This window comes from Streptomyces sp. CHD11 (genome assembly GCF_018638295.1).
Taxonomy (GTDB): Bacteria; Actinomycetota; Actinomycetes; order Streptomycetales; family Streptomycetaceae; genus Streptomyces.
Genome location: NZ_JABTTS010000004.1, coordinates 1 through 114,518 on the forward strand (window position 1 = coordinate 1; position 114,518 = coordinate 114,518).

97 protein-coding genes, 3 tRNA genes, 3 pseudogenes and 1 riboswitch (1 of these 104 running past the window's edge) are annotated in these 114,518 nt (G+C 72.0%); of the genes and pseudogenes, 53 read left to right on the forward strand and 50 right to left on the reverse strand.

Going from position 1 to position 114,518, the window contains the following annotated elements:
• The 5 genes from HTV45_RS05585 to HTV45_RS05605 form a co-directional block, all read left to right on the forward strand.
• On the forward strand, positions 1–205 hold a 205-nt coding region (locus tag HTV45_RS05585), incomplete at its 5' end, for a flavodoxin-dependent (E)-4-hydroxy-3-methylbut-2-enyl-diphosphate synthase (protein ID WP_215204490.1).
• Between the two features lie 31 nt (positions 206–236).
• Positions 237–2,177 carry a 1-deoxy-D-xylulose-5-phosphate synthase gene (gene dxs / locus HTV45_RS05590; protein WP_215204491.1) on the forward strand — a complete coding sequence of 647 codons (1,941 nt, stop codon included), beginning with the start codon at positions 237–239 and terminating at the stop codon, positions 2,175–2,177.
• Positions 2,174–3,589 carry an aspartate aminotransferase family protein gene (locus tag HTV45_RS05595; RefSeq protein ID WP_215204492.1) on the forward strand — a complete coding sequence of 472 codons (1,416 nt, stop codon included), beginning with the start codon at positions 2,174–2,176 and terminating at the stop codon, positions 3,587–3,589. Before dxs ends, HTV45_RS05595 begins: the two co-directional genes overlap by 4 nt.
• A 68-nt stretch (positions 3,590–3,657) precedes the next feature.
• Positions 3,658–4,281 (forward strand): helix-turn-helix domain-containing protein, encoded by a 624-nt coding sequence (locus HTV45_RS05600; protein ID WP_215204493.1) that lies wholly within the window; start codon positions 3,658–3,660, stop codon positions 4,279–4,281.
• Positions 4,278–4,406 carry a DUF6126 family protein gene (locus tag HTV45_RS05605; protein ID WP_215204494.1) on the forward strand — a complete coding sequence of 43 codons (129 nt, stop codon included), beginning with the start codon at positions 4,278–4,280 and terminating at the stop codon, positions 4,404–4,406. The genes HTV45_RS05600 and HTV45_RS05605 overlap by 4 nt, the downstream gene beginning before the upstream one ends.
• 36 nt (positions 4,407–4,442) lie before the next feature.
• On the opposite strand, the gene HTV45_RS05610 is transcribed toward HTV45_RS05605, so the two are convergent.
• A complete protein-coding gene (locus HTV45_RS05610; RefSeq protein ID WP_215204495.1) occupies positions 4,443–5,240 on the reverse strand; it encodes a tyrosine-protein phosphatase in 798 nt (265 codons plus the stop codon).
• 342 nt (positions 5,241–5,582) lie between these two features.
• Here HTV45_RS05610 and HTV45_RS34025 point away from each other — a divergent pair.
• From HTV45_RS34025 to HTV45_RS05630, 5 genes and pseudogenes are all read left to right on the forward strand, one after another.
• Positions 5,583–5,846: pseudogene (locus tag HTV45_RS34025) on the forward strand (hypothetical protein); the annotation flags it as partial.
• A gap of 221 nt (positions 5,847–6,067) precedes the next feature.
• A riboswitch (cyclic di-AMP (ydaO/yuaA leader) is annotated at positions 6,068–6,267 on the forward strand.
• Between the two features lie 4 nt (positions 6,268–6,271).
• Positions 6,272–7,216 (forward strand): LysM peptidoglycan-binding domain-containing M23 family metallopeptidase, encoded by a 945-nt coding sequence (locus tag HTV45_RS05615; RefSeq protein WP_215204496.1) that lies wholly within the window; start codon positions 6,272–6,274, stop codon positions 7,214–7,216.
• A gap of 203 nt (positions 7,217–7,419) precedes the next feature.
• Positions 7,420–8,205 (forward strand): SGNH/GDSL hydrolase family protein, encoded by a 786-nt coding sequence (locus tag HTV45_RS05620; RefSeq protein ID WP_215204657.1) that lies wholly within the window; start codon positions 7,420–7,422, stop codon positions 8,203–8,205.
• Between the two features lie 19 nt (positions 8,206–8,224).
• Positions 8,225–8,755: a GNAT family N-acetyltransferase gene (locus HTV45_RS05625; protein ID WP_215204658.1), complete on the forward strand. Its 531-nt coding sequence runs from the start codon at positions 8,225–8,227 to the stop codon at positions 8,753–8,755.
• Positions 8,756–8,788: 33 nt separating this feature from the next.
• Complete coding sequence (locus tag HTV45_RS05630) at positions 8,789–9,982, forward strand: MBL fold metallo-hydrolase (RefSeq protein ID WP_308309177.1); 1,194 nt, start codon at positions 8,789–8,791, stop codon at positions 9,980–9,982.
• Positions 9,983–10,099: 117 nt separating this feature from the next.
• Here HTV45_RS05630 and HTV45_RS34030 read toward each other — a convergent pair whose 3' ends face one another.
• Entirely contained in the window at positions 10,100–10,315 is a 216-nt protein-coding gene (locus HTV45_RS34030) for a hypothetical protein (protein WP_251691395.1), read from the reverse strand.
• A 91-nt stretch (positions 10,316–10,406) separates the two neighbouring features.
• On the opposite strand from HTV45_RS34030, the gene HTV45_RS05640 reads away from it, so the two are divergent.
• Positions 10,407–10,643, forward strand: a complete 237-nt coding sequence (locus HTV45_RS05640; RefSeq protein ID WP_215204681.1) for a hypothetical protein — start codon at positions 10,407–10,409, stop codon at positions 10,641–10,643.
• Between the two features lie 60 nt (positions 10,644–10,703).
• On the opposite strand, the gene HTV45_RS05645 is transcribed toward HTV45_RS05640, so the two are convergent.
• From HTV45_RS05645 to HTV45_RS34975, 7 genes are all read right to left on the reverse strand, one after another.
• Positions 10,704–11,495, reverse strand: coding sequence for a hypothetical protein (locus HTV45_RS05645; protein ID WP_215204497.1), 792 nt, complete (start codon positions 11,493–11,495; stop codon positions 10,704–10,706).
• A 49-nt stretch (positions 11,496–11,544) separates the two neighbouring features.
• Positions 11,545–12,423 carry a TauD/TfdA family dioxygenase gene (locus HTV45_RS05650; protein ID WP_215204498.1) on the reverse strand — a complete coding sequence of 293 codons (879 nt, stop codon included), beginning with the start codon at positions 12,421–12,423 and terminating at the stop codon, positions 11,545–11,547.
• Between the two features lie 60 nt (positions 12,424–12,483).
• Positions 12,484–13,179: a hypothetical protein gene (locus HTV45_RS05655; protein WP_215204499.1), complete on the reverse strand. Its 696-nt coding sequence runs from the start codon at positions 13,177–13,179 to the stop codon at positions 12,484–12,486.
• Positions 13,124–14,305, reverse strand: a complete 1,182-nt coding sequence (locus HTV45_RS05660) for a GSCFA domain-containing protein (RefSeq protein WP_251691397.1) — start codon at positions 14,303–14,305, stop codon at positions 13,124–13,126. The genes HTV45_RS05655 and HTV45_RS05660 overlap by 56 nt, the downstream gene beginning before the upstream one ends.
• Before the next feature lie 14 nt (positions 14,306–14,319).
• The gene (locus HTV45_RS05665; protein ID WP_215204500.1) at positions 14,320–23,841 is read right to left on the reverse strand and encodes a non-ribosomal peptide synthetase; all 9,522 of its coding nucleotides are present in this window, start codon (positions 23,839–23,841) and stop codon (positions 14,320–14,322) included.
• A complete protein-coding gene (locus HTV45_RS05670) occupies positions 23,838–27,884 on the reverse strand; it encodes an amino acid adenylation domain-containing protein (RefSeq protein WP_308309178.1) in 4,047 nt (1,348 codons plus the stop codon). The genes HTV45_RS05665 and HTV45_RS05670 overlap by 4 nt, the downstream gene beginning before the upstream one ends.
• Before the next feature lie 386 nt (positions 27,885–28,270).
• The gene (locus HTV45_RS34975; RefSeq protein ID WP_308309226.1) at positions 28,271–28,807 is read right to left on the reverse strand and encodes a winged helix-turn-helix transcriptional regulator; all 537 of its coding nucleotides are present in this window, start codon (positions 28,805–28,807) and stop codon (positions 28,271–28,273) included.
• Between HTV45_RS34975 and HTV45_RS34040 the strand changes: the two genes are divergently transcribed.
• Positions 28,750–28,989 (forward strand): DoxX family protein, encoded by a 240-nt coding sequence (locus HTV45_RS34040; RefSeq protein ID WP_308309179.1) that lies wholly within the window; start codon positions 28,750–28,752, stop codon positions 28,987–28,989. The two genes, HTV45_RS34975 and HTV45_RS34040, sit on opposite strands and share 58 nt — an antisense overlap.
• 53 nt (positions 28,990–29,042) lie before the next feature.
• Here the strand turns inward: HTV45_RS34040 and HTV45_RS34045 are convergent.
• From HTV45_RS34045 to HTV45_RS05695, 4 genes and pseudogenes are all read right to left on the reverse strand, one after another.
• Positions 29,043–29,450 (reverse strand): annotated as a pseudogene (locus HTV45_RS34045) (hypothetical protein); the annotation flags it as partial.
• Positions 29,336–29,776: a DUF2267 domain-containing protein gene (locus tag HTV45_RS05685; RefSeq protein ID WP_215204503.1), complete on the reverse strand. Its 441-nt coding sequence runs from the start codon at positions 29,774–29,776 to the stop codon at positions 29,336–29,338. The pseudogene HTV45_RS34045 and the gene HTV45_RS05685, both read right to left, overlap by 115 nt.
• A 70-nt stretch (positions 29,777–29,846) precedes the next feature.
• Positions 29,847–30,269 carry a DUF2267 domain-containing protein gene (locus HTV45_RS05690; protein ID WP_215204504.1) on the reverse strand — a complete coding sequence of 141 codons (423 nt, stop codon included), beginning with the start codon at positions 30,267–30,269 and terminating at the stop codon, positions 29,847–29,849.
• Positions 30,270–30,363: 94 nt separating this feature from the next.
• On the reverse strand, positions 30,364–30,801 hold the full coding sequence (locus HTV45_RS05695) for an Hsp20/alpha crystallin family protein (protein ID WP_215204505.1): 438 nt from the start codon (positions 30,799–30,801) through the stop codon (positions 30,364–30,366).
• A 128-nt stretch (positions 30,802–30,929) separates the two neighbouring features.
• Between HTV45_RS05695 and HTV45_RS05700 the strand changes: the two genes are divergently transcribed.
• Positions 30,930–31,595, forward strand: coding sequence for a type III effector protein (locus tag HTV45_RS05700; RefSeq protein WP_215204506.1), 666 nt, complete (start codon positions 30,930–30,932; stop codon positions 31,593–31,595).
• Between the two features lie 338 nt (positions 31,596–31,933).
• Positions 31,934–33,754 (forward strand): hypothetical protein, encoded by a 1,821-nt coding sequence (locus tag HTV45_RS05705; RefSeq protein ID WP_251691399.1) that lies wholly within the window; start codon positions 31,934–31,936, stop codon positions 33,752–33,754.
• 56 nt (positions 33,755–33,810) lie between these two features.
• On the opposite strand, the gene HTV45_RS05710 is transcribed toward HTV45_RS05705, so the two are convergent.
• From HTV45_RS05710 to HTV45_RS05735, 6 genes are all read right to left on the reverse strand, one after another.
• Positions 33,811–35,121, reverse strand: a complete 1,311-nt coding sequence (locus HTV45_RS05710; protein ID WP_215204507.1) for an alpha-glucosidase/alpha-galactosidase — start codon at positions 35,119–35,121, stop codon at positions 33,811–33,813.
• On the reverse strand, positions 35,118–36,080 hold the full coding sequence (locus HTV45_RS05715) for a carbohydrate kinase family protein (protein ID WP_215204508.1): 963 nt from the start codon (positions 36,078–36,080) through the stop codon (positions 35,118–35,120). The genes HTV45_RS05710 and HTV45_RS05715 overlap by 4 nt, the downstream gene beginning before the upstream one ends.
• Before the next feature lie 70 nt (positions 36,081–36,150).
• Complete coding sequence (locus HTV45_RS05720) at positions 36,151–37,068, reverse strand: carbohydrate ABC transporter permease (protein WP_215204509.1); 918 nt, start codon at positions 37,066–37,068, stop codon at positions 36,151–36,153.
• On the reverse strand, positions 37,065–38,015 hold the full coding sequence (locus tag HTV45_RS05725; protein ID WP_215204510.1) for a carbohydrate ABC transporter permease: 951 nt from the start codon (positions 38,013–38,015) through the stop codon (positions 37,065–37,067). Before HTV45_RS05725 ends, HTV45_RS05720 begins: the two co-directional genes overlap by 4 nt.
• An 8-nt stretch (positions 38,016–38,023) precedes the next feature.
• The gene (locus tag HTV45_RS05730) at positions 38,024–39,343 is read right to left on the reverse strand and encodes an ABC transporter substrate-binding protein (RefSeq protein WP_215204511.1); all 1,320 of its coding nucleotides are present in this window, start codon (positions 39,341–39,343) and stop codon (positions 38,024–38,026) included.
• Between the two features lie 191 nt (positions 39,344–39,534).
• Entirely contained in the window at positions 39,535–40,401 is an 867-nt protein-coding gene (locus tag HTV45_RS05735) for an endo alpha-1,4 polygalactosaminidase (protein ID WP_215204512.1), read from the reverse strand.
• Positions 40,402–40,726: 325 nt separating this feature from the next.
• Here HTV45_RS05735 and HTV45_RS34050 point away from each other — a divergent pair, with 325 nt between their 5' ends.
• The 12 genes from HTV45_RS34050 to HTV45_RS05795 all read left to right on the forward strand — a co-directional run bounded on the left by HTV45_RS34050 (position 40,727) and on the right by HTV45_RS05795 (position 51,555).
• The gene (locus tag HTV45_RS34050; protein WP_308309181.1) at positions 40,727–41,584 is read left to right on the forward strand and encodes a DeoR/GlpR family DNA-binding transcription regulator; all 858 of its coding nucleotides are present in this window, start codon (positions 40,727–40,729) and stop codon (positions 41,582–41,584) included.
• 870 nt (positions 41,585–42,454) lie between these two features.
• Positions 42,455–44,161 carry an ATP-binding protein gene (locus HTV45_RS05745; RefSeq protein WP_308309182.1) on the forward strand — a complete coding sequence of 569 codons (1,707 nt, stop codon included), beginning with the start codon at positions 42,455–42,457 and terminating at the stop codon, positions 44,159–44,161.
• A 74-nt stretch (positions 44,162–44,235) separates the two neighbouring features.
• Positions 44,236–44,670 carry a roadblock/LC7 domain-containing protein gene (locus HTV45_RS05750; RefSeq protein ID WP_149552085.1) on the forward strand — a complete coding sequence of 145 codons (435 nt, stop codon included), beginning with the start codon at positions 44,236–44,238 and terminating at the stop codon, positions 44,668–44,670.
• 2 nt (positions 44,671–44,672) lie between these two features.
• Complete coding sequence (locus tag HTV45_RS05755; protein ID WP_215204662.1) at positions 44,673–45,044, forward strand: DUF742 domain-containing protein; 372 nt, start codon at positions 44,673–44,675, stop codon at positions 45,042–45,044.
• Positions 45,022–45,651, forward strand: coding sequence for an ATP/GTP-binding protein (locus HTV45_RS05760; protein ID WP_215204514.1), 630 nt, complete (start codon positions 45,022–45,024; stop codon positions 45,649–45,651). Before HTV45_RS05755 ends, HTV45_RS05760 begins: the two co-directional genes overlap by 23 nt.
• 57 nt (positions 45,652–45,708) lie before the next feature.
• Entirely contained in the window at positions 45,709–46,284 is a 576-nt protein-coding gene (locus HTV45_RS05765) for a GAF domain-containing protein (RefSeq protein ID WP_215204515.1), read from the forward strand.
• A gap of 510 nt (positions 46,285–46,794) precedes the next feature.
• The gene (gene tdh, locus HTV45_RS05770) at positions 46,795–47,823 is read left to right on the forward strand and encodes an L-threonine 3-dehydrogenase (RefSeq protein ID WP_215204516.1); all 1,029 of its coding nucleotides are present in this window, start codon (positions 46,795–46,797) and stop codon (positions 47,821–47,823) included.
• A gap of 30 nt (positions 47,824–47,853) precedes the next feature.
• Positions 47,854–49,053: a glycine C-acetyltransferase gene (locus HTV45_RS05775; protein WP_215204517.1), complete on the forward strand. Its 1,200-nt coding sequence runs from the start codon at positions 47,854–47,856 to the stop codon at positions 49,051–49,053.
• Positions 49,054–49,089: 36 nt separating this feature from the next.
• Positions 49,090–49,995 (forward strand): LysR family transcriptional regulator, encoded by a 906-nt coding sequence (locus HTV45_RS05780; RefSeq protein WP_215204518.1) that lies wholly within the window; start codon positions 49,090–49,092, stop codon positions 49,993–49,995.
• A gap of 46 nt (positions 49,996–50,041) precedes the next feature.
• On the forward strand, positions 50,042–50,626 hold the full coding sequence (locus HTV45_RS05785) for an XRE family transcriptional regulator (protein WP_308309185.1): 585 nt from the start codon (positions 50,042–50,044) through the stop codon (positions 50,624–50,626).
• Positions 50,623–51,168 (forward strand): GNAT family N-acetyltransferase, encoded by a 546-nt coding sequence (locus HTV45_RS05790; protein WP_215204519.1) that lies wholly within the window; start codon positions 50,623–50,625, stop codon positions 51,166–51,168. Before HTV45_RS05785 ends, HTV45_RS05790 begins: the two co-directional genes overlap by 4 nt.
• Positions 51,169–51,198: 30 nt before the next feature.
• Positions 51,199–51,555 (forward strand): MmcQ/YjbR family DNA-binding protein, encoded by a 357-nt coding sequence (locus HTV45_RS05795; protein ID WP_215204520.1) that lies wholly within the window; start codon positions 51,199–51,201, stop codon positions 51,553–51,555.
• Positions 51,556–51,661: 106 nt separating this feature from the next.
• On the opposite strand, the gene HTV45_RS05800 is transcribed toward HTV45_RS05795, so the two are convergent.
• Both HTV45_RS05800 and HTV45_RS05805 read right to left on the reverse strand, forming a co-directional pair.
• Positions 51,662–52,585, reverse strand: coding sequence for a transketolase family protein (locus HTV45_RS05800; RefSeq protein WP_215204521.1), 924 nt, complete (start codon positions 52,583–52,585; stop codon positions 51,662–51,664).
• 64 nt (positions 52,586–52,649) lie between these two features.
• The gene (locus HTV45_RS05805; protein ID WP_215204522.1) at positions 52,650–53,357 is read right to left on the reverse strand and encodes a transketolase; all 708 of its coding nucleotides are present in this window, start codon (positions 53,355–53,357) and stop codon (positions 52,650–52,652) included.
• Between the two features lie 135 nt (positions 53,358–53,492).
• Between HTV45_RS05805 and HTV45_RS05810 the strand changes: the two genes are divergently transcribed.
• The 5 genes from HTV45_RS05810 to HTV45_RS05830 all read left to right on the forward strand — a co-directional run bounded on the left by HTV45_RS05810 (position 53,493) and on the right by HTV45_RS05830 (position 58,086).
• Positions 53,493–53,566 (forward strand) — tRNA-Pro (locus tag HTV45_RS05810).
• Positions 53,567–53,854: 288 nt separating this feature from the next.
• Entirely contained in the window at positions 53,855–55,135 is a 1,281-nt protein-coding gene (locus tag HTV45_RS05815; RefSeq protein ID WP_215204523.1) for an ABC transporter substrate-binding protein, read from the forward strand.
• 5 nt (positions 55,136–55,140) lie between these two features.
• The gene (locus HTV45_RS05820; protein ID WP_215204664.1) at positions 55,141–56,049 is read left to right on the forward strand and encodes a carbohydrate ABC transporter permease; all 909 of its coding nucleotides are present in this window, start codon (positions 55,141–55,143) and stop codon (positions 56,047–56,049) included.
• Positions 56,049–56,882: a carbohydrate ABC transporter permease gene (locus HTV45_RS05825; protein WP_215204524.1), complete on the forward strand. Its 834-nt coding sequence runs from the start codon at positions 56,049–56,051 to the stop codon at positions 56,880–56,882. Before HTV45_RS05820 ends, HTV45_RS05825 begins: the two co-directional genes overlap by 1 nt.
• A gap of 25 nt (positions 56,883–56,907) precedes the next feature.
• Positions 56,908–58,086: an ABC transporter ATP-binding protein gene (locus HTV45_RS05830; protein WP_215204525.1), complete on the forward strand. Its 1,179-nt coding sequence runs from the start codon at positions 56,908–56,910 to the stop codon at positions 58,084–58,086.
• Between the two features lie 9 nt (positions 58,087–58,095).
• Here the strand turns inward: HTV45_RS05830 and HTV45_RS05835 are convergent, their stop codons facing one another.
• From HTV45_RS05835 to HTV45_RS05855, 5 genes are all read right to left on the reverse strand, one after another.
• Entirely contained in the window at positions 58,096–58,623 is a 528-nt protein-coding gene (locus HTV45_RS05835) for an NUDIX hydrolase family protein (RefSeq protein WP_215204665.1), read from the reverse strand.
• Between the two features lie 31 nt (positions 58,624–58,654).
• Positions 58,655–59,467, reverse strand: coding sequence for an SAM-dependent methyltransferase (locus tag HTV45_RS05840; protein ID WP_215204526.1), 813 nt, complete (start codon positions 59,465–59,467; stop codon positions 58,655–58,657).
• A 111-nt stretch (positions 59,468–59,578) separates the two neighbouring features.
• Entirely contained in the window at positions 59,579–60,238 is a 660-nt protein-coding gene (locus HTV45_RS05845) for an endonuclease (RefSeq protein WP_215204527.1), read from the reverse strand.
• A gap of 8 nt (positions 60,239–60,246) precedes the next feature.
• Positions 60,247–60,579, reverse strand: a complete 333-nt coding sequence (locus HTV45_RS05850) for a DUF3140 domain-containing protein (RefSeq protein ID WP_215204528.1) — start codon at positions 60,577–60,579, stop codon at positions 60,247–60,249.
• 46 nt (positions 60,580–60,625) lie between these two features.
• Positions 60,626–61,108 carry a Dps family protein gene (locus HTV45_RS05855; protein WP_215204529.1) on the reverse strand — a complete coding sequence of 161 codons (483 nt, stop codon included), beginning with the start codon at positions 61,106–61,108 and terminating at the stop codon, positions 60,626–60,628.
• Between the two features lie 307 nt (positions 61,109–61,415).
• On the opposite strand from HTV45_RS05855, the gene HTV45_RS05860 reads away from it, so the two are divergent.
• On the forward strand, positions 61,416–62,603 hold the full coding sequence (locus tag HTV45_RS05860) for a thiolase family protein (RefSeq protein ID WP_215204530.1): 1,188 nt from the start codon (positions 61,416–61,418) through the stop codon (positions 62,601–62,603).
• Between the two features lie 76 nt (positions 62,604–62,679).
• Positions 62,680–63,453: a sulfite exporter TauE/SafE family protein gene (locus tag HTV45_RS05865; protein ID WP_215204531.1), complete on the forward strand. Its 774-nt coding sequence runs from the start codon at positions 62,680–62,682 to the stop codon at positions 63,451–63,453.
• On the opposite strand, the gene HTV45_RS05870 is transcribed toward HTV45_RS05865, so the two are convergent.
• Positions 63,439–64,890 carry a diacylglycerol kinase family protein gene (locus HTV45_RS05870; RefSeq protein WP_215204532.1) on the reverse strand — a complete coding sequence of 484 codons (1,452 nt, stop codon included), beginning with the start codon at positions 64,888–64,890 and terminating at the stop codon, positions 63,439–63,441. The two genes, HTV45_RS05865 and HTV45_RS05870, sit on opposite strands and share 15 nt — an antisense overlap.
• A 119-nt stretch (positions 64,891–65,009) precedes the next feature.
• Between HTV45_RS05870 and HTV45_RS05875 the strand changes: the two genes are divergently transcribed.
• A complete protein-coding gene (locus tag HTV45_RS05875) occupies positions 65,010–65,759 on the forward strand; it encodes a cobalt-precorrin-6A reductase (RefSeq protein WP_215204533.1) in 750 nt (249 codons plus the stop codon).
• 164 nt (positions 65,760–65,923) lie between these two features.
• On the opposite strand, the gene cobF is transcribed toward HTV45_RS05875, so the two are convergent.
• On the reverse strand, positions 65,924–66,697 hold the full coding sequence (gene cobF / locus HTV45_RS05880; RefSeq protein ID WP_215204534.1) for a precorrin-6A synthase (deacetylating): 774 nt from the start codon (positions 66,695–66,697) through the stop codon (positions 65,924–65,926).
• Between the two features lie 58 nt (positions 66,698–66,755).
• Complete coding sequence (locus HTV45_RS05885) at positions 66,756–67,280, reverse strand: DUF309 domain-containing protein (protein WP_215204535.1); 525 nt, start codon at positions 67,278–67,280, stop codon at positions 66,756–66,758.
• Between the two features lie 99 nt (positions 67,281–67,379).
• Between HTV45_RS05885 and HTV45_RS05890 the strand changes: the two genes are divergently transcribed.
• Positions 67,380–67,453, forward strand: a tRNA-Pro gene (locus HTV45_RS05890).
• A 670-nt stretch (positions 67,454–68,123) separates the two neighbouring features.
• Here HTV45_RS05890 and HTV45_RS05895 read toward each other — a convergent pair.
• The 4 genes and pseudogenes from HTV45_RS05895 to HTV45_RS34055 all read right to left on the reverse strand — a co-directional run.
• Positions 68,124–70,763, reverse strand: a complete 2,640-nt coding sequence (locus tag HTV45_RS05895; RefSeq protein ID WP_215204536.1) for an AAA family ATPase — start codon at positions 70,761–70,763, stop codon at positions 68,124–68,126.
• 822 nt (positions 70,764–71,585) lie between these two features.
• Positions 71,586–72,563: a sugar-binding transcriptional regulator gene (locus HTV45_RS05900; RefSeq protein ID WP_215204537.1), complete on the reverse strand. Its 978-nt coding sequence runs from the start codon at positions 72,561–72,563 to the stop codon at positions 71,586–71,588.
• A gap of 267 nt (positions 72,564–72,830) precedes the next feature.
• Positions 72,831–73,691, reverse strand: a complete 861-nt coding sequence (locus HTV45_RS05905; RefSeq protein ID WP_308309229.1) for a TRIC cation channel family protein — start codon at positions 73,689–73,691, stop codon at positions 72,831–72,833.
• 501 nt (positions 73,692–74,192) lie between these two features.
• Positions 74,193–74,765 (reverse strand): annotated as a pseudogene (locus tag HTV45_RS34055) (AAA family ATPase); the annotation flags it as partial.
• Positions 74,766–75,108: 343 nt separating this feature from the next.
• Between HTV45_RS34055 and HTV45_RS05915 the strand changes: the two are divergent.
• On the forward strand, positions 75,109–75,990 hold the full coding sequence (locus HTV45_RS05915; protein WP_251691403.1) for a PhzF family phenazine biosynthesis protein: 882 nt from the start codon (positions 75,109–75,111) through the stop codon (positions 75,988–75,990).
• A 269-nt stretch (positions 75,991–76,259) separates the two neighbouring features.
• Here HTV45_RS05915 and HTV45_RS05920 read toward each other — a convergent pair whose 3' ends face one another.
• Positions 76,260–76,682, reverse strand: a complete 423-nt coding sequence (locus HTV45_RS05920; RefSeq protein ID WP_215204541.1) for a hypothetical protein — start codon at positions 76,680–76,682, stop codon at positions 76,260–76,262.
• A 623-nt stretch (positions 76,683–77,305) separates the two neighbouring features.
• Here HTV45_RS05920 and HTV45_RS05925 point away from each other — a divergent pair.
• A complete protein-coding gene (locus HTV45_RS05925) occupies positions 77,306–78,532 on the forward strand; it encodes an acyl-CoA dehydrogenase family protein (protein WP_215204542.1) in 1,227 nt (408 codons plus the stop codon).
• 385 nt (positions 78,533–78,917) lie between these two features.
• Positions 78,918–79,286, forward strand: coding sequence for a peptidase inhibitor family I36 protein (locus HTV45_RS05930; protein ID WP_215204543.1), 369 nt, complete (start codon positions 78,918–78,920; stop codon positions 79,284–79,286).
• A 244-nt stretch (positions 79,287–79,530) separates the two neighbouring features.
• On the opposite strand, the gene HTV45_RS05935 is transcribed toward HTV45_RS05930, so the two are convergent.
• A complete protein-coding gene (locus tag HTV45_RS05935) occupies positions 79,531–80,004 on the reverse strand; it encodes a sigma-70 family RNA polymerase sigma factor (RefSeq protein ID WP_215204544.1) in 474 nt (157 codons plus the stop codon).
• A gap of 994 nt (positions 80,005–80,998) precedes the next feature.
• On the opposite strand from HTV45_RS05935, the gene HTV45_RS05940 reads away from it, so the two are divergent.
• Positions 80,999–81,673 (forward strand): NUDIX domain-containing protein, encoded by a 675-nt coding sequence (locus HTV45_RS05940; RefSeq protein WP_215204545.1) that lies wholly within the window; start codon positions 80,999–81,001, stop codon positions 81,671–81,673.
• Here the strand turns inward: HTV45_RS05940 and HTV45_RS05945 are convergent.
• Entirely contained in the window at positions 81,660–82,604 is a 945-nt protein-coding gene (locus HTV45_RS05945; protein WP_308309191.1) for an endonuclease/exonuclease/phosphatase family protein, read from the reverse strand. The two genes, HTV45_RS05940 and HTV45_RS05945, sit on opposite strands and share 14 nt — an antisense overlap.
• Positions 82,605–82,813: 209 nt before the next feature.
• On the opposite strand from HTV45_RS05945, the gene HTV45_RS05950 reads away from it, so the two are divergent.
• Entirely contained in the window at positions 82,814–83,794 is a 981-nt protein-coding gene (locus HTV45_RS05950) for an aldo/keto reductase (RefSeq protein WP_215204546.1), read from the forward strand.
• 15 nt (positions 83,795–83,809) lie between these two features.
• Here HTV45_RS05950 and HTV45_RS05955 read toward each other — a convergent pair whose 3' ends face one another.
• From HTV45_RS05955 to iolC, 5 genes are read right to left on the reverse strand one after another with little or no spacing between them, the layout of a single operon-like run.
• Entirely contained in the window at positions 83,810–84,595 is a 786-nt protein-coding gene (locus HTV45_RS05955; protein WP_215204547.1) for a GntR family transcriptional regulator, read from the reverse strand.
• A 43-nt stretch (positions 84,596–84,638) separates the two neighbouring features.
• Positions 84,639–86,510: a 3D-(3,5/4)-trihydroxycyclohexane-1,2-dione acylhydrolase (decyclizing) gene (gene iolD, locus HTV45_RS05960; RefSeq protein WP_215204548.1), complete on the reverse strand. Its 1,872-nt coding sequence runs from the start codon at positions 86,508–86,510 to the stop codon at positions 84,639–84,641.
• Entirely contained in the window at positions 86,507–87,400 is an 894-nt protein-coding gene (iolB, locus tag HTV45_RS05965) for a 5-deoxy-glucuronate isomerase (protein WP_215204549.1), read from the reverse strand. The genes iolD and iolB overlap by 4 nt, the downstream gene beginning before the upstream one ends.
• Before the next feature lie 29 nt (positions 87,401–87,429).
• Complete coding sequence (locus HTV45_RS05970) at positions 87,430–88,305, reverse strand: deoxyribose-phosphate aldolase (RefSeq protein WP_215204550.1); 876 nt, start codon at positions 88,303–88,305, stop codon at positions 87,430–87,432.
• A gap of 13 nt (positions 88,306–88,318) precedes the next feature.
• Positions 88,319–89,311 carry a 5-dehydro-2-deoxygluconokinase gene (iolC, locus tag HTV45_RS05975; RefSeq protein ID WP_215204551.1) on the reverse strand — a complete coding sequence of 331 codons (993 nt, stop codon included), beginning with the start codon at positions 89,309–89,311 and terminating at the stop codon, positions 88,319–88,321.
• 316 nt (positions 89,312–89,627) lie between these two features.
• Here iolC and HTV45_RS05980 point away from each other — a divergent pair, with 316 nt between their 5' ends.
• The 5 genes from HTV45_RS05980 to HTV45_RS06000 are packed head-to-tail and all read left to right on the forward strand — an operon-like array spanning position 89,628 to position 94,587.
• Positions 89,628–90,647, forward strand: a complete 1,020-nt coding sequence (locus tag HTV45_RS05980) for a sugar ABC transporter substrate-binding protein (RefSeq protein ID WP_215204552.1) — start codon at positions 89,628–89,630, stop codon at positions 90,645–90,647.
• On the forward strand, positions 90,647–91,723 hold the full coding sequence (locus tag HTV45_RS05985; RefSeq protein WP_215204553.1) for an ABC transporter permease: 1,077 nt from the start codon (positions 90,647–90,649) through the stop codon (positions 91,721–91,723). The genes HTV45_RS05980 and HTV45_RS05985 overlap by 1 nt, the downstream gene beginning before the upstream one ends.
• A gap of 5 nt (positions 91,724–91,728) precedes the next feature.
• Positions 91,729–92,637: an ATP-binding cassette domain-containing protein gene (locus HTV45_RS05990; protein ID WP_215204554.1), complete on the forward strand. Its 909-nt coding sequence runs from the start codon at positions 91,729–91,731 to the stop codon at positions 92,635–92,637.
• A 1-nt stretch (position 92,638) separates the two neighbouring features.
• Positions 92,639–93,541: a sugar phosphate isomerase/epimerase gene (locus HTV45_RS05995; RefSeq protein WP_215204555.1), complete on the forward strand. Its 903-nt coding sequence runs from the start codon at positions 92,639–92,641 to the stop codon at positions 93,539–93,541.
• Positions 93,542–93,567: 26 nt separating this feature from the next.
• Positions 93,568–94,587: a Gfo/Idh/MocA family protein gene (locus tag HTV45_RS06000; RefSeq protein ID WP_215204556.1), complete on the forward strand. Its 1,020-nt coding sequence runs from the start codon at positions 93,568–93,570 to the stop codon at positions 94,585–94,587.
• Between the two features lie 50 nt (positions 94,588–94,637).
• Here HTV45_RS06000 and HTV45_RS06005 read toward each other — a convergent pair whose 3' ends face one another.
• The 4 genes from HTV45_RS06005 to HTV45_RS06020 all read right to left on the reverse strand — a co-directional run bounded on the left by HTV45_RS06005 (position 94,638) and on the right by HTV45_RS06020 (position 98,695).
• On the reverse strand, positions 94,638–95,657 hold the full coding sequence (locus tag HTV45_RS06005) for a Gfo/Idh/MocA family protein (protein WP_215204557.1): 1,020 nt from the start codon (positions 95,655–95,657) through the stop codon (positions 94,638–94,640).
• Positions 95,654–96,658, reverse strand: a complete 1,005-nt coding sequence (locus HTV45_RS06010) for a Gfo/Idh/MocA family oxidoreductase (protein ID WP_215204558.1) — start codon at positions 96,656–96,658, stop codon at positions 95,654–95,656. Before HTV45_RS06010 ends, HTV45_RS06005 begins: the two co-directional genes overlap by 4 nt.
• Positions 96,659–96,722: 64 nt before the next feature.
• The gene (locus tag HTV45_RS06015; RefSeq protein ID WP_215204559.1) at positions 96,723–97,499 is read right to left on the reverse strand and encodes an SDR family oxidoreductase; all 777 of its coding nucleotides are present in this window, start codon (positions 97,497–97,499) and stop codon (positions 96,723–96,725) included.
• A 20-nt stretch (positions 97,500–97,519) separates the two neighbouring features.
• Complete coding sequence (locus HTV45_RS06020; protein ID WP_215204560.1) at positions 97,520–98,695, reverse strand: phytanoyl-CoA dioxygenase family protein; 1,176 nt, start codon at positions 98,693–98,695, stop codon at positions 97,520–97,522.
• A 120-nt stretch (positions 98,696–98,815) separates the two neighbouring features.
• Here HTV45_RS06020 and HTV45_RS06025 point away from each other — a divergent pair, with 120 nt between their 5' ends.
• Positions 98,816–99,850 (forward strand): LacI family DNA-binding transcriptional regulator, encoded by a 1,035-nt coding sequence (locus tag HTV45_RS06025; protein WP_215204561.1) that lies wholly within the window; start codon positions 98,816–98,818, stop codon positions 99,848–99,850.
• A gap of 54 nt (positions 99,851–99,904) precedes the next feature.
• On the forward strand, positions 99,905–100,510 hold the full coding sequence (locus tag HTV45_RS06030; protein WP_215204562.1) for a TMEM175 family protein: 606 nt from the start codon (positions 99,905–99,907) through the stop codon (positions 100,508–100,510).
• A 187-nt stretch (positions 100,511–100,697) separates the two neighbouring features.
• Here the strand turns inward: HTV45_RS06030 and HTV45_RS06035 are convergent, their stop codons facing one another.
• Positions 100,698–101,867 carry a Gfo/Idh/MocA family protein gene (locus HTV45_RS06035; protein WP_215204563.1) on the reverse strand — a complete coding sequence of 390 codons (1,170 nt, stop codon included), beginning with the start codon at positions 101,865–101,867 and terminating at the stop codon, positions 100,698–100,700.
• Positions 101,868–102,126: 259 nt separating this feature from the next.
• On the opposite strand from HTV45_RS06035, the gene HTV45_RS06040 reads away from it, so the two are divergent.
• A tRNA-Pro gene (locus HTV45_RS06040) sits at positions 102,127–102,200 on the forward strand.
• A gap of 160 nt (positions 102,201–102,360) precedes the next feature.
• Here HTV45_RS06040 and HTV45_RS06045 read toward each other — a convergent pair.
• On the reverse strand, positions 102,361–103,446 hold the full coding sequence (locus HTV45_RS06045) for a hypothetical protein (RefSeq protein ID WP_215204564.1): 1,086 nt from the start codon (positions 103,444–103,446) through the stop codon (positions 102,361–102,363).
• 293 nt (positions 103,447–103,739) lie between these two features.
• Between HTV45_RS06045 and HTV45_RS06050 the strand changes: the two genes are divergently transcribed.
• Positions 103,740–105,371: a LuxR family transcriptional regulator gene (locus HTV45_RS06050; protein WP_251691461.1), complete on the forward strand. Its 1,632-nt coding sequence runs from the start codon at positions 103,740–103,742 to the stop codon at positions 105,369–105,371.
• 193 nt (positions 105,372–105,564) lie between these two features.
• On the opposite strand, the gene HTV45_RS06055 is transcribed toward HTV45_RS06050, so the two are convergent.
• Positions 105,565–108,132: a CHAT domain-containing protein gene (locus HTV45_RS06055; RefSeq protein WP_215204667.1), complete on the reverse strand. Its 2,568-nt coding sequence runs from the start codon at positions 108,130–108,132 to the stop codon at positions 105,565–105,567.
• A gap of 166 nt (positions 108,133–108,298) precedes the next feature.
• Here HTV45_RS06055 and HTV45_RS06060 point away from each other — a divergent pair, with 166 nt between their 5' ends.
• The 3 genes from HTV45_RS06060 to HTV45_RS06070 are packed head-to-tail and all read left to right on the forward strand — an operon-like array spanning position 108,299 to position 110,864.
• Positions 108,299–109,729 (forward strand): S8/S53 family peptidase, encoded by a 1,431-nt coding sequence (locus tag HTV45_RS06060; protein ID WP_215204566.1) that lies wholly within the window; start codon positions 108,299–108,301, stop codon positions 109,727–109,729.
• A 59-nt stretch (positions 109,730–109,788) separates the two neighbouring features.
• Positions 109,789–110,364 (forward strand): RNA polymerase sigma factor, encoded by a 576-nt coding sequence (locus HTV45_RS06065; RefSeq protein ID WP_215204567.1) that lies wholly within the window; start codon positions 109,789–109,791, stop codon positions 110,362–110,364.
• Between the two features lie 14 nt (positions 110,365–110,378).
• The gene (locus HTV45_RS06070) at positions 110,379–110,864 is read left to right on the forward strand and encodes a hypothetical protein (RefSeq protein WP_215204668.1); all 486 of its coding nucleotides are present in this window, start codon (positions 110,379–110,381) and stop codon (positions 110,862–110,864) included.
• A 373-nt stretch (positions 110,865–111,237) separates the two neighbouring features.
• Here HTV45_RS06070 and HTV45_RS06075 read toward each other — a convergent pair whose 3' ends face one another.
• Positions 111,238–112,035: an N-formylglutamate amidohydrolase gene (locus tag HTV45_RS06075; RefSeq protein WP_215204568.1), complete on the reverse strand. Its 798-nt coding sequence runs from the start codon at positions 112,033–112,035 to the stop codon at positions 111,238–111,240.
• An 87-nt stretch (positions 112,036–112,122) separates the two neighbouring features.
• Between HTV45_RS06075 and HTV45_RS06080 the strand changes: the two genes are divergently transcribed.
• Positions 112,123–112,464 (forward strand): DUF5713 family protein, encoded by a 342-nt coding sequence (locus HTV45_RS06080; RefSeq protein WP_215204669.1) that lies wholly within the window; start codon positions 112,123–112,125, stop codon positions 112,462–112,464.
• A gap of 79 nt (positions 112,465–112,543) precedes the next feature.
• Here the strand turns inward: HTV45_RS06080 and HTV45_RS06085 are convergent, their stop codons facing one another.
• Positions 112,544–114,518, reverse strand: partial view of an NADP-dependent isocitrate dehydrogenase gene (locus tag HTV45_RS06085; RefSeq protein ID WP_215204569.1) — the 3' portion only. Its footprint extends 245 nt past the window's final position; 1,975 of the gene's 2,220 nt are visible here — the last part of the coding sequence; its start codon lies beyond the right edge, outside the window; the stop codon is at positions 112,544–112,546.

Below are 114,518 nucleotides of genomic sequence, written 5' to 3' on the forward strand. Positions count from 1 at the left end.
CAACGGGCCGGGTGAGGCGCGTGAGGCGGATCTCGGTGTCGCTTCCGGCAACGGCAAGGGGCAGATCTTCGTGAAGGGCGAGGTCATCAAGACGGTGCCCGAGTCGAAGATCGTGGAGACGCTGATCGAGGAGGCGATGAAGATCGCCGAGCAGATGGAGAAGGACGGCATCGCGTCGGGGGAGCCGGCCGTCACCGTGAGCTGAACAGCACGGAATCTTCGAAGGGGGCCCGAGCGTGACGATTCTGGAGAGCATCCGGCAACCACGCGACCTGAAGGCGCTGTCCGAGGCGCAACTCGGCGAACTGTCCCACGAGATCCGGGAGTTCCTGGTGCACGCGGTGGCCAGGACCGGCGGCCATCTCGGACCCAACCTCGGGGTGGTGGAACTCACCGTGGCCCTGCACCGGGTCTTCGAGTCGCCCGTCGACCGCATCCTGTGGGACACCGGCCACCAGAGCTACGTCCACAAACTCCTGACCGGCCGCCAGGACTTCTCCAAGCTGCGCGGCAAGGGCGGCCTGTCCGGCTACCCCTCGCGGGAGGAGTCCGAGCACGACGTCATCGAGAACAGTCACGCCTCCACGGCCCTCGGCTGGGCCGACGGGCTGGCCAAGGCCCGCCAGGTGCGGGGGGAGCAGGGCCATGTCGTCGCGGTGATCGGCGACGGCGCCCTCACCGGGGGCATGGCCTGGGAGGCGCTCAACAACATCGCCGCGGCCAAGCACCGGCCGCTGATCGTCGTCGTCAACGACAACGAACGCTCCTACGCCCCCACCATCGGCGGCCTCGCCGGCCATCTCGCCACCCTGCGCACCACCGACGGCTACGAACGCGTGCTGGACTGGGGAAAGGAGGTACTCCAGCGCACCCCCGTGGTGGGCCGCGCCGTCTACGAGGCGCTGCACGGAGCGAAGAAGGGCTTCAAGGACGCCTTCGCCCCGCAGGGCCTCTTCGAGGACCTCGGCCTGAAGTACGTCGGCCCGGTCGACGGCCATGACATCAGGGCCGTCGAGTCCGCACTGCGCCGCGCCAAACGGTTCCACGGACCGGTCCTGGTCCACTGCATCACCGAGAAGGGCCGCGGCTACGAACCCGCTCTCGCCCACGAGGAGGACCGCTTCCACACCGTGGGCGTGATGGACCCGCTCACCTGCGCGCCCCTCGCCCCCTCCGGCGGGCCGTCCTGGACCTCCGTGTTCGGGGAGGAGATCGTCCGGATCGGTGAGGAACGCGAGGACGTCGTGGCGATCACCGCCGCCATGCTGCGTCCGGTGGGCCTCGGCGCCTTCGCCGAGCGGTTCCCGGACCGGGTCTGGGACGTCGGCATCGCCGAACAGCACGCGGCCGTCTCCGCGGCGGGCCTGGCGACCGGCGGCCTGCACCCGGTCGTCGCCGTCTACGCCACCTTCCTCAACCGTGCCTTCGACCAGCTGCTGATGGACGTGGCGCTGCACCGCTGCGGGGTGACCTTCGTCCTGGACCGGGCCGGTGTCACCGGCGTCGACGGGCCCTCGCACAACGGCATGTGGGACCTGTCCGTCCTCCAGGCCGTCCCCGGTCTGCGGATCGCCGCACCCCGCGACGCCGGCCAGCTCCGCGCCCAGCTGCGCGAGGCGGTCGCCGTCGACGACGCGCCCACGCTGCTGCGGTTCCCCAAGGAGTCGGCCGGCCCGGCGATCCCGGCGCTGGGCCGGGTCGGCGGCATGGACGTACTGCACCGGTCGGACAGCCCCGAGGTGCTGCTGGTGGCCGTCGGCGTGATGGCACCGGTCTGCCTCCAGGCCGCCGGACTGCTCGAAGCGCGGGGCGTCGGGTGCACCGTGGTCGACCCCCGCTGGGTCAAGCCGGTCGACCCGGCCCTTCCCGAACTGGCCGGCGGACACCGCATGGTGGCTGTAGTGGAGGACAACATCCGCGCGGCCGGGGTGGGTTCGGCGGTGGCGCTGGCACTGGGCGACGCCGACGTCGACGTGCCCGTACGGCGGTTCGGCATTCCGGAGCAGTTCCTCGCGCACGCCAAACGCGCCGAGGTGCTCGCCGACATCGGCCTCACGCCCGTCGAGATCGCGGGACGGATCAGTGCGAGCCTCGCCGTCGGCGACGTGCTCACGACACAGTCACAGGACCCACAGGACCCACAGGACCCACAGGACCCACAGGAGCAACAGGCATGACCACCGCGGAGTCCGCCTCGGACACGTCGCACACGGGGGAGTTCGACCTCGGGGCACTGCTGGCCGAGCGCGGGGGCGAGCGCTACGAGCTGCACACCCGGTACCTCAACCACCAGCTCCCGCGCATGCTGCGCACCATCGGCTTCGACAGGGTCTACGAACGCGCCGAGGGTGCCCATTTCTGGGACGCCGACGGCAACGACCACCTGGACATGCTCGCCGGATTCGGGGTGATGGGGCTCGGCCGCCACCACCCCGTGGTCCGCAAGGCGCTGCACGACGTCCTGGACGCCTCGCTCGCCGACCTCACCCGCTTCGACTGCCCGCCACTGCCCGGCCTGCTGGCCGAGAAGCTGCTCGCGCACAGCCCCCACCTGGACCGGGTGTTCTTCGGCAACAGCGGCACCGAGGCGGTCGAAGCCGCCCTCAAGTTCGCCCGCTGCGTGACCGGCAGACCACGCGTCCTGTATTGCGAGCACGCCTTCCACGGCCTGACCACCGGTTCCCTGTCGGTCAACGGCGAGTCCGGCTTCCGGGAGGGCTTCGCCCCGCTGCTGCCGGACACAGCCCTACCGCTGGGGGACCTCGATGCCCTGGAACGGGAACTGCGCGGGGGTGACGTGGCCGCGCTGATCGTGGAGCCGGTCCAGGGCAAGGGCGTCCGCGAGGCGCCGCCCGGCTATCTGCGCGCCGCACAGGAACTGCTGCACCGGCACAAGGCCCTGCTGATCGCCGACGAGGTGCAGACCGGACTGGGCAGAACCGGCGACTTCTACGCCTACCAGCACGAGCCGGGGGTCGAGCCGGACCTGGTCTGCGTGGCCAAGGCGCTCTCCGGCGGGTACGTGCCGGTGGGCGCCACCCTCGGCAAGGACTGGATCTTCAGGAAGGTCTACTCGTCGATGGACCGGGTGCTGGTCCACTCGGCCAGCTTCGGGGCCAACGCCCAGGCCATGGCCGCGGGACTGGCGGTGCTGTCGGTCATGGAGAACGAGCAGATCGTGGCCCATGTCCGGAGCACCGGTGAACTGCTGCGCAGCCGGCTGGCCGCGTTGACCGACCGGTACGAACTGCTCGCCGACGTCCGCGGCCGGGGCCTGATGATCGGCATCGAGTTCGGCCGCCCCCGGTCGCTGAAGCTGCGCTCGCGCTGGGCCATGCTCCAGGCCGCCCGCAAGGGACTGTTCGCGCAGATGGTGGTCGTCCCGCTGCTGCAGAGGCACCGGATCCTCACCCAAGTCTCCGGAGACCACATGGAGGTGATCAAACTGATCCCGCCGCTGATCATCGACGAAGGGGACGTGGACCGGTTCGTGAACGCCTTCACCGCCGTGATGGACGACGCGCACGACGGCGGACTGATCTGGGACTTCGGCAGAACACTGGTGAAGCAGGCGGTCGCGAACCGCTGACCACCAGGAGACTGTGCCTCACAGGCAAGAAAATTGCCTCTGGGGCGAATCTCCGGCTCAATGAAGGCATGAGCCCCTCCGAGTCCGCGCCGCCGTCCGAGCCGGCCGACGCGCTCCCCGCGGTCGCCCCACAGCTGCGCTCCCTGCGCCGACGGGCCTCCCTGACCCTGGAGGCCGCCGCCCGCGACGCGGGTCTGTCACCGGCCCATCTCTCCCGGCTGGAGACCGGGCAGCGTCAGCCCTCACTGCCGACGCTGCTCTCCCTCGCCCGCGTCTACGGTACGACCGTCTCCGAGCTGCTCGGCGAGGCCCCCACCGGGCGGGACGCCGTGGTGCGCGCCGCCGACACGGAGTCCACGGCGGCGGGCGGATGGACCTACTGGCCGGCCGGCGCGCCGGGACGCGGTATGCAGGCCCTGCGGGTCCGTGTGCCGCACGGGTCCCAGGGGGACGTCGTGCGCGTCCACCCCGGCGAGGAATGGCTGTACATCCTCAGAGGGCGGCTGCGGCTGCGCCTCGGGGACACCGTGCACCGGCTCGCCCCGGGCGACAGCGCGCACTTCGACTCACTGACTCCGCACCGTCTCGCCGCCGAGGACCCCGACGGGGTCGAGCTGCTGTTCGTCCATACACTGCTGCAGAGTCCCACGGCCACGCTGTGCCTGGGCCCGATCCAGGGAGGCACGACATGACCGGCAGGGACATGGAGGAGAAGCTGCCCCGCGCCATGTGGGTGCGGCTGTTCATCTACGTGGTGGTGGGGCACGTCCTCGCGGCCTTCATCTACTTCCTGTTCGAGGTGGCCCCCAAGAAGTAGGGGTCCGGCGAGGACGGACACCGGACCCCTCCGGCCTCAGTCGAGCATGCGCTCGCGCAGCCGCTCCCGGGCCCCCGGGGTGAGGCCGAGACCCTGCTCCAGATACGGGTCCACGCCGCCCCACGTCTCCTCGATGGTCTCGAAAGCGGCTGCCAGATACTCCGTCCGCGCGTCGAACAGGGGGTCGAGCAGCTCCATGACCTCGGGGGAGTAGGCCGAGGCGGAGCTGCCGCTGCGGTGCACCTTGTAGCGGCGGTGCTTGGCGCTGGACTTCAGGTAGTCGTCGACGATCGCGTCCCGTTCGACGCCCAGGGCGAGCAGGGTCACCGCCACCGACAGTCCCGCACGGTCCTTGCCCGCCGCGCAGTGCATCAGCGCGGGGACGCTGTCCTCGACGAGCGAGTGCACCACCCGGGTGTGCTCCGCGGTGCGCTCCTTGATGATCATGCGGTAGGAGCTGATCATCCGGTCCGCGCCCTTGCCGTCCGCGAGGATCGAGCGCAGCTGGTCCAGGTCGCCGTCGCGGACCATCTTCCAGAACTCGGCGCCGTCGGCCGGGTCACTGAGCGGCAGGTTCACATTGCGCACGCCCGGCAGCTCGATGTCCGCCCCCTCCAGCTTCTGGTCGGCCGCGTTACGGAAGTCGAAGACCGTGTGCAGCCCGAGGGAGGACAGGAAGACGGCGTCCTGCGCGGTCGCGTGGGCGAGGTGACCGCTGCGGAACAGCACCCCGTGCCGCACCCGCCGTCCGTCCACGGTCGGCAGTCCGCCCACGTCGCGGAAGTTGCGCACTCCGGTCAGCTCGGGTTCGGTCGACGGGATCTGCTGCGTCACGGAAGAACTCCTCCCACTCGGCGCCGCCGCCGCGGCTCGCCGACGGGCACCACTCGACGATACGACATGCCTGCCTGGGGCAATGAGTTGTCCACAGGCATTGTCCGGCCCGCCCCGTGCACCTGACGGTGCTGGTGTCCGGTCGCGTCTGTCCGGGGCCACCGGGGCTCGGTGACGCAAGCCTCCGAGGGCGGTCGTACACGGCTTCTGCCGGGGCCGGCCGCCGGTCACGCACCGCGTGCCGAGGCCAGACCGGACACCAGTACCTGCCCCGGGCCGCCCTCGGAACCGACGCGACCGAGGAGCGCGGCGAGGTCCGCGGCTGTGCCCTCCGGAGGGCACACCGTCGTCCTCGCCTGCCTCCAGGCGCAGTACGTCGGGGAACCCGTTCCGGCCCTCCGGCTGAGCGGTCCCGACCCGACGCCCATGCGCGAATGCCGCGAAACGGGCGAAACGTGCCGAGGGGTCGCGCTCTTGCGTCACAAATCGAGCACCGGTCCGCGAGGGAGGTCCGGATGTCGCGGCGCTCCGGGCGCGGCGCCTGTGATCGACCTGAATGGAGCGATCTGCCCGATTAGGGAGTTTCGCTCCAACATGCGCCGATAGGGCAGGGGATGAGGAGGGGTGCGTGAGCATCGTCATATCAGTGACGATGTGTTGTCGCCATGCTCACGTAATTTAACGGTGCGGCAAGGGAATTCGGGGGGAGCCGTCGTCACCGTCCACGCTCGGTGACGTCAATTCCCCTTGTGGATCACGGAAGAACCACGTTCGCGGGGAACCTCCGCTTGTCCCGTCGCGTCCGGGTCGCTTACGTTCCCAACCGATCCGGACGGACGCCTAATCCTGCCGCCGTCCGGAGCCCGCACACATACCCACCCGTGTACGGCAGGAGCGGGGGACCCACAGGTACGACTGCCTGTTCCGGTCTCCGGAACGGCTCAGGGGTTAAGTCGCGCGAAATCGCGGCCGGGCATCTCCAGCCCGAACCCGACAGCTCACCTCGTAGGCGCCGGAGACAGGAATGCGTCATGCCCGCGAAGGGTAAGCACCGCCGTACCAAGGCTCAGCGTTTCACCCGTTCCATCGCCGTCGCCGGAACCGGCGGCGCCGCACTCGCCCTGCCGCTTCTCGGTGCCACCGGCGCGAACGCCGCCACGCCGCAGACGGCTCCCGAGAAGTCCGTCCAGTCGCTCTCCGTGGCCGGCCACCAGGCCACGGCCGACAAGGGCGGCGAGGCCCGCACCTACACCGTGAAGGCCGGCGACTACCTCGCGAAGATCGCCGAGGCGGAGCAGGTCGACGGTGGCTGGAAGCAGCTCTACGCGGACAACCGCGAGGCCGTCGGCGACGACCCGGCCCTGATCCACCCCGGTCTGAAGCTCTCCGTCGACGGCAAGGCCGCCCCGGCCGCGCCGAAGAAGCCCGCCGCGCCCGCGACGCCGAAGCCCGCGACGCCCAAGCCCGCCGCGCCGAAGGCCGAGAAGCCCGCCGAGAAGCCGGCGCAGCAGTCGTCCGAGCAGTCCGCCCCGGCGGCCTCCACCCGGACGACGGCGAACCAGTCCGCGTCCGGCTTCAGCTCCCCGGTGCCCGGCGGCGGTGTCGGCACCGCCTACAAGGTGGCCGGCAGCATGTGGTCCAGTGGCTACCACACCGGTGTCGACTTCAGCGTCCCGACCGGCACCCCCCTGAAGGCCGTCGGCTCCGGCACGGTCGTCTCCGCGGGCTGGGCCGGCGCGTACGGCAACCAGGTCGTCATCCAGCTCGCCGACGGTCACTACGCCCAGTACGCCCACCTGTCCTCGCTGTCCGTCTCGGCCGGCCAGAGCGTGACCGGCGGCCAGCAGGTCGGCCTCTCCGGCTCGACCGGCAACTCGACCGGACCGCACCTGCACTTCGAGATCCGCACCAGCCCGAACTACGGCTCGGACGTGGACCCGGTTTCCTACCTCCGCTCGAAGGGCGTCTCCCTCTGACATCCGCGGAACCTTCCTGACACGCACACCGAAGGCCGGACCCCGATCCCCGGGTTCGGCCTTCGGTGTATTCCGAAACAGCGAACCTTTTGACAGTGGTTTATCTCACCGGGCGTCAACCCTTTCCTACGGTCGCGTAGGTCACATCGAAAGGTGAATCATGGCCTGCTGTGGCAGACGATTCGAAGAGTGACAGCAGAAAAGTGATCGGGTCGTACGTGGCGGTGGGGGACAGCTTCACCGAGGGCGTCGGCGACCCCGGCCCCGAGGGTGCGTTCGTCGGCTGGGCCGACCGGCTCGCCGTGCTTCTCGCCGACCGACGGCCCGAAGGCGATTTCGAGTACTCCAACCTCGCCGTGCGCGGAAAGCTGTTGGACCAGATCATGGCGGACCAGCTCCCCAGGGCGGTGGAACTCGCCCCCGATCTGGTCTCGTTCTGCGCGGGCGGAAATGACATCCTCCGTCCGGGCAGCGACCCGGACGAAGTGGCGGCGCGTTTCGAGCGGGCGATCGCCGCGCTCGCGGCCGTGTCCGGCACCGTGCTGGTGACGACCGGGTTCGACACCCGCGGCGTGCCCCTCCTCAGGCATCTGCGTGGCAAGATCGCCACCTACAACGGGCATGTGCGGGCCGTCGCCGACCGCTACGGCTGCCCGGTGCTCGACCTGTGGTCCCTCCGGAGCGTCCAGGACCGCAGGGCCTGGGACACCGACCGGCTGCACCTGTCGCCCGAGGGGCACACACGGGTGGCGCTCCGCGCCGGACTGGCCCTCGGCCTGGAGGTCCCCGCCGACCCGGAGCAGCCCTGGCCGCCCCTGCCGCCCCGCGGCGCCCTCGAGGTCCGCCGGGACGACGTGCAGTGGGCCCGTGAGTACCTGGTGCCGTGGATCGGCCGCCGGCTGCGCGGCGAGTCCTCCGGCGACCACGTGATCGCGAAGGGCACGCTGTCGCCGGACGACATCAAGGTACGGATCGCCTCCGTGGCGTGAGGTTCCGCGCGGTAGCGTGGTGATCACGGGGGAGTGGAACCTGAGGCCGGCGGCGCGTACGGACGCCGAGGCGGTGGCCGAGCTGCGCGCGGTGGTGCTGCGCCCGGATCCGGAACGGCTCGGGCGGTACGACGCCCGCCGGGTACGGCAGCGGCTGCGTGACGGTTTCGACCCCGGCCACACCTGGGTGATCGAGGTGGCGGGCGCCTTCGCCGGCTGCGTGGCCCTGCGCCCCGCCGGGGACTGCCACTGGCTGGAGCGCTTCTACCTCGCCCCGGACCATCAGGGCGGCGGCATCGGTTCCGGCGTGCTGGGCGCACTCCTGGAGCGGTGCGACCGCGACGGCGGCGTCGTGCGGCTGAACGTGCTGCGCGGCAGCCCGGTCCGGCGGCTGTACGAACGGCACGGATTCACCGTGGAGACCCGGAGTCCGGTGGACGTGTTCGTGGTGCGCCCGCCGTCTCCCGCTTCCCTGCCGTCCCCCGGTCACCGGCAAGTCTCCGGGTTCCCGGCCGTAACCGCCGCCGCGGTGGGAGACCGGCGCACATAATGGAATGTCTGGACGATTCCATATGGAGGTACCGTGGCCGGTCCCGCTTTCCGGAGCCCTGCGCTCCGCGCCCTGCGTCCCGAGGCGTTCGGCGCGGACCCGAGCGGTGAGCGCATGGCCCGTATCCGCAGATCCCCGCACTTCGCGGACGGCGTCTTCCAGAACCCGGGCGGCACCGCCCGCACCCGCCCCTCGGGCTCGGCCCGGGCCCTGGCGAAGGCCTACTTCGACAAGGAAGGCCGGACCCGCCGCGCTCCGAAGGGCGACATCCCGGTGCACCCCACCACCCTCGCCGACCTCTCCGGCCCTCCCGCCACGGGCCTGCGCCTGACCTGGATGGGCCACTCCGGCGTCCTCGCGGAGATCGACGGGCACCGGATCCTCTTCGATCCCGTCTGGGGCGAGCGCTGCTCGCCCTTCCCCTTCGCCGGACCCAAGAGGCTGCACCCGGCGCCGCTTCCGCTGGCGGCGCTCGGCCCGGTCGACGCCGTCGTCATCTCCCACGACCACTACGACCACCTGGACCTGCCCACCATCAAGGAACTGGCCGGCACGGACACCCTCTTCGCCGTGCCCCTCGGGGTGGGGGCGCACCTGGAGCACTGGGGCGTGTCCGCGGACCGGCTGCGCGAGCTGGACTGGCACGAGACGGCGAAGGTGGGCGGCCTCACCCTCACCGCCACGCCGGCCCGGCACTTCTGCGGCCGCGGACTGCGCAACACCCAGCACACCCTCTGGGCCTCGTGGGTGGTGGCCGGTGAGGAACACCGCGTCTACCACAGTGGTGACACCGGCTACTTCGACGGCTTCCAGGACATCGGCGCCGCCCACGGCCCGTTCGACGCGACGATGATCCAGGTCGGCGCGTACTCGGACTTCTGGCCGGACATCCACATGACGCCCGAGGAAGGGGTGCGGGCGCATCTCGATCTCCAGGGCGGCGCGGCGGCCGGTGTGCTGCTGCCGATCCACTGGGGCACGTTCAACCTGGCGCCGCACGCGTGGGCGGAGCCGGGGGAGTGGATGAAGGACGCGGCCGAGGAGACCGTCCAGGCGGTGGCGTTCCCGCGGCCGGGTGAGCCGTTCGAGCCGGCGGGGAGGCTGCCGGTGGAGGCGTGGTGGCGGGCGGTCTCCGGTCCGATCGCGCGCCCGTGGCGGCGGCCGCGGAGTGGTGAGGCCGTGGCTGACACGAGCAGGGGTGATCTCGATCTCGCCGGTGAGCGGTGACGTCGGTCGGGGACGAGCTGGGGGAGATGGTCCGGATGCTGGAGCGTCTTCCGGCTGGTGAGCTGGATCGTCTACTGCTGGTGACTGGCCGCGGTCAGGTCGGTGAGCTACGAGGGATCACCGGTGCGCAGCGCGTGCCGGAGCGCCGGGCCCTGGAGCACCCGGGAGTCCAGGCCGCCGCTCCACCACCCCGGCCCCGCCGACGACGAGGCGGCGCACCCGCCGGTCACGGACCGCGGTGAGCAGGGCGACGACCGTCCTCATCGAGTAGCCGACCAGGCCGACCTCTTCCTCGCCGAGGTGATCGAGCACGGCCGACAGGTCCCGCGACATCCTGGCCTCACCATAGGCGGCCGGGTCGTGGGGCTTGACCGACGCGCCGTGCCCGCGGGCGCCGATCGCCGTGAGGGGCTCGCTCTCATTGGTGCTGACCCCTCTGACGTCGCGCAGGGTCGAGGTCACCGCCGCCGCGGCCATCCCGGTGGCCGTCGACGGCGAGGCCCTGAAGCTGCCCACACCCGTAGTCCGCACCGTCCGGCCGCGTGCCCTGTGCGTCCTGGCGCCCCGGGACGGGCAGGGCGCCGCGCCGCCGGAACCGCCGCTGGACCGGCGGCGGATCGTGACCCTCGTCCTCGGCCGTTCCGGACGCGTCGAAGGCTGACCGAGGTTGCCTGCGGCCGACCCGCCCGCCGATGGCTCCAGGGCCCCAGCGACCGCGCGATCACCGGCTCCGGAGCGGTCGCGCCCCGATCAATGCAGTGAGGAACCCCTTGGACAGACGCGCGGCCGGATTCCCGGCGGCCGGTGCGTCCGGCCCGGCCTGTTCGCAGGCACGGACCACCGCTCGTACGTGGGAACCGGGAAAGGTGTCCGCGTAGGCCCCGCGGTCGTCGGCGGCGTAGGCGAGCGCCAGCGCGTCGCTCAGGGCCAGCGCGTGTGCCTCGGCGAAGGCGCGCGCGTTGGCGGTGCAGCTCAGCTCGGCGTACTCGTGACCGTAGGCGTCGGCCTCGGCCGGGGACCGGCCCTGGGACAGCGCGTAGCCGCGGGCCCCCGCGTGGGCCTCGGCATAGGCGGTCGTCCGGTCGTACGCGGCGGCGTGGAGGTGGAGCAGGACCGGATACAGCGCGGTCCGCCAGGCGTCCGGTGCGGCCGGACGCTCCGCGGTCGCCCCGGTGTGCAGACGGGCGAGTGGGGAGAACGGCACCGCCTCCGCGCCGGGCACCGTCTCGGCGACGAGGGGCAGGACCGTGTGGCGGTGCCAGACGTGGACCACCGACAGGCCGGAGCCCACCGACGGATCGGTGACCGCGTCCTCCCCGTACCGCTCCTGGAGAAGCGCGTACAGACGAAGGGCCCAGCCGTCGCGGACGTCGGCCGGCAACTCGTCGTGGAGGGCGGTCGCAACAGGCCACAGTTCCACGGGAGATGCCGGGCCGGACACGGACCTGGCCTCGGCGTCCGGTGACCTCAGCGCGGCCAGGAACCCCGCCGCCCCGTCGGTCGTGGAAGTCATGCGGTACCGCCCTTCTGTCCCCGGGGATCGATGATGCGCGCGGAATGGATCAGCGGTGCAGGGGCGTGCCCTCGACGGCGATCCGGCGGCCGAGCCGCGTGAGGGGGAAGTAGTCCCACACGGCGTGGTGCTGCACGCTGCGGTTGTCCCAGACCACCAGAGTGCGCGGCTGCCACCGCACGCGGCACTGCAGCAGCGGGGTGCGGGCCACGTGCGCGTACAGCATGCCCAGCAGGGTGTCGCTCTCGGCGCGGGAGAGCTGGGTGATGTGCGAGGTGTAGGGGGCGTTCACGAAGAGCAGCTCACGGTCGGTCTCCGGGTGCCGGACGACGACGGGGTGCTCGGTGCGCGGCACGTCGTACTCGGCCGGAGGGGTCTGCCCGGCGCCGGTCCACGGCAGGGCGCCGTCGTGCAGGGCGGTCAGTCCGCCGAGGAACTCCTTCATCGCGGGGGAGAGCAGCTCGTAGGCGAGGTGCATGTTGGCGAACAGGGTGTCGCCGCCGCTGCCCCCCTCGGGAATGGTCGTGAGGTACAGCAAGGACCCGAGGGAGGGTACCGGGTCCGCCGTACCGTCGGAATGCCAGCCGTTGCCGGCCACGGCCCGGGAGTTCTTGTCCGCGCTGATCTCCAGGACGTACGGGTCGGAACCCTCCACGGGGAGGGCGACCGGGTGCAGTTCACCGAAGACGCCCGCGAACCGCTTGTGCTGCTCGGGGGTGAGGTCCTGGTCACGGAAGACCAGGACGTGGTGGGACTGGAAGGCGTGCTTGACCTCCTTTTCCTGCTGGGGCGTCAACTCCTGCGACAGGTCGAGGCCCGAGACCTCCGCTCCCAGCAGCGGGGTGAGAGGGCTGACCGAGAGGGTCTCGTACGGCTCGACGGGCCGGGTGGTCAGGCGTTCGACGGCCTGAAGGGCGTACTGCTCCATGGGGACCTCCGGGTTGGGACGGGGTGGGGGAGAGGACTGGAACGGATGAGGGCGGGCGGATCACAGTCCCCGGTCGAGGAGTTCGGCGACCACGAGGCGGCCGAAGGCGAGGTTGCCGTGGATCGTGTCGTTCGGCAGGCAGAAGGCGGGGCGTTGCTCTCCTGAGCGATCGGTCACCCGGGCGCGCAGGTCGACGATCTCGACGCCGCGCGCGGCGACCTCGTCGCGGATGACGTCCTGCGCGGCGTGGAACACCCGTGCGTCCGACATGTCGGGGACGCGCTGCGGCGGCATGACCGCCACCACCCGCAGACCGAGCGCGGCCGTGTGGTCGTAGAAGGCGAGCGCGCCGCGGATCACGGCCTGCACCAGGGCCGAGAAGTACGCGCTGCGCAGGAAGGACTCCGGGAAGTCGCCGCGGCGGTCGCGGTGGACGTCCCAGTTCTGCCGGACGGCCACCGTGTGGGCGCTCAACCCGAAGGTGCACACCAGCGGCACCGGCAGCCCGGCGAGCCCCCCGGCGTCCAGGGCGTCGAGGAACTCCCGGTAGAGCCGCTGCCCTTCAGACGCGCGGAAGCGGATTTCGGTGCCGTCGGTGTCGAAGAAGGGGCCCAGGAATTCCCGGCCCGAACCGACCGGCCCGCCCGCGAAGGGCAGTCCGGCGGCCCGCGCGGCCTGACCGATGCAGGCCGCGTGGGAGTCACCGAGCAGGAGGAACCGGGCGGGGGCCGTAGTAGTCGAGCAGGGCGTCGTCACAGGAGCGGTCCTCTCCGCCGGCGGTGGGCGGCGGCTGCGGGGGAGTGTGCGGTGTGCGGGCCGGTTCGCCCCGCAGGGCCCGGAAGAAGTGCCCCATCACGAAGGCCACGCCCTCGGGACGGACGGTGCGCAGGTTGGCCTCGAAGAAGCCCCGCCGGCCCCCGGAAGCCGGCACACCCGAGGTACCCGAGGCACCCGAGGCACCCGAGGCACCCGAGGCACCCGACGGGTCCCGGTCACCCGAAGGGGCCGGGAGAACCGGGAACCCCGGCAGTCCCGTGACGATCTCGTACGACGGGAAGTAGTCGACGCGGTCGTCCTCGTCCGCGAGCTGCCCGGCCGCCGCCCGCAGCACCGACTTCGAGAAGGTGGTCGCGACCAAGGCGTGCCGTCCGGTGGCGGTGGCCGTCAGCGGCACAGGAGAGACCGTGAGGACCGTCCGCAGACCGGGGTTGACGCCCCGGGCCATGGCCAGTGCCTCCGTGAGGTCCTCGTGCACCTGCGAGACCGTGTGGTTGCGCAGGACGTACCGGCCGGCGTCGAAGGAACCGCGGACGGTCCCGGGGCACATCGGCAGCACGGTGTCCCGCTCCGTGTCGTGCCACGCCTCGGTCAGGCCGAGGGTGAAGACGAAGACCTCCGCCTCGGCCAGCGCGGTGCGCAGCGCGGCGAGGGTGACCTCGCGGGAGCGCAGCAGCTCACCGGGCGAGGCGAACCCCTCCGGCTCCACCGTGGGCCGGTACGGGTCGTAGAAGCGCCCGTCCTCCTCCCAGACCTCCCCTGGGGGTATGCGGAAGCCCAGTGCCCAGGCGATCCACTGGCGCAGCGCGGCGGCGGTGTAGATGTTCCCCGTGCGGAAGGAGAACCGGCGGTAGCCGCGGGCCGACCGCTGCTCGGCGGTCAGTCCCGGGGGCGGCGGCTCCGCGTCGTACCAGTGCATGCCCTCCTCCAGCAGGGCGCTTCCGATGTGGGCGGCGAAGCAGGACCCTGCGGTGATGACGGGCGCGTCCTGCCCGATGGGCCACTTCGGCGTCCACAGGTCAGCGATGTCCAGCGGGTCCCGTTCGGCGACCGCGCCGCGCCAGAAGGAGCGCTCCGGCAGGCTCGTATAAGGGTGTGGTGCCATGGGGGAGTGCCTCCTCAGGGCTGCCGGGTGGAGGGGCGCGGGCCGGCGGCGAGTATGGCGGCGACGTCGCGCGCGTGCGGCGCGGCAACGAGGCCGTAGTGGTCGGCGTCGACCCGGCGCACCCGCGAGGCCCGGGGCAGGTGCGCGTCCCAGGCGCCCGGCGGTGTCGGCCGCGGAGCGAGCACGGGGGTGTCCACCGGGCGTTCGGCGAGCCACACCGTGGTGGGTGTCGTGGTGACCTGCGGCAGCCGGTGCTCGGCCATGGCGGCCAGGTTCGCCCGGCAGCAGCGGGCGAGGCGCTCGGCGTACGCGCGGCCCGGATCGGTCAGGCCGTCGGCGCGGCTGCCGCCCAGCTCACGGACGAAGACCTCGTCCACCTGCGCCTTGTCGTACGCGGCGAACTCCGTTCCGGAGCCGGGCGGCGGAGGGTCGAGAAGATACAGGCCCGCCGCGGGCCGTCCGTCCCGTTCGGCGAGGGCTGCCATCGACAGGGCGGTCCACGCCCCGAACGACCAGCCCGCCAGCCGCAGCCGGGGACCCGCGTCGGGGAAGGCGGCCCGCACGGCCCGCAGATAGTCGGCGGCGCGGTCGGCGATCGACCGGGCGGGCAGCCGCGGGTCGCGCAGCGCCGGGTCGGGGATCAGGCAGACCGTCAGTTCGGCGGGCAGGGCCGAGACCAGCGGCCGGTACGCCTGGATGTCGCCGCCGACCGGATGGACCAGGCACAGGACGTCTTCGCCGGTGCCGCGCTGCCAGACCTCGACCTCCGCCTCGGCGCCCGGCTGGGCGGGCTGACGGGCGCCGCCGCCCAGCTTCCCCAGGATTTCCGTGAGGGTCACGTGGTGGCCGAGGTCGGCGAGGTCGATGTCGGTGCCGTGACGGCGTTTCACCTCCTCCAGCAGTTCCAGGAGGGTCAGCGAGTCGGCCCCCAGGTCGTACAGGGGGGCGTCGGGGTCGACGGTGTCGACGCCGAGCAGTTCGCACAGAACCTCGGTGAGGCCGGCCGCCGGTTCGCCCGACAGGGCTCCCCCGGCCGCGGCCTCCCTCGCGTCTGCCCCCGACCGGGCCCGGTGGGCGGCGGGCCTCGCCTCGTAGAAGAACCGGGCCTGCGGCAGAGGTGTCGTGCTGACCATCAGGTGCGGCAGTCGCAGGCTCAGGGCGTGCGCGAAGACCATCGCGCCGTCCTCGGGGGTGAGCGCGACCTTCAGGTGCTCCTGGTGGCGGGTGTCGCCGGCCGGCGCCTGCCGCGCCATGCCGACCTCGTCCCAGATGTCCCAGCCGATGCTCAACCGGACGGTCGCCCCGCCGCCCGCCGGTGGCGCGTGGTGGGCGAAGGCGTCCAGGCAGGCGTTGGCCGCCGCGTAGTCGAACTGGCCGACCCCGCCGTGGTGGGCCGCCATCGACGAGCAGTAGGCCACGTACGCCGGGGTGTGGCGGACCGCGAGCCGTTCGACGAGCAGGGCGCCGCGCAGCTTGGCCGCGGTGGCGCGGCGGGCCGTGGCGGCCACTCGCCCGGCGAGGAGCCCGCCCGCGGCCGTGCCTGCCGCGTGCACGACACCGGCGAGGCCGTCCAGGTGCGGGGCGAGCCGGTCGGCGATCGCGTCCAGGTCCTCCGTGGCGAGGTCGGCGCCGACCAGGGTCACACGGTCCCCGTACGGCCGTAACCCCGCCGGCACCTCGGTGCCGCGGGCGACCAGGACCACGCGGTTGGCGGAGTCCGCCAGCAGACGGGCGGCCAGCGTGACACCGATTCCGCCGGTCCCGCCGAGGATCAGATGCGTACCCGGCTCCGCCACCCGGTCGGCGGTGGACGGGAATGCGGGCGCGGGGACCGGCTGGACCGGGCGATGCCACCAGTAGCCGTCGCGCAGGGCGACCACGCGCGGGGCCAGCGTGTCGTCACGCAGCAGGTCCGGCAGGTACGGTGCCCAGTCCGCCGGGTCGGGGCCGGGCAGGTCGATCCAGCGGGGGACCACCCCCAGTTCCTGGCGGGGTGTCTCGATGCCCGCCGCGAGGAGGCCGGCCAGAGGTGTGGCGACGGCGCCGGTGACGGGCTGTGCCCGGTGCGACAGCAGCCACACGCGGGGCCTCGAGGCGTCCGGCAGGCCGGCGAGTGCCTTGCCCAGTGCGGCCACCGCGTCGAGGCAGACCCGCTGGGCGTCCTCCAGCGCGTGCTCGTCGACCCGGCCGTCCAGGGCCAGGGGCAGCGCGTGCAGCCAGTCGATGCCGTCGGCTCCGCCCTCCGTCCGGGCAGCACCGTCGCCGACGAGGGTGAGCAGGGCCACGAGCTGGGCCGCGTCGCCGGGGGCGACCTCGTAACGGTCGTCGGCGAGTCGGCGGAGAGCCGTCGCGGGGCGCACCCGCACCACCCGGGCGTAGTGGTCTTCGAGGAACCGCCAGGTGTCCGCACCGATATCGCCGCCGGTGCCACCGCCCATGTCCGCGGTGATGACGAGGGCGGTACGCGGTGCGGTACGGGACTCCGCGGGACCGTCCGTCGGCGTCCCCGGGACGTTCACGGCGCCGGGAGCCGCGCCGATGGCCGTGCCCGGTCCCGAGGGAACACCGGTACGGGCCCGGCGCAGCCGGGTCCACTGCGGCTGGTGCAGCCACTGATCGGAGGGCAGCCGTCGAGACGGCGGGTCGGCGCCCTCCGGGACCGGCGGGGGCGCGGCCCGGCCGGGGACGCGCGGGAAGTCGTACTCGGACAGGTCGAGAGCGGGCGGCGGAAAGTCCCAGGGAGCGCAGGCCGGTCCCTCGGGCCAGGCGACGGTGCGACCGGCCGTCCACGCCTCCGCGAGCTGACGCGGGTCGCCGCTCCGCACCGGCACCTCCTCCCGGGCGGCCTGGACGGCGACCGGCGCGGGCGCGCGCAGCCAGGCCGAGGCCGACGCGGCGTCCGGGCACGCCGCCGCCGCCCGCTGACCCAGCGCGGGGCGCCCGGCCTGAAGGTGCCGCAACACCTGGGGGTAGGTGGCGGGGTGCGCGTCCAGGTAGTCGGCGATGCGACGGCCGTCGGCACGCAGGGCGGCCTCGCTGCTCGCGGAGAGCACCACGCACGGCACAGCGGCGGGCGCCGTGGCGGGCGTGGCAGCGGGTGCGGCGGTGCCGGCTGCCGGTCCGGCCGGCCGGTCGGCGGGGTGTTCCAGGAGCAGGTGGGCGTTGGTCCCGCCAATTCCGAAACTGCTGACGGCGGCCACCCGGGGCACGTCCCGGGGCCAGGGCTCGGCCGTCACCGGTACCCGGAACGGCCCCGCGTCGATCTCCGGGTTGAGGCGGTCGAAGTCCGCAGTGGGCGGGACCACCCCGTGGTGGACGGCAAGCACGGCACGGACCATGCCGACGACGCCCGCGGCGGCACCCAGGTGCCCGATCTGGCTCTTGACGGAGGACAGCGCCACGCCCGCGTCGTCCGCCAGACAGTACGCGTCGCGCAGCGCGGCGGCCTCCACCGGGTCGCCCAGGGCGGTGCCGGTGCCGTGCGCCTCCACATAGGCGAGGTCGGTTCCCGTACGGCCGCTGCGGCGCAGGGCGGCACGGATCGCGGCCCGCTGGCCGGAGCGGGCGGGCGCGCTGTAACTGAGCTTGTCCGATCCGTCGTTGTTGATGCCGGAACCCGTGACGACCGCGTACACCGTGTCGCCGTCGCGGCGGGCGGCGGCGAGGGGTTTCAGGACGACCACACCGGTGCCGCTGGCCCCCACGGTGCCCGCGGCGTCCGCGCTGAACGGCCGGCAGTGCCCGTCGGGGGAGAAGATGTGCTGCGGCCGGTAGGTGTAGCCGCCGGTCAGTTCGGTGTCGACGAGGACACCGCCGACGAGCATGACCTCGGCGTCGCCCTGGCGCAGCAGCCCTGCCGCGAGGTGTACGCCGACGAGTGAACTCGAGCACGCCGACTGCACGGTGAGGGCGGGGCCGGTCAGCCCCAGGTGGTAGGCCGCCTTGGTGGCGAGGAAATCCTTCTCGTGGTGCAGGGCCAGCCGGAAGGCGTCGGGCAGCGCGTCCGGATCGCCCTCGCGCAGCATGCGCTGGAAGTAGGTGTTCTCCCCGCACGCGGCGATCAGCCCCACCCCCCGGCCGGCCGGGTCGCCGATCCCGGCGTGGGCGAGCGCCTCGACGCAGCTCATCAGCAGGTGGCGCTGTTGCGGGTCCATGAGCCGGGCCTCGCCCGGACTGAGGGTGAAGCGACCCGCGTCGAAGGCGAGGAGCCCCGCCATCTGGCTGCGGGCACCGACGCGTCCGTCCGCCGCGGGGAAGTGCTCGATGCCACGGCGGCCGGAGGTCACCAGGTCCCAGAAGGCGGCCAGGTCGGGCGCGCCCGGCAGCCGCACGGCCATGCCGATGACGGCAATGGGTTCGTCGGCGGCCTCCGGGGCCGGTCGCACCACGCCGGCGTCCCGGCCGGGTCGGATCGCCCCGCTGTCCCGGTCCCGCGCGGCCACGCCCCTCACCCGGCCCGGAAGGGCACCGCCCGCCTTTCCGTCCGGTCGTACCGCCACGTGAGCCGTCGCGTGCTCCCCTCCGCGCCGCCCCTCCAGGAAACCGGCGAGAGCGCGGAGCGTGACGTGTTCGAAGAGGTCCGGTACGGAGAAGGAGAGCCCGTCCTCGCCCGCGCAGGCGAGCTGGAACCGCATGAGGTCCAGGCTGGTGGCACCGGCGTCGAAGTACCGCTGCCGCACGCCGACCGGTGTGCCGGTGACGTCCTCGAACAGGGCCGTCAGACGCTCCTCCAGCGGTGACAGGTCGGCGGCGGCCGGTTCTTCCTGGCGCAGATCGTGACCGGGGGCGGTGAGCGTCGCGCGCCGGTCCAGCTTGCCGCTCGGGGTGCGCGGCAGCGTGGTCACGCGACGGAAGCGGGCGACGCGTACATGGGCGGGCAGCAGCGCCGACAGGTGTTCCGCGAGCCCGGCCGGATCGGGGCTCTCGCCCCGGCACTCCAGCGCGGTGACCAGGCGGCCGCCCGCCACGGCCGCGACCGCGTTGACCACACCCGGGTACTGAAGGAGCGCGGCCTCTACTTGTCCCAGCTCCAGCCGGTGACCGGCGAGTTTTATCTGGGCGTCGTCCCGCCCCGCGTAGTGGAGCAGGCCCCGCGCGTCGAAACGGGCGAGGTCGCCGGTCCGGTACAGCACGCCCAGCTCGGGATCGTCGGTGAAGCGTTCGCGGTGCGCGGCCTGGTCACCGAGGTAGCAGCGGCCCGCCATGGGCCCGCCGATCAGCAGCGCGCCGGTGGCCCCCGGCGCGACGGGGAGACCGCTGCCGTCCACCACCCGAAGGGCCGCGCCCGCCACGGGTCGCCCGATGGCGGGGCGCAGCGGCCAGCCGGCCGGGTCGCCCTCCAGGCACAGGGCGCTGACGACATGGGTCTCGGTGGGACCGTAGTGGTTGAACAGACGCGCACCCGGCAGTCCGGCGAACCAGCGGCGGATCGCGTCGGTGCACACCAACTGCTCGCCCGCGGTGACGACTTCGCGCAGCCGCGACGGGTACCGCCCGGTGCGGACACCGTGTTCGGCGAGCAACTGGAGCGCCACGTACGGCAGGAAGACACGTTCCACCGCCGCCGCCTCCAACTGTTCGAGCAGGGCCGGCGCGTCGTGCCGCCAGCCAGGATCGACCAGGTGCAGCAGGCCCCCGGAGCACAGCGTGGTGAAGATCTCCTGGAAGGAGACGTCGAAGGAGAGTATCGAGAACTGCTGGGTACGGGCCGGCCGGTCCAGTCCGCCCGTGACGCGCTGCCAGGTCAGCAGGTTGCACAGGGTCCGGTCGGGGACCTGGACGCCCTTGGGGACGCCGGTGGAGCCCGATGTGAAGAGCGTGTACAGCGGGCGCAGCCCCTCGTGTGCGTACGGCACGGGCACTGCGGCGGGTGTGCCGGCGGGTGTGTCGGTGAGGGTGACGACGTGGCGGGGGAGCGACGGCGGTGCGAGAGTCTCCAGGACACCGAGGTCCCGCCGGGTCACCAGCACGCACAGGGGGTCCGCCTGGTCGAGCACGTGCCGCAGCAGGGCCGACGGATAGGCCGGGTCGAGGGGGACGACGGTCACGCCCAACCGGGCGGCGGCCAGCAGCGCCACGATGTGCTCGGCGGACGGCTGGAGGTAGAGCGCGACGGACGCCGGAGCGGCGGGGTCGGCCGGCAGCGGATGGCGGGCACGCAGATCGGTCGCCAACGCGTGGGCCAGCGCGTCGAGTTCGGCGTACGTGAGGGTCGTTCCGCCGTCCGTGAGGGCCGGGGCGTGCGGGGTGGCGGCCACCTGCCGGGCGAAGCCGTCGGCGACGGTCGGGAAGTCGGGGACGAGCGCCTCGCCCCGGCCGGTGTCGGGCAGACCGTGGCGGTGGTCGGCGATCAGAGCGCGCAAGGTGATGTCGTCGCCGCCGGCCAAGTGGTCCAGGCACCGTCGGAACAGCCGCGCCGCCGCCTCCGCGCGCTCGGCGCCGAAATCGTCGCGGTACTCCCACAGGCAGTCGAAGCCGGACTCGTGCTCGACGACGGACAGGGCGAGCGCGCACTTGGCGCCGAGCGGCTCGGGCCACACGGGTCGCACCTCGCAGCCGTCCAGCCGCAGCGCGGAGAAGTCGGTGTTCTCCAGGACGAACAGATAGTCGAAGAGGGGGGCGCGCTCGCGGAGCACCGGATCGGACAACAGGTCGGCCAGGGCCACCTCCTGGTCCTCCAGGACGTCCCGGACGGTGTCGGCGTGCGACGCGAGGTGGGCGGCCAGACCGTCGCGGGGGCGCAGTTCCAACTTCAGCAGCACGGTGTTGGCGAACATGCCGACGGCGTCGGCGAACTCGGGCCGCGACCGGCCGGAGACCGGCGACGCGACGAGGGGACGCTCCTGGCCGGTCACCCCGTACAAGCTCGCGGCGAACGCGGACACCAGCAACTGGAAGCGGGTCACACCGCGTTCGGCGGCGAGCCGGTCCAGGCCGGCCCGGCGGACCAGGTCGAGGGAGGTCCGCAGCAGCCTCGCCCGGGGCCGGACGGTCACCGCCTCCGAGGCGGGCAGGACGGGCGACAGCTCGCCGTCACGGCCGTAGTGCTCGCCGAGCCGGGCCCGTCGCCGTCCGTACGCAGCGCTCGCCTGCCACTCCCGCTGCCACCGCGCGAAGTCCAGCGGTGTGCACGCGGACGTGGTGCCGGGCCCGCCCGACTCGCCACGCAGCGCGGCGGCGTAGGCGTCGCCGAAGTCGCGGAAGAGGAGGTTGAGCGACCAGCCGTCCACGGCGACGTGGTGCAGGTGCAGCAGGAGCACCCCCGCGTCCGCACCGCCCACCCACGCGGCGCGCAGCATACGGGTGTCCGTGAGGTCGAAGCGGTGGTCGAAGAACCGGTCGGCGAGGTCCCGCCACCCCTCGCCCCCGCCGCCGTCGAGGTCCCCGAGATTCAGGCCCTCGCCTCCGTCGAGCGGCTCCCAGGGGTCGTACGGGTCGCCCGCCCGCTGGCGCAGCCCGTGCGGGGTGGGGACCAGTCGCGTCCGCAGGGCCGTGTGCCGTTCCACCAGCCCGCGCACCGCCCGGCGCAGGGCCGCCCGGTCGACGCCGCCCCGGAGGCGGAAGACGAGCGGTACGTCGTAGGCGCGGTCCGCTGGGTCCCGCTGGTGCAGGAACCAGAGGCGTTCCTGCTCCCTGGTGGCCGGCGCGGTCGGTTCGCCGGAGGCGGCGGGCACGGGCGGATGCTCGCCGGTCGCGGCGTCCTGGGCGTGCACGGCCTCGGCGAGGGCGGCGAAGTCGGCGGTGAGCACCAGGCCCTGCGGCAGGTCGACGCGGAATCGCCGCATGACCTCGAAGCGGAAACGCAGCGCCTTCAGGGAGTCGCCGCCGTGCGGTATCCACCGGTCGTCGGGGCGCAGGCCGGCCACCCCGAGGATGCCCTCGGCGAGATCGAGCACGGGCCGCTGCTCGTCGCTGACGCGCGCCTCGCCCTCGTACGAGCGCCGCCACGGCGGCGGGGCGTCGCGCAGCAGCGCGTCCCGGTCGACCTTGCCGGTGGCGGTGAGCGGCAGTTCCGGTACGAGATGGGTGTGGTGGGGCCGCATGTACGGGGGCAGCCCGGTCGTGAGGTGCCGGTCGTAGGCGTCGAAGGAGAGCTCTCCGGGTTCGCCGCCCGGGACGACGACGAAGGCGAGCAGTTCGTTGCGGCCGGCCTCGTCGCGGCGGGTGCACACGTACGCCTGGCGCACGGCCGGGTGGGCGAGGACGCCTCGCTCCACCTCCCCCGGCTCGATGCGGAAGCCGCGCACCTTCACCTGGCGGTCCGCTCGGCCGACGTAGGTCACCCGGCCCTCGGTGTCCCGGCGCACGAGGTCGCCCGTGCGGTACCAGCGCTCCTCGCCGCCCGCCTCGCCCTCCGGGTCCGGCAGCATGACGAAACTCCGCTCGGTCCGCACGGGCAGGTTGCGGTAACCCCGGGCCAGCGCAGGTCCTGCGAGGAGCAGTTCGGCGATCTCCCCCGGCTCCGCGGTGCGTCCGTCCTCGGTGCGCAGCAACGTGCGCGTGCCGGGCAGCGGGGTGCCGAGAGGGACGGTGACGCCCGCGAAGTCCCGGGGTATCGGATGGCAGAGGGCGAACGTGGTCGCCTCCGTCGGTCCGTACACGTTGTGCAGGACGGTGCGCGAGGCGGTGTTGGCCTCGTACCACCGGCGGATCAGCCGCGCGTCGAGCTGCTCGCCGCCGACGAGGACCTGGGAGACGGTACTGAAGCAGTCGGGCACCCTCTCGACGACCGTGTTGAACAACGCGACCGTGATGAACAGTGTGCTGATGCGCCGGTCCGTCAGAGCCCCGGCGAGCGGGTGCGGGCTGTGCACCTGCTCGTCGTCGAGGATCACGCAGACACCGTCGGTCAGCAGCGGTACCCAGACCTCGAAGCTGAGAGCGTCGAAGGCCGGGTTGGACAGACAGGCGTACCGGGCGCCGGGCCGCAGGCCGATGTATCCGGGCTCGGCGAGCCGCAGCACGCCCGCGTCGGTGACCTCGACGCCCTTGGGGCGGCCCGTACTGCCGGAGGTGTAGAAGACGAAACCCGTCCCGGTGTCCCCGGTGTCCGCCGGCGCCTTCGCGGGCGAGTCGGTCCGGGCGTCCCGCACCGCGTCCGGTTCCTCGTCGCCCAGGAGCAGGTCGGCGCCGAGGGCGAAGAACTCTCCGCCGACGTGCGAGAGTTCGTCGTGGACGACGGCGACGGCGCCCGAGTCGTCGAGGATGTGCCGCTGCCGGTCGGCAGGGCTGAGCCGGTCCAGGGGGACGACGGTGGCACCGGCGCGACGGATGCCGAGCATCACGCACACCAGCCGCCAGGAGCGCGGCAGGCAGACGGCGACGGCCTGCCCCGGGCCCACCCCGAGGTCGCGCAGCCGCGCGGCGACCCGGCCGCTGAGGCGGTCGAGGCCGGCGTGGTCGAGCACGTGCGTGCCGTCCTCGACAGCGACGGCGGCCGGGGTGCGCCGGACCCGGGCGAGCACCGCGTCGGCGAGAGCGGAGGCCGACCGGCTCGGGGGGGCGCCGTCGGAAGGGGAGGTGACGTCGGTGCTCATCGGGCTCCCGCCACGGGGAGGCCGGCGGTGGAGGCCGGCGCGGACCGGTGGCCGTGGTGGGCCAGCTCCGCCGTCAGCAGGGCACCGACACGGACCGCTTCGGCACCTTCGAGGATCTCCCAGTGGCCACAGGCGAGGGTCTCGACCTGGAAGTCGCCCTCAGCCCGCCGCCGCCAGAAGGCACGGACCTCGGCGTGGAACGGCGTGTCGTCACCGTCCGGCACGGCCTGGGCGAGGACCAGGCGGGTCGGGGAGGCGGCGGGCAGGTACTCCCGGGCCGTCGACCGGTTGTGGTTGTACAGCCGGAAGTAGCGCTCGATCTGCGCGTCGTCCATGCCGGGATACATCCCGTTGAACCTCACAAGCTTGTCGCGGAACTCCGCCTCGTCGACGGCGGTGATCGCCGCACGGGCCGCGGCGTCGTCGGTGGCCTGGGTGTCGAGGAGGACGACACTGACGTCACGGCGCCCGGCCCGGCCGAGGATCTCCCCCATCCGGTGGGCGACCAGCCCTCCGTAGGACAGGCCGGTCAGCACGACGGGGCCCTCGTCCATCGGGCCGAGGAGGCGCAGATACCCCTCCGCCATGGCCTCCACCGTGGGCAGGACGTCCTCGCCGGGGTTCACGCCCGGCGACTGGATACCGTAGAGCCCCGCCCCGGCGGGCAGATGCTCGGCCAGCGGCAGGTAGCAGAACGCGGTGCCCCCGGCCGGGTGGACGCACACCACCCGCGGTCCCGCACCACGCCGGAACTCGATGAGACTGCCCGGTGCGGAGTCGGCGCCGTCCTCGCGCAGCAGCGCGGCGAGCGCCTCGATCGTGGGCCGCGTCATGACCTCGGCCACCGGCAGATGCCGGCCGAACGCCTCCGTGACGGCGTGGGCCATCTTGATGGCCGCCAGGGAAGTGCCGCCCACCTCGAAGAAGTCGTCGCCGACGCCTATGTCCGGATGGAGCAGCACGCTCCGCCATATCCGGTACAGGGCGTGCTCGACGTGGTCGCGCGGGCTGGCGGTGTTGACCCGAGTGGAGGTCCGCTCGTGGGCCAGCGCCAGCAGGGCGGCACGGTCGGCCTTGCCGCTGCGGTTGAGTGGCAGGGCGTCGAGGTCGACCACGACGGCGGGGATCATGTAGTCGGGCAGACGGCGGGAGAGCGCGGCGCGCCAGTCGCCGGCGGCACGCGCCGGTGCCGTACCCCGGCCGACCCCGGCGACCAGCCGGACCTGCCCCGCGGCGTCGCGGTCGGCGAGGACCACGGCCTCCCGGACACCGGGCAGTGCCATGAACGCCGCCTCGATCTCCGCCGGTTCGATCCGGAACCCGCGCACCTTGACCTGGTCGTCCGCGCGCCCCGCGTAGACCGCCTCGCCGTCCGGCTGCCGCCTGGCCAGGTCGCCGGTGCGGTAGATCCGCTCGCCGGGCACGAACGGGTCGGGCAGGAACCGCTCCTCGGTGAGGTCGGGGCGGTTGAGGTAGCCGCGGGCGAGGGAGGACCCGCCGAGGTACACTTCACCCACCACGCCCGGCGGCACGGGCCGCATACGGTCGTCGAGCAGGTAGAGACGGGTGCCGGGGAGCGGGCGGCCGATGGGGCAGGGACGCTCCAGCGGACGCGGCGTGTAGTAGGCGGTGCTGTACAGCGTCGCCTCGGTGGGCCCGTAGCCGAAGCAGATCCGCAGGCCGGGCAGGTGCAGGGTCATGCGGTGCAGGGCGGCCTCGGCGAGCGACTCCACTCCGGTGAGCAGCTTGCGCAGCGCCAGCCCGCGCAGCCGTACGGCGGGGTCCTCGTCGATCCACTTGACGTAGGCCGGCGGCAGGAACGCCTGGGTCACCCGACGCTCGCGCAGCCACACCAGCAGGGTCTCCGGGTCGCCGCGCAGCGCCTCGGGGACGAGGTGTAGCACACCGCCGGTGGCCAGGGGGAGCAGCAGTTCGTGGATGGAGACGTCGAAGCCGATGCTGGACCAGGCCGAATTGGCCTCGCCGGGGGCCGTGCCCATACGGTCGTGCCAGGTGGCGAAGAGGTTGAGGACACTGCGGTGCTCCACCGCGACGCCCTTGGGCCGGCCCGTGGACCCGGAGGTGTAGATCACGTATGCCGTGCGGTCCGGCGCGCGGTCGGTGCCGGACGGCGGCCGCTCGCTCTCCGCCCCCTCGGATTCGACGGCAGCGAGCGCCAGCCAACCCATGGGCCGGCCCGTGTCGTCGCCCTGGTCGCTCAGTACGACGGGGCAGGCGGCGTCCTCGACCATGCCGGTGAGCCGCTCGCGGGGCTGCCCGGGGTCGAGCGGAAGGTAGGCGGCGCCCGCCTTGAGGATGCCCAGGATGCCGACCACGAGGTCGCACGACCGTCCGGCGTGCAGGCCCACCACGTCACCGGGGCGCACGGACCTGGCGACGAGGGCGTGCGCCAGCCGGTTGGCGCGGCGGTCCACGGTCGCGTAGTCGAGCGACCGCTCCCCGTCGACCACTGCGGTCAGTCCGCCCCGCGCCCGAGCCTGGGCCTCGAAGAGTGCCGCGATTCCGGAGGCCGACCGCAGGGCGAGGGCGACGGGGCCGGCCTCCGCATCGGCGGCCTCCGGATCGTTCTCCGGTCCCCCGTCGCCCGACGGCGTGGCGTCGCCGTCGCGCACCAGCCGCCGCGACTCCTCCGGGCCCATCAGTTCCAGATCCCGGATGTCACGGTCGGGACGGTGGGCCATGTCGGTCAGCAGCCGCCGCAGGTACTCCGCCCAGCGCCGCGCCGTGGCGTCGTCGAACAGGGCGGTGGCGTAGTCGAGATGGCAGAGCAGACGCCCCTCGGACTCGGTCACGGACAGTGCGAGGTCGAACTTGGCCGGGGCGTCGGCGATCGGCAGCGGCCGGGACTCGACACCGGGCAGGTCCAGCAGGCTCCGGCGGTCCGGGACCCAGGCCAGCATGGTCTGGAACAGCGGGGTGCGAGCGGCGCTGCGAGGCGGATTGACCAGCTCGACGATGCGTTCGAAGGGCAGGTCCTGGTGGGCCAGTGCTTCGCGGACGACAGCCCGGGTACGGGTGAGCGCCTCGGCGACGGTCGGCGCACCGGACAGATCGACGCGCAGTGGAAGCGAGTTGACCAGGAAGCCGATGAGGCCGGCCGCGCCGGGCCCGCGCCGGTTCGCCACCGGACTGCCGACAACGATGTCGTCCTGGCCGGACAGGCGGGAGAGCAGACTGCTCCAGCCGGTCAGCACGGCCACGAACGGGGTCGCACTGTGCGCCCGGGCCAGCGCACGCAGCGCCGAGACAACGTCCGAGCCCAGTTCGAACTCGACCCGGCCCCCCTCGTACCGCTGCTCCACCGGACGCGGCCGGTCGGTCGGCAGATCGAGAACGGGCGGCGCGTCCGACAGTGCCTGCTCCCAGTAGCGTTCCTGGTCCGCGAGGGCACCGGCCAGTACCGCCTCGCGCTGGGCTCGGGCGTGGTCGGCGTACTGCGTGGCGAGCGGTGCCAGGGGGACCGGGCCGTCCGCACGCAAGGCCGCGTAGAGCACGCCGAGTTCCCGCATCATGACGTTCAACGAAGCGCCGTCGTAAATGCTGTGATGGAACGTCAGGAGCAGCACGTGGCGCTCGGCGGCCAGCGTCAGCAGGCGGCCGCGCCCGAGGGGGCCGGCCTCCAGGTCGAACTCCTTTTCCGCCTCTCGGTGTTGCAGGGCGGTGACCTGGGCGTCGGGGTCGGCGAGGGCGCTGAGGTCGTGCGAGGTCAGCGCGAAGCCGGTGCCGGGCGGATCGATGAGTTGCTGGACACTCCCGGCCTCGGCCACCAGCCGGGTGCGCAGGGTCTCGTGCCGATCACTGAGGGCGTCCAGGGCCCTGGCCAGCGCCCGGTGATCGAGCGGGCCGGTGAGCGAGTGCGCCACGGTCTCGTTGTACGCGGCATTCGCGCCGGGTAACTGTGCGAGGAACCACAGGCGTTGCTGGGCGAAGGAGGCCGGCCGGACGCGGGGGGCGGCCTCGGCGCGGTTGTCGGGGTCCGCGCACGAGCGAGGCGCGGGGACGGAGGCGGGGGTGTGGTGCACCGGCTTACCTGGTCTTCCCGTCAGAGGGGACTGGGGGAGGGGAACACGGCGGTCCGGGATCACCGGACGGCCGGGCGCAGAGAAGGGCGCGCTCCCGGTGTCGGCGGAGTGAGGGTGCGCGGAGGTGAGTAGGGAGAGGGGAGGATGCGTCGGCTCGTCGTTGAGCGGTCGTAAGGGGATACGACGGAAGAACTGCCCGGTGATCTGCTCTCGAAGGGGAAAGAAGGCGGGAATGCGGCTCGCCGGAAGACCTCGTGATGCCATCGATGATGATCAGTCACGGCTCGTGCGCATGTCAACACTTGACATTCCGCAGTGCCCTCAAGAAAATGCGGGACTGCTCTTTCTGCCGCCTCTCGCCGGGCGCACGCGCAGATCAGCCCAGTTCATGAGGAGTGAGGGCCCTCCAGGCGCATCACGTCGGTCGGCGGCCGAGGCACCCTCCTCGGGCGGGCGGGAGGCCGTGACGGACAGGCCAGTTGTGACGGTGAGGCCGGGCCAAGGGCACTCGCGCGCGGGGAATTGACCAGAGTGAGGAAATACCGAGGGAGGGAACGCCGCGCCCGGTATCGGATTCGCATCCGCAGACGCCTGCACCCATCCCGTACGGCCATGTCACCGCCTTCGGCGCGCTCGACGCGGCGGAAGTGAAGGCAGCCGACCCGGCCCGCGAACACCCTCGCTACCCGCATTCCGACGTCACCCGGCGAACGGAAGTCGGGGACCCCTGGACGTGTTCTTCGCCCCGGCGGTCTCTCCTCAGAAGGGGCGGTCGTCTCACCGTGGTCCCTCGCCCAGGCGCTGAGCATTCTGATGGGATCCTCCAGGGTGCGCCCGATCCCGGTCGGGCTGTACTCCACGCGCGGTGGCGCCCCGGCGTACGCGCGCCGCTCGACGAGCCCGTTGTCCTGGAGCCGAGGCAGCGTTCGGTGGAACGCTCGGGATCGCCGCGGCTGTCGGCCTGACCCTCTACTTCGCCGGCGTGGTCGCCGCCCACCTGCGGGTCGGTGACCACGAGGGCACACCCCCGGCGGCCGTTCTCACCCTGATCGCCATCGCCCTGATCGTATGCGCGCCGTCACGCGCTGAGCGTCCGGACTGCTGAGACCGGTTGACGTCGGTGACGCCCGCCCCCGGACCGCCGGCGCCTCGGTCGAGTGTGCAGCGCACCGGCGTCCCCGCCGCCGCGAGGGCGGGTTCCGCGACACCCGCGAGGACCGGATAGCCCCCGGTCGTCGGATGGTCGTGGAGGAAGACCACGGGACGCCCGTCCGGCGGGACCTGGACGGCGCCGAGGACCATGCCCTCGCTGGGCAGCTCGCCCGTCGACGCCCGCTCCGGCGTCGGCCCCTCGGCGCGCGGGCAGCTGCGGTTGCCATGGGGCGAGACCCGGTATTTCGCCGAGGCGGGGACGCGCAGCGCGGCCGGGGTGAACCAGTTGGCGCGCGCAGTCAGGCCGCCTGGGTGAGTTCCGCGCGGCCGAAGAGGATCGCGTAGCCGGAGGGGAGCCGGGCGAGGATGCGGTCGAGCAGGTCGGGCCCCGCGATGCGGGCGACGACGCCCAGGACGGAGCCGGCGTCCCAGCGTGTGGTGGCCAGGGTCCCGCCGGTACGGGTGGCGAGGTCCCTGACGAAGGCCCAGCCGGTCATCGAGTCGGTGGCCGGGATCTGGGCGGCGAAGATCTGCGCGGCCTCGCGGGGGAGGCGGGCCGCCAGCTCCACGCGTTCCTCGCCGGTGACGCGGCGGCCGAGGGCGGCCAGGACGGTGAAGACGACCTCCTCGGCCCGTTCGCGGGTGGGGTAGGCGCCGTGGTAGCGCACCTGTTCCAGCAACTGGCCGTACGACATGGCCGGGAGGGTGGTGACCGTGGCCGGGGCCGTCGTGGTCTGCATCGGTGAAGGGTGCCTTTCTCACTCGTAGGGTGGTGACGGTGTCGGCCGGCGGCCGCGGGAACGGCGGGCTTCAGTCACCGCACGGGGTGCCGAGGGCCTTGGCGTCCTGCGGCCGGCCGAAGAGCAGGTCGTATCCGGGTGGGAGCTGCAGCAGGATGCGGCGGGTCAGCTCCTCGCCCGCGGCGTCGGCGGTCACGCTGAGCACGGCGCCGATGTCCCAGGCCGCGGTCTGTTCGGTGGCCCCCTCGATCCACGCCGCGGTGGCCCGCACGAACCGTTCGGCGGACAGGGGCTCGGCGGCCTGGAGGGGATTGAGCAGGATCAGAGCGAAGGTCTCCGGGAGCCGGGCGGCCAGCTCCGCCCGTACCTCGCCGACCAGGTGGGCGCCCAGCAGCCCCAGCACGGTACGCGAGGCACGGTCCGCCTCCGCGCGGGTCCCGTATCCGCCGCGTTCCCGCACCTGGTCGAGGAACACGTCCCAACGCATGGCCATCGGGTCCTCCTTGCCCTGACGGTCGTGCCGGCGGGCGGAGGGCGGGCGCCCGCGGGGAGGCGGCCCGCCCTCCGCCGGCCGTGGTGGCCTCGCCTCAGCCGGCGATCTCCTTGCGCTCCTCGCCGGCTCCGATGGCGACCTTCCGTGGCTTGGCCCGCTCGGCGATCGGGACGCGCAGGGTCAGCACGCCCGCGTCGTAGTCGGCGGTGATGCGCTCGGTGTCGAGGGAGTCGGCGAGCACCACCTGGCGGGAGAAGACACCCAGGGGACGCTCCGCGAGCTCCAACTGGACGTCGTCGCTCTCGGCCACGGGGCGGCGCTCGGCCCGGACGGTCAGCATGTTGCGCTCGACGTCGATGTCGATCGCGTCCGGGTCGACTCCGGGCAGATCGAGCGCGATCACGTAGGCGTCGCCCTCGCGGTAGGCGTCCATGGGCATCGCCGAGGGACGCGACCAGGTGCCGGGCGTGGTGCCGAACAGTTGCTGGGTGAGCCGGTCGAACTCACGGAACGGGTCGGTGCGCATCAGCATCGTGAAACACCTCCTGTACGAGCGGAACCGCTCATGCGCTGCTTCCTGCATCTCTTGTAACATGTCATCGAAACGATGACAAGTGACGATGTCGCCTGTCGGGTGACGCCAGTCCAGTGGGGTGAATCATGACCGCAGACGCCCAGAAAGCCGGTGCGCGGCCCGCGTCGTTCCTCGCCGCCGAGGCAGCACTGGCGGCGATCGACGAAGCCGTCCACACCGCACAGGCCGCACAGGCCGCACAGTCCGGGCGATGGCCCGGCGACGATGTCAGTTCCGATCAGGCCCTCGCCGCCCTGCTGCTCCTGCGTCGGATCCGCGCCCATCTCGCGGGCTGGGAGACGGGGCTGATCGAAACCGCGCGTGACGCGGGAGCCAGTTGGGCGGATCTCGCCCAGCCCCTCGGTGTCGCCAGTCGGCAGGCCGCCGAACGGCGCTATCTGCGTCTGCGCCCGGGAGCCCCCGGCACCACCGGTGAACAGCGTGTGCAGGCCACCCGGGACCGCCGTGCCGGGGACCGGGCCGTCACGGCCTGGGCCCGCGGCAACGCCGGCGACCTGCGCCAGCTCGCCGGCCAGATCACCGCGCTCACCGGTCTTCCGGCCGAGGCCCGTACCCCCCTCCTGCAGGCACTCGGCCGTGACGACGCCGCCGGTCTCATCGGTCCACTGGCACGGGCCCGCGATCACCTCGCAGTCGACCAGTCGGAGCTGATCACCCGTATCGACACCCTGACCCGCCACACCGACCGGATCCGCGCATCGGGGAACGTCGAGCGCCGGCCCCCGGGGTGACGGGTGGCGCCGTCCGCCCCGGCCGGCTTGTGCCGCTGGGATCCACCGGAGCCGGAGCCGGAGCCGGAGCCGGAGCCGAAGCCGAAGCCGGGACCGGGACCAACACCGGCCGTCCGCCCCGGCCGGCACGGCAGTGGCCACCCCCTCGACGCCCCCGGGACGGCGGGGCCGCGGTCGCGTCGATCCTGCCCCTCGAACCGGCGCTCGAGTATGCAGTAACCTCACTCCGGCTGCTGTTCTCCTGTAAACGCCCGGTTCCCGCGACGTCGGAGGAGTTTCCCGCGGAACGGCCGCAACTCCCACAGTGGAATTCCGACAGGACAAGGGGTCAGTAGTTCATGGAGTCCAACCACGTCAGCCCGGCGAATCCGCACCCCGTGGACGCGCTGCCCGACGCGTCGGAAAACTACAGGACCGCGACGATCCGCACCCCGGAGATCCGTGTCGAGAAATGGGGTAAATGGGAGATCGAGTACGAGTTCACGCCCGCCGCGGGTGATCACGGGGGCCTTCTCGTCGTCTTCTCCTCGGTGGGTTCGAAGTACGGGTTCGGCAACGCCCTCTCGGGCGTTCAGTGCAACGTTCTGCGCATTCGCGACCGGTTCGACGGCGGGACGTCGTACTACGTCTGCCGGGATATGGACTTCTCCGTTTCCGACGCGGTCGAGGAGCTGATCTCCTCCTACGCGGAGCGGCTGGGCCAGGCGCGCGACTCCGTGGTGCTCGCCGGATCCTCCAAGGGAGGCAGCGCCGCGATCTTCTACGGCCTGAAGTACGGCTACCGGAACATCGTCGCCTCCACTCCCCAGTACTACATCGGCAGCTATTCGCAGGGGCACGGAGTGCTCGGCGCCTACGTTCTCGGCGAGGGGGAGCCGCAGGAGAACGTGGACACGCTCGACGCCGTGCTGCCGACGCTGCTGGCCGAGGACCAGGACCACGACCGCAACATCTACCTCGTGTCGTCCACCCAGGATTACCAGTACGAGGAGGAAGTCGTGCACTTCCTCCCGGCCTTGCGGAAATACTCCAACTTCAACCTGTTCATGGTGCAGTCGCCCGCCTTCGTCAAACACGCGGAGGTGACGCGGCAGGGCCTTTCGATGATTCTGAGCATCATCTACGCGCTGACCGAGGGCACCACTCCGAGGTGGGGCGAGGTCCAGGTCGGTTCCAACGAGGTCGACGAGGCCGCCGCGTCCGCGTATCTGGCCGACCTCCGGGCGCGGGACACCGCGGCGGCCGTCCTGACCGGCGTCGCCCTCACGGACCAGCGGGCCAGGCTGACGGGACACGCCTTCCTGCCCGGCGCGGCCGCTGCCACGGAGGAGTCCGGGGACGGCGGGGCCCAGGAGACCAAGCAGCTCGTCCTGGTGCGGGACGGCGAGGCGTGGATGGCCGACATGGACACCGTGCCGGTGGACCAGCTCTATCTCAAGTACTTCGAGAAGCACTTCGTCTCCTACGCGGACGGCGGGTTCGCCTGCGACGCGAAGGAACTGTTCGATTCACTGCCCGAAGGGGTGTATGACGCGTTCGCCCGGGTGAGGAGCGAGAGCGAGAACATCGACCGGAGGGTTCCCCTGGTCACCTTCGCCGCGATCGACCGCAGGAGCGCCTCGCGCGGCAGCGAGGTCGTCCTCAAGGGTGACAAGAAGCGCGTCCGGTTGATCAAGCGCAGCCTGGTGGACAGCGGTCCCGGCGGCTCCGTCTTCTCGGTGAAGCGCTTCACCATGAAAGATCGCCATCTCCGGGTGTACGGCGTCTGCTTCGTGCCGGGCCGCAACGCGGACAACAAGAACCACGCCAAGTACTACCTGACCCTGCAGGGCCCCGGCGGCGCTCATACCTTCGACCTGCAGGCCGTGCAGCGGGCCGACAAGGTCAGCCCCCACGTGAGCACGGGCGACTTCGGCTCGTACGGATACGGGTTCTTCACCTCGCTGGACAGCACGGGCGTCGACCTCACCGCACTCCCGGCGGGCAGCTACACCGTCCAGGTCTCGATGAGCGTCGGCGGCAGCCTGTTCACCCACCCGGCGGGCCGTGTCGAGCTGGGCCGGAACGGGGCCAAGGCGTTCCCCCACGAGGCGGGCGTCGAGGACGGGGCCAGGACCGGCGCCCGGAGAAGCCTGCGGTCGAGACTGCGGCGTCTGTAGACCCGCGCCTTTCGTGGAGGGGGCCGCCGGAACCGCCGGCGGCCCCCTCACCGGGATCAGCTCCCGAGCGTGGCGCGCAGACCCGGCTGGAGCCGGCCGGCGTGGGCCAGGACCATGTCGTCGCACAGGTGCCAGATCTGCTCCACGCGCAGCGCGGACGACGTCGCCGGGTCGACCATCGCGGCATGGCGGATGTGCCGTGGCTCGTTCTCCATCGCCGCCCGCACCACCAGCTCGTTCGTCCCGAGATAGGCGCGGTTGAGGGAGGCGAGCTGAGGGGGCAGCGCGCCGACCCGCGTCGGCCGTACCCCGGACCCGTCCACCAGACACGGCACCTCGACGGTGCCCCCGTCGGGCAGGTTCTCGATCAGACCCCGGTTCGGGACATTGCCGTACACGGTGCGCGGGGTGCCGGTGATGATGCTGTGGATGATCTGCGGCGCGTACTCCATGGTGCCCTCGACCTCCAGCTCCGCGCCCTTGGCCAGGGCGTCCCGGGTCCTCTCGTACGCGGCCACGTTCTCGGCCACGATGTCCAGGTACGCCCCGACGGGCAGCCGGAGCCGCTCGATCTCCTCGGGATGGTGCAGATACCACGGCAGGTACTCGGCAGAGTGCTCGCTGGTCTCGGTCGGGTAGAAGCCGAGCCTGCGGTACATGTCGATGCGGACCCGGCGGCGCAGTTCCGGGTCCTCGGCGATCAGGGCGTCCAGCCGCTCGAACAGGTTCTCCCCGTCGTGCTCGAACCGCAGCACCCACGCCTGGTGGTTGACGCCGGCCGCGAGGTAGGTCACCTCCTCGAAGGGGGCGTTCACCAGCCCGCACAGGTCGTGCACGGTCCAGTGCACCGAATGGCACAGGCCCACCACCCGGCGCAGACCGGTGGCCCGGCTGAGGTACTCCACGTTCATGGCCATCGGGTTGGTGTAGTTGAGCAGCCAGGCGTCCGGGCACACCTCGGTCATGTCGTCGCCCAGCGCCTTCAGGAACGGGAAGGTGCGCAGTGCGCGGAAGATGCCGCCGACGCCCAGGGTGTCGCCGATGGTCTGCGCGACACCGTAGCGGGCCGGAACCTCGAAGTCGGTCCGGGTGGCCTCGACCATGCCGATCTGGACGCAGTTGACGACGAAGTCGGCGCCGGCCAGTGCCGCGCGGCGGTCCGCGTGAGCGGTGATCGTCGGCGCGGCACCCCGCCGGGCGGCGATATGGCGGGCGGCGGCCTCCGCGGTGGCCAGCCGCTCGGGGTCGATGTCGTGCAGGGCGATGTGCGCGGTCCGCAGCTCCGGGAAGGCGAACAGGTCGGCGAGCAGGCCCTGGGTGAAGACGACGCTTCCGGCGCCGACGAGGACAATCCTGGGAACGATCACGATGCTCCGGCTTTCTGCGGGTCGAGGTGGGACAGGGCTTCGTCCCAGGAGGGCTGGGCGTCGGTGCCGCCGGGGCGGCGGGTGGACAGGGCACCGCAGACGGCGGCGAGGGCGAGTGCCTCCTCGGCCGGGCGGCCGTTCAGCAGCGCGGTGAGGAAACCGGCGTCGAAGCTGTCCCCCGCGCCCACGGTGTCGCTCGGCCGTACGGGGACGGCGCCGGTGCGGTGCAGGGTCGTGCCGTCGGTGCAGAGCGCGCCGTCGGCGCCGTTCTTCACCGCGACGAGCGGCACCCGGCCGGCGAGGACGCGTGCGGCCTCCGTCACCTGGGAGGGACCGGTCGGCCGGCCCGCCAGCCGGCATGCCTCGTCGGCGTTGGGCAGCAGCACGTCGGTGTGGTCCAGGACGCCGGCGAGCGCGGCCGGGTCCCAGCGGCCGGACGGGTCGTCGTTGGTGTCGAGCGAGGTGGTCGCTCCGGCGTCCCGGGCGGCGGCGAACAGGCCGGGGAGCCCGGCGGCCAGCCGTGGCATCAGGAAGAACGAGCCCGCGTGGACGTGACGGACCGAGGTCACCAGCCGGTCGGGCACGTCGGCGGCCGATACGGCCGCCAGGGTGCCCGGCGCGGTGAGGACGGCGCGGTCGCCGTCGCGGGTGACGCACACGGTGAGCGGGGTGGGCAGGGTGTCGTCGAACCGCAGCGCGCCGGTGTCCACGCCTCGCGCCGCGAGCCGGTCGCGTACGTAGTGACCGGCGTGGTCGTCGCCCACGCGGCCGGCGAAGGCGACGCGCAGCCCCAGCCGGGCGGCGCCGCAGGCGGTGATGGCGGCCGAGCCGCCGAGGGTCATGGCGCCGCCGTCGACCAGGAGTTCGCGCTGGCCGAAGGCGAGGGGTTCGGTGAGGGGACCGACGACGACGTCCGGATTGGCGTCGCCGACGACGAGCAGGTCGAAGTCGCGTGGCATGAGTGTCCTCGGTGACGTGACGGGTGAGGAGAGACGGGGCGGGCCGGCGGCACGCGGCCCGGGAAGGGGGTCAGCCCTTGAGGCCGGTCGAGGTGATGGACCGGATGAAGGTCTTCTGCGCGGCGAGGAAGGCGATCAGCACCGGGACGACCGTGATCACATTGCCCGCCATGACGGCCGACCATCGCACGGTGTGCTGTCCCTGGAAGGTGGTCAGCCCCAACTGCAGGGTGTACTGCGGTTCGTGGTGGATGGCGATCAGCGGCCACGACAGGTCGTTCCAGGTGCTGAGGAACGTGAGCACGGCCACGGTGGCCAGGGCCGGCCGGGACAGCGGCAGCACGATCCGCACGAGCACGCCCATCCGGGTGCACCCGTCCATCCAGGCGGCCTCCTCCAGCTCCCGCGGCAGGCTCAGGAAGAACTGGCGCAGCAGGAACACCGAGAAGGGAGTCACCAGCGACGGGACGATCAGGGCGCCGAGGGTGTCGATGAGCCCCAGGTTCTTCATCACCAGGAACGTGGGGATCATCGTCAGCTGGAACGGGACGATCATGGTCGCCAGCATCAGCCCCATCAGCAGCCGCGAGCCGCCGAACCGCATCCGGGCGAAGGCGTACCCGCCGAGGGTGCCCAGCACGAGGTTGGAGAGGACCGCCGCCGCGGACACGATCAGCGAGTTGGCGAACCACCGCGGGAACATGGCGTTGCCGGTCACGAAGCGGTAGCCGCCCGTGTCGAGGTCCGAGGGCCACAGCGCCGGGGGAAACCGGTTGATCTCGGCATTGCTCATCAGGGAACTGAGGACCAGCCAGATCAGCGGAACCGCGAACAGCAGGGCCAGCGGGGCGAGCAGCAGGTGCCAGGGGCTGAACGGCAGCCAGGTGCGGCGGCCCCGGTGCCGGCGGGCGGTGACGGGCCCGGAGAGTCCGCGTCCGGGGCCCGGCCGGCCGGCGTCGCGGCGACGGTCCGTGGACAGCAGCGTCATGCTCCGGCTCCCTTCACCGGACGGACCCCGCCGCCGCGACGCGCCAGCCGCAGGCCGGCCCCGCCGAGCAGCAGGGCCGCGGCCAGCACGTACGCGGCCGCCGCGCCGTATCCGGCGGTGAAGTTCCTGAACGCCTGCTCCCAGATGAAGTACACGATCACCGAGGTCGCTCCGAGCGGACCGCCCTTGGTGGTCACGTACACCAGGTCGAACACCTGGAGGGCGTTGACGGTCTGCCACAGCACCAGGAAGACGCTGACCGGAGCGAGGGAGGGCAGGGTGACGTGGCGCAGCACGTGCCGGTGGGCCGCCCCGTCCAGGCGGGCCGCCTCCGTCAGTTCCTTCGGCACCCCCTGCAGCGCGGCCAGGTAGATGACGACGCAGAACCCGGTGCCGCTCCACACCGACACCGCCACCAGGGCGAAGAGCGCCTGGTCCGGGTCGGAGAAGAAGCCCTGGGAGCCGATGCCGATCCGGTGCAGCAGGGAGTTGGCCGCGCCGAACTCCGGGTCGAGGATGAAGGAGAACAGCACGCCCTGCGAGGTCGCGGACATCACGAACGGCACGAAGAACAGCGTGCGGTACAGCCCCGTGAACCGCAGACGCCGGTTGAGCGCCAGCGCCAGCGCCAGCCCGAGGACGATGCTCAGCGGGACGTACAGCGCCGTGTACAGCAGGGTGTTGCGCACGGCCTGCGCGAACTGGGGGTCGTCCGAGAGCTGGCGGTAGTTGTCCAGCCCCACCCAACTGCTCGGCGTGAGCAGGTCCGAGGACTGGAACGACAGCAGCAGCGACCACAGGACGGGTACGACGCTCAGGCCGACGATCACCAGGACGGAAGGGGAGACGAACGCCCATGCGGTGGCCGACTCGCGGCGCCTGCGGCGGTCGGGGAAGGCGGCCCCGCGGACGCCGGGGCGGACGGTGAGCGCAGTGGGGCGCGGCATGACGTCCCTCAGTTCTCGGCGGCGAGAGCGGCGTCGGCCCGGGTGGCACACGCGCGCAGGGCCTGCTCCGGAGTGCTTCTGCCGAGCAGCACCGAGGTGACGGCCTCGGCGGCCGCCCCGGAGATCTTCGGGTACGCCGGGACCACCGGCCGTACCCGCGCGGTGGCCAGGGCCTCGGTGAACACCGACAGGCCGGGGACCTCGCGGGTGTGCTCGCGCCACCTGGGAAGGTCCTCCGTGGGGCGGCTCAGCGGCAGGCTTCCCGCCTCGATCGCCCAGCGCACGTCCTGCGCGGGCTGGTTGAGCCAGCCGATGAAGGTGCGCGCCGCCTTCGTCCGGGCCGGTCCGTTGTCGAAGACCGCCCAGGTGTCGGGGCCCGCGATGGTCACCGACTCACCGTGGAACCCGGGCAGGGGCACCACGTGGTAGTCGATGCCGGCCCCCCGGATGTCGGGCAGTTGCCACGGACCGGTCGTCACCATGCCCAGACGTCCCCCCGCGAACACCTGGTACATCTGCTCACCGCCCGGTTTGGGGTCGACGTAGCAGCTCTCGTTCTCCACCAGCGCCCGCACCACCTCCAGGGCGCGCCGTCCCGGCTCCCCGGCGAAGCCGATCCGCCGTCCGTCCTCGGAGACGACGTCTCCGCCCAGGTCCCACACCATGGGCCAGATGCGCCACACGGTGTCCTCGTCACCCGCGCCGGGCCAGCCGGTGCCGAACACGTTCTTGCCCTTGTCGGTCAGCCGCCGGGCCGTGTCGACGTACTCGTCCCAGCTCCAGCCCGGTTCGGGCAGTTCCACCCCGGCGGCCCGGAACACCTTCTTGTTGCAGACCACGGCCAGTGCGTCCACCAGGGCCGGCAGGGCACGCACCTTGCCGTCGACGGTGACGGCGTCGCGCGCGGCGGGCCAGTACTGCTTCCACGGCACGGGGCCGGAACCGGTGGTCTCGGTCAGGTCGGCCAGTTTCGGCGACCGGGCCACGCTGGCGAGGTCGGATCCGAAGATGTAGGCGATGTCGGGGGCGGATCCGGAGGCGAGACCGGCGGTCACCTTCTGGAGCATGGCGTCGGCGATCACGCCGCCGCCGAGATCCACCCGGATGTCCGGATGCGTCCGGTGGAAGTCGGAGACGAGGTTCTTGAGCGTCGTCAGGGCGGTGTCCGCCTGGCCGTGCCACATCTCGATGCGGACGGTGCCGTCGGCGGACTCACCGTCGCCGCCGCAGGCGGACACCGCCGCGCCGGTCATCGCGGCGAGCGCTGTCGCCCCGGCTCCGCTGAGCACACCACGGCGGGACGGACCGCTGTCCGGTCGGTGGGCCATGTCTACCTCCAGGTCGTCTGGGAGGGGGTCGGGCCGGTCGCACGAGGGAAACGGGTGCCGTCGGCCGGGAGTTCAGAAAGAGGGGGAAGCAGGGGGAACCGGGGGAGGGCCGGTGACGCCCGGCCGCGACACCGACCGCCTCGCCGGGCGTGCCGCGGGCGGCTCCCGGCGAGGCGGTGCGGCGGGCGGTGTCAGCAGGTCTTGCGGACGTACTCGATGATCCGGACGTTGCCCTCGTCGTCCTCTTCCTCTTCCGTCTCGCCCGGTGCCAGGACCGGTGTGTCGCGCTGCACCACGCTGAGACGGTCACCGAACTCGTCGCAGGCGGTCTTCATGCCCTCGTCGGTGTACTCGATCACGATGACGTTGTCGTTGAACGCCTCGGCGTACTCCCCGCACTCGTCGTACTGGCCGCACTCCTCCGCGACGGCGAAGTCGAGGCCGTTCTCCTCGCGGTTCGGGGCCAGTTCCACGGTGTTCTTCTGACCGACGGCCAAGCCCTTGCCGTGTCCGTACGAGGACAGGATCCGTATGTAGGCCTGGGCGTCGTCCGCGGTGATCCTGCCCTCGACGACATCCCGGCCGTAGGTGTCGAAGTTGTCCAGCTCCAGGGCGTCGAAGCCCTTGTCGGCGCAGGTGTCGATCTGCGTGCTGATCCGGTCCGCGATGGCCTGCCGTTTGGCGTCGGTGGTGATGTCGAGGATCGCCTCGTCCCAGTCCGGGTCGTAGACCGGCTTGCCGGCGTCGTTCAGGAGCAGCAGAGCGGGGTCCCAGTCGTCGGGACCGTCCACGTCGCCGACCTCCTGGGTCTGGAAGGCGTTCACGTAGCAGATGTTGTAGAGCCCAGGTGCCGGGGACTGCTTCCAGTCGCGGCTGACCACCGTCACCCCGGTCGGCGGATCGTAGGGTTTGCCGATCTGGTAATCGAAGTCCGCGTGGACCGGCGGCGGTTCCGGTTCGGCTGCCTCGGCTCCCGGGACGAGGACGGCCGTGGCGCCCGCGGCCACGAGCACCGCGGCGAGGGTGATGCGTGAACGGGCTGTTGCCAGAAGACTCATGAATGAGCTCCGTGGTGCGGGGGCACGTCCCCGCCTCGGTGCCCCGCGGGGCCACCTGGCGACTCGGTCCGGGTTGGCGGTGTCGGCCGCGTACCGGCTGGGCGTACCTCTGACGCGGAAGTGCTCCGACTTCGGCGTGCCCCGGAGTAAACAGGTCAGGTTCCGTCAGCGTCAAGAGCTTGAATCTGCGCATTGTCTGCTCAACAGTGTTCGGAAACGAGCGGACCGGGGGTCGTCCGCAGGCCACGGGGGGAGTCCGGGCGACCTGTTGCGCGAGGTGTGCACCCGATCTCGCCGACAACCGCCGCACGAGGAATGGGGACTTGTGGCCGGAACAGACGGGGAACACCGTGCCGGGGCGGACCGCGGGCGGCGTGCGCTCAGGACCGAACGGCACCTGCGCATCCTCGAGTTCGTGAGTGAGCAGGGCGGCGCGGACGTCACCGCGCTGGCCGCCCGGCTGGAGGTGTCCGGTGCCACCGTCCGCAGGGATCTGCGGTACCTGCACGACCAGCGGCTGCTCCAGCGCACCCACGGCGGCGCCGTCACCGGCGACGCGGGCGCCGAACTGCCGTTGCGGCGCAAGGCGGAGCGTTTCCACGCGGAGAAGCGGGACATCGCGCGGGCGGCGCTGGAACTCGTCCCCGAGGGAGCGGTGGTCGGGCTCACGGGCGGGACGACCACCACGGAGATAGCCCGGCTGCTGGCCCGGCGCGGGCCGGTGACGATCGTGACCAACGCGGTGAACATCGCCGCCGAGATGGTGCCCCACCCTCAGGTGAATGTCGTGGTGACGGGAGGTCAGGCCCGCAGCAGGACCTGGGAACTGGTCGGCCCGGGCGCGGAGAAGATGCTGGCCGACTACCACACCGACATCACCTTTCTCGGCGTGGACGGTATCGGCGTGGACCACGGCTGCACCACCCATGATCCGCTGGAGGCCGCCACCGACCGGGCCTTTCTCGCGGGCACCGCCGAGGCGGTGGTCGTCGCCGACCATTCCAAGATCGGCAAGGCCACGTTCGCGCGTATCTGCCCCATCGGTGCGGTGCGGCGCCTGATCACGGACGCCGCCCAGGACCACGGGGAGCTGGCGCGCCTGCGCGACCGCGGGATCCTCGTGACGTCGACCGGCACACCCCGGCATGCTCCGGCCACCGGGAGCGGTCCCGGGGGCGACTGAACATCCCAGGGGCGCCCCGGCCGAGGGCGGTGTCCGGGGCGGAGCCCGCGGGGTCGGGACGAGCGACCGGTCCTGGCGCGTCGTCCCGGCGCTTGCCGACCGGCGACTCCCCGGGCTGCGGCCTTCCGGGCTGGCGACTACGGAGTGTGATGTTCTGGCCGAAGGGGTGAGGGGCGTCGACGGTGGTGGGACCTCTCGGTCCGCCGGCCCCGGACGGACAGGAGCCGCGCCGGGGCGCAGGGGCGCCGTCAGGCACCCTCGTGCGCGCAGACGTCTTCCGACCACTCGTGACCAGCGATGATCGCATACTGGCCGCTTCCGGCCCCTCATGCCGAACGGTTATCGGTCTGTCGTACGACGCCTCATACCAGAGCGCGATGCTGTCCGTGCGAGTTTGTCAACTGCCCACCGCACATGATGCGGTGGTGACTACGGTGAGTGTCGGTCGGGAGGCGTGACGCTCGCCGCGCCGACGAGTCGGGATCAGGGAGCGGGGACCGGTACGTGCAGCCACAAGGCGGACGAGGGAGTCGACGGGGCGAGGCGGCCCGGCACCCGGGACCGGCCGGCGCCCCGGGTCCGGACGGGGCGCGGGGGACCGTCCACACGCCGGTGCCCGCCGGCGGCACGATCGTGACGCGCGGGCCGGATCGCGGCGATCGGGGCAGTGGCGGCGACCGGGACCGCCGCGACCGGGACCGCCGTGACCAGGGCCACGGGGCTCCGCGCCCCGGCGATCCCAGGCCCCGCCGCGCCGGCCCGGCCACCCGGCCGGACCGGCGAGAGGGCGGACGGCACGGCCGGCCCTCCGCGCGGACCGCTGCCGCGCTGCCCGAGCCGCACATACGGTCCCAGCTGCTGCGTCTGGCGGTGCTCCCACCTGTCGCGGTGGCGCTCAGCGCCTGCGCGGCCGTGCTCTTCACGATCCGTTCCACCGCGGTCCGGCCGAGCGCCACCCTGTGGGCCGTACTCGGCGGTGCCACCTCGGTGACCTGCGCCGGCATCGTCATCGCCGCCGTGGCCGCCGACCGTGCCGCCCGCACGGTGTACGACCGCATCGGCACCCTGCGCAGGGGCACCGCCCGGCGCGAGGCCGATCTGCACGCCCTCGTCGAGGCGCTGCGTCACGGCGAGGCCCCGCCCCCGCGGGCACGGCGTGCCGAACCGCCCCCGGACGCGGACGAGTTCGACCTCCTCGCCGCCGACCTCACCCGAGCGCACGGCGGTGCCGTCACCGCCGTCGTACAGGCGTCCCGGCTCTCCAGCCAGGCGGGCAGCGAACAGAAGCTCGAGGTGTTCGTCAACCTCGCGCGGCGTCTGCAGTCCCTGGTGCACCGCGAGATCTCCCTCCTCGACGAGCTGGAGAACGAGATGGAGGACCCCGAGCTGCTCAAGGGGCTCTTCCATGTCGACCACCTCGCCACCCGCATCCGCCGCCACGCCGAGAACCTCGCCGTGCTCGGCGGGGCCGTCTCCCGGCGGCAGTGGAGCAATCCCGTCTCCATGACGGAGGTGCTGCGCTCCGCGATCGCCGAGGTCGAGCAGTACTCGCGGGTCAAACTCGTCCCCCCGATCGACGGCACCCTGCGTGGGCACGCCGTCGCCGACGTCATTCACCTGCTCGCCGAACTCGTGGAGAACGCCACGGTCTTCTCCGCGCCGCACACCCAGGTGCTGCTGCGGGCCAGCCTGGTGACCTCCGGCCTCGCCGTCGAGGTGGAGGACCGCGGGCTCGGGATGCCCGTCACCGAGCAGGACCGCATGAACGCGCTGCTCACCGACCCCGATCAGGTGCATGTCGCCAGCCTGCTGGCCGACGGACGCATCGGACTGTTCGTGGTCTCCCAGCTCGCCAAGCGGCACGGCATCCACGTCCGTCTCCAGAGCAACATCTACGGCGGGGTCCAGGCCGTGCTCGTCATGCCCCAGGCCCTGCTCGGAACGGAGTCGGCCGCACTGACCGCCGGACAGGGCACAGGCACCGCAGGGGGCGCCGGTGCCGGGCCGCAGCCAGGGAGCGGCGACACCGGACCTGTTCCGGCGGCCCGCCCCATGCCCGCGGGACCGGCCCCCGCCGACGGGCCGGCGCCGGACGCTCCGTACGGAGGCGACGCCGTGCACGCGCCAGCGGTGCCGGCCGCGCCCCGCGCCCCGGCCCCCTCCGGCGGCGCCGGTGCGGTCGCCCCGCCCCTGCCCGTGCGCGGCGCCCGGGAGACCCGCCCCACCCCGGCCGAGGCCGTCCCCGGCGCCCACCTCGGGGACCGGGACGCCCTCACCGACCACGGGACGGCCCCCCTCACCCCGCGCGGCACCCCGGTGCGCGGCACCATGGACAGACCCCATCTGCCCCGCAGGCGCGCCCAGGAGCACATCGTTCCCCAGCTCCGCGACGGCCCGGCACCCCGCCAGGACACCGAGTACGTCGCCGTACACGACCCCAACCTGATGGCGGCCTTCCAGCGCGGTATCGGTCTCGCGGAGTCACAGCAGGCCCGGCCCGCCGTCCCGCGGCCGTCCGCGGCCGCCCCCCGCACGGACCACACCGCCCGGCAGGACGGGAGCGCCCCCGCCGGATGACCAGCCCCCACCCCACCAGTAACCACACCCCCAGCGCTCCCGCAGACCTTCGTACCCCAAGGAGTCGATCCACCATGGCGAGCGATGCGCCGACCGCCCAGGTATCCGACCTCGACTGGCTGATGAGCGGCCTCGTGCAACGCGTACCGCACACCAACAGCGCCGTACTGCTGTCCTGCGACGGGCTGGTGAAGTCCGTGCACGGACTCGACCCGGACAGCGCCGACCACATGGCCGCGCTCGCCTCCGGCCTGTACTCCCTCGGCCGCAGCGCCGGTATCCGCTTCGGCGACGGCGGGGACGTCCGCCAGGTCGTCGTCGAGCTCGACTCGACGCTGCTGTTCGTCACCACCGCCGGCTCCGGCACCTGCCTCGCGGTGATGGCCGGCCGGGAAGCGGACGCGGCCGTACTCGGCTACGAGATGGCGATGCTGGTCAAGTCCGTCCGCCCGTATCTGATGACCGCACCCCGGCAGCAGGGCGTCGAACCCCCGGCGATGAGGCCTTGAACGTGAAGGCGGCCGGTGACGGGCCGTGGCTCGACGACGCGGCCGGCCGGCTGGTGCGGCCCTTCACGGTCAGCAACGGCCGAACCCGCCCCACCGTCGCACTCGACCTGCTGTCGCAGGTGAGAGCCACCGGCGCCACCCCTCTCGGCTACCTCGGCCCCGAGCACGCGCAAGCCCTCGACCTGTGCCGGGCGCCCGTGCCGGTCGCCGAGGTCTCCGCCCACCTCAGGCTGCCGGTGGCCGTCACCAAGGTGCTGCTGGCGGACCTCGTCGAATGCGGGGCGCTGACCGACAAACCACCCGAGTTCCACCACAACCCGACGGACCGGGCCCTTCTGGAGGCAGTGCTCGATGGACTACGACGACAGCTCTGACCGGGGCGACCGCGCACCGTACGGTGACGACGCCTTCCCCACCGCGCTCAAGATTCTCGTGGCGGGCGGATTCGGCGTGGGCAAGACGACCTTCGTCGGCGCGGTCAGCGAGATCGCTCCGCTCAGCACTGAGGAACTCCTCACCACGGTGAGCGCCGCCACCGACAACCTCGACGGCATCGAGAACAAGGTCGAGACGACCGTGGCCATGGACTTCGGCCGCATCACCCTCGACGCGGAACATGTGCTGTACCTGTTCGGCACGCCCGGCCAGGAACGGTTCTGGTTCATGTGGGACGAACTCTGCGAGGGCGCGCTCGGCGCGGTCATCCTGGCCGACACCCGGCGCCTGGAGGAGTGCTTCGCGGCGGTCGACTTCTTCGAGCAGCGCGGCCTCGGGTTCATCGTCGCCGTCAACGAGTTCGACGGAGGCTTCCGCTACGAACCCGGGGAGGTGCGCGCCGCACTCGACCTCCCCGCGGAGGTCCCCGTCGTGTGCTGCGACGCCCGGATCTCCTCCTCCGGGGTGCAGACCCTGCTGACCCTCGTCCGCCACCTCATCGTCCACGCCCCGGCCACCACGACGGGGTACGGCGCCCATATGTGATCCCCGCACACCTCGGAGCCCGTTCATGAACTTCGCCCACCACCCGGGAGCCCGCCCATGAGCTACGACCCGCCCCGCCCGGCCGGTCGTCTGCTGCTCACCCCCGAGGACAAGGAGGCCCCGGCCCGTATCAGCAGGCTCCGCGACCTGGGGCTGGGAGAGCATCCCGAACCCGTGCTGGACGCCTTCGCGTACGGTCTCGCGGAGTTCACAGGCGCGCCGTACGCCATGGTCAACTTCCTCGGCGAGGAGAGGCAGTTCTTCGCGGGCCTGCACACCCCGGCCGTCGCGCCGGCCGTCCGCGGCGATGGCAGCGGCGCTCTGCTGGGCCGGGTGCTGCCCCGCGACCACGGCTTCTGCCCCCATGTGGTGGCCCGGCGCAAGGCGCTGGTCCTGGAGGACGTGAGCGACTACCCGAGGTTCGCGGGCAACCCGGTGGTGGACGAGTTCGGCATCCGCTCCTACCTGGGCGCGCCGCTCGTCGACAGCACCGGCATGGTGCTGGGCACCGTCTCCGTCACCGACGTCCGGCCGCGGGCCTGGGGCCGGCCGGGGCTCGCCGCCATCAAGGCGCAGGCCGCGGATCTCGTCGCACGGCTGGAGCGCCGGGAGGCCGACGGGCTGCCGCTGTGAGGACGGTTCACAGCCCGCCAATGTGAGCAGTGCTCTCGCAAGCGGCGGGTGCTCTCCGGGGCAGCCTGTCGCGCGCGGTGGTGAGCGGTGCTCTCGCATGTGAGCGATGCACTCGACCCTGACCGGCGTTCCGGCGGGTGAGCGGTGCTCTCGGCAGCGGCCGGCGCTTTTCGTGCTAGCAGTCGCGCAAGGTGAGCGGTGCTCTCGTACGTGAGCACTGCACTCGACCTTGACCGGCGTTCCGGCGGGTGAGCGGTGCTCTCGGCAGCGGCCGGCGCTTTCACCGGCCGCGCTCGCACCTCGCCGGCGTGGGGTGCGGTGTGCGAGGGGTGGGCTGCCGCCCCGCCGATGGGGTGACGGCGTGAAGCAAAGCTGTGGCCGCGCTTAAGAAAACCTCGATGGACCGGCGAGGGTGTCGTACGGCAGATTGCAGTGCATTCCACTCCGCTTCCCGGACCGGGCCCGTTCGGCATGGGCCGGACCCGGGACTCACCCTCAGGAGCCGTAGCGTTGAAGGCGCTGGTCAAGCAGAAGGCGGAGCCCGGGCTGTGGCTCGCGGACGTCCCGGAGCCCGCCGTCGGACCCGGCGACGTGCTGATCAAGGTGCTGCGCACCGGCATCTGCGGCACCGACCTGCACATCAGGTCCTGGGACGGCTGGGCGCGGCAGACGATCAGCACCCCGCTGGTCCTCGGGCACGAGTTCGTCGGCGAGGTCGTGGAGACCGGCCGCGACGTCCCCGACATCAGTACCGGTGACCGGGTCAGCGGCGAGGGCCACCTGGTGTGCGGCAAGTGCCGCAACTGCCTGGCCGGACGCCGCCATCTGTGCCGGGCCACGATCGGCCTCGGCGTGGGACGCGACGGAGCGTTCGCCGAGTACGTGGTGCTCCCCGCCGCCAACGTCTGGGTCCACCGGGTGCCCGTCGACCTGGACGTCGCCGCGATCTTCGATCCGTTCGGCAACGCCGTGCACACCGCGCTGTCCTTCCCGCTCGTGGGGGAGGACGTGCTGATCACCGGTGCCGGCCCGATCGGTCTGATGGCCGCCGCCGTGGCCCGGCACGCCGGTGCGCGCAACGTCGTGATCACCGACGTCAGCGAGGAACGCCTGGAACTCGCCCGCAAGATCGGCGCGACCCTGGCGCTGAACGTGGCCGAGTCGACGATCGCCGACGGACAGCACACCCTCGGACTGCGCGAGGGGTTCGACATCGGGCTGGAGATGTCCGGCCGCGCCGAGGCGATGCGGGACATGATCGACAACATGACGCACGGCGGCCGGATCGCGATGCTCGGCCTGCCGGCCGAGGAGTTCCCCGTCGACTGGTCCCGGATCGTCACCTCGATGCTCACCATCAAGGGCGTCTACGGCCGTGAGATGTTCGAGACCTGGTACGCCATGTCCGTCCTGCTGGAGGGCGGCCTCGACCTCGCCCCGGTGATCACCGGCCGCTACTCCTACCGCGACTTCGACGCCGCCTTCGAGGAGGCCGCCGCCGGCAAGGGCGGCAAGGTCATCCTCGACTGGACCGCGTAAGCCATCCGCCTCCCCCAGGAGCTTCCCGACATGTTCGACTCCGTGCGCGACGACCTGCGCGCCACCCTCGACGAGATCCGCGCCGCCGGCCTGCACAAGCCCGAGCGCGTGATCGGCACCCCCCAGTCCGCCACCGTGAACGTCACCGCCGGCGGCCGCCCCGGCGAGGTGCTCAACTTCTGCGCCAACAACTACCTCGGTCTCGCCGACCACCCCGAGGTGGTCGCCGCCGCGCACGAGGCCCTGGACCGCTGGGGCTACGGCATGGCGTCCGTCCGCTTCATCTGCGGCACCCAGGAGGTGCACAAGGAGCTGGAGGCGCGGCTGTCGGCGTTCCTCGGCCAGGAGGACACGATCCTCTACTCCTCCTGCTTCGACGCCAACGGCGGCGTCTTCGAGACGCTGCTCGGCCCCGAGGACGCGGTGATCTCCGACGCGCTGAACCACGCGTCGATCATCGACGGCATCCGGCTCTCCAAGGCCCGCCGCTTCCGCTACGCCAACCGCGACATGGCCGACCTGGAGCGGCAGCTGAAGGAGGCGGCGGAGGGCGGCGCCCGCCGCACGCTGATCGTCACCGACGGCGTCTTCTCCATGGACGGCTACGTGGCCCCGCTGGACGAGATCTGCGACCTCGCCGACCGGCACGGCGCCATGGTCATGGTCGACGACTCGCACGCCGTCGGCTTCGTCGGGCCCGGCGGGCGCGGCACGCCCGAACTGCACGGCGTCATGGACCGCGTCGACATCATCACCGGCACCCTCGGCAAGGCGCTCGGGGGAGCCTCGGGCGGTTATGTCGCCGCCCGCGCGGAGATCGTCGCCCTGCTGCGCCAGCGCTCCCGCCCGTACCTGTTCTCCAACACCCTCGCCCCGGTGATCGCCGCGGCCTCCCTGAAGGTGCTGGACCTGCTGGAGTCGGCCGACGACCTGCGCGTCCGGCTCGCCGAGAACACCGCCCTGTTCCGCCGCCGGATGACCGAGGAGGGCTTCGACATCCTCGCCGGCGACCACGCGATCGCCCCGGTGATGATCGGCGACGCCTCCCGCGCGGGACGCCTGGCGGAGCTGCTGCTGGAGCGCGGGGTGTACGTGATCGGCTTCTCCTACCCCGTGGTGCCCCAGGGCAAGGCCCGTATCCGGGTCCAGCTGTCCGCGGCGCACTCCACGGAAGACGTGAACCGCGCGGTGGACGCCTTCGTCGCGGCCAGGGCGGAGCTCGACGCCTGAGCCGACCACACCGAGCGATTTGAGACAATCGCCTACATGATCGAGGCGCGGCGGCTCCACATCCTCCGTGCGGTGGCGGACCACCGCACGGTGACGGCGGCGGCCGCCGCGCTCCATCTGACCCCCTCGGCGGTCTCCCAGCAGCTCGCCGCGCTCGAGCAGGAGACCGGCCACCGCCTCGTCGAGCGCGGCGCGAAGGGCGTACGGCTGACCCCGGCCGGCGAGATCCTGCTCGGCCACACCCACCGCGTCCTCGCCCAGCTGGAGCGGGCCGAGGCCGAACTGGCCGCCTACGGTTCGGGGGAGGCGGGCACCGTCACGGTCGCCGCCTTCGCCACCGGCATCGCCCAGGTCGTCGCGCCCGCGGTGGCCCGCCTCGCCGCGTCGGCTCCCGGTATCCGTATCCGGGTCCAGGACGCCGAGGGGGACGCCAGTCTGCCGATGGTGCTGGACCGGCAGGTCGATGTCGCCGTGGCCGTCGAGTACCGCGGGGCGCCCTCCGCCGACGACCCGCGACTGACCCACCTGCCGCTGTACGCGGAGCCCTTCGACGCGGTCGTCCCGGTTGCCCACCGCCTGGCCGGCTCCGCCGAGGTGCCGCTCGCCGAGCTGGGCAAGGACGCCTGGATCGGTCCGTATCCCGGCAATCCGTGCCACGACGTGGTCGTCCTGGCCTGTGAGAGCGCGGGGTTCCAGCCCCGTCTCGAGCACTCCTCGGACGACTTCCGCGCGGTGGTCGCCCTGGCCTCGGCGGACGTGGGCGTGGCGCTGGTGCCCCGCTCGGCGCTGCGCGGCATGGATCTCACGGGCGTGGTCGTCCGCCCGGTCGACGGTGTGGCGCCGACCCGCCGGGTGTTCGCCGCCGTGCGCCGGGGAGCCGAGGGACACCCGCTGATCCGTCCAATCCTGGAGGCGCTCCGCGCGGCGGCCGAGGAGGCGTAGCACAGCACCTTCCCCGCCATCTCGTATCTGGGATATCCTCCCGGATGTGAAACATGGTGAGGGTGGACCGACCCCGGACCCCGTCGACGTCCGGCTCGGCACGCGACTGAGCGGGCTCCGGGCCGAGCACGGCTGGTCCCTCGGAGAGCTGGCGGAACGAACCGGCGTCAGCCGCTCCACGCTCTCCCGCGCGGAGCGGGCCGAGACCAGCCCCACCGCCTCCCTGCTGAACCGCCTCTGCGCCGTCTACGGCCGCACCATGTCCCAGCTGCTCAGCGAGATCGAGGCGGAGCCCGCGCCGCTGGTGCGCGCCGCCGACCAGGCGGTCTGGCAGGACCGCGCCTCCGGATTCGTCCGCCGGTCCGTGTCCCCGCCGCACGGCGGGCTGCGGGGCGAACTCGTCGAGGGGCGGCTCGCAGCCGGTGCCGACATCGTCTACGACCGTCCGCCCGTGCCCGGCCTGGAACAGCACATCTGGGTCCTGGAAGGCGCGCTCCGCGTGACGGACGGGGGCACCGGGCACCACCTCGGCGACGGCGACTGCCTCAGGCTGCGCGTCTGGGGCCCGACCCGGTTCCGCTGCCCCGGGCCCGACGACGTCCGCTACGTACTGATGGTGGTCCGGCCGTGAACATCGTCCGTTCGGACGCCGCACAACTGCTGGAGGCAGGCGAGGAGCTGGTCGAGCTGCTGACCGACACCGTGGACAGCGGTGCCTCCGTCGGCTTCCTCGGCCCGCTCGACCTCATGGAGGCCGACGCCTGGTGGCGGGAACGGTGCACCGCCGTCGCCGCCGGCCGTCTCACCGTATGGGTGGCGTACGAGCAGCCCGGCCGGATGCTCGGCACCGTGAGTCTCGCCTTCCCCGACAAGCCCAACAGCACCCACCGCGCGGAGCTGGTGAAGCTGATGGTGCACCGCGCGGCCCGGGGCCGGGGACTCGGACGGAGGCTGCTGGCGGTCGCCGAGGAGGAGGCCGCCGCGCGGGGCATCACCCTGCTGCATCTGGACACGGAGACCGGCAGCCCCGCAGAACACCTCTACCGCTCCTCCGGCTGGACCGCCGTGGGCGCCGTCCCGGACTACGCGGCGGACCCGGCCGGGGTACTGCGGCCGACGACGATCTACTACAAGCGTCTCGGAGTTCCCGGGGCACCGTCCGCCACCAGGTGAGTGTCAGTGCCGGCCGTTACGGTGCCTGCCATGCCGGATGCCGAAGACGTACGACGGATCGCACTGTCCCTGCCGGACACGACGGAGAAGATCGCCTGGAGCATGCCCACGTTCCGGGTCGCGGGCAAGATGTTCGCCACCCTGCCCGAGGAGGAGACCTCCATCGCCGTGCGCTGCCCCAAGGAGGAGCGCGACGAACTGGCCCTCGCCGAGCCGGAGAAGTTCTGGATCGCCGGCCACGAGGCACAGTTCGCCTGGGTCAGGGCCCGCCTCTCCGCGCTGGAGGACGAGGGCGAGCTGCGCGACATCCTCGCCGACTCCTGGCGCCAGGCGGCTCCGTCCCGTCTTCTGGAGGCCCACCCCCGGCTGGGGCTGCCACCCGCCTGACACCCGCGGACTGACACCCCCAGGCAGCGCGCCCCTCGTCGCGCCTCCCGTCACGTGCCTCCCGTCACGTGCCTCCCGTCACGTGCCTCCCGTCACGTGCCCCCCGTCACGCGCCCGCCGGCACCGTGCTTCCCGCGCCGACGAACGCGCCGACGCGTGCCCGCAGCGATCGGGCGTCCAGACCGTGCGCGGCGACGTGCTCGTCGATCCGTCCGTAGCGCCGCAGTTCGGCCCGGCCCACACCCAGCCCCAGCACCCGGTGCGGCACATCGGCGAGCGCGTCGTTCGCGGCCGCCGTCGACGTGCCCGCCAGATACGGCTCCACGAGCACGACATCCGTTCCGGCCGCCGCGGTGGCGTGACGCAGGCCGGCCGCGTCGAAGGGCCGGACGGTCGCGGCGTACAGCACGGTGACGTCCAGGCCTTCCGTGGCGTCGAGCACGGCGTCCAGCATCGGCCCGACGGCGACCACGACCCCGGAGCGCCCCTCGCGGACGGTGCGCAGCCGCTCCCCGTCCACGGGCAGCGCCTGCCTGTTGGACTGCAGTGACAGCCGGACGTAGACCTTGTCGTCCCCGGCCGCCACCGCGTGCCGCAACAGCGTCTCGGCCTCGTCGGGATGACCCGGGACGTGCACGGTCCAGCCGTCCAGGGTGTCCAGCAGCGCCACATCGCCCGGGGCCATGTGCGTGTACCCGCCGGCCGGCCAGTCGAAGGAGGCGGCGGCACTCACCAGTACCGCCCCCACGCCCTGGTGCCCCAGATCCAGCTTCACCTGCTCGAAGGGCCGCTCGACCAGAAAACTCGCGAAGGTGTGCACCACGGGCCGCAGCCCGGTCAGCGCCATCCCGGCCGCCGCCCCGACCAGCAGCTGCTCGCGGATGCCCACATTGACAACCCGGTCCGGATGCCGGCGCAGCGCCTCATCGAAGCCGTCCGTGCCGATCTCGGCGAGAACCACCGCGACCCGCGGGTCCTCGTCGAGCAGCCGGGCGACGACGGGGGCGAAACGATCACGCATGCTGTCCACGGAGATCGGTCCTTTCCTTGGGGGAGAGACAGAGGGGCGAGACAGAACAGAAGGACGGGGCGGTTCACGCGTTCTTCGGCTCCACCCGGGCCACCACCGCGAGCGGCCGGCCCGGATGCGGAGCGGTGAACGCGGCGTACAGCGCCTCGTGGTCACGGCCGTCGACGCCGAGCGCCGACCAGCCCGCGGCCTCGAAACGCGCGGTGATCCCGCCCGGCCGGGCGTAGGTGGCGGAGGAGTTGTCGACGACGACGGTGTGCAGCCGTTCCAGACCGGCGGGTCCGGCGAAGGCGATCGCCTCGTGATTGCTGCCCTCGTCCAGCTCGGCGTCCCCGACCAGCGTCCACACCCGCGGTTCGTCGAGGCCCTGGGCGCGCAGGCCCAGCGCCGTGCCGACGGCGATCGGCAGCCCGTGGCCCAGCGACCCGCTGCCGATCTCGGCCCCGGGTACCAGCACGCGGTCCGGGTGGTGGCCGAGCGGGGAGTCGTACGAGCCGAACCCCGGCAGCCAGTCGGCCGGCAGGAAGCCCCTGGCGGCCAGGACGGCGTAGTACGCCATGGGTCCGTGCCCCTTCGACAGCAGGAACCGGTCCCGTCCGGGGTCGTCCGTCCGCTCCGGCCCGACCCGCAGCACCCGGTCGTACAGCACCCACAGCGCGTCCAGTGTCGACGTCGCGGCCGGGCCGTGCTTCTCGTCCCCGGTCATCAGCCCCATCAGGGCCGGCAGATCGGTGAATCCGTACCCCTGTGTGCGTTCCTCGGTGATCGCCATACCGCCATCGTTCAACCTGAACCGAGGTTCAGGTCAAGCGCCGTCCGGCGGGAAACGGATGCGCGATCACCGCCGCGAGTGCGGTATGGTTTCCGTGCGCGTTCGGCCGGGGGAATCCCCAGGTCAGGCGGGCAACGGGACGTGGCGCAGCTTGGTAGCGCACTTGACTGGGGGTCAAGGGGTCGCAGGTTCAAATCCTGTCGTCCCGACTTGCTGAGGAGCAGTCGGAGGCCGTACCGGGACACCCGGGACGGCCTTTTCGCCGTTCGGGCACCGCACCTGACGGAACCTCGGGGTCCGCGGGCCGCGCCGGCAGGGAGCGGTGAGGCGACGGTCAGGCCCCTTCCGGACACCACGCGCGCCCTGAGCGCAATCGGGTGAATCGTCACTGAATGTCCTTGAAGTCCCTCTGTGTGCTGCCTAACGTGCGCCGATAGGCACTGCCGCGGGATCCGACACCCGCGCGCCGCGACGTTCGGAAGCGAGGTGGGGAGGGCGTGCACGCGAGGCGCGGACGGACCGGAGGACCGCGGCGGGCGCTGGTGGCGCTGACCCTGCTGGCCTCGGCGCTCGCGGCCTGCGGCGGTGACGAGGACGCCTCCTCCCGCCCCACTCTCAACTGGTACAACTTCCCGGACGACTCCGGCGCTCTGCAGCAGGCCGCCGACCGGTGCGGCCGGGACTCCGGCGGCCGCTACCGGATCAGCTACAACAAGCTGCCCCGGGCCGCCGACGGCCAGCGCCAGCAGCTGGTGCGCAGGCTCGCCGCCGAGGACGACTCCCTCGACATCCTGGGCCTCGACGTCACCTGGACGGCCGAGTTCGCCGAAGCCCGCTGGATCCGGGAGTGGACCGGCGAGGCGGAACGCCGGGCCACCGAGGGCACGCTCCCTGTCCCCCTCCGGACGGCCACCTGGAAGGACAGGCTGTACGCGGTCCCGTACAACACCAACATCCAGCTCCTGTGGTACCGCAAGGACCTGGTGCCCACCCCGCCGAAGACCTGGTCCGAGATGCTGGACATGTCCCGCGACCTCGCCCGGCAGGGCAAACCGCACTACGTGGAGATCCAGGGCGCCCAGTACGAGGGCCTCACCGTCTGGTTCAACTCCCTGGTCAACAGCGCCGGCGGCGGCATCCTCGACCCGAGCGCCACCGAGCCCTCGCTCGGCCCGCCCGCCGTACGGGCCGCCTCGATCATGCGCGACCTCGCGAACTCCCCGGCCGCCGACCCCTCCCTGCCCAACCAGATGGAGGACCAGAACCGCCTGGCCATGGAGTCCGGCGTGGCGGCCTTCGAGATCAACTACCCCTTCGTCTATCCGTCGATGAGGGCCAACAACCCACGGCTGTTCGAGGACTTCCGCTGGGCGCCCTACCCCCGCATCGACGCCGACCGGCCCGCCCGCCCCACCATCGGCGGCATCGACCTCGCCGTCAGCGCCTACTCCCGCCACCCCGACCTGGCCTTCGAGGCCGCCCTCTGCCTGCGCGACCGGGAGAACCAGCTCACCGCCGCGCTCGAGGGCGGACTGCCGCCCACCCTGCGCGCCCTGTACGACGAGCCCGACTTCATGAAGGCGTACCCCTTCTCCAAGGAGGTCCTGGCCTCCCTGCAATCCGCGAGCGTCCGGCCGGTCACGCCCGCCTACCAGAACGTGTCGATCGCCGTCTCCCACACCCTGTCCCCGCCGTCGGCGATCAGACCCGAGAGCGCGGTCGACACCATCAGGGAACAGATCGACCAGGCCCTGCGATCCGAGGGTGTGATCCCGTGAGCACCATGGCAGGGCCGGCGAAGGACAGGAAGGCCCTCTCCGCGGGCGCCAGACAGGAGCGCCGGCTGGGCTGGCTGCTGTGCGCACCGGCCGTCCTGGTCATGACCGCCGTGACCGCCTATCCCATCGGCTACGCCGTCTACCTCTCCCTCCAGCGCTACGACCTGCGCTTCCCCGCCCGGGCCGAGTTCGTGGGCCTGAGCAACTACGGGGCGGTGCTCTCCTCGCCGTTCTGGTGGGACGCCTTCTGGGTGACGCTGTTCCTCACCGTCGTGTCCGTCGCCATCGAACTCGTCCTCGGCATGGGCCTCGCCCTGGTGATGCACCGCACGCTCTTCGCCCGCGGCACCGTGCGCACCGCGGTGCTCATCCCGTACGGCATCGTCACGGTCGTCGCCGCCTTCTCCTGGCAGTACGCGTGGACACCCGACCTCGGCTACCTCGCCGGGCTGCTGCCCGAGGGCGACGCGCCGCTCACCGAACAGTGGCCCGCGCTGTGGCTGATCATCCTCGCCGAGGTGTGGAAGACGACCCCGTTCATGGCGCTGCTCCTGCTGGCGGGCCTGGCCCTGGTCCCGGAGGAGACGCTGAAAGCCGCCATGGTCGACGGCGCCACCTCCTGGCAGCGGTTCACCAGGGTCATGCTGCCGCTGATGAAACCGGCCATCCTGGTCGCCCTGCTCTTCCGCACCCTGGACGCCTTCCGGATCTTCGACAACATCTACGTGCTGACCGCGGGCGCCCACGGCACCGGATCCCTCTCCATCCTCGGCTACGACAACCTGTTCACCGCCCTGAACCTGGGCATCGGGTCGGCGATCTCGGTACTGATCTTCCTCTGTGTCGGGATCATCGCCTTCACCTTCGTCAAGCTGTTCGGCGCCGCGGCGCCCGGCGCGGAGGTGAAGCGCTGATGGCCGCCGCGGGCAGGACGCACGCGACCCGGTGGGCAGTGGTCAACGTCGTGGTGGTGCTGTACGCCCTCTTCCCGGTGTGGTGGATCGCCGCACTGTCGTTCAAGGACCCGGGCACCCTCACCGACGGCAGCTACGTCCCCCGGGACTGGACCTTCGAGAACTACCGGGGCATCTTCGCGACCTCCGAGTTCACCCGGGCGCTGATCAACTCGATCGGCATCGCCCTGATCGCCACCGTGATCGCGGTGATCCTCGGCACCATGGCCGCCTACGCGGTGGCCCGGCTGCGGTTCCCCGGCAAGCGGGTCCTCATCGGGATGTCGCTGCTCATCGCCATGTTCCCGCCGATCTCCCTGGTGTCGCCGCTGTTCAACATCGAGCGGATCATCGGGATCTTCGACACCTGGCTCGGGCTGATCATCCCGTACATGACCTTCTCGCTGCCGCTGGCGATCTACACCCTGTCGGCGTTCTTCCGGGAGATCCCCTGGGACCTGGAGAAGGCGGCCAAGGTGGACGGGGCGACTCCCGCGCAGGCCTTCCGGCTCGTCATCGTGCCGCTGGCCGCTCCCGGCGTCTTCACCACGGCCATCCTCGTGTTCATCTTCTGCTGGAACGACTTCCTCTTCGCGATCTCGCTGACCTCCACCGAGTCCGCGCGTACGGTGCCCGCCGCGATCGCGTTCTTCACCGGCAGCTCGCAGTTCCAGCAGCCCACCGGGTCGATCGCCGCCGCAGCCGTGGTGATCACCGTCCCGATCATCATCTTCGTCCTGCTCTTCCAGCGGCGGATCGTCGCCGGACTCACCTCCGGCGCGGTCAAGGGATGAGTACGAAGGCAAGGAGAGAGCAGCCATGGCCGAGATCGTTCTCGAGGGAGTCACCAAGCGCTATCCCGACGGCTCCCTCGCCGTGCGGGACGTGGACCTCGACATCGCCGACGGCGAGTTCGTGATCCTGGTCGGCCCCTCCGGATGCGGCAAGTCGACCACTCTGAACATGATCGCCGGCCTGGAGGACATCACCGAGGGCACCCTGCGCATCGGAGGCCGGGTCGTCAACGACCTCGCCCCCAAGGAGCGCGACGTCGCCATGGTGTTCCAGAGTTACGCCCTCTACCCGCACATGAGCGTGCGGGAGAACATGGGCTTCCCGCTGCGGCTGGCGAAGGTGGACAAGGACACCATCGACAGCAAGGTCGAGGAGGCCGCCCGGGTGCTCGACCTGAGCGACTTCCTGGACCGCAGACCCGCCAACCTCTCCGGCGGCCAGCGCCAGCGGGTGGCCATGGGCCGGGCCATCGTCCGGGACCCCAAGGCCTTCCTCATGGACGAACCGCTGTCCAACCTGGACGCCAAGCTGCGGGTACAGATGCGCACCCAGATCTCCCGGCTGCAACGGCGCCTGGGCACCACCACCGTGTACGTCACCCACGACCAGACCGAGGCGATGACCCTCGGCGACCGGGTCGTCGTCATGCGGCAGGGCCTGGTCCAGCAGATCGGCACCCCGGCCGAGCTCTACGACATGCCCCGCAACCTGTTCGTCGCCGGCTTCATCGGCTCCCCGGCGATGAACTTCCTCAACGCCTCCCTGTCCGCCGGCAGCCTGCGCACCCCGCTGGGCGACCTGCCGCTTGACGACCGCGCCCGCAGGACGCTGGAACAGCGCCAGGCGCCCCCCGAGGTCATCCTGGGCCTGCGCCCCGAGGCCTTCGAGGACGCGAGCCTGGCACGGGACACGGGCGGACCGGTCGTCACCGCCACCGTGGACGTGCTGGAGTCGCTGGGGTCCGACGCGTACGTCTACTTCCAGGCCGAGGGCGGACCGGTGAGCAGCGCCGAACTGGAGGAACTGGCCACGGACTCGGGCCTGCGGGACACCGGCGCCGGAGCGGCACAGCAGATCGTGGCCCGGCTGGACGCCGCCACCCGTGCCCGCGAGGGTGCCCCCGTCGACCTGCGCGTCGACATGTCCAAGGCCCATGTCTTCGACCCGTCGACGGGCAGCAACCTCACCCACCCGGAGCGCTGACGGCCGGCGTCAGATCACGCAGCCCGCGTGTGCCAGCGCCTGCTTCAGCAGCACCCCGTGCCCTCCCGGCATCTCGCTCTGCACCGCCGGCGACAGGGCCTCCCGGGGGCTGAACCACACCAGGTCCAGCGCGTCCTGCCGGGGCCGGCAGTCGCCCGCCACCGGCACGATGTACGCCAGCGACACCGCGTGCTGACGGGGATCGTGGAACGCGGTGACACCCTGGGTGGGGAAGTACTCGGCGACCGTGAACGGCTGGAGCGACGCCGGTACCCGGGGCAGCGCCACCGCGCCGAGGTCCTTCTCCAGATGGCGCAGCAGGGCGTCCCGGACACGCTCGTGGTGCAGCACCCGGCCGGACACCAGAGTCCGGCTGACCGTTCCGTCCGGCCCGATGCGCAGCAGCAGACCCACGCTGATGACTTCACCGCTGTCGTCGACACGCACGGGGACGGCCTCGACGTACAGGATGGGCATGCGGGCGCGCGCCATCTCCAGGTCGTCGGAGGACAGCCAGCCTGGCGTGGTTTCGGTCATGTCAGACATTGCTTGATCATACTTTCAGCGGTCAAGGCTTCACGGCCACCGCGCCGTACTGCGGCACCACGAGGGTGGAGCCGGGCGCGGGACGCCATCGCGAACAGGACACCAGGCCGGGCTCGACCAGCTCCAGCCCTCCGAAGAACGTGGCGAGGTCGGCGGCGCCGCGGGCGGTGATCGGGGGAGTGGCGTTCTCGTTCCAGAACTCCATGGCGGGCACCTGCAGTTCGCCGCCGACCTCGGCGTCGGAGGTGGGGTGCGTGAGGACCAGGAAGCTTCCGGAGGGCACCGCCGCCATGATCCGGCGCACGATGTCCCGGGCCTTGTCGGTGTCCAGGACGAAATTGAGGATGCCGAGCATCATCACCGCGACGGGCCGGGTGAGGTCGAGAGTCGCCGCGGCGCGTTCCACGATGGCGTCCGGGTCGTGCACATCGGCGTCGATGTAGTCGGTGGCACCGTCGCGGCTGCCGGTCAGCAGGGTGCGGGCGTGCACCAGCACGATCGGGTCGTTGTCGACGTAGACGATCCGCGAGTCCGGCGCGATGCGCTGCGCGATCTCGTGGGTGTTGTCCGCGGTCGGCAGTCCGGTACCTATGTCGAGGTACTGCCGCACTCCGCGCTCACCGGCCAGATACGTCACCGCCCGGCCCAGGAAGTCCCGGTCCGCGCGGGCGATGTCGCGGATGACCGGGATGATCGAGGCGACGTGGTCGCCGACCCGCTGGTCGACCTCGTAGTTGTCCTTGCCGCCGATCCAGTGGTTCCACACACGCGCGTTGTGTGCCACAGCGGTGTTCAGCCGTGCCGCCCCGCCCGGCGGGGTGCGGCTCTCACTCACGTCTGCTCCCTCTCCTCGCCCGTCCGGCGCTGTCGCGCCACCGCCATTGTGCCTCGGGATGATCACGTTGTCCCGTGAACGGCGGAGAGGGGGAACGCGGTTGCGGGCGCGTCAGGAGGCGGTCCGGCTCAGGGAGTCCCCGGCCACGTCCTTGTCGATCGCGGCCCGCACCAACGCGGCCGCGAGCACTGCGGGTTCGGTGCCTTCCGCCAGGCCCAGCAGTCGTTCCGGGTCCCGCGGCAGCTTCAGCCGCCGGGCGCCCTGGAGGGCCTTCGCGTCCAGGTAGGGGGCCACCTCCGGCCAGACGTGCTGGGCCTCGCGCAGGAAGATGTCCGCACCGGTGGGACCGATGCCGGGGAACGACCGGAGCAGCCGGCGCAGTTCGCCGACGTCACCGTCCGCCTCCTCGCGGAGCCTGCGCAGGTCGCCGCCCCAGCGCTCGGTCACCAGCCGCGCGGCATCGCCGAGTTGGGTCGCGGTGCGCTCGTCGTACCGCCGGTACCCGCCGCGGCCGAGCGCGTCCACCCGGTCCTGCCAGTCCGCCTCGGCCATGCGGCGGGGATCGCGCAGCCCCGCCTCGTGCAGGGCACGGGCGGAGGCCACGGCGATCGACCCCTTGATGCGGGCGCTCAGCAGATGGGCCAGCACCAGCAGCCGGTACAGCGGCTGCGGAGTGTCCCGCAGCCGGATGCCGGTCTCTTCCGTGTACGTCTCGCCGTGCGCGTCGACGAGGGCCCGCAGCACGGCCCGCTGCTCTTCCCTGCCGGGCATCACCGGCCCTAGCCCTTGAGCGGGTCGTGGCCCAGCGTCATCAGGCGGTGCCGGCGGTCCGTGTCCTCGGCCACGGGCTCGTTCTCCAGGTCCGCCTTCTCGGTGACGGCGTCCACGACCTCCTCCATCACCCGCAGGTCGTCCTCGGTGAGGTCGGTGCGCCGCTTCTGCAGGATGGCGAGGACACGCTGCCCGGTCTCCGGGCCCGCCCGGTCGGGCAGCGGTTCGGTCGTCTCGCCGGCCTCGCTCACCCGCAGCCAGGCCGCCAGTTCCGCCGAGGTCATGTTCACCACGCGGTGGAAGTCCTCCCACAGCGCGTCCATTTCGAGGGCGTCGCTCATGATGTGCCTCTTACGTACGTGTGTTCCGGTGCGTTGGGGCGGTGGCTCAGGACCCGCCGGGGTGGTTCTCCGCCTCGAACATCCAGCGCTGCTTCTCCAGTTCCGCGGTGATCGAGATCAGCAGGTCCTGGGTGACCGGATCAGCCTTCTCGGTGACATCGATGCGCTCGCGCAGCCGCGTGACCGCCGCGCCGAGCGCCTGCGTCATCACCTCCACGGCCTCCGAGTCGCGCAGCCAGCCCTCCTTCGGGGCAGGCAGCGAGAAGACCTTGGCGATGGTCTCCGGGCGGCCGTCCGGCGGCACGCCGAGCGTGGCGGCCCGCTCGGCCACCGTGTCGGCCTGGGCGCGCGCGGCCGCCACCACCTCGTCCAGCTGGAGGTGCACGGAACGGAAGCGCGGGCCCACGACGTTCCAGTGCGCCTGCTTGCCGATCAGTGACAGCCCGAGCAGGTCCACCAGGGTGTCCTGAAGCGCCTCGCAGGATATCCGGCGGGCCTCGTCGGGCAGGGTGCTCCTCACGACGGTCATGAAGTGCTGTTCCTCCATCTCGTTTCGTCCGTGGTGGTGCGGAGCGGAGCCCTGTCGGCCCCGCGGGGGAACCCGAGGTCCTCACCGGTGTGGGCCGGGCTCCGCGACCACTCCGTGAACGCGCGGGTGCCCGTGGCCCTCCGGAGCAAACCCGAGGGGGTGTGGGGCCGGGACCTTCCCAGGGCGCCCGCCGCCGGTCTATAGTCCAAAACTAGCAGTGCTAATCACGAGGAGTCCCGCCGGTCACGGCGCCACCGGTCACGGCCGGACACGGCACCACGGCCGGCGCGGGGTCAGGAGACCTGTCGTGCGTCCCGTCCACTTCGCGGTCGCCCGCCGCACCCCCATCGGCAAACTGCGCGGAGCCCTCTGCGCGGTACGGCCCGACGACCTCGCCGCCGCCGTGATCCGCGGCCTGGTCGCGGACGTCCCCGCCCTGGACCCGGCCCGCGTCGACGACGTCTACTGGGGGGCCGCCAACCAGGCCGGCGAGGACAACCGCAACATCGCCCGCATGGCCGCCCTCCTCGCGGGGCTCCCCGAGTCCGTCCCGGGCGCCACGGTCAACCGGCTGTGCGCCTCCGGGCTCGAGGCGGTCACCGCCGCCGCCCGCACCATCGCGGCCGGCGAGGCCGACATCGTGATCGCGGGCGGCTCCGAGTCGATGAGCCGCGCCCCCTTCGTCCTGCCCCGCCCCGACGAGGCCCTGCCGCACCGCATGGAGACCGCCGACACCCGACTGGGCTGGCGGCTGGTCAACCCCGCGATGAGGGAACTGCACGGCCTGCTCGCCATGGGCGAGACCGCCGAGGAGGTCGCCGCCCGGTACGGCATCGCGCGCGAACGCCAGGACGAGTTCGCCCTGCGCAGCCACCGACGGGCCGCCGGTGCCCGCGGGGACGGCCACTTCGACGACGAACTCCTGCCCGTGACCCGCCCGGACGGCGTGGTCGTCGACACCGACGAATGCGTCCGCGAGGACACCTCGGCCGAGAAGCTGGCCCGGCTGAAGCCCGTCTTCCGGGCCGGCGGTTCGGTGACCGCGGGCAACGCCTCCCCGATGAACGACGGCGCGGCGGGCCTCGTCCTCGTCAGCGAGGAGGCACTGAACGAACTGGGACTGGAGTCGCTGGGCCGCTATGTCGCCGGAGGCTCCGCGGGTGTCCACCCCGACGTCATGGGCATCGGCCCGGTCCCCGCCACGCGCAAGGTACTCGCCCGCGCCGGCTGGACCATCGGCGACGTCGAGGAGGCCGAGTTCAACGAGGCGTTCGCGGCCCAGGCCCTCGCCTGCGTGGACCAGCTCGGCATCGACCCCGACCTGGTCAACCCCAGCGGCGGCGCGATCGCCCTGGGCCATCCGCTGGGCTGCTCCGGCGCCCGCATCCTCACCACCCTGCTGCACCGGATGCGCCGCACCGGCGCCGGACGCGGGCTCGCGACGATGTGCGTGGGAGTGGGACAGGGCAGCGCAGTGCTGGTCGAGCGGCACTGAGCACCCCACCCCGGAACCATCAGGCGAGACGCTCCTTACCCGGGTCCGCTGCCTGCGCATAGCATCGGCCCCCGCGATGAACATCATGAACCTCTGGCACCTGGGCGGCTGGGAATTCGCCGCGCTCGCCTTCGCCGCCCTGCTCGTCGGCTTCTCCAAGACCGCCGTCAGCGGTGCCAACACGGTCAGCCTGGCGATCTTCGCCGCCGTGCTGCCCGCCAAGGCTTCCACCGGCGTCCTGCTGCCCATCCTGATCGCCGGGGACGTGCTCGCCGTCCTCATCTACCGACGGCACGCCCACTGGCCCACGCTGTGGCGGCTGTTCCCGGCGGTCGCGGCCGGCGTCGTCGCCGGCACCGTGTTCCTGACGTGGGCGGACGACGGCGTCGTACGGTCCTCGATCGGAGCGATCCTGCTGCTGATGGCCGGCGTGACGGTGTGGCGGCGGCGCACGGCCGGGGCCGGCGAAGAACCGGAGGAGGTCACCACCAGGGCCGGCCGTGCGAAGGCCCGCTCCTACGGTGTCCTCGGCGGCTTCACCACCATGGTCGCCAACGCGGGCGGTCCGGTGATGTCCCTGTACCTGCTCTCCGCCGGCTTCCGGAAGCTGGGCTTCCTGGGAACGTCGGCGTTCTTCTTCCTGATCGTCAACACCTCCAAGCTGCCGTTCAGCGCCGGGCTCGGCCTCATCGACGCCGACTCGCTGCTGCTCGACGCCGCGCTCGTGCTGTTCGTCGTGCCGGGTGCGCTGCTCGGCAGATGGGCCGTGAACAGGATCAACCAGCGCCTCTTCGAGCGGGTGGTGATCGCGGCGACCGTGGTGGGCGGCGTGCAGCTACTGGTGAGCTGAGGACGACCCGGCCGACTCGTTCCGCTCACCCGGACCCGGCTCCGCGTGCCGCGGGTCCGGCCGTGCGGACCCGGACGGCCCGACGGCGTGCGGGCGGTGGAGCCGGCTCGGCGCGGCGGTACGGCCGACCGTCGCCGCCAGCTTGCGCAGCCGCCGCCAGTCCAGCCGTGGCGGGCCCGCGGTGACACCGGGCCGCCTGCGCGGGACCCGGACCCGGAGCGCACCGGGTGCGATGCGGCAGCGGACGGGGGCGGGCAGCACCATGGCCTCGCCGTCGACGCCGGCCTCGATCTCCTCCCGGTCCGCCTCGATCAGGACCTCGGGGGCGGTCAGAATGGTGAGCCCGCTCGGCTCCGGGTTCAGCAGCAGCGCTGCGGCGCCGACGGCGCCCTCCAACTTGACTCCCAGCACACCGAGCGCGGCGGAGTCGAGCCGTTCACGCCGGCCCAGCCCGAAGGGGTCGCCGGTGCGGTACGGATTGTTGCTGACCAGCACGGCCTGCGGAGCGGTCAGCGTGGTGTCCCCCGCGTGCACCACCAGCCGGGGCCCCTGCTGCCCGGTGAGCAGCTCCGGCAGCATGTCCAGACTGGTGCCGATCTTGTCGTCCCGGTAGGCGGGACTCTGCACGATCGCCGCGTACGCCCCGAAGGACGCGTTGTTCACGAACGGCTGCTCCCCGGCGAACCCCAGGTCGACACGGAGTTCCACCCCGTCGGTGAGCGCGTCCAGACAGGCGGCGGGGTTCCCGCGGTCGAGGCCGAGATCGAGGGCGAAGTGGTTGCGGGTCCCGGCGCTGATGACCAGGAACGGGATGTCGTGCTCGGCGGCCACGGCCGCGACCAGCGCCTGCGTGCCGTCGCCGCCGGCCGCGCCCAGCAGATCGGCCCCGTCCGCCACGGCGGCACGGGCCAGCCCGGTCACGTCGTGCTGCTTGCCGGGCTCCAGCAGCACCACACGGGCGCCCAGCCGTTCGGCCTTCTCCCGGAGCCGGAACCGGCCCACCTTGCCGCCGCCGGAGCGCGGATTCATGATCAGCACCGGCTTGCGGGGCGGCGGCAGCCGCCGCTCCCGCATCGGGGCGTGCCCGCCGCCCGCACCGCGCAGCGCGTATCTGCCGCTCCACACCGCCAGACCCCACAGGCCCACGGACACCAGCAGCGCCCAGAACAGCGTCACGGCGAACAGGGTCAGCAGAGCGGCGGGGACACACACGGCGATCAGCGCCGACACCCACCGCAGCGGTCCCCGCAGGGTCAGCGTCCACCACACCGCGGCCGCGCTGAGCGCCAGCCCCGCCACCCCGCACACCAGCAGCAGCAGACCGCGCAGCCCGCCGTAGACCAAGGGGGTCGTGATCGCGGCCGCGGCGGCGGCCAGCGCCCCCCGCGCCGCCCAGCGCTGGGCGTGATAGCCCCGCTCGCTCCAGTCCACGGCCATGACTCCTCCAGTCGCCCGGCGTCATCGTAGGGCGTGTACGCACATGCGTGCGGCCGGATGACGATCACCGGCGGAGGTCCGGTGCCGGACGCGCCGTCCGGGCCCGTACTCTCACGCCCATGCTCCCGCACGTCCTGGTCCTCGGCGGCACCACCGAGGCACGCGCACTGGCCACCGCCCTGACCGGCCGGCCCGGAATCCGGGTGACCACCTCCCTGGCCGGGCGGGTGAGCCGGCCCGGCGCGCTCGCCGGTGACGTACGCGTGGGCGGATTCGGCGGAGCGGAGGGACTGGCGGCCTGGCTGCGCGAGCGGCGTGTGGACGCCCTGGTCGACGCGACGCATCCGTTCGCCGGGACGATCACGGCGAACGCGGCACGCGCCGCGGCCGCCACCGGCGTCCCTCTGGTGGTCCTGCGCCGCCCGGGCTGGCGGCCGGGACCGGGGGACCGCTGGCACCCGGTTCCCTCCCTGGAGGCGGCGGCCGCCCTGCTGCCCCGGCTCGGGGACCGGGTGTTCCTCACCACCGGCCGGATGGGCCTCGCCGCCTTCGCCCCTCTGGCGCGACTCCACTTCGTCGTACGCTCGGTGGAACCCCCCGAGCCGCCCCTGCCGGCGCACACCCACGTCCTGCTCGCCCGGGGCCCCTTCACCGTGGCCGGTGAGACGGCCCTCCTGCGCGACCATCGCATCGATGTACTGGTGACCAAGGACAGCGGCGGCGCGGCGACCTCGGCGAAACTCGGCGCGGCGCGCGATCTCGGCCTCCCGGTCGTGGTCGTACGACGCCCGCCCCTGCCGGACGGCGTCACCCCGGTCGGCGACGTACCGTCGGCCCTGGGCGCACTGGACGCCCTCGCCGGCCCCTGACCCGAGCGCCTCTCGTCCGGCCCCGTGCCTCTCCGTCCGGTCGCGCGACTCCCGTCCCGCGCGGGTGCGCAGGCGAGCGGGACGGGGCCCGGCTCCGATCCGCCGTTGCCGGCGGCCGGCCGGGTGCGGCAGGCCGGATCGGTCCCGGTTGTCCGTCCGGCCGTTCAGTCCCCGGCCGGCCTGCGGCGCAGCAGGTACGTGTCCATGATCCAGCCCTTGCGCTCACGGGCCTCAGCGCGCAACCGCTCGATGCGCGGAGCGGCCTCGGCGAGCGGGCCCGAGACGAGGATCTCGTCCGGAGTGCCGATGTAGGCGCCCCAGTAGATGTCGATGTCCTGGTCGGCGTACGCACGGAAGGCCTGGTGGGCGTCCAGCATCACCACCACGTCGTCCACACCCTCCGGGAAACCCTCGGCGAGCCTGCGGCCCGTGGTGATCTGGACCGGGCGGGCGACCCGGTTGAGCCCCGTGCGGTGCCGGGCCACGAGCGCCGAGACGCTGCTGATGCCCGGCACGACGTCGTAGTCGAACGCGACACGGCCCCGCTCCCGGACCTCCTCGAGGATCCCCAGCGTGCTGTCGTAGAGCGACGGGTCGCCCCACACCAGGAACGCACCGGTCTGGTCCTCCCCCAGCTCCCCGGCGATCAGCCGCTCGTAGATGTCAGCGCGGGCGCTGCGCCAGTCGCCGACGGCGGGGGAGTAGGCGGACCCGCCCGCCGACCGGTCCCGCTCCGGGTCACGCGCCTCGACGACGCGGTAGGCGCCCCCCGGTATGTGCGCGTCGAGCAGGTCCCGGCGCAGCCCGGTCAGGTCCGCCTTCGCCTCCCCCTTGTCCAGGATGAAGAAGACGTCCGTGTCCCGCAGCGCCCTGACCGCCTGCAGGGTCAGCTGCTCGGGGTCGCCCGCACCGATACCGATGACGTGAATCTCTCGCACGCCCCGAGTCTGCCGCACGGCACTGACAGTGCGTACACCGCACCCGACCGCTCCGGACTCAGGAGACGGACCGCAGCCGGGGCGCCCGCGCCCCCGCGTCCACCGGGGCGCCCCGCTCCACCTCCGAGGCCAGGTCCCGGGCCCAGGCGATCACCCCGTGAAGGTCGATCCCGTGCGGCCGGGGGCCGGCCCCGGCCGCCCACTCCTCCACCGCGCCGGCCCCGCGCCGCAGCAGCCGCGCCCCGCCGGTGACGTTCCCCCGCGCGGCGTGGGTGAGCCCCACGGCGAGCTGGGCCAGCCCCCGCCACAGCTCACGCTCCTCCTGCGGCCCCGACTTCCAGGCGTCCTCGAACACCTCGTGCGCGTGGAACGGCTTCCCCTCGTCCAGCAGCCGCTGTGCCTCCGCCACGCTCTCCTCCGGCCGCCGCACCACCCCCTCCGGCTGCCGGGCCACGCCCTCGGTGCCGTACGGCAGCGGCCGTCCGAGTCCGTCACGGGGCCGCGCGTTGCGTGCCCGTCCCTCGGTGTCCCGGTCCCGCGCGGTGGACGTCCGGCGCGGGGAAGTGTCGTCCATGCTTCCCATACGCCGATTGTCCCGCGTCCGGGCCCGCTTCGGAGCGGTCACGGCTGTGGGGTAAAGTGATCCTCGCGTGATCACGCGGTTCACCCCACGTGAGCACACCGGGACGTGGCGCAGCTTGGTAGCGCACTTGACTGGGGGTCAAGGGGTCGCAGGTTCAAATCCTGTCGTCCCGACTTGCGGAAGTCGCAGGTCAGAGGGTCCGTCGGAGGAATCCGGCGGGCCCTTTGGCGTATGCCCTGGGGACGACTGGGGGAGCCGGTGGTCCAGAAGGCCGGTGAAGGTCTTGGTGAAGCGCTGCCCGGCCCTCAGGCCGGCCAGCTCTCCGGTCATGAACCGGCCGGTGCGAGGCCTCAGGTGCCACTTGTGTGGGTGAGTCCGCGGTTGATCAGTCGTCGGAGGCCGAGGGCGGCGGCTCGGGCAGGGAGCCGGATGGTGCCGCGGTGGCGGAGTTGGAGTTCGCCGTGGTGGACGGGCCATGCGACGGCGCGTTCGACCGGGGGCCGCCGACGGCGGCAGTCGGCCTGCCGGGCGGGGGCCGGTGGCGGCCTGGTGACGGGCGGCTGCCTGGAGGTCGTGCTGCGCGCGGATGGTCGGGATGCGTCCGGCTTCGGCTATTGGCGCACCTCTGACGCAAGGGGGCAGCCGTGCACGGGTCCCTGGTGTCGGCGGTGTCGGTGGTGAAGCCGTCGAGGGTGAAGCCGCCCGGGACGGCCGGCCGTGGTGGGACGGGCCTGAGGAACAGCCGGTGCCGGCCCTCACGGAGTGTTCGGCGGGCGTCGCCGGCGGAGCAGTCCGTGTCGCCGAGGACATCCCGGCAGATCCCGCCACTCTTCGGTTCGCTGGTCATCGGTCGGCGGCCTGGCCGTGCTCCTCCATGAACAGGTTCAGTTCCGCTGCCCGTTGCCGCACATCCCGGCGGGTTCTCACCTCGAGCTTTTCCAGCACGGCGGCGACATGGTTGTCGACGGTGCGGACCGACAGCACGAGCCGGTCGGCGATCTGTGCGTTGGTCAGGCCCTGGCCGACCAGCCGGGTGACTTCGACCTGGCGCCGCGTCAGGCCTGCTGGATTCCTGCGCGTCGTGGGGGCGGGACCGCGTGGGACCTGCGACACACCACGGGCACGCAGCCGGGCACGGACCATACGGGCCAGAGGCTTTGCCCTCAGTTCGTCCAGAATGTTCAAAGCGGTGAGCAATTCTTCCGGACGGTCGCTGTCGACCAGCGCGGTGGCGTACTCGTAGACGAGTCCCGCCTCTTTCCACGCCGCGGCGGCTTCCTGCCAGCGTCCCGTCGCCTGCAGCACATGGGGGTGCTCCGGATCGGCTGTATCGTCCGGATCGGGAGGGATACCACACTTGGCCAGCCAGTACGTCATCGTGGCCGTCGGTAGACGACATCCGGTACGGCGCATCGGCTCGTAGGCCGCGGTGGCGTACCGACGGGCCGCTTCACTGTCACCGCGCAGCCAGGCCGCCTCGGTGAGAGCCGTCATGAGTGGCCCGATGCGCTGCCACTCACCGGTCGGCTCGGCCATGGCGAGGGCACGCTCCAGGAGCTCCTCGCCACCCTCCTCACCTCGTCGGATACGGACCCAGCCCTGGATGGCGAGAAGTCCGCCGCGCGTCTGAGGGGCCGCTCCGAACCGGTCCGAGCTGACCGTGCGTACCGCTTCGTCCCAGGAACCGAGGGCCATCTGCGCACTGGCCCGGGTCAACTCGATGTGCCCGAGCAGCGCCAGGTGTTCCGAAGCCTCCGCCAACGTAGCCGCCTCGTCCAGCAGTTGGTGTGCTTCCCTGAGGAGCAGATCATCCAGCAGGCGCCAGGCAAGGGTGAGATACAGATGGCAGATCTGAGCGGTCTCACCTACGGACAGGGCGACCCGAAGGCTTTCCTCCAGCAGTTCGCGCCCTTCCGATCGCTGGCCGAGAGACCAGCGCGCGCATCCCAGATTGGACAGGGCATGGGCAAGGAGACCCGGAGCGTTCAAATGCCGGGCGAGCCCTACGGCTCGTTCGGCGGACACCGCGGCTTCGGCATGATGGTCGGCCAGCACCTGCAACTGTGTCTGGTGATTGCGGGCGTGCACGAGCAGTATCTGGTCCCCGGTGCCCTCCAGGGTCTCGACCGCCTCCTGCGCGGCCTGTTCCGCGGCAGCGCGCCGACCACTCCACCAGTACATGGAGGACAGTTTGTGCAGTCCGGCGCCGAGGGCGGGTTTGTCGGCGAGGCCGCGGTACAGCTCCGTGGCGTCCTCCTGGGCCGTGACAGCCGTGGGCCCGTCACCGACGGTGTGGCATTCCCAGGCGTACTCCTCCAGCAGCGTCGCGCGTTCGGCTGGGGTGAACAGAGCGTGGTCCTCGAGCACCGACCGGTAGAAGGCGGCCGCTTCGCGGTGTGCGCCGAGGCGGGCGGCTTCCCGGGCGGCCGGGGGGCCGAACCGGGCGACCGCCACCTGGTCCCCGGCCATCACCGCGTGGTGGACCAGCCTGGAGAGGTCGGCGTGCTCCGCGGTCGACAGCGTTGTCAGGACCCGGCGGTTGTACTCGGCCAGCCGCGTCACGGGCAGGGCGTCGGCGATCGCTCTTCTGCTCACCTCGTGCCGGAAGGAGATCTGGCGTGGGGTGACGATGATGATGCCGCGTTCCTCCGCGACGGTCAGTGACTGGACGGCGTCGCCCAGGAGCGCTTCGGCCAGCGGGCGTTCCACCGCGGTGGGAATCACGGAAAGGGCTTCGAGGCAGTGCCGGACGGGGAGCGGCAGACGGTATACGCGGGCAAGCACGGCATCGACCACCGTGGGGGGCAGTTCCTCCGCACCGCGCTCGGCGAGAAGCTCGCCGAGGAAGAACGGGTTGCCGGCGGTGATGGAGTGCAACTGCTTCGCCTCCTGGTCCCCGCAGTCGCTGAGTGTCCGTACGGCGTTCGGGGAGAGCGGCTCGAGTGGCAGTCTGTGCAGTCTCTCCGCGTCGACCGCGGACGCCACCTGCCCGAGCAGCAGCCGCACGGGGTGATCCGACGACAGTTCCTCGTCCCGGTAGGTGAGCAGCAGGAGGACCGGCAGATCACCGACCCGCCGGCTCAGATAACGCAGGACATCGAGCGTGGCGTCGTCGGCCCAGTGCACGTCCTCCACCACGAGCACGGTCGCGTGCCCTGCCGCGCTGAGCTCCGTCCGCAGCTCCAGCAGCAACTCCTCCAGGTCGACCCCGCCGCGCAGGGCGCTGGTCAGGGCAGTACCCACACTGCCGACCATGTCCCGGAAGGGACCGAGGACACGGGGTGTGGTGAGGTCGTCGCAGCAGCCGGCCAGCATGCGTACACCGTCGGGCAGGCGGTCGCGCAGGGCGGCGACGACACTCGACTTGCCGATTCCCGCCTCGCCGTGGACGAGGGCCACCGAGCCACATCCCTGAACCGCGCCCTCGACCGCCTGTGCCAGGGTGGCGAGAGCGGCCTCGCGCTCCAGCAGAGGTAATTTCATACCGTCATTTTGGCAGCTTCCGCAGGGCATGCTGAAGCGGCACGGGGAAGGTCCCGGCATGTACGACGGACCTGGACCGTGCTCAGGACCCGCACATCATCAACGCACTTGGGTATTTCGGCTGTTGGGAGGCGTTGCCCAGGCCGGTGACGCACTCCTCCGGGGAGTTGGCGGTGCGGACGAGACGGTCGGGGGGGAGGAGGAGTCACCAACAGAACCGCCACCAGGACGACTTCGACCGCCGCCGATGATTCCCCCCCACGAGGAACATCGACGACACCGGAGCCGCGGAACGAACAGCGGTACCGGTAGCCGGCGGATATCACACGGGTCGACCGGCCGGCCAAAGCGTCCACAACAGTCGGCGCCCCGGCTGGGAATGCAGCACCCTTACGAGCCGCCATGTTGTGTGACTCAGAGTATCCCGTGTCATGCGGTGGCCGGGGCGATCACGTCGCTCACTCCAGCTGTCGGGCTACCCAATTCGCGACGTGTCCGCGCATCGCCCGTAGGTATGGCCGGCCCGGCTCGTACGACTCCCACTCCGACGACGCCCTGTCGCGGGAAAGTCAGGGGCACAGGGGTACGCTCTTTTATTTTTAGTGTGTATCAATCGGGCGAGGCCGTCGCCGAGATGATCCCGGAAAAAGGCAAGCAGAAGCTCAAGAACCACGTTCTGGCTTACTTGCGACAGAATCACATGCGCCGGTTCTAAAAGCAGGTCGAGACGGATCCGGCCAACGCAGGGCGTATTGTGTCGTCCGTTTCAAGTGACTTCTGCCGCCTCAGGCGGCCCTGTGGCCCGACGGCAGCCGGGCGGAGTCACGGCAGGCGAAGGACGCTGCGCGCGGTGGAGGTGTCCGTGACGATCCCGGTGAGCATCCCGGACTCGAGAACGACTTGCATCGCCTCGGCCTTGCCTTCGCCTCCTGCGACACCGATCACCTCCGGAATCTTCCGTAGCTGATCGATCCCGATGGAGACCATACGGTCTCCGACAGCCGTTTCCACGACGCTGCCGCCCGCGTCCAGAAGATGCGCACAGACCTCGGCACGGACTCCCAGGTTGCGGCAGGTCTCGCGCTCCAAGGGCGTCAGCGCGTCATAGACCGTCGACAACGTCGGCTTCCAGGCCCCGATCTCGACCACGGCCTTGGTGACCCGGTCGAACTGCCTGAGCGTCTCGGCCACTTCCCGCTGCCTGCCCAGGATGGAAGCCGTCAGCGCGTTCGGCACGACGAGAGGGGAGTGCAGGGGGAAGGCCCTGCCGCCGCTGAGCATGGCGGTCCGCCGTACCGCGAGAACGGCGTTGTCGTCGCTCCACTCCTCCGGGTGGGCACCGCTCAGCTGAACCACGTCGCAGGGAGCCAGCCTTGTGACGGCCTCGCCGCAGGCGTTCACCGAACGACCCCAGGCGAGCCCGACGACATCGCCCTGCTCGACGATCTCGGACAGCAGCCGCGCGGCCGCCGCGCCCAGCCACCGCGGGACCTGCTCGCGGCGCACCTCGTCCCCGCCCTCCGCGGCGATGGCGACCACGGTCGCATGCGCCAGCCCGAAGCGCTGTTGGAGTTCCAGCGAGAGAGCGAGGTCGATCTCGGCCGGAACGCTGATGTCGATCCGTACGATGCCCTGGGCCAGGGCCGCTTCCAGGATGCGAGCCACTTTGAAGCGGCTGATCATGAACTCGTCGGCGATCTCGGTCTTGGAGCGGTTCTCGATGTAGAACCGTCTGGCGATGGATGCTGTGAGGAGCACGTCGGTCGCCGGCTCGGAAACGGTGTCGTGATCCCCGGGCATACGGATCCTTTGCTGAGGCGCGGTGCGGATGCTCTGTCACCCCTCATCCGGTGGGGGAGCGGGCAACGTCGGAACAAGGCCAAGGGTATGAACGCGCCACCCGGCAGAACACCGACAGCGCCTACCCAGTTCGGGCCTGCGCCTACCTGCATCAAGGACCGGGTCACTCCGGTCGAATGGGCCAGGACACCGGATGTTGCCCGGCGCGGAGGGGCGGCGGTGTTCCTGCCCCTGCGCGCCGGCCGTCCCGATGCCGAACGACGGACGTCACTCCCCCCGCGTCCGGTCGGAGGCCGTGCCGTCCATGTCGCATCGCGGATCCTTGGCCGCTTGCGGCCGCTCGCGGTGGCGGGCGGTGCCGCGGGCGGGCTGGAGACGCGGCAGCCGTATGCGGACGGTGTCCTCGGAAGAGCGCTGCTTCGGCACCTGGACGACAGGAAGGTGGATCGTGGGCGTCTCGTCCGTCCACGGCTGGAAGGCGGGCGCCGAACGCGGGGGAGAGGGTGCCGGCTGCTCGCGCATACCGCTGAACGGGTTACGCCGGATGGGGGAGCGCGGTGTGCGCCAGTCGTAACAGATGGAGAGGAGCCGCAGACCGAAGGCGAACAGGGCGGCGGCGAGCGCGGTACCGACGTTGAGTGTCCCTGTGGCGTGCAGTGCGGCAGCCCCGCCCGCCCCCGTCAGCGCGGGCAGTGAGTACGGGGCGCGGTTCCAGTACAGCAGGGACGGTGTCTCGCGGGCGAGGACGCAGCTGAGGACTCCGCCGCCGACGGCGCTCGCGGCGCCGAGAACAGAGGCGGCGGCCCAGTTGAAGCCGTAACTCAGCGCCTTGACCGTTCCGGTGATGCTGAACAGACCCAGGGCGGCCGCGTCGGCGACATCGAACAGCCGCTGGTCCCAGCGGATACGGGCCGTGCAGTAGACGAGCAGAGCCGCCGTCAGGGGCGCGACGCCGTACCCGGCATCGGTGAAGGCGATGGGGGTGACGCCGATGACAAGGTCGCGGAAGAGCCCTCCGCCCAGCCCTGCCGCCTCGGCCAGGATGACTGTTCCGAAGAGATCGAAATCCTTTTGCACGGCGAGATGCGCACCCGACAGAGCGAAGGCGAAAATAGCGATCAAGTCCACTGCGTACTGGACAGTCTCACCTAATGTACTGAGTGTCATTGATCGTGCTCCTAGGAATGTGCTGCCCTGCTGTGGATTCTGGATGATTCCTGCAGGGGGCGGGACACGTGTCCCCCTGCCGGCTCTGTCGGCGGCGACGGTCTGAAACTATACGCATGGAGCCCCCGGTCGATGACGACTGTCGGGAAGTCCATATCAGAATTCTTCAGAATTTCTACGTCGCGTAGTCGTTTCCATGCGGAGCGGAGCGGCGGAACGACGCGAAATCATTGCGTGAGCGAGCGTGCGCGCTCGATGGAGCACGGATTGCGGTTCTGTTTGCTCGTTCGAGCATTCGGTCCGCTGGGCGCGGTACTTCGATAGAGAATGCACCGCCGCATCGTTGATTGACTGCTGCGGGAATCCAGGCCTAATATCTGTTCAGTCCCGCGGTACGCCGGCAGTTCATCCCCTGAGCCCTGTCGGCGTGCCGCGGGATATTTTCTTGAGCGCGACCGGACGCTACAGGGCGGGCTGTCGCTGTGCGGGCCGCTCCCCGCCCGCCAGGTCCTCGGGCAGGAGCTGCCTGAGGTCGGCCACACTGGGCATGTCCAGGCCGCTCAGGCGCCTCGCCTGGTGGGTCATCATGCTCTCCAGCAGCCGGCGGGCGAGCCGGGCGTTGCCGAAGGAGCGGTCCCGGGGGATCGCGTCCACGTGGTCGTGGAGGAGGGCGAGGGTGTCGGCGTCGCACTCGTAACCCGCGGCCGCGGCATGCTGGGAGATGATGTCGACCAGTTCCCGGGTGCTGTAGTTCTCGAACTCGACGAACCGTGAGAACCGTGACCTGAGGCCTGGGTTGGTCGCGAGGAAGCGCTCCATCTCCTCGGTGTATCCGGCGACGATGACGGCGATTTCGTCGCGGTGGTCCTCCATCAGTTTCAGCAGGGTGTCGACGGCTTCGCGTCCGAAGTCGTTGGAGGCGCCGCCGTCGGGGGTGAGGGTGTAGGCCTCGTCGATGAACAGCACGCCTCCCAGCGCGCTGGTGAACGCCTCGGTGGTCTTGATGGCCGTACCACCGATGATCTGGGCCACCACGCAGTTCGTAACCGAAAGTGCCATGTTGAGCAGTGTGGTGCTCTGGCGTATGAGGGCGTCTCTGCATAGTGGGTAACGCGGCCGGGGCGAAATAGGTGCCTGGTGCTCCGGTTTGGGTAGCGGTCGGTGCAGGGGGAGCAGCCGGTCCCGGTTAGTGTCATTCGATCGCGAATGGAAGGTTGACCCGGGGAAGGGTTCGTCCAGTCCGTGGAGCGGTGCTTCCCCCGGCGGAGGGCGGCAGCGACGGACAGATACAGACGGCGAGACGTAGGCAGGCGCATCGTCTGTCCGCGCCGACCTGTCACGGGTCCTGTATACAGCATGTCGAAAAGGTGAGTTACTTTTGGCTGTACGGCTTTCACGGCTTCGGTACGACATTGTCGATGTGTTTACCGACCGCCCGTACGGGGGGAATCCGTTGGCTGTGGTGCACGGTGGCGAAGCGCTCGGTGACGTGGCTATGCAGATCATCGCCCGTGAGTTCAACCTGTCCGAGACGGTTTTCGTGCTGCCCAGCACGTCTGCGTACGCCGACTACCGTGTGCGGATCTTCACTCCGACCATCGAGTTGCCCTTCGCCGGGCATCCCAGCATCGGCGCCGCGTGGTCGCTGGCCCGCAGGGGGGAGATCGGCTACGGAGAGATCCTTCAGGAGTGCGGCGCCGGTGTCATCCAGGTCTTCGTCGACGACGGCGGTGCCCGCATCGCCGGCGGACTTCCCGGAATCGGAAAAGATCTTGATGCTGCGGCGCTGGCTGCAGCGGTCGGTCTGGAACGCGACGACATCGACACGGCCTGTGCGGCCGGGATCGCTTCGGCAGGCGCGCCGTTCGCCTGTCTGTCGGTGCGTGGTGACGCGGTGGCCCGCGCGCAACCGAACGCCGCGGACATCGTGGCCCACACCGCGGACGCGGTCGGGCTCGTGGTCTTCAGTTTCGACCAGGACTCCGGGAAAGCGCACGTACGGATGTTCGCCCCTGCGTCAGGGGTCGCGGAGGATCCTGGCGGCGGGGCGTCCGCTGTTGCGCTGGGTGTCCACCTGGTCCATCGCGGCCTGCTGCGGCCCACCGGTATCTCACATCTCGTTATCGCTCAGGGCGCGGAGATCGGACGGTCGTCGAAATTGGAGGTCGAGGTGCGTGCCGAAAGTGGCCGTGCCGTGGAGACATTGGTCTATGGGGCAGTTGTCGACATGGCCCATGGTGAGCTGATCCGTCTTCCCTGACGGCCCCCGCCGTACAGGACTTGATGGTGTGGGATGCGGCCACCGGCATCCTGCGCTCTGCACTTTCAGAGGGGAACGCTCATGCCGACCGGGAGGACTGCTGTGCGGTGGCAGGCTGCTGCTCCAGAGCTCGGGGAGCCGGCGGATCCTCTCACGGAGCTCGCGGAACGGGACGAGGACCAGCTGCCGCTGACCCTCGTCCCTCCGCCGCGAGGGCGTTCTATGCCGGCCCTCCGCCGGCAGCGGCCCGTTCGATGCGGATCAGCCGGTCACGCCTCGGTGATCCGGGTGGCCATGCCCTCCTCGATCGTCACCTCGACCGTGACAGTGCCCTCCTTGGCGGCGTTCTCCAGCTCTTCCTCGGAGCATTCCTCCGCGACCTGTCCCTCACCGCTGCCGCAGAGGCCGCCCGCTCCCCAGATCTCCGTGTCCTCGGTGAGCCAGAAGGGGCGCCCGTCGACCTTGAGCTTGCCGGGTGCGAGGCAGGTCAGGATGCCGGTGACCGCACCGTCCTCACGGCTGCCGGCGCCGGCCTTCGACGCCGTGCCCGAGCTGTCGGCGTCGGTCTCGGCACTGACGCCGGTGACCGAGTCGCTGTCGGGGTCACACGCGGTGAGGAACAGGGCCGCGCCGAGGAGAAGGCCGGTCGCGGCAAGGGGGCGGAGACGGTGGCCGGTGAATGTGCGTGACATGGTGGATGCCCTTTCTGGAGGCTTCGTGATGAACTCGGACCTCCGAACGGCCTTTCTGCCGAGCGGGTTCACGGCTCCGCACGCTGTTACAAGGGCAGGATCATTCGGTGACCGGCGTGACGGATTACGGACGCCGGCATCATGATCGGCGGACCGGGCGGCCCTCCAAGGCCTGCGAACGGGTCGGTTTCGGTGGAGTCGCTCCAGGCAGGGACGACTACCTCGAGGTCGACACCGACGGCACGGTGCGTGCCTGACCGAAGCATGGTGGTGACCCGCGTAACGCCGGGCCCGCGCACAGCACCGACCGCCCGGGGACGGCACGCAGTGGCTGCCCCCGCTCCTGTCCCGCCAGGGCGTCGCAAGGGACCGTCCTTGCCGACGGACGACGCGGGCCGAAGAGCTCGGCAGGCGTGTGCGAGGCATGCGGTAGGTGGCCCGACCGCCGATCTGGGCAGCCACTACCGAGGTTTTCGCCTCCGGCCTCCCCGAAGCTGACACACGGTGCGGGGAGGAGTTGCTCCTCGCACTGGGACGGGCGCGGCCCTCCCGGCCGTCACGTCGGGGACCTGCCGCCGTCCTGATCGAGCACGACGCACATACGCCGAGGAAAGGACCCACCCATGTCGGCACCTCTGTCGGCCACTCCGCCTCTGTCCGGACAGGACCTGGTGGCTGCGGCCACGAGCCTGCGGCCACTGCTGGCCGCGCATGCGGAACGGACCGAGTCCGAGCGGCGGCCGACGCCGGAGAACCTGGACGGTTTGCGGGAGGCCGGACTGCTCCGGCTGACCACCCCCCGGGACGCCGGTGGTTACGAAGCGGACACCCGCACCCAGGTCGACGTGCTGCTGGAGCTGGCCCGGGCGTGCCCGTCCACGGCCTGGGTGATGGCCGTCTTCAGCGGGCTGAAGCCGATGCTGCGGATGCTTTCGAAGCCGGCGCGCGCGGAGTTCTACGAGGGCGGCCCGGACACCGTCGCCTGCTCCGTGGCCAGCCTGAACGGGCAGGGACGGCTCACCGGCGACGGCGTGCGGATCTCGGGGGAGTGGGCCGTCGCCTCCGGGTGCGAGGACGCGCAGTGGGCTCTGCTCGGCGTCCCGTTGCACGGCGTCGGCCGGTCCGACGACCACCGGCAGGGTGACGGCACACAGGACGGACCGCAGCCGGTCCAACCCGCCACGGTATTGGTCCCTACCGCCGATCTGTGGGTGAAGGACACCTGGCACGCCGTCGGCATGCGGGGGACCGGCAGCCAGAGCCTGGTGGCGGGCGACGTCCTTGTTCCTCTCCACCGGGTCGTCGCGGCGGCGGTGGCGACGCCGCAGGACGGCGTGACCACGGTGTTCCCGCCGGCCGGCAAACTGGCGATGACCCTGGCGCTGCTGGCACCGGTGGTCGGCGCCGCGGTGGGTGCCCGCGATGTCGTCCAGGAGGCGCTGTCGAACGGCCGCGGTGTCATGGCGACGGTCTACGCCCGTGCGGCCGACTCCCCCTCCGCCCGGATGTGGCTGGCCGATGCCACGCATCTGGTGGACAGAGCCGTTCGCTCCGTACAGGACACCGCGGACGAGTTGGACGCCGCCATGACGGCCGACGCGATGCCTGTGCTCCAACGGTCCCGGATCAGGATGGGGATGGTCTCCGCCGTCGAGGACGCACGCTCGGCCATGAGCCGGCTGCTCGACCTGCACGGCACCTCCGGATTCTCCGACGCCAACCCCCTGCAGCGTTTCTGGCGGGACATGGAGACGGGCAGCCGGCACATCCAGTTCAACCCCTTCATCACCAGGGAGGACCACGGCAGGGCCCTGCTCGGCGTCGAGCCGCCGGTGTCCCTGCTCCTGTGACCGTGTCGCACACGGCGGGCGCCGCCGCGCAGCCCTCGCCGGCGGTACCGACTGTCCCTGCCCGGCATCAGGGCAGGACAGCTTCACGTAAGTGTGCTGATCGGGCGACGCGGAACGAGCGGACCGGGTACGGCCGAGCGCGTGGAGCGGGGCAGGTCCGCCCACGAACACCTCGCCCGTGTACGAGGCCTCGCGGAAAGGCGGACACGACGCAAACTTAGGTAGCTGAACCCTCGAGCTGGGTACTGGCTGTCGGCTCTGGATACGTCGAGAAGCCTTAGAGTTCCAGATGGTTTTCGTGGCATTCGTTATTCGAAAGGCGAAGGAGTCGCATTCCAGCCGCGATTCACTGTCTGATGGCCAGTCATGTCAGAAAGGTTCTGTTGTGTCGCTGAACTTTCAGTTGCGGTACCCGCTTGCCCTAGCCGCGCTCGTCGGCTCCGCATTCGTCGGTACCGTCCCGTCGGCCTCCGCCGCCGATGTGTGTCCCCCCGATCTGGGAAACCAGCCTCCGGTGTGTGTCTACGACGGCTCGGACTTCACGGGGCTGCTGGACAACCGGACGGCTTGGAGGCCCAACCTTCCCGCTGGACAGGACAACAAGATTTCCTCGGTCATCAATGAGACGAGGTACAAAGTGCTGTTCTTCGCGGACCCCAACTACCGGGGTGACACGATCGAGATCGGCCCCGGGGAGCGTTGGGTCGCACCGCCCGAGTGGGACAACCGCATCTCCGGCTACGTGATGTACTAGGTCGGATCCGCCGAGGGCTCCGGCGCACATCGTCCTCGGTACGGAGTGAGGGATGGGTACAGCGGCTTCGCTGTGCCCATTTCACTGGTTCGCCGAGAGCCTGAGAGGATCACCGCACGGCTTTTGCTGTGGTGCGACGCCATGCGGAGAGGCGTCCTCGTGCTGGGCGTGTTCAGGCGGTCGGACAGGGTGGCGAGATGCCCTGGCTGCCGTCGGACGAACGCCGGGAATCATGGGCCGGCCCTCATTCGGAGCTGGTCAGCGCAGCACGCAAAGCCTTGATCGCGTGATACGTGCGTGACTTGACCGTGCCGGAAGGTATGGCCAGTTCCCTCGATACCTCGAGCACGCTGAGATCGCGGAGGTACACATGCTGCAGTATCTCCCGATGGGGGCGCGACAGTTTTTCCAGAGCTCCCATGAGTTCGATACGGTCGATCACCAGATCCGCCTGGTCGACGGCTTGGAATGTCGCATCCTCGTCAGTGATCTGCACGGTGTGTGGTCTGACGCGGCGCGCGCGGTGTTCGTCGATCACGAGGTTGTGAGCCACGGTCTTGAGCCAGGAATACAGGCGGACGTCGGCATCGGGGCGCTTCTTCGCCTGCAGCCAGGCGCGGATCGCCGTCTCCTGCAGTATGTCCTCGGCTCCGTCCCAGTTGCCGTTGAGCATGCTCGCGGCGAACTTGCGGAGCATGACCCCGTAGCGCTCGTACACGAGTGTGGCCACTTCCTCTGAAGTCGCGCTCCCCGCGATGTATGAGTAAGCGATGTCGCTGCCGGCAGTATCTGCTTCTGTCGCTGTCAACGTGATTACCTCGTTAGGGATCCTGCGGAAGGGCATAGGGAACCCTCTTCCTGCTCGCTCACCGGACTGCGCGAGGAGGCTGCCGATGCGTAGCCTGAGCTCGTCCATCCGGCAGGCTCAAAATCGACGATTGTGTCGGCGCTCGGAGAGGGAGGATTCGATTGCGCTTGCTGTACGGGCGAATTACTCCGGCATGCGATTGCGGCCGAGGGTATGCGCCTCGATGGTCAGATGAATTTTGATGCGTGCGCTTCGACGCTAGGCGAATCGGCTGCCGCTGGGGTCCGCAGTGGTTACGCACCTCGCTCGGTGCGGGTACCTACTTCAACGCGTTTTCTTGCGTCGGTGCCGGAAGCGGTCGACCGAGAGCGCCGGAAGGGCCGCGGTGACGGCCGCGGTGGCCTGCGACGAAGAGAAATGCGGGACAGCGGCCCGATGGGCGTTTCTCGACTGATTCGTTCCCGCGCTCTCCGTGAGAACGCCAATGCGGTGCGCCACACGGCGGCCGGAAGCGGCGGGCCGCGAACAACGGCGCCTCCGTGAAAACCCTGCTCGAACCGTTGCAGGTCATCGGCCACGCACAGCAGAGGGACTTCCTGGCGGAGCAGGAAGTTCCGTGGGTGCGGCGGGGCGTTCTTGGACGGGAGGCTGAGTGGACCCGTGGCGGGGCTTTCCCTTTCAGCGTCCCGGGGTACAAGCGGTGGGCTTGGCGGTCAAGGAGTCGCAGGTTCACCTCCTGTCGTCCCGGCTTGCGGCAACAGCAGGTCGTCGGGCCGCATCGAAGAGTTCCGGTACGGCTTTTCACGCGTGTCCCCGTGCTCGATCCGGCCGTCCGGGCTCCCGGGCCCGTGATAGAAGCGGGCATGACCACCGTGCACCCGCCCTCCCCAGCCCCGGCCCGCCGATGACCGCCGGCGTCGACACCCCGGACCGCCGGGGCCGCACCGGACTCGACCGGACCGGCCGTGACCTCACCGGCAACCCGCGTGTGCGGGTCCGGGACGTGACACTGCTGTCCAGCCACTGGTACGTCGAGCGCACCACGACCTTCGACCTCCAGCACGCCGACGGCACCTGGAGCACCCAGGAGCGCGAGACACACGATCGCGGCAACGGCGCCACCGTGCTCCTGCACGACACCGCACGCGGAACCGTCCTCCTCACCCGGCAGTTCCGCTTTCCCGCCTACGTCAACGGCCACCCCGACGGCCTGCTGATCGAAACACCGGGCGGCCTGCTGGACGACGAGGACGAGCACCCGGAGGCCGCCGTACGCCGCGAGGTGGTGGAGGAGACCGGCCACACCATCGGCCCCGTCCAGCATGTGTTCGACGTCTACATGAGCCCCGGCTCGGTCACCGAACGCGTCAGCTTCTACGCCGCCGCCTACGGCCCCTCGACCCGCACCCACGAGGGCGGCGGCCTCGACGAGGAGGGCGAGCACATCGAGATCCTCGAACTGCCCTTCCCCGAGGCCCTGCGCATGATCCGCACGGGCGGGATCAACGACGCGAAGACCATCATGCTCCTCCAGTGGGCCGCCCTGGAGGGCCCCTTCGCCGGCGTCAGCGCAGGGTGATCCGGGCCGCCACCGGCAGATGGTCGCTGCCGGTGGCGGGCAGGGTACGGATGTGGTCGACGCGTGCCGAGCGGGCCATCACCTGGTCGATCCGGGCCAGCGGCAGGGCGGCGGGGAAACTGAGGGCGAATCCCCGGTGCGCCACGTCCAGCCGCGAGGTCAGCGGGTCCAGCCCGCGGTCCTCGACCGTGCCGTTGAGGTCACCCAGCAGGACCACCGTGTCCTGCCGCTCGGCGGCCAGGGCCCGGCCCAGCAGGCCCGCGCTCTCGTCGCGCCGGGAGGACGCCAGGCCGCTCGCCCCCAACCGGACCGAGGGCAGGTGGGCGACGTACGCCGCGATCTCGCCGTACGGTGTGTGCACCACGGTCCGCAGCCCGCGGCTCCAGGGCTCGGTGATCTCCCGGGGTCTGATGTCCAGCGTCCGGGCGCCGCTGAGCGGATGCTTCGACCACAGCCCGACGGTGCCACGGACCGCGTGGTACGGATAGTCCGCGGCGAGCGTCCTGCCGTAGACCGGCAGCGCCGCAGGGACCAGCTCCTGCAGCGCGATGAGATCGGGTCCCGCACCGGCCAGGGCCCGGGCCGTGCCCGCCGGGTCGGGGTTCTCGTCGCTGACGTTGTGCTGCACCACGACCAGGTCGCGCGGCCCGGACTCCGCCCCGGGCAGCAGCAGCCCCCCGAAGAGGTGCGTCCACGCCGCCGCGGGCAGCAGCAGTGCCAGCAGCGCGAGGGCCGAACGCCGCAGCAGGGCCAGGCCGAACAGCGGGACGGTCACCAGGCCCAGCCAGGGCAGGAACACCTCGAGCAGACTGCCCAGCCGTCCCGGCGTGTTGGGCACGAGTCCGTGGCCCACCAGCAGCCCGGCCGTCAGCGCCGCGAGCAGGGCGGGCACCCGCCCCCGCCGCGTCTCCGCCCGAAGGTCCCACGGCACCGCCGTCCTCCCCGCCACCGTCACACCGCCGCCCTCCCGCTCCACCCGGGCACCTCCGCCCGGCTCCTCCTTCAGGACGACCCGCCGGGTGGAACGGGTTCCACCGACACCGGAGAGACGGTGCCACGCCCTTGACCTGGAGTGCTCTCCAAGAGGAAGACTCCCGTCCCGTGCCCCGACAACGGGGCCTGAACCGGGAGGAATCCGTCTTGAGGTACCGCACCATCGGCACCGGCCCGCACAGCCGTCGGGTGAGCGTCATCGCGCTCGGCGCGATGCTGTTCGGGTCGGTGACCGACGAGAAGACCGCCTTCACGCTGCTCGACCGCTATGTGGAAGCCGGCGGCAACTTCATCGACACGTCCGACAACTACGCCTTCTGGACCGACGACGGCCAGGGCGGACAGAGCGAGGAACTGCTCGGCCGCTGGCGGCGCAGCCGCGGCGTCGGCGACGAGCTGGTGTTCGCGACCAAGCTCGGCGCCCGACCCCTCGCCCCCGGCACGAGCTACACGGACAACCCCGAGGGCCTGTCCGCGAAGGTGATCCGGGAATCGTCGGAGCGCAGCCGTGAACGGCTCGGACTGGAGCGGCTGGACCTGCTGTACGCCCACATCGACGACCCCACCGTCCCGCAGCGGGAGACCGTCGAGGCCTTCGCGGGCCTGGTCGCCGAGGGCGCCGCGGGACTGCTCGGCGTGAGCAACCAGGCGGTGTGGCGCGTGGAGCGGGCCCGCGGGCTCGCGGCGGCGGCCGGACTGCCCGGCTACGAGGTCCTGCAGTACCAGCACAGCTACCTGCGCCCTCGCTTCGACGTCCCCGGGGACCTCTTCCCCGACGGCAGCCTCGGCCACGCCGGAGCGGAACTCACCACCTACCTCCGGACCGAGCCCCGGCTCACCCTGGTCGCCTACTCGCCGCTGCTCGGGGGCGCCTACGCCCACCCGGAACGGCTGCCCCACGACTACGACCACCCGGGCACGCCCGCCCGCCTCGCGGTACTGCGCGACGTCGCCCGGGAGACCGGGGCTACGCCCGGCCAGGTGGCGCTGGCCTGGCAGCTCGGTCACGAACTGCCCGTCGTTCCGCTCGCCGGGGTGTCCTCACCGGCCCAGCTGGAGGAGAACCTGGCGGCGGTGGACCTGGAACTGTCGCCGGAGCAGCGGGCCCGGATGAACGCGGCGTACTGACCCCCGGCCCGCGCCTCACGGCCGGACCAGCAGCTGGAAGTCGAACGAGTACCGGGACGCACGGTAGATGTGGGTGCCGTACTCCACCGGACGTCCGGTGTCGTCGTACGCCGTGCGCTGCATGGTGAGCAGGGCGGCGCCCTCCTTCTCGTCGAGCCGGGCGGCCTCCTGGGCGGTGGCCGAGCGGGCGCCGACGGTCTGGCGGGCGCTGTGCAGGGTGATGCCGGCCGTGCGCAGCATCCGGTACAGGCCGGTCGCCTCCAGCCGGGCGCTGTCCAGGTCGAGCAGGCCCGGGGGGAGGTAGTTGCAGAGCAGGGCGACCGGCTGGCCGTGGGTGCGGCGCAGGCGTTCCAGCAGGACCGCCTCGCCGCCGTCGGCCAGCCCCAGGGCGGCCGCCACGCCCGCGGGCGCCGGTACCGTCTCGTTGCGGACCACCAGCGTGGTCGGGCCCTGGCCGGCCGCCTCCAGGTCGTCGTAGAGGCTGCTCAGTTCCAGGGGCCGGCGGACGTGGCTGTGCACCACCTGCGTCCCCACCCCGCGCCGCCGGACGAGCAGTCCCTTGTCGACGAGGGACTGGATGGCCTGACGGACGGTGGGCCGGGACAGGCCCAGCCGTACCGACAGATCCACCTCGTTGCCCAGCAGGTCGCCCGGGGCGAGGACGCCGTGCTCGATCGCCGCCTCCAGCTGTTGCGCCAACTGGTGGTACAGCGGTACCGGACTGCCCCGGTCCAGGGCGAAGTCCAGGGTGCTCAGCGCGGGTCCGGCCGCGGCACGTGTGCGGTCGCCGGTCTTCGCCATGGGGATCTGTCTCCCTCGTAGGAGCGCGGACGGTGCGGGCGGGTCAGAGGTGGCGGCGGCGGCCGGCCACCTGGGTGTCGTACCGCTCACGGGCCAGGGCCGCGGGCTCGCGGGACGCCACCTCGGCCACCGGCACGTCCCACCAGGCCTGAGCCGGGGGAGCGGTCGGCGCCGGGTCGGTCTCGACGTACACACAGACGGGCCGGTCACAGGCGCGTGCCTCGGCCAGCGCGGCCCGCAGTTCGCCCACCGTTCTGGCCCGCAGGACGCGCATGCCGAGGCTGGCCGCGTTCGCGGCGAGGTCGACGGGCAGCGGCGCGCCGGTGAAGGTCCCGTCGGCGGCCCGGTGACGGTAGGCGGTGCCGAAACGCTCGGCGCCCACCGACTCCGACAGGCCGCCGATCGAGGCGTACCCGTGGTTCTGGATCAGGACCAGCTTGACCGGGAGGTTCTCCTGGACGGCCGTGACGATCTCGGTCGGCATCAGCAGATAGGTGCCGTCCCCGACCAGTGCCCAGACCGGGGTGCCGGGAGCCGCCTGCTGGACACCCAGCGAGGCCGGGATCTCGTAGCCCATGCAGGAGTAGCCGTACTCCAGGTGGTACTGGCGGGGGCTGCGCGCGCGCCACAGCTTGTGCAGGTCGCCGGGGAGCGAACCGGCCGCGTTGATCACCACGTCCTCGTCGCCGACGACCGCGTCGAGCGCGCCGACCACCTGTGTCTGCGCCGGTACGGCGCTGTCGTCGTCAGCCCGGTAGGCGCTCTCCACGACCCGCTCCCAGCGCTCCTTGCCGGCCCGGTACTCCGCCTCGTACGCCTCCTCCACGCGGTGTCCGGCCAGCCCTTCGGTGAGCTGCCGCAGACCGGTCCGCGCGTCGCAGACCAGCGTGCGTGCCGCCAGCTTGTGCGCGTCGAAGCCGGTGATGTTGAGGTTGAGGAAGCGGACGTCCGGGTGCTGGAAGAGGGTGCCGGAGGCGGTGGTGAAGTCGGTGTAGCGGGTGCCCACGCCGATCACCAGGTCGGCGGTGCGGGCGAGGTCGTCGCTGACCGCCGTCCCGGTGTGGCCGATGCCGCCGAGGTCGGCGGGGTGGTCGTGGCGCAGGGAGCCCTTGCCGGCCTGGGTGGAGGCGACCGGGATGCCGGTGGCGTCCGCCAGTGCCCGCAGCGACTCCTCGGCCTCGCTGTGGTGGATTCCGCCGCCCGCGACGATCAGCGGCCGCCGTGCCGCCCGTACGGCCGCCACGGCCGCCGACAGCTCCACCGGGTCCGGGGCGGGACGCCGTACGGACCAGACGCGCATCGCGAAGAACTCCTCCGGCCAGTCGTACGCCTCCGCCTGCACGTCCTGCGGCAGGGCCAGGGTGACCGCGCCGGTCTCGGCCGGGTCGGCGAGCACCCGCATCGCGTTCAGGGCGGACGGGATCAGCGCCTCGGGGCGGGTGACGCGGTCGAAGTACCGCGACACCGGCCGCAGTGTGTCGTTGACCGACACATCGGCCTCCACCGGGTGTTCGAGCTGCTGGAGCAGCGGATCCGCGGCGCGCGAGGCGAAGTAGTCGCCGGGCAGCAGGAGTACGGGCAGCCGGTTGATGGTGGCGAGGGCGGCGCCGGTGACCAGGTTGGTCGCGCCGGGGCCGATGGACGTCGTCACCGCCTGCGCGGAGAGCCGGTTCAGGTGACGGGCGTAGCCGACCGCCGCGTGCACCATCGACTGCTCGTTGCGGCCCTGGTGGTACGGCATCACGTCCGCGTGCTCGACGAGCGCCTGTCCGATCCCGGCCACGTTGCCGTGACCGAAGATGCCCCAGGTGCCCGCGATCAGCCGGCGGCGCACGCCGTCGCGCTCGGTGTACTGGACGGACAGGAACCGCACCAGGGCCTGGGCGGTCGTCAGCCGGCGGGTGGTGGCGCTCATGCGGACCTCTCCGGTGCGGTGTAGAGGGGAAGCCGGGGGTCGACGTCCTGGTCCTGCCAGGTGTCGCGGATCCAGGCGTGGTCGGGGTGGTCGCAGATCAGCCAGGCACGTTCGTCCCCGGGGCCCGCCATGACGTTGAGGTAGTACATGTGGTGGCCGGGCACGGCCATGGACGGGCCGTGCCAGCCGTCCGGGATGAGGACGACGTCGCCGCCCCGCACCTCCGCCAGCACATCCGTGTCCCGGCCGGGACCGGACGGGGAGACCCGCTGGTAGCCGAGGCCGGGGGTGGCACCGTGGGCGGCGAACTCGAAGTAGTAGATCTCCTCCAGCACGGACTCCTCGCCCGGCCGGTGCTCGTCGTGCTTGTGCGGCGGGAAGGACGACCAGTTGCCGCCGGGGGTCAGCACCTCCACGGCGATGAGCCGGTCGCACTCGAAGGTGCCTGCCGCGCCGAAGTTGTTGACCTGTCGCGAACAGTTCCCGGTGCCGCGCAGTTCGACGGGCACCTCGGAGGCGGGCCCGTAACGGGCGGGCAGCCGGCGGGTGCACCGGGCGCCGGTGAGCGCGAACCGGCCGCCGCCGGCCGAGGACAGGCTCGCGTGCGCGTCGCGCGGTACGTAGGCGAAGTCGGTCACGCCGTCGAACACGCTCGTGCGGCCGGTGAGTTCGAAGGTGTCGTGGCCGAAGTCGTCGGCCACGGCGACCGTGCAGCCGCCGCTGAGCGGCAGCACGATCCACTCGCTGTCACCGGCGTCGAAGGTGTGCGCGCCGCCCGGCGGCAGCTCCAGGACGCGCAGACTCGAGTAGCCCCAGCCGGCGGACCGCGGGGTCACGTCGACGGCGTAGGGGCCGGCGGGGGCCTGGCCCGCGGGAAGGTGGTACGTCATACGGTGCCTCTCGTCTTCGCGCGGGCTTGTCACAAGAGTCCGGCGGCCGTGTCGACCGCCTTCTCCACACTGCCCTCGGCCGGATAGAGCAGAGAGCGGCCGACGACCATCCCCTGCACGGTGGGCAGCCGCAGCGCCCTGCCCCACCGCTCGTACGCCGCCTCCTGGTCGCTGACCTCGCCGCCGAGCAGCACCACGGGCAGCGTCGAGGCCCGCAGCACCTCCTCCATGTCGTGCACGTCGTCGGTGACCGGGAGTTTCAGCCAGGTGTAGGCGGAGGTGCCGCCCAGTCCGGAGGCGATGGCGATGGACCGCGTGACGGCCTCGGCGGACAGGTCGTTGCGCACCCGGCCGTCCACCCGGCGGGAGATGAAGGGCTCCACGAACACCGGCAGCCGGTGTTCCGCCATGGCGTCGACGGCGCGGGCGGAGGACTCCAGGGTGGTGAGCGACCCGGGGTCGTCGTAGTCGATCCGGACCAGCAGCTTGCCGGCGTCGAAGCCCAGCCGGGCGATGTCCTGCGCGCGGTGGCCGGTGAAGCGGTCGTCCATCTCGAAGGACGCGCCCGCCAGCCCGCCGCGGTTCATCGACCCCATGACGACCTTGTTCTCCAGCGCCCCGAGCAGCAGCAGGTCCTCCAGGATGTCGGCGGTGGCCAGCACCCCGTCCACGCCCGGCCGGGACAGCGCTGTGCAGAGACGTTCCAGCAGATCGGCGCGGTCCGCCATGGCCAGCCGCCGGCCGCCGATGCCGAGCGCACCCCGGGCGGGGTGGTCGGCGGCCACGATCAGGAGCCGGCCGCTGTCGCCGATCAGCGGGCGGCGGGCCCGGCGGGCGGCCGCCTCGGCGACGGCCTCCGGGTTCCGGGCACGGACCGTGGTGAGGTCGGGGATGCTGCGATTCAAGGAAGGGCTCCGTTCAGAACTGGCTCGGCCGGCCCGCCGCGTCCGGCGACGCGGCCCGCGCGAGGAGGTCCGCCACCTCCGGCCCGGTCGGCATGGCGGACGAACAGGCGAGGCGCGAGGCGACGAGGGCGCCGGCGGCGTTGGCGTGGCGCATGGTCCGCTCCAGGTCCCAGCCGGAGAGCAGACCGTGGCAGAGCGAGCCGCCGAAGGCGTCGCCCGCGCCGAGACCGTTGACCACCTCGACCGGCACCGGGGGCACCTCGGCCCGGGTGCCGTCGCGGTGCACGGCGAGCACGCCCCGGGGACCCTGCTTGACCACCGCCAGCTCCACCCCGGCCGCCAGCAGCGCCTCGGCACAGGCCTCCGGTTCACGCACGCCGGTGGCCACCTCGCACTCGTCGAGGTTGCCGACCGCGACCGTGGCGTGGCGCAGCGCCTCGCGGTAGTACGGGCGGGCCTGGTCCGGGTCCCGCCAGAACATGGGGCGCCAGTCCAGGTCGAACACGGTGGTGCCGGCCCTGTCCCGGGCGGCGAGGGCGTCCAGGGTGGCCGAGCGGCTCGGTTCCTCGCTCAGGCCCGTGCCGGTGATCCAGAAGATCCCCGCCGCGCGCACGGCGGGCAGGTCCAGCTCATGGGTGTGGATCTCCAGGTCGGGGGCCTTGGGGCGGCGGTAGAAGTAGAGGGGGAAGTCGTCCGGCGGGAAGATCTCGCAGAACGTGACCGGGGTGGGGTGGGCGGCGACCGGGGTGACCCAGCGGTCGTCGACGCCGAAGTCCTGCAGCGCCTCGTGCAGATAGGTGCCGAAGGGGTCCGCCCCGGTACGGGTGATCACGGCCGTGGAGCGCCCCAGCCGGGCGGCCGCGACAGCGACGTTCGCGGCCGAACCGCCCAGGAATTTCCCGAATGTCTCCACGCGCGACAGCGGCACACCGGTCTGCAGGGGGTAGAGATCGACCCCGATGCGACCCATGGTGATCAGGTCGAAATAATGTGGCGAGTCGGCCATGACGCGATGCTCCTGAAGCCTTGGGGATGCGGGTCCCAGGACGCCCTGCCACGGTGGGGGCGTGGATTCCCGGGACCTGCCGCCTCTCAGGTGTAGGTCTCGGAGGGCGGCGGTGTCAATAGTTTGTACTTACATTCGGACGAGCGAGTGAACAGATGTCTTAACAAAGTATTGACAGCGGCCGTATCTGGGGATTGGATCGCGTCCCAGCACGACAGCCGTGTGCCCCAGCACACACCCGGACTCCCGGGGTCCTGGTCACCGGACCCCCGGACTCCCGCCCTTTCCCCGTGAAGCACAGTGAGGTGCAGGACAGATGGACCGCTCTTCTCTCACCCGCCCCCGCAGAATCGCGTCCTTCGTCGCGGTCGCGGCGGCAGCCGCCCTGACCCTCGCCGGCTGTTCCAGCGGTTCGGGCGGCAAGAAGACCGAGGAAGGCGGAGCCGACGCCTCGGCGGGCAAGGCTTCGACGCCCCGTATGACGGTCGCGCTCGTCACCCACCAGTCCCCGGGTGACACCTTCTGGGACATCGTCCGCAAGGGCGCCCAGGCCGCCGCGGACAAGGACAACGTCAAGCTCGTCTACTCCGCCGACCCCAACGCGGGCAACCAGGCCAACCTGGTGCAGAACGCCATCGACCAGAAGGTCGACGGCATAGCCGTCACCCTCGCCAAGCCGGACGCGCTCAAGAGCGTCATAGCCAAGGCGGAGGCGGCCGGCATCCCGGTCGTCGGCCTCAACTCCGGCGTGAGCGACTGGCAGGACCTCGGCCTGATGTCGTTCTTCGGCCAGGACGAGTCCGTGGCGGGTGAGGCCTTCGGCAAGAAGCTCAACGAGGTCGGCGCCAAGAGCGCCGTCTGTGTCGTCCAGGAGCAGGGCAACGTCGGCCTGACCCAGCGCTGCGACGGCATGGAGAAGACCTTCGAGGGCGAGACCCAGGTCCTCAACGTCAACGGCACGGACATGCCCTCGGTGAAGTCGACGATCACCGCCAAGCTCAAGCAGGACTCCGGCATCGACTACGTCGTCACCCTCGGCGCGCCCTTCGCGCTGACCGCGGTGCAGTCGATCGACGAGTCCGGCAGCAAGGCCAAGGTCGCCACCTTCGACCTCAACAAGGAGCTGACCGGGGCGATCCAGGAGGGCAACATCGAGTTCGCCGTGGACCAGCAGCCCTACCTCCAGGGCTACCTCGCCGTCGACGGCCTGTGGCTCCACAAGAACAACGGCAACTACAGCGGCGGCGGAGAGCAGCCGGTCCTGACCGGTCCGGCGTTCGTCGACACGTCCAACGTCGACGCGGTCTCCGAGTTCGCCGCGAAGGGCACTCGGTGATGACCATGGCACAACAGGCTGAGCCGGCGGTGACCCCACCGCCGGCTCCCGGCCCCAGGGAGAGCGACGGCCGGACGGCCCGGCGCCCGCTGGCGCTGCGCCTGCTCGCCCGGCCCGAGGTCGGGGTGTTCCTCGGCGCCGTGGCCGTGCTGGTGTTCTTCCTGTTCGCCGCCCCGCCGGTGCGCGACGGCAGCTCGATGGCGAACATCCTGTACCAGTCGTCCACCATCGGCATCATGGCGCTCCCCGTGGCCCTGCTGATGATCGGCGGCGAGTTCGACCTCTCGGCCGGTGTCGCCGTCGTGACCTCGGCGCTCACCGCGAGCATGCTCAGCTACCAGCTCACCATGAACGTATGGGTGGGTGTCTTCGCCGCCCTGGCGGTGTCCCTCGCCGTCGGCATGTTCAACGGCTGGATGCTGGTGAAGACCGGACTGCCCAGCTTCCTGGTCACCCTCGGCACCTTCCTGATCCTGCAGGGCGTCAATCTCGCGGTGACCAAGCTGGTCACCGGCAACGTCGCCACCGACAACATCAGCGACATGGACGGCTTCGACCAGGCCAAGGCCCTCTTCGCCTCCAGTTTCGAGGTCGGCGGCGTCCAGGTGAAGATCACCGTCGTCTGGTGGCTGGTCTTCGCGGCCCTGGCCACCTGGGTCCTGCTGCGCACCAAGTACGGCAACTGGATCTTCGCGGTCGGCGGCAACAAGGACAGCGCCCGCGCGGTCGGCGTCCCCGTCACCTTCACCAAGATCTCGCTGTTCATGCTGGTCGGCTTCGGCGCCTGGTTCGTCGGCATGCACAACCTGTTCTCCTTCAACACCGTGCAGTCCGGCGAGGGCGTGGGCCAGGAGCTCATCTACATCGCCGCGGCGGTGATCGGCGGCTGTCTGCTGACCGGCGGCTACGGCTCCGCCATCGGCCCGGTCTTCGGCGCCTTCATGTTCGGCATGGTGCAGCAGGGCATCGTCTACGCCGGCTGGAACCCCGACTGGTTCAAGGCCTTCCTCGGCGTGATGCTGCTCGGCGCCGTCCTCATCAATCTGTGGGTCCAGCGCACGGCGACCCGGAGGTGACCGCAATGACCGACAAGACGACCTCCGCCCACGGGGCCGCCCTCAAGGACACCCCGCCGGACGGCGACCGGCCCCTGGTGGAACTGCGCGGGGCGGGCAAGGCCTACGGCAACATCCGCGCCCTGCACGGCGTCGGCCTCACCGTCCACCCCTCCAAGGTGACCTGCGTCCTCGGCGACAACGGCGCCGGCAAGTCCACCCTCATCAAGATCATCTCTGGGCTGCACCAGCACACCGAGGGCGAGTTCCTCGTCGACGGCGCCCCCGTCCGGTTCTCCAGCCCGCGCGACGCCCTCGCCAAGGGCATCGCCACCGTCTACCAGGACCTCGCGGTCGTGCCGCTGATGCCGGTATGGCGGAACTTCTTCCTCGGCTCCGAGATGACCAGGGGCCCCTGGCCGCTGCGCCGTCTCGACATCGCCCGGATGAAGAAGACGGCCGACGAGGAACTGCGCAACATGGGCATCGTCCTGGACGACCTGGAACAGCCCATCGGCACCCTCTCCGGCGGCCAGCGCCAGTGCGTCGCCATCGCCCGCGCCGTCTACTTCGGCGCCCGCGTCCTCATCCTCGACGAGCCCACCGCGGCCCTCGGCGTCAAGCAGTCCGGCGTGGTCCTCAAGTACATCGCGATGGCCCGCGACCGCGGCCTCGGCGTCATCTTCATCACCCACAACCCGCACCACGCCTACATGGTCGGTGACCACTTCAGCGTGTTGCGCCTGGGCACCATGGAACTCAGCGCCGACCGCGGCGAGGTCAGCCTCGAGGAACTGACCAACCACATGGCAGGCGGCGCCGAACTGGCCGCCCTGAAGCACGAACTGTCGCAGGTCCGCGGCGTCGACACCGAGGAGCTTCCCGAGGAGGACGCTCTCCAGGCCGCCGCGGCAACCCCGGAAGGAAAGCCCTGACATGGCAGTCGCCCTCGACCGCATCCGGGTCGGTTCCGCCCCTGACTCCTGGGGCGTCTGGTTCCCCGACGACCCGCAGCAGGTGCCCTGGCAGCGCTTCCTCGACGAGGTCGCCGAAGCCGGCTACTCCTGGATCGAACTCGGCCCCTACGGCTACCTCCCGACCGACCCGGCCCGCCTCACCGACGAGGTGGACCGGCGCGGCCTCAGGGTCTCCGCCGGCACCATCTTCTGCGGCCTGCACCGCGGCCCGTCCGAATGGGACGCCACCTGGGAACAGGTCTCCCGCGTCGCCGCGCTCACCCGTGACATGAACGCCGAGCACCTCGTCGTCATCCCCTCCTTCTGGCGCGACGACAGGACCGCCGAGATCCTGGAACCCCCGGAGCTCACCACCGAGCAGTGGGGCCACCTCAGCAAGGGCATGGAACGCCTCGGCCGCGAGGTGAAGGAGACGTACGGGCTCGACATCGTCGTCCACCCGCACGCCGACACCCACATCGACACCGAGGAGCACGTCGAGCGCTTCCTCGACTCGACCGACTCCTCCCTGGTCAACCTCTGCCTGGACACCGGCCACTACGCCTACTGCGGCGGCGACAGCGTCAAACTCATCGAGACCTACGGCGAACGCATCGGCTACCTGCACCTCAAGCAGGTCGACCCGGACATCCTCGCCGACGTCGTGAAGAACCAGATCCCGTTCGGCCCCGCCGTCCAGCGCGGAGTGATGTGCGAACCGCCCGCCGGCGTCCCCGACCTCGGCCCGGTCCTCACGGCCGCCCAGAAACTGGACGTGGACCTGTTCGCCATCGTCGAGCAGGACATGTACCCGTGCGAGCCGGACAAGCCGCTGCCGATCGCCGTACGCACCCGAGCGTTCCTCCGCTCCTGCGGCGCCTGACGACCGGCGAAGGGGAGGCGAGAGACATGAACCGGCACGAGCCACTGCGCGTCGCCGTCATCGGCACCGGCCGTATGGGCGCCGACCATGTACGCCGCATCGACCGGGTCATCAGCGGCGCGCGGGTCACCGCCGTCGTGGACCTCGACGCCGGACGGGCCAAGGCCCTCGCCGCGGACATCGACGGCTGCACCGCCCACACCGACCCGGCCGCCGCGATGGCGGCGGCCGACGTCGACGCCGTCGTCATCGCCTCCCCGGGACCGGCCCACGAGGCCGCCCTGCTCACCGCGTTCGAGCACGACCTGCCCGTCCTGTGCGAGAAGCCGCTCACCCCGGACGCGGCCTCCGCGCTGCGCGTCATGGAAGCCGAACAGGCCCTCGGCCACCGCCGGGTGCAGGTCGGCTTCATGCGGCGCTACGACACCGAGTACGTACGCCTCAAAGCGCTGCTCGAGAGCGGCCGGCTGGGCCGCCCCCTGATGCTGCACAACCGGCACCGCAACGTGGCCAGCCCGCCGTTCTTCACCAGCTCCATGCTCATCAGCGATTCCGTGGCCCACGAGGTGGACGCCACCCGCTGGCTCCTCGGCCACGAGATCAGCGCCGTGACGGTGCTGCGCCCCACGGCGTCCGCCGGCGCCCCCGAGGGACTCACCGACCCGCAGTTCGTCGTCCTGGAGACCGACGGCGGCGCGATCTCCGACGTGGAGATCTTCGTCAACTGCGGTTTCGGCTACCAGGTCCAGGCGGAGGCCGTCTGCGAACGCGGCACCGCCCGCATCGGCGACGGCCACTCCCTGGTGACCCACACGGCCGGCCGCTGGGGCGGCACCATCACCCAGGACTGGAGCGACCGCTTCGCCCAGGCCTACGACGACGAGATCCAGACCTGGGTCGACACCACCCGCCGCGGCGGTGTCACCGGGCCCGGCACCTGGGACGGCTACGCCGCGGCGGCCGTCTGCGAGGCCGGAGTGCGCGCGCTCGAGGACGGCGGCCGGGTGACGGTCGACCTGGTGGAGAAGCCGGCGCTGTACCGGTGACCCACGCGTGCGTACGGCCGTCCCCTCGAAGGCCGGCCGTACGCGCGAGGTCAGCCGAGCGTGGTGCGCGGGCGCGGGCCGAGCCCGGCCGCCTCGTAGCAGGCGTCGATCAGCCGCATCGTCGTCACCGCGTCGTCCGGGTCCAGCGGAAGCGGAGCCCCCTCGCGCACGCGGGCGGCGAACGCCTCCAGCTGGTACGTGTACGACGAGCGGGTGCCGAGGTGTTCCGTGCGTTCGCCGTCCCCGGTGCGGATCACGACGCGGTCGTCCGCCTGCGGGAGCACGAAGTTCGGGGCCGTCGCCTCACCCAGGCTGCCGGTCAGCCGGATGCTCATCTCCAGCCCGTCGTGCGCCATGTGACAGCGGGCGGCGCCCGTCGCACCGCCGGGATACTCCAGCCCGGCGTCCAGCCACTCGTCGACGCCCGGCGCCCCCGCCCGCTCACCGGCCCGCGCGGAGCGCAGCCGCGGGGCGCCGCCCGCCCAGGGGGCCAGCATGCGCAGGGCGTGCAGGCCGTAGCAGCCGAGGTCCATCAGCGCGCCGCCGGCCAGCGGCAGCGACCAGCGGGGGTCGGTGGTCTCCGGGGCCGGGATCGCCACCACGGCCTCCGCGTGGCGGAGCTCGCCGAGCTCACCGGAGGCCAGCAGCTCGTGCAGCCGCCGGGTGACCGGATGGAAGAGGTAGTGGAACGCCTCCATGAAGACGGTGCCGGACTTCGCGGCCGCCTCCCGCACCTCCACCGCCTCCGCCGCGTTGCTCGCCGACGGCTTCTCCGACAGGACGTGCTTGCCCGCCGCCAGCGCCGCCAGGTTCCACGGCCCGTGCAGACCGTTGGCGAGCGGGTTGTAGACCACCTCGACCTCGGGGTCGGCCAGCAGTTCGGCGTAGGAGCCGTGGGTCCGCTCCACGCCGTGCGCGGCGGCGAAGCCCTCCGCGCGGGAGCGGTCGCGGGCGGCTACCGCGACCAGGCGGTGCCCGCCCGCCAGGGCCGGGGCGATGAGGGAGCGCTCGGTGATCCGCGCGGCTCCCAGGATTCCGATGCGCAGTGGTTCCCGGCCGGACTGGCTCATGCCTGCCGTACCTCCTCGATGGTGACGGGACGGTGCTCGTGCAGGGACAGTGTGCACGCCTCGGCGATCCAGCCCGCCTCCAGGGCGTCGGCGATGGTGCACGGCGAGGGGCGGGAGCCCGCCACGACCTCGGTGAAGGCCGTCAGCTCGGCACGGTAGGCGGCGGTGAAGCGGTCCATGAAGAAGTCGTGCGGGGTGCCTCCGGGGAAGGCCACGCCCGGCTCCACCGACCGCAGCGGAAGCTTCTCCTCCAGGCCCACCGCGATGGAGTCGCGGAAGCCGTGCAGCTCCATACGGACGTCGTAACCCCGCGCGTTGTGACGGCTGTTGGAGACCACCGCGAGGGTGCCGTCGTCCAGGGTGAGCACCGCGCCGGTGGTGTCGGCGTCACCGGCCTCCCTGATGTAGCCGGCACCCCGGTTGCCGCCGGCCGCGTACACCTCCCGCACCTCCCGGCCGGTCACCCAGCGGATGATGTCGAAGTCGTGCACCGAGCAGTCCCGGAAGATGCCCCCGGAGGCGGCGATGTACGCGGCCGGCGGCGGCGCCGGGTCCAGCGTGGTCGAGCGCACGGTGTGCAGGGTGCCCAGCTCCCCGCTCCGTACGGCGGCCCGCGCGGCGGTGAATCCCGCGTCGAAGCGGCGGTTGAAACCGATCTGCACCGGCACGTCCCGCCCGCCGACGGCCTTCAGCACCTCGACGCCCTCGGCCATGGTGCGGGCCACCGGCTTCTCGCAGAAGACGGGCACGCCCGCCTCCACGCAGGCCAGGATCAGCGCCGGGTGGGCATCGGTCGCGGCGGCCACGACCACACCGTCCACGCCGGCCGCGAGCAGCGCCTCGGGGGAGTCCGCCACCTCGGCGCCGAACCGCTCGGCGGCGGCCTTCGCGGCGTCCGCGAACGGGTCCGAGACGACGAGCGACCCGACGGCTCCGAGCCCGGACAGGGTCTCGGCGTGGAAGGCGCCGATACGGCCGAGGCCGAGGATTCCGATACGCATGGGGGCTGTGCTCCTTCGGTGCGGTGCGGTGCGGTGCGGACGAGCAGGGCCGAGGGGGGGTGGTTCAATCGAGGCCGCCGAGGACGTTCTGGTCCCAGTCGATCACGGACCCGGTGACCACCCCGGAACGGTCGGAGAGCAGCAGGACCACGAAGTCGGCGATCTCCTCCGGCCGGCCCAGCCTCCCCATCGGCAGCCGTGCGCCGGCCTGTTCGCGCCAGTCGTCACCGGCGGCGTGGAAGGTGCGCTGAGTGGCGTCCTCGCCCTCGGTGGCGGTCCAGCCGATGTTCAGGCCGTTGATGCGGATCCGGTCCCAGCGGTGCGCGTGCGCCGCGTTCCGGGTCAGGCCGGTCAGCCCGGCCTTGGCGGCGACGTACGGCGCCAGGAACGGCTGCCCGCCGTGCGCCGACGAGGTGATGACGTTGACGATCGTGCCGGGCTCCCCGCGCCGCACCATGTCCGCGACGGCGGCCTGCATGGCGAAGAACGGCGCCTTGAGGTTGATCGCGATGTGCTGGTCGAACAGCTCGGGGGTGGTGTCCAGCAGCGTCCCGCGCGAGGTCAGCCCGGCGGAGTTCACCAGACAGTCGACCCGCCCGTACGCCTCCACCACCCGGGCGACCGAGGCGCGGGCCTGGCCGGCGTCCGCCAGGTCGGCCCGTACGAACATCGCCTTGCCGCCGTCCCCGGTCAGCTCGGCGACCAGCGCCTGCCCCGGTTCCGGGCGCCGTCCGCTCACGGCCACGACCGCCCCCTGGCGTACCGCGGCCCGCGCGACGGCGGCCCCGACGCCCTGGGTGCCGCCGTTGACGAGAACGACCTTGTCGTCGAGAAGTCCCATGATGTCCTTCCGGGTTCCTGTCAGCTCTCGCGCCGCTTGGCGCCGGCCCGCAGCGCGTCCCGCAGGGTCCGCGCGGTCCATCCCTCGCGCAGCGCCCGGCGTACGGTGTCGGCCTGGGAGGGCGGGGCCAGACCGTCGACCGGCGGGTCGTTGTCCAGGTTGGTGGGGAACGGATAGCCCTCGGCGCTCGCCGCGATCACGTTCTCCAGCCACTGCTCCCCGGCGCCCTCGGCCTTGCGGCTCAGCAGCACCGGGTACACGGCGCCCGCCACGGCCGCGCGGTCCACGCTCTCCATGGCCCGCCCGAACGCGGACGACACCTGGAGGAGGTTGGCCATCCGACGGATGTCCGCCGAGTGGTTGGCGCCGGCGGCGTGGAAGAGCGCCGGGTTGAAGAACACCGCGTCGCCCTGGGCGAGCGGCAGCTGGACTCGGTGTTCCTCGAAGTAGGCGCGGAACTCCGGGAGGCGCCAGGCGAGATAGCCGGGCGCGTACTTCTGCGAGTGCGGCAGGTAGAGCGTCGGCCCGGACTCGACGGGCATGTCGCAGTGCGCCACCGCGCCCTGCAGGGTGAGCACGGGGGAGAGGCGGTGCACATGGGCCGGGTAGCGGGCGGCCGCCTCGGCGGACAGGAAACCGAGGTGGTAGTCGCGGTGCACGGTCTGCGCGGCACCGCCCGGGTTGACCACGTTGACCTGGGAGGTGACCTGGTAGCCGGGGCCCAGCCAGGCCTCGGAGACCAGGGCGATCACGTCGTTGGCGTAGTAGTCGGCGAACGCCTGCGGGTCGTACAGGGCGGCCTTCTCCAGAGCGTTCCACACCCGGTCGTTGGCGCCCGGCCTGGCGAAGTGGTCACCGGCCGCGGTACCTGAGGCGCGCTGCTGCGCGATCAGGGAGCCGAAGACGGCGGTGGCCCGGTCCACGACCGCCGGGTCGGGGAAGGCGCCGCGGATGACCACGATGCCCGGACCGTCGGCGAGCGCGCGCACCAGTTCGGCCTGCGCGGTACGGCGGTCGGCGAGGGCGAGCCGCTCGGCGTCGTAGAGCAGCACGTTCCCCTCGACGGCACTGGCGTGCGGGTAGGGGGCCAGGTCGGTCCGCTGCTCGACGAGAGTACGCAGGGCGTCGAGATCGCAGTCCCGCCCGGACAGCCAGGCGGCGGACGCGGGGGTCTGTACGGAAGAGGAGGCGGACATGAGGTCGTCCCTTCTGGTCACGTCCGGTCATGAAGTGACGCGACTGATGTCATTCTTGTCAGTACAAACCCTTCGAACAACCAGCAGCATGCCATCAAAAACCCTTCAGGGAGCCGCCGCATGGGCCACCCCTTCCCGCTCCGGGAAATCGCACGTCAGGCCGGGCTGAGCGAGGCCACGGTGGACCGCGTCCTCAACAACCGGGGAGGAGTGCGGGAGAGTACCGCGCAGGAGGTGCACCGTGCGATAGCCGACCTGGACCGCCAGCGCACCCAGGTCCGGCTCGTCGGCCGGACCTTCATGGTGGACATCGTGATGCAGTCGCCGGAGCGGTTCTCCACCGCCGTCCGCGCCGCGCTGGAGGCCGAACTGCCCTCCCTGCACCCGGCGGTGGTCCGCTCCCGCTTCCACTTCCGCGAGACCGGCCCGGCGGGGGAGCTGGTCGCCACCCTCGACCGGATCGGCCGGCGCGGCTCGCAGGGCGTGCTGCTCAAGGCGCCGGACGTCCCCGAGATCACCGCCGCCGTCGACCGGCTCGCCGCCGCGGGCGTCCCGGTGGTGACGCTGGTCACCGACCTGCCCGCGAGTGCCCGGATCGGTCATGTCGGCAGCGACAACCGGGCGGCGGGCGCCACCGCCGCCTACCTGATGGGGCAGTGGCTGGGCGACCGGCCGGGCAATGTGCTCACCAGCCTCTCCAGCGGCTTCTTCCGCAACGAGGAGGAGCGCGAGATGGGGTTCCGCGGCGCGATGCGCGCCCGTCACCCCGGGCGGGCCCTCGTCGAGATCACCGAGGGGCAGGGCCTGGACGCCACCCAGTACGACCTTGTCCGGGCCGCCCTGGAGCGTGATCCGCAGATCCGGGCGGTCTACTCGATCGGCGGCGGCAACATCGCCACCCTGCGTGCCTTCGAGGACGCCGGGCGCGAGTGCGCCGTGTTCGTCGCGCACGACCTCGACCACGACAACACCCGGCTGCTTCGCGCGCACCGGCTGTCCGCCGTGCTCCACCACGATCTCCGCCACGACCTGCGCGAGGCCTGCCACCTCGTCATGCGCGCCCACGGCGCCCTGCCGCCCGCCGGACCCACCCCGCCCTCCGCCATCCAGGTGGTGACCCCCTACAACATGCCGTCCCCGGCGGTGGCCGGGTGACGGCCCAGGCGTGTATGCCGCGGCGCCGGGACGGGCCTGCCTACGGTCGTGCACATGAGGAAACCGACCCCGGAGGGCGGGCCCGAACGGCTCGTCGCGCTCGCCGACGGCGTGTTCGCCATCGCCGTCACCCTGCTGGTCCTGGACATCTCCGTGCCGCAGGGTCTGGACTCGGAGGAGTACCGCCAGGCCCTGAGCGACACGCTGCCCAACCTGGGCGCCTACGGGATCAGTCTGGCGGTGCTGGCCGGCTTCTGGCGTGACCACCGGGCGATCTTCCGCGGCGTTCAGCAGGTGGACGGGACCGTGATCGGGCTGACCATGCTCGGACTGGGACTCGCGGCGCTGCTGCCCTTCCCGACCACGCTGGTCTCCGAGTACGGCGACGAACCCGTCTCGGTGGTCATCTACTCGGTGGCGGTCGCCTCGCTCGGCGCCGTCCACCTCGCGCTGGCCACCCTCGTCGCCCGCCGCCCGTGGCTGCGCGGCGGGGCGGCGCCCGTGCGGGACGAGGCGCTCTACGCCGTCGACCTGGGCGCGACCGTACTGGTGTTCCTGGTGACCATCCCGCTGGCCCTGTTCATCGGGCCCGCCGCCATGTGGTGGTGGCTGGTACTGGTACCGGTCAAGGTGTGGCTGGGCCGGCGGGAGAACGCGTGAGGGAGGCGACCGCCGGCCTTCCCGTCCCCGGGGCTGAGCCCCGGACCCCCTTCGCGCAGTTCCCCGCGCCCCTGAAGGGGCGCGGGGAACTGCGCGAGCAACCCCCACCACCCGCGCGTCCGGGGTCGAAGGGGCAGCGCCCCTTCGGGAAGGCACGGGAAGGGGCGGCGGGGGCGAGGAAAAGGCGTCAGAGTACCCCCGGCCCGTCCACCGTCACCCAGTCCCCCCTCTCCGCCGACCGCGCCATCGCCTCCAGCGCGACCGCACTGTGCACCGCGTCCCCCACCGTGGCCCCGTACGGCACCCCCTCCGCCACGGACCGCAGAAAGCGGTACGCCTCGATCACCTTCAGATCGTCATATCCCATGGCATTGGCGGCCCCCGGCTGGAACGCGCCGAACTCACCGTCTCCGGGACCGACGTACACGGTGCTCACCGGCTGGTCCTGGTAGGCGGTGCCCCGGCTGACGCCGAGTTCGTTCATCCGGCGGAAGTCCCAGAACACCGCGCCGCTGGTCCCGTGCACCTCGAAGCCGTAGTTGTTCTGTTCACCCACCGACACCCGGCAGGCCTCGAGGACCCCGCGCGCCCCGGAGGCGAACCGCAGCAGGCAGTTGACGTAGTCCTCGTTCTCCACCGGGCCGAGTTCACCGCCCGCCGCGCGGGAGTGACCGGCCGTGGCGCCCGCCGGACGGGCCCGCTCGGGCAGGAAGACGGCCGTGTCGGCGGTCAGCGAGGCGATGTCGCCGAGCAGGAACCGGGCCAGGTCGGCCCCGTGCGACGCCAGATCGCCCAGTACGCCGCTGCCGCCGCGCTCCCGCTCGTAGCGCCAGGTCAGGGCGCCTTCCGGGTGGGCGGCGTAGTCGCTGAACATCCGCACGCGCACATGGGTGACCGCGCCGATCTCACCGGAGGCGATCAGCTCCCGGGCCGCCTCGACGGCGGGCGCGTTGCGGTAGTTGAAGCCGACCGCGCCCTGGACCCCCGCCCTGGCCACCGCGTCCGCCACCGCGCGGGCGTCCTCGGCGCCGAGGCCCACCGGCTTCTCGATCCAGATGTGCTTGCCGGCCTCGGCCATCGCCACACCGATCTCGCGGTGCAGGAAGTTCGGGGCGGTGATGCTGACCGCCCGGACACGCGGATCGGCGGCCACCTCCCGCCAGTCGCGGGCCGTCGAGACGAAGCCGAACTGCGCGGCGGCCTCCTCGGCACGGCCCGGTACCTCCTCGGCGACCGTGATCAGCTCCGGGCGCAGGGCCAGCTGCGGATAGTGGTGCCGCACACGCGCGTACGCCTGGGTGTGCACCCGCCCCATCCAGCCGAATCCGACGACGGCGACACCCAGCGCATCCACCATGAAAGCCTCTTTCCGACCCGGTCCGTGTCCGTCGGCTCACCTTCGGCGGGGACCACGCGTCATGTCAACCTTTTGACAGGACAAGGGTGGGAGTGGTGCGGCCCCCGGCCGTCCGGCACCCCGCCACGCGTGGCACGACGCGGCCCCTCCCACCGGGGGCACCGGCCGCGGCCGGGCGGGCCCGGGGCCGCCGTTACGACGTCCGGGATGCGGTAGGGTTGACCAGCGTGATCACGCGGGTCCCCCGCGCGAACCGCATCGGGACGTGGCGCAGCTTGGTAGCGCACTTGACTGGGGGTCAAGGGGTCGCAGGTTCAAATCCTGTCGTCCCGACGGAAGCCGGCAGGGAGCCGCACCGGAATCATCCGGTGCGGCTCCCTGCCGTGACGCGTGGGCCGGGGAACGCCGGTCTCCCTCCCCCGAAGGTGACCGACGTTCCCCGGCCGCTCCCCGGCGCCGGAAATGGCTCAGGTGTCCGCCGTCGGCGGTGCGGTTACCAGCACATGACCGCCGTCTCGCCCGGCCCCCACGCGGAGTACAGGCGGATACGGACGTGATAGCGGCGGCCCCTGACCAGCCGGGCCAGGATCGCCGCGTCGCGCGCGGTGCCCCCGTCGTCGTCCGCGGCCAGGAAACGGGGCTCCCCGTCCCGCTCCTCGAACAGCACGACGACCCGGTCGGCGTCGCCGAAGGTGCCCACCGTGTAGTCCCGGGTCTCCGGCGGGTCGATCCGGAAGTCCGCCTGCTCCCCGGGCCCCAGGCCCAGCGGCACCGAGTGGAACGGCACCAGCGCGGGCGTCGGCGCCACCGGCACCGACGGGTAGCGGCGGAGTACGGACTCCTTGTCCGCCGGGGACAGCGTGCCCGGCGGATGCACACCGCCGCGGTACTGCTCCGGCTCCAGGATCAGCCCCGCCGGAAAGGCGGACTGCATGATCGACTGCGGGTCCCAGACGGACCCGTCGACCTCGTCCGGGCCGAGCTTGCGCAGGATGCTGTCGTACGTCCTGTCCCGGCTGAAGTAGTGCGGAGGTCCCGCCAGTTCGTCGTAGACGGCCTCGTCGTCCCAGTGGATGCCGGCGTACGGGCTCTGGTGCTCGTGCAGCATGCCGAGCGCGTGCCCGATCTGGTGCAGGGCCGCCGCGCGTTCACCCGGCGCGGTCAGGTCCCAGCCGAAATTCATGGTCCGCTCGTGCACACCGGTCCGCAGCGCGTCCCTGCCCACCGCGGACCAGGAACCGTCACCGTGCTGGAAGCCGATGCGCAGCTCGGCCTCGGTACGGTCGGGGACCTCGGTGAACGTCAGCCCGAGCCCGAGCCCTGCCCATTCCTCGAAGCACTCCCGCACCACGTCCCGCTGCTCCTTCGCCCCGCCCCAGGGAACCCAGCGGGTCTGCCCGGTTCCGGGCACCGTGATCCGGGAGCCGTCCTCGGTACCCTCGAAGAAGCAGTAGTGCAGCACCGTGCCGTTGACCCACAGCCGCCGCCCGCCGGTGAGCGCGCCGAGCCGTTCGGCGGCCAGGCCCGGCGGATGGGCGGGCACCGGCTGCCGCGGCAGCGAGCAGTGGCGGACGGTCATGCGCCACAGACTGCCCGCGGCCCGGCCGGGTGGCCTGAGTCGGGGTCTGCTCAAGTGTCCCTGTATCAGAGTTGAGTAGTCGTGCTCCTGTTCCCGTGACCACTTCGCGACGGGAATCCTCCGGGCCGTACGAGACCTCCGGGCCGTACGAGACCTCCGGGCCGCTCGAGACCTCCGGAACGTACGAGACCTCCGGAACGTACGAGACGTACAGGACACGGGAGTCGGACGGCGCGGGCACGACGACACCGCAGCCGCCCTGGCCGTTCACCGGCCGGGAGGACGAACTCGGCCTGATACGCCGCTCACTGAGCGGTGCGCGACGCGGCACCGTGGTGAGCGGCCCGGCGGGGCGGGGCAAGACCAGGCTCGTCACCGAGGCCGTCCGAGACACGGACTGCGCCCGCGTCACCGGGACTCCGCACAGCCGGCACCTCCCCTTCGCCGCCTTCGCCCCCCTGCTGCCCGAGCCCGTCACCCTGCACCACGCCCTGCGCCACCTCTCCTCGGTGCGGACGCTGCTCGTCGACGACGCCCACCTCCTCGACGACGCCTCCGCCGCGCTGGTCCACCAGCTCGCCGTCCACGGACCGAGCCGGCTGCTGGTCGTCGTCACCGACGACGACGAGCCGGTGCCGGCCGCCGTGTCCCGGCTGTGGACGGGAGAGCTGCTGCCCCGACTGGCCCTGGCACCGCTGCCCCGCGAGGAGACCACGCGGCTGCTCTCGGCGGACGAGGACAGCCGCCCCGAGCCGCTCACCGCGAAGCGGCTGCACCGGCTGTGCGACGGGGACCTGCGACTGCTGCGGGAACTCGCGGAGGCGGTACGCCCGTCCGGCCCGCGCACCGGTGCACCGGGCTGCTGGGCCTGGCGGGGCCCGCTGCCCCTCACCCCGGCGGTCCGCCGACACGCGGAGCCGCTGCTGGACCGCGGTCGTCCCGGCGAGCGTGAGACGCTCGACCGGCTCGCCTTCGCCGACCCGCTGTCGCTCGACGCGGACGGCCTCGACCTCACCGTCCTGGAGCGTCTGGAGTGCGACGGTCTGCTCCACGTCGACGACCACGGCCGCATCCGCCTGGCCCACCCGCTGCACGGCCCGGCCCTGCGTTCCGCCGCCGGACGGCTACGCGCCCGCCGGCTCGCCCCTCCACCCGAGGAGCACGCCACCGCCCTGGACACGGAGGCGGCCGAGCTGGCGCGGCGCATGGAACACGCCGACGTCTCGGCGGCCGGGGCGCCGCTGGGCGACCGGCTCGTGGGGGAGGGGGCGCGGATCCCCGCCGGGTACGCGGCCCTGCGCGCCCGGTACGCCCGGCTGCGCGGCGAGCTGCGGGAGGCGGCCGCCTGGGCCCGCGAGGGCCTGCGCACCGACCCGGCGGACGCTTCCTGCCACGCGGAACTCGCCCGTGCCGAAGCGTCCCCCGGGACGGACGGTGATCCGTACGACGCCGTGCGCCTCGGCGCCCCCGAACGTGCCGCGGGCCGGCTCACCGGCGTCTTCGCCGACCACGCCGACGCCCTCGCACGGGCCGACGGACCGGCCCTGGACCGGGTCGCCGAGGAGCTGGAGCGGCGCGGATTCCTGCTGTTCGCCGCCGAGGCGCACGCCCAGGCCGCGTCCACCCACCGGGAACCGCTCGCCGCCCGCACCGCCCGCACGCGCGCGCTCGCCCTGGCCCGCCGCTGCGAGGACGCCCGGACGCCCGCGCTGGCGGGGCTGGTGCTGGGTGAACTCACCGCCCGTCAGCGTCAGATCGTCGCGATGGCGGCGGCGGGACTGAGCAACCGGCAGATCGCGGAACGCCTGACGTTGTCGGTCCGGACGGTCGGCAATCATCTGTACGGGGCGTATACGCGGCTGGGCGGGCCCAGCCGTTCCCAACTGCCCCGTCTCACCGAGCCGCCGGCGGCACTGCCCGCGTGAACCGTCCGGCCGGGTGCGGGTGTTCCGCAGCGGAGGCGGCTGCGGGGGATCGTGGTGGCTCGCGCAGTTCCCCGCGCCCTTCGGCGGGGGCCGACCGGACCGGCCAGGAAGGGGCGCGGGACCGTATCGAAGTGCGGCTCCGCCGCGTGCGCGCGAGCGTCCACGATCCACTCGCGCCCGCCGGCCGGCAGGGTCACGCAGCTCCGAAGGCGGTGAACGCCCACCCCGTCGCCCGGTGCACCGCGTCGGCCGGAAGGGTGGCGCGAGCGTCACGCAGTGCCTCGGCCAAGGAGAGCCCGGAGTCGAGACCCTCGTGGAGGGCGAGCATCAGCGGCACCACCGCCGCGTCGTTGACCGGCGCGCTGCACGCCACCACACCCGCCGTGCCCAGCGGCAGCAACGCCGTCACCAGGCCGAGGAGTTCATCCGCGCCGACGGTCGCGAACCGGGCCGTGTCGCAGCACGACAGGATGATCCGGTACGGACTGCGGTCCAGCCGCTCGAAGTCGTGCACGATCAGCGGCCCGTCCGCCACCCGCAGCGAGGAGAACAGCGGCCCGTCCGCACGGAACGTGCCGTGCGCCGCGATGTGCGCCAGTCCGGCCCCGTCCAGCTCCGCCAGCACCCGCGGCACCGTCGCGTCCTCGTGCTCCAGGACCGTCGCACCGCCGTAGCGGCCGGCCAGTTCGGGAACCTCCGCGCCGCCCGTCGCCAGCCCCGGACCGCGCACCAGCACCTGACGGCCCCCGCGCGGTGGCGCCGTCTCCTTCGCGCGCAGCCAGCTGCTCGCCGACGGCGACACACTCAGCACCCGCTCCCGCAGCGAGGGCAGCAGCGCCCACGGCACCCGGTGCAACCGTCCCGGCGGCACGACCACCACCGGCCCGTCCCCGAGATGCGCCGCGGCCGGACCCAGCAGCAGTTCCTCCAGCCGGCGGCCCGCCGCCTCCACCACCGGAAGCCGCGCCTGGGCCCCCGGATGGGCCAGCCGCCTCAGCCCCGCCTGTACGTGCTCGGCCTCGGACTCGGCCGCCGCGAGCGACCCGGCCTCGAACCGCCGCACCCTGTCCTGCCCGCACAGCAGCACCTGCACCCGCCCGTCCAGCACCGCGAGCTCCACCAGCCGTACGTCCTCACCCAGCCGTGCGAGGAGCCGGCCGACGTCGAGACGGTCCCCGACGTCCGGTGCCCCGCCGCGCATGTGCAGGGTCCGGGAACGGATCTCCCGTTCCAGGCGCCGCTGTTCCCGCTCCAGGGCCGGCACGGGCCTGCCCTCCATCCGGGTCTCCTCCGCGCGGGCGGCGATCTCCCGGTAGGCGGTCATGTCGCTGAGCAGCGCGGGGTCGGCGGGCGGCCGGGTGGGCGGTGCCGACAGCGCGGTGGCCCGCCAGCGTTCGCTCCACACCAGCAGCCGCCGCGGCCCGCCGGAGGCCAGGCTCGCCCGCTGCGCGAGGGCGGCCAGCTCCGTGCCCTGCGCGGTGGCCCGGGCCCGCAACTCCGAGGCGCCCAGCGTCATCCGGTGGTCGTCGAGCACGTCCAGACCCCGCCGGCACGCTTCCAGCACCCCGCGCGGGGAGCCCGCGGCCTGCGCGCGCAGCGCCTGCGCCGCCCAGCCCGTCATCCGCGCGAGCGGCGGCCCGCGGCGTCTGCTGCGGGCGGCGAGGGCCAGATGCCGCTCCGCGTCCGCCGTCCAGCCGAGATCCAGCGCGATCCGGCCCGCGAGGAGTGACGCCTCGGGGGCCGCCGGAGCGCCGAGCGCGGCCAGCATCTCCGCCACCGCCGCCGCGTCCGCGACCAGCCGGCCCGAACGCCGCCCCGCCGCGTGCCGGGCCCCGATCAGCACCAGTCGCGCGTGCGTCTCCCACCAGGTGCGCCGCTGTCCCGCGAAGAGCCGTGCGGCCAGCGCCGCACGCGCGATCGCCGTCTGCGGCTCGCCGGCCAGCCGGGCCGCCCGCGCGGCCGCCAGCAGCAGCTCCGCCTTGCGCGTCGACTGTCCGCCGATCCCGTCCAGCGCGCCGAGCGCCGTGTCCGCCTCGGCCAGTGCCTCCGCGGCCAGCCCGGCCGCCATCAGCACCTCGCAGCGCCGGATGCTCAGCATGAACGTGGGCGTACCGAGCTTGGCGTACCGCTCCTCGGCCTCGTCGAGCAGCCGCAGCGCCGCCGGGACGTCACCGGCGCGGAAGGCGGCCAGTCCCCGGCTCTCCACGGCGTCCGCCTTGTCGTGCTCCTGGCCGGTGGTCTCCCACAGGATCCCCGCCGCACCGAAGTCGGAGTCCGCCCGGTCGACCGAGCCCAGCGCCAGATGCACCGTCGCCCGCAGCGTCAGGGCCCGCGCCGTCCAGATCACGTCACCGGCCTGCCGCAGTACGGGAATCGCCCGCCGTACGTCCTCCAGCGCCTCCTTGTGGTGGCCCAGCACCCAGTACGAGTACGCCCGCCGGAACAGCACCCGCGCGCGGGTGTGCCCGGTACCGCGTTCGACGCCCTTGTGCAGGGCGTCCATGCCCTGTCGCGTGCGCCCCGCGTGCACCAGTGCGACCCCGAGGGTGCCGAGGACGTCCGCCTCCCGCTCGGCCGAGTCCGCGCGCGCCGCCCAGGCCCGTGCCCGTCGCAGATGGCTCAGGGCGAGCCGCATGTCCCCGAAGTCCCGCTGCCAGATGCCGATCACCTGGTGGGCGACGGAGGCGTGCAGCGGCGCGGGACGGTCCTCCAGGACCTCTTCCGCCCTCGCCAGCGCCTCACCCGGGGCGGCGAACACCATCGGCAGCAGTTCCAGCACCGTGTCGCTTCCCGCTGTCACCCCAGCGATGGTAGTGGTCCACCGCCACGTCCCACAGGTATGACGTTGTATCAAACGGCCGCCCCGGGACTCTCTCTCAGGACAGCTCCACGGCCCCGGCCGCCGTCGCCCGAGTGGAGGACATGCCATGGCACCACAGCGATTCCGTGAGCAGTTCGCGCAGATCCAGCGCTCCATGCCCGACGTTCCCCTGGCAATAGGGCCGGACGACGCGGGAGAGTTCCTCTACGAGAAGGGTGTCGTCCTGGCCCGTGACGGCGAGGAGGCCCGCGTCGTCGAGGACACCGTACGGCAGCATTTCACCACCTTCGCCGGCCTCACCCCGGACCGGGTGCGCCGGGCGGGACCGGAGACCAACCGCTCCGGCATCACCCGGATCCAGGTCGCCGACCCCGGGGAGGGCGACGGCAGCGGCGACCCGGCGGTCGCGGGTGCGCTGCGTGCCCTCTCGGCGACCGAGGGCCGGGCCGGACGCCGGCTGGTCAGCCGCAACCACGTCGTGTCGATCGCCGTCAACGCCTGCCCCGGTGACGAACCCGTACCCGTGGCCCCCGGCACCCGCCCCAACCCGGGCGCAGCCGACGCCGGCCACGACCCGGACAGCGCCGTCGGCGTCCTCGTCATCGACACCGGCCTCATGCGCGACCACCGCTCCTACCCGCTGCTCGCCCACACCACGGGCGACGCCCAGGTCGCCGAGTGCGACGACGCCGGGATCCTCCAGCAGTACTGCGGCCACGGCACGTTCATCGCCGGACTCGTCGCCGCCGTCGCCCCCAACACCGACATCACCGTCCGCGGCACGCTCAACGACGCCGGGGCCATCCTGGAGTCCGAGTTCGGCGAGAAGCTGTTCGAGGCCGTCGACCAGGACGGCTGGCCCGACGTCATCAGCCTCTCCGCCGGCACCTCCAACGGCCGCACCGACGGCCTCCTCGGCGTCGACGCCTTCATGCGGGAACTCCGCGAGCAGCGCACCCTGTTGGTCGCCGCTGCCGGCAACAACGGCAGCGCCACGCCCTTCTGGCCCGCCGCCTACGCCGACCTGCCCGGCTACGAGAACGCCGTGCTGTCCGTCGGCGCGCTGCGCGGCGACGGCGAGTTCGGCGCCTGCTTCAGCAACCACGGCGGCTGGGTGAAGGCCTACGCGCCCGGCGAGCGTCTCACCAGCGCCCTCACCGGCTTCGACACCCCCGTCCCGTACGTCTACCAGCATTCCACCTACGACGCCTGCCGCTACGGTTTCACCTACTCCTGCACCTGCCTCCACCCGCGGCACACCGGAGTCCTGAGCGAGGACGGCGGCTCCGCCAAGCCGGACCAGGTGATGTTCGAGGGGCTCGCCCAGTGGAGCGGGACCTCGTTCGCCACCCCGGTCGCCGTCGGCATGATCGCCGCCCACATGACGGGGCGGACGGAGACCGATCCGCGCAAGGCGCGCCGGCAGCTCATGGACGCCACCACCGAGTACGCCGAGGTGCGCGGGGCGCACGTCCCCGCGCTGCTGCCGCCCACCTGGCGTCCCATGCGGGTGTCACCACCCTCGGTACCGGCATGAGGACCGGAGCCGTCCCCTCCACGGCGTACCATGACGTGCCGTACACGAGGGGTGGGACCGTGGAGCGTAGTGAAGTCGGCGCGTTGGTCCGGTCCGCGGTCGACGGCGACGCGGCGGCCTGGAAGGCGATCGTGGAAGGGCTGGGCCCGCTGGTGTGGTCCGTGGTGCGCGCGCACCGGCTCTCCGACGCCGACGCGCACGAGGTCTGCCAGACCGTGTGGTTCCGCTTCGCCCAGCATCTGGGACGGATCCGGGAACCGGAGAAGGCGGGCTCCTGGCTGGCCAGCACCGCGCGGCACGAATGCCTGAAGGTGCACCGCAACGCGCGCCGGCTGATGCTGACGGACGATCCTCAGCTGCTGGACCGCGTCAGCGAGGAAGGGACGCCCGAGCAGTCCCTGCTGGAGGCGGAGGAGGCGGCCGCGCAGAGCGAGCGGGTCCGGCGGCTGTGGCAGGAGTTCGAGGAACTCGGCGAGCGGTGCAGGCAGTTGCTGCGCGTGCTGATCGCCTCGCCGCCGCCCAGTTATCAGGAGGTGTCCGCCGCGCTCGACATCGCGGTGGGCAGCATCGGGCCGCTGCGCCAGCGCTGTCTGCGCCGGCTGCGGGCCCGGCTCGAGGCACGGGGGGCGACGTGAGCGGCAGGGACGGCATGAGCGACGGCGCGGGACACGGCGCGGACTTCGACGGAAGCTTCGACGGGGACATCGGGAGCGGGCTGCTGGAGGAGGAGCTCCGGCAGGCGGCGGCCGTCCTGGACCCGCTGCCGCCCGAGCTGCTGCAGATCGCCGTCGACGCCTACGCGCTGCACGATCTCGACGCCCGGGTGGCCGAGCTGACCTTCGACTCGCTGGTCGACGCCATCCCGGTCAGGGGAGCGGCGGACCCGCCGCGCATGCTGACGTTCAGCGCCGGTGAGGTGACGCTGGACGTCGAGGTGAGCGGGCAGGGCCTGATGGGCCAGGTGCTGCCGCCCCAGCCGGCCCGTATCGAGGTCCTGGGCGGCCCGCGGCCCACCGCCGCGCTCACCGCCGACGACATGGGCCGCTTCACCGCGGACACCACTCCCTCCGGCCCGTTCGCCCTCCGGCTGCGCGCCGGCGACGAGGTGGTCACCACGGAGTGGATGCGGGTCTGAGTCTTCCGGGGGCGGGGAGAGCCACGAACGGGCCGACGCCGCATCCGGCCCGTCACCGGCTCCGGCCCCGTGCTCTGACCGTCCGGACGGGCGGCGGCCGCCCCCACGAGGTCGTGCCGCTGACGGCGGCGGTGCGGAATCCTGCTGCCGCCGTGAGCCGAGCGTGAACCCGTCCGTCCGCGGGCCCGACGGCAAACTCCCTCGCCTGGCCGCTGCCGAGCCGGATGGACAAGGGGTCCGGCCACCGTGTGGTACGCCGACCCGGGGTGAGGCCGATCCGGGGTGACGTGGATCCGCCCCCCGGGCGGGGTCCCGCGCCCGATGCGGCGTTGGCGTGCGGGGGGAAGCGGGTCCTGGGGCGCTGCCGCGCGGGTCAGCCGGAGGCCGCGTCGACCAGGGTGGCGAGTGCCGAGGCGAGGCGGGGGAGGCCCTCGCCCGCGGGGCCGCCCGGTTCCGCCATGTAGGTGTCCCGGCGGATCTCCACCATCAGGGCGGACACCTCGGCCCGCTTTCCGTAGAACTCCAGTGGTACATACGTCCCGGCGAACGGGCTGTCCGTGCCCGTCTCCCCGCACGGCGCGAACGCCTCACGCGCGGCGGCGAGGAGCCCGGGCGGGGTGTGGAAGGAGTCGGTGCCCAGGCAGATCTCCGGCCGGGGCCCGTCACCGTGCAGTTCGTAGGGGAGCGGCGCGCTCGGATACGAGTGCACGTCGATGATCACGGCCCGCCCGGTCGCCGCGAGCCGGTCGGCGACGGCTTCCGTCATCGCCCGTGCGTACGGACGGAAGTACCGCCCGATCAGCGGCTCGGCGTCGAAGCCCCCGGGCCGCAGCGCCTCCCGGTGCGTGGTGCGTGTGTAGACCGCGCCCATGCCGACGGCCAGCATCTCCTCCCGCTCGTCCGGGAACCGCTCGGGGTCGACGACCAGCCGCGAGAGCCGGTTCTCGAACCGCCACGGCGCGACCGCCGCCGCCTCCGCCGCCGCCTCGGCGATCGTCGCGGTGTGCGCGTCGGTGATGTGGTCCAGCTCCCGCTCCAGGCCGGCGTCGTCGAGCACGATCCCGGACCGCACACCGGCCGGTATCTCCCGCGCGGAGTGCGGCACATGGAGGATCACGGAGGAATCCGGGTCGCCCGGAAGGAACGCGAAGGGCTGCGGGACGTCGGTCATACGGCTGCTCCGATGGCGCTGTCAGTGGTGTACGCAAGGATCAAGGTGTCATACGGCACTGACATCACCCATGACCCGACGACCGAGATGCCCCTCACCAACGCGCAGGTGACAGCCCACGCCTTCCTGGCCGCGCTGTACGGGGACGACTGCTTCCCCGTTTCCGCTGTCGACCGGCGCCGGGCCGTCCTGCTCACCCTGTGCGGGCGTCTCGAGACGGACCGCCCCGCCGATCTCGCCGGTCCGTACACCCTGACGCATGCGGCCACGGAGGAGATCAGCGGTCTCCAGGCCGAGTTCGAGGCGGCAGGCAGCGAGATCGAGACGGTGGCCCGGGACGAGCTGGGCGGGGAGTTCTTGTTCATCGCCAGGGCGTACGGCTTCGGCGACGCCGACACCGAGGAACTGATCGCCCCTCGCGACTGGTGAGCCGCCCCCGGCCGGAGCGGACACGGCTCCGCCCCGGCCGGTCGTCGCCGGGCGGGGCGGAGTACGGGGACCGCTCGCGTCAGCTCAGGGACGCCAGCGCCTCGTTCCACGTGGTGGACGGGCGCATGACCGCGGCGGACCTGGCCGGGTCGGGCCGGTAGTAGCCGCCGATGTCGGCCGGCTTGCCCTGGACGGCGTTCAGCTCCTCGACGATCTTCGCCTCGTTGGCGGCGAGCGTCTCGGCGAGCGGCGCGAAGGCCTTCGCCAGGTCCGCGTCGTCGGTCTGCGCGGCCAGCTCCTGCGCCCAGTACAGCGACAGGTAGAAGTGGCTGCCGCGGTTGTCGATGCCGCCCACGCGGCGGGTGGGGGACTTGTCCTCGTTGAGGAAGGTCGCCGTGGCGCGGTCGAGGGCGTCGGCGAGCACCTTGGCGTGCGCGTTGCCCGTGGTGGAGGCGTAGTGCTCCAGCGACGGCACCAGTGCGAAGAACTCGCCGAGGGAGTCCCAGCGCAGGTAGTTCTCCTTGACGAGCTGCTGCACGTGCTTCGGCGCCGAGCCGCCCGCACCCGTCTCGAACAGGCCGCCGCCCGCCATCAGCGGGACCACCGACAGCATCTTGGCGCTGGTTCCCAGCTCCAGGATCGGGAACAGGTCGGTGAGGTAGTCACGGAGCACGTTGCCGGTGACCGAGATGGTGTCCTCGCCGCGGCGGATGCGCTCCACCGACAGCCTGGTCGCCTCGACCGGGGGCAGGACGCGGATGTCCAGGCCCTCGGTGTCGTGCTCCGGCAGGTACTGCTCGACCTTGGCGATCAGGTTGGCGTCGTGGGCGCGGGTGGCGTCCAGCCAGAAGACCGCCGGGCTGCCGGTGGCGCGGGCGCGGGTGACGGCCAGCTTCACCCAGTCGCGGATCGGGGCGTCCTTGGTCTGGCAGGCGCGGAAGATGTCGCCGGCGGAGACGGCCTGCTCGAGGAGCGCGTCTCCGTTGCCGTCGATCAGGCGGACCGTGCCCGTGGTGGGGATCTCGAACGTCTTGTCGTGGCTGCCGTACTCCTCGGCCTTCTGCGCCATCAGACCGACGTTCGGCACCGAGCCCATGGTGGACGGGTCGTAGGCGCCGTTGGCGCGGCAGTCGTCGATCACGGCCTGGTAGACACCGGAGTAGCTGGAGTCCGGCAGGACGGCCAGGGTGTCGGCCTCCTGGCCGTCAGGACCCCACATGTGACCCGAGGTGCGGATCATGGCCGGCATGGAGGCGTCGACGATGACGTCCGAGGGGACGTGCAGGTTGGTGATGCCCTTGTCGGAGTCGACCATCGCCAGCTCCGGGCCCTCGGCGAGCTCGGCGTCGAAGGACGCCTTGATCTCGGCACCCTCGGGCAGGGCCTCCAGACCCTTGTGGATACCGCCCAGGCCGTCGTTCGGGGTGAGGCCGGCCGCGGCGAGCTTGTCCCCGTACCGGGCGAAGGTCTTCGGGAAGAAGGCGCGCACCACGTGGCCGAAGACGATCGGGTCGGAGACCTTCATCATCGTGGCCTTCAGGTGCACCGAGAACAGCACACCCTCCTGCTTGGCACGGGCGACCTGCGCGGTCAGGAACTCGCGCAGCGCGCCGACGCGCATCACGGAGGCGTCGACGACCTCGCCCGCGAGAACCGGTACGGACTCGCGGAGCACGGTGGTGCTGCCGTCGTCGCCCTTGAGCTCGATGCGCAGTGCGCCGTCCGCGGCGATGACGGTCGACTTCTCCGTGGAGCGGAAGTCGTCCGCGTCCATGGTGGCGACATCGGTCCTGGAGTCGCTGCTCCAGGCGCCCATGCGGTGCGGGTGGTTCTTGGCGTAGTTCTTCACCGAGGCCGGCGCACGGCGGTCGGAGTTGCCCTCACGCAGGACCGGGTTCACGGCGGAACCCTTGATCTTGTCGTAGCGGGCACGGATCTCGCGCTCCTCGTCGGTCTTCGGGTCGTCCGGGTAGTCCGGCAGCGCGTAGCCCTGGCTCTGGAGCTCCGCGACCGCGGCCTTGAGCTGCGGGATCGACGCCGAGACGTTCGGCAGC

What these genes read in the sequence shown, in the direction of transcription:
- HTV45_RS05685 (WP_215204503.1), bottom strand. Translation starts at nt 29,776, where the DNA reads ATGCAGACCACGACGGCCCCGGCCACGGTCACCACCCTCCCGGCCATG.
- HTV45_RS05600 (WP_215204493.1), top strand. Translation starts at nt 3,658, where the DNA reads ATGAGCCCCTCCGAGTCCGCGCCGCCGTCCGAGCCGGCCGACGCGCTC.
- iolC (WP_215204551.1), bottom strand. Translation starts at nt 89,311, where the DNA reads ATGGCCGACTCGCCACATTATTTCGACCTGATCACCATGGGTCGCATC.
- HTV45_RS06055 (WP_215204667.1), bottom strand. Translation starts at nt 108,132, where the DNA reads ATGGTGTTCGCCGCCCCGGGTGAGGCGCTGGCGAGGGCGGAAGAGGTC.
- HTV45_RS05665 (WP_215204500.1), bottom strand. Translation starts at nt 23,841, where the DNA reads ATGAGCACCGACGTCACCTCCCCTTCCGACGGCGCCCCCCCGAGCCGG.
- HTV45_RS05825 (WP_215204524.1), top strand. Translation starts at nt 56,049, where the DNA reads ATGGCCGCCGCGGGCAGGACGCACGCGACCCGGTGGGCAGTGGTCAAC.
- HTV45_RS05735 (WP_215204512.1), bottom strand. Translation starts at nt 40,401, where the DNA reads ATGAGTCTTCTGGCAACAGCCCGTTCACGCATCACCCTCGCCGCGGTG.
- HTV45_RS05985 (WP_215204553.1), top strand. Translation starts at nt 90,647, where the DNA reads ATGACCATGGCACAACAGGCTGAGCCGGCGGTGACCCCACCGCCGGCT.
- HTV45_RS05725 (WP_215204510.1), bottom strand. Translation starts at nt 38,015, where the DNA reads ATGCCGCGCCCCACTGCGCTCACCGTCCGCCCCGGCGTCCGCGGGGCC.
- HTV45_RS34030 (WP_251691395.1), bottom strand. Translation starts at nt 10,315, where the DNA reads ATGTCGCGGGACCTGTCGGCCGTGCTCGATCACCTCGGCGAGGAAGAG.
- HTV45_RS05650 (WP_215204498.1), bottom strand. Translation starts at nt 12,423, where the DNA reads ATGGAGCAGTACGCCCTTCAGGCCGTCGAACGCCTGACCACCCGGCCC.
- HTV45_RS05870 (WP_215204532.1), bottom strand. Translation starts at nt 64,890, where the DNA reads ATGGCCGTGGACTGGAGCGAGCGGGGCTATCACGCCCAGCGCTGGGCG.
- HTV45_RS06010 (WP_215204558.1), bottom strand. Translation starts at nt 96,658, where the DNA reads ATGCGTATCGGAATCCTCGGCCTCGGCCGTATCGGCGCCTTCCACGCC.
- HTV45_RS05940 (WP_215204545.1), top strand. Translation starts at nt 80,999, where the DNA reads ATGACCGCCGGCGTCGACACCCCGGACCGCCGGGGCCGCACCGGACTC.
- iolD (WP_215204548.1), bottom strand. Translation starts at nt 86,510, where the DNA reads ATGAGCGCCACCACCCGCCGGCTGACGACCGCCCAGGCCCTGGTGCGG.
- HTV45_RS05830 (WP_215204525.1), top strand. Translation starts at nt 56,908, where the DNA reads ATGGCCGAGATCGTTCTCGAGGGAGTCACCAAGCGCTATCCCGACGGC.
- HTV45_RS05605 (WP_215204494.1), top strand. Translation starts at nt 4,278, where the DNA reads ATGACCGGCAGGGACATGGAGGAGAAGCTGCCCCGCGCCATGTGGGTG.
- HTV45_RS05645 (WP_215204497.1), bottom strand. Translation starts at nt 11,495, where the DNA reads ATGACTTCCACGACCGACGGGGCGGCGGGGTTCCTGGCCGCGCTGAGG.
- HTV45_RS05615 (WP_215204496.1), top strand. Translation starts at nt 6,272, where the DNA reads ATGCCCGCGAAGGGTAAGCACCGCCGTACCAAGGCTCAGCGTTTCACC.
- HTV45_RS06030 (WP_215204562.1), top strand. Translation starts at nt 99,905, where the DNA reads ATGAGGAAACCGACCCCGGAGGGCGGGCCCGAACGGCTCGTCGCGCTC.
- HTV45_RS05845 (WP_215204527.1), bottom strand. Translation starts at nt 60,238, where the DNA reads ATGCCCGGCAGGGAAGAGCAGCGGGCCGTGCTGCGGGCCCTCGTCGAC.
- HTV45_RS06045 (WP_215204564.1), bottom strand. Translation starts at nt 103,446, where the DNA reads ATGACCGTCCGCCACTGCTCGCTGCCGCGGCAGCCGGTGCCCGCCCAT.
- HTV45_RS05885 (WP_215204535.1), bottom strand. Translation starts at nt 67,280, where the DNA reads ATGGGAAGCATGGACGACACTTCCCCGCGCCGGACGTCCACCGCGCGG.
- HTV45_RS05920 (WP_215204541.1), bottom strand. Translation starts at nt 76,682, where the DNA reads ATGTCACGCACATTCACCGGCCACCGTCTCCGCCCCCTTGCCGCGACC.
- HTV45_RS06005 (WP_215204557.1), bottom strand. Translation starts at nt 95,657, where the DNA reads ATGAGCCAGTCCGGCCGGGAACCACTGCGCATCGGAATCCTGGGAGCC.
- HTV45_RS05780 (WP_215204518.1), top strand. Translation starts at nt 49,090, where the DNA reads ATGATCGAGGCGCGGCGGCTCCACATCCTCCGTGCGGTGGCGGACCAC.
- HTV45_RS05730 (WP_215204511.1), bottom strand. Translation starts at nt 39,343, where the DNA reads ATGGCCCACCGACCGGACAGCGGTCCGTCCCGCCGTGGTGTGCTCAGC.
- HTV45_RS06020 (WP_215204560.1), bottom strand. Translation starts at nt 98,695, where the DNA reads ATGTCCGCCTCCTCTTCCGTACAGACCCCCGCGTCCGCCGCCTGGCTG.
- iolB (WP_215204549.1), bottom strand. Translation starts at nt 87,400, where the DNA reads ATGACGTACCACCTTCCCGCGGGCCAGGCCCCCGCCGGCCCCTACGCC.
- HTV45_RS05855 (WP_215204529.1), bottom strand. Translation starts at nt 61,108, where the DNA reads ATGACCGTCGTGAGGAGCACCCTGCCCGACGAGGCCCGCCGGATATCC.
- HTV45_RS05955 (WP_215204547.1), bottom strand. Translation starts at nt 84,595, where the DNA reads ATGGCGAAGACCGGCGACCGCACACGTGCCGCGGCCGGACCCGCGCTG.
- HTV45_RS05760 (WP_215204514.1), top strand. Translation starts at nt 45,022, where the DNA reads ATGGACTACGACGACAGCTCTGACCGGGGCGACCGCGCACCGTACGGT.
- HTV45_RS06060 (WP_215204566.1), top strand. Translation starts at nt 108,299, where the DNA reads ATGGCACCACAGCGATTCCGTGAGCAGTTCGCGCAGATCCAGCGCTCC.
- HTV45_RS05865 (WP_215204531.1), top strand. Translation starts at nt 62,680, where the DNA reads ATGAACATCATGAACCTCTGGCACCTGGGCGGCTGGGAATTCGCCGCG.
- HTV45_RS05595 (WP_215204492.1), top strand. Translation starts at nt 2,174, where the DNA reads ATGACCACCGCGGAGTCCGCCTCGGACACGTCGCACACGGGGGAGTTC.
- HTV45_RS05820 (WP_215204664.1), top strand. Translation starts at nt 55,141, where the DNA reads ATGGCAGGGCCGGCGAAGGACAGGAAGGCCCTCTCCGCGGGCGCCAGA.
- HTV45_RS05795 (WP_215204520.1), top strand. Translation starts at nt 51,199, where the DNA reads ATGCCGGATGCCGAAGACGTACGACGGATCGCACTGTCCCTGCCGGAC.
- HTV45_RS06035 (WP_215204563.1), bottom strand. Translation starts at nt 101,867, where the DNA reads ATGGTGGATGCGCTGGGTGTCGCCGTCGTCGGATTCGGCTGGATGGGG.
- HTV45_RS05805 (WP_215204522.1), bottom strand. Translation starts at nt 53,357, where the DNA reads ATGGCGATCACCGAGGAACGCACACAGGGGTACGGATTCACCGATCTG.
- HTV45_RS05875 (WP_215204533.1), top strand. Translation starts at nt 65,010, where the DNA reads ATGCTCCCGCACGTCCTGGTCCTCGGCGGCACCACCGAGGCACGCGCA.
- HTV45_RS05990 (WP_215204554.1), top strand. Translation starts at nt 91,729, where the DNA reads ATGACCGACAAGACGACCTCCGCCCACGGGGCCGCCCTCAAGGACACC.
- HTV45_RS05705 (WP_251691399.1), top strand. Translation starts at nt 31,934, where the DNA reads ATGGAGTCCAACCACGTCAGCCCGGCGAATCCGCACCCCGTGGACGCG.
- HTV45_RS05690 (WP_215204504.1), bottom strand. Translation starts at nt 30,269, where the DNA reads ATGGCCATGCGTTGGGACGTGTTCCTCGACCAGGTGCGGGAACGCGGC.
- HTV45_RS05720 (WP_215204509.1), bottom strand. Translation starts at nt 37,068, where the DNA reads ATGACGCTGCTGTCCACGGACCGTCGCCGCGACGCCGGCCGGCCGGGC.
- HTV45_RS06015 (WP_215204559.1), bottom strand. Translation starts at nt 97,499, where the DNA reads ATGGGACTTCTCGACGACAAGGTCGTTCTCGTCAACGGCGGCACCCAG.
- HTV45_RS05765 (WP_215204515.1), top strand. Translation starts at nt 45,709, where the DNA reads ATGAGCTACGACCCGCCCCGCCCGGCCGGTCGTCTGCTGCTCACCCCC.
- HTV45_RS06075 (WP_215204568.1), bottom strand. Translation starts at nt 112,035, where the DNA reads ATGACCGACGTCCCGCAGCCCTTCGCGTTCCTTCCGGGCGACCCGGAT.
- HTV45_RS06070 (WP_215204668.1), top strand. Translation starts at nt 110,379, where the DNA reads ATGAGCGACGGCGCGGGACACGGCGCGGACTTCGACGGAAGCTTCGAC.
- HTV45_RS06025 (WP_215204561.1), top strand. Translation starts at nt 98,816, where the DNA reads ATGGGCCACCCCTTCCCGCTCCGGGAAATCGCACGTCAGGCCGGGCTG.
- HTV45_RS05835 (WP_215204665.1), bottom strand. Translation starts at nt 58,623, where the DNA reads ATGACCGAAACCACGCCAGGCTGGCTGTCCTCCGACGACCTGGAGATG.
- HTV45_RS05750 (WP_149552085.1), top strand. Translation starts at nt 44,236, where the DNA reads ATGGCGAGCGATGCGCCGACCGCCCAGGTATCCGACCTCGACTGGCTG.
- HTV45_RS06000 (WP_215204556.1), top strand. Translation starts at nt 93,568, where the DNA reads ATGAACCGGCACGAGCCACTGCGCGTCGCCGTCATCGGCACCGGCCGT.
- HTV45_RS05925 (WP_215204542.1), top strand. Translation starts at nt 77,306, where the DNA reads ATGTCGGCACCTCTGTCGGCCACTCCGCCTCTGTCCGGACAGGACCTG.
- HTV45_RS05900 (WP_215204537.1), bottom strand. Translation starts at nt 72,563, where the DNA reads ATGCCCGGGGATCACGACACCGTTTCCGAGCCGGCGACCGACGTGCTC.
- HTV45_RS05700 (WP_215204506.1), top strand. Translation starts at nt 30,930, where the DNA reads ATGACCGCAGACGCCCAGAAAGCCGGTGCGCGGCCCGCGTCGTTCCTC.
- HTV45_RS05695 (WP_215204505.1), bottom strand. Translation starts at nt 30,801, where the DNA reads ATGCTGATGCGCACCGACCCGTTCCGTGAGTTCGACCGGCTCACCCAG.
- HTV45_RS05895 (WP_215204536.1), bottom strand. Translation starts at nt 70,763, where the DNA reads ATGAAATTACCTCTGCTGGAGCGCGAGGCCGCTCTCGCCACCCTGGCA.
- HTV45_RS05980 (WP_215204552.1), top strand. Translation starts at nt 89,628, where the DNA reads ATGGACCGCTCTTCTCTCACCCGCCCCCGCAGAATCGCGTCCTTCGTC.
- HTV45_RS05995 (WP_215204555.1), top strand. Translation starts at nt 92,639, where the DNA reads ATGGCAGTCGCCCTCGACCGCATCCGGGTCGGTTCCGCCCCTGACTCC.
- HTV45_RS05850 (WP_215204528.1), bottom strand. Translation starts at nt 60,579, where the DNA reads ATGAGCGACGCCCTCGAAATGGACGCGCTGTGGGAGGACTTCCACCGC.
- HTV45_RS06080 (WP_215204669.1), top strand. Translation starts at nt 112,123, where the DNA reads ATGCCCCTCACCAACGCGCAGGTGACAGCCCACGCCTTCCTGGCCGCG.
- HTV45_RS05775 (WP_215204517.1), top strand. Translation starts at nt 47,854, where the DNA reads ATGTTCGACTCCGTGCGCGACGACCTGCGCGCCACCCTCGACGAGATC.
- HTV45_RS05715 (WP_215204508.1), bottom strand. Translation starts at nt 36,080, where the DNA reads ATGCCACGCGACTTCGACCTGCTCGTCGTCGGCGACGCCAATCCGGAC.
- HTV45_RS05660 (WP_251691397.1), bottom strand. Translation starts at nt 14,305, where the DNA reads ATGGCACCACACCCTTATACGAGCCTGCCGGAGCGCTCCTTCTGGCGC.